This window comes from Streptomyces sp. NPDC047525 (assembly GCF_040643025.1).
GTDB classification, from domain to species: Bacteria; Actinomycetota; Actinomycetes; order Streptomycetales; family Streptomycetaceae; genus Streptomyces; species Streptomyces durmitorensis.
Map to the genome: position 1 here is coordinate 56,274 of NZ_JBEYTL010000019.1, position 110,334 is coordinate 166,607.

The 110,334-nt window shown below is 70.6% G+C and carries 109 protein-coding genes and 1 pseudogene (1 of these 110 cut by a window edge); 35 read left to right on the forward strand and 75 right to left on the reverse strand.

Going from position 1 to position 110,334, the window contains the following annotated elements; genetic code table 11:
• Window positions 1-175 precede the first annotated feature (175 nt).
• From cbiE to ABZ833_RS37720, 7 genes are all read right to left on the reverse strand, one after another.
• On the reverse strand, window positions 176-1,387 hold the full coding sequence (gene cbiE, locus ABZ833_RS37690; RefSeq protein ID WP_361056864.1) for a precorrin-6y C5,15-methyltransferase (decarboxylating) subunit CbiE: 1,212 nt from the start codon (window positions 1,385-1,387) through the stop codon (window positions 176-178).
• A gap of 176 nt (window positions 1,388-1,563) precedes the next feature.
• The gene (locus ABZ833_RS37695; RefSeq protein WP_361056867.1) at window positions 1,564-2,208 is read right to left on the reverse strand and encodes a GNAT family N-acetyltransferase; all 645 of its coding nucleotides are present in this window, start codon (window positions 2,206-2,208) and stop codon (window positions 1,564-1,566) included.
• Window positions 2,209-2,343: 135 nt separating this feature from the next.
• Window positions 2,344-3,168: a MetQ/NlpA family ABC transporter substrate-binding protein gene (locus tag ABZ833_RS37700; protein WP_361056870.1), complete on the reverse strand. Its 825-nt coding sequence runs from the start codon at window positions 3,166-3,168 to the stop codon at window positions 2,344-2,346.
• Window positions 3,169-3,170: 2 nt separating this feature from the next.
• On the reverse strand, window positions 3,171-4,013 hold the full coding sequence (locus ABZ833_RS37705; protein WP_249591070.1) for a MetQ/NlpA family ABC transporter substrate-binding protein: 843 nt from the start codon (window positions 4,011-4,013) through the stop codon (window positions 3,171-3,173).
• Between the two features lie 67 nt (window positions 4,014-4,080).
• Window positions 4,081-4,806: a methionine ABC transporter permease gene (locus ABZ833_RS37710; RefSeq protein ID WP_361056874.1), complete on the reverse strand. Its 726-nt coding sequence runs from the start codon at window positions 4,804-4,806 to the stop codon at window positions 4,081-4,083.
• Complete coding sequence (locus ABZ833_RS37715; RefSeq protein WP_361056877.1) at window positions 4,803-5,861, reverse strand: ATP-binding cassette domain-containing protein; 1,059 nt, start codon at window positions 5,859-5,861, stop codon at window positions 4,803-4,805. Before ABZ833_RS37715 ends, ABZ833_RS37710 begins: the two co-directional genes overlap by 4 nt.
• 401 nt (window positions 5,862-6,262) lie before the next feature.
• Window positions 6,263-6,910, reverse strand: coding sequence for an HAD family hydrolase (locus ABZ833_RS37720; protein ID WP_361056880.1), 648 nt, complete (start codon window positions 6,908-6,910; stop codon window positions 6,263-6,265).
• Window positions 6,911-6,980: 70 nt separating this feature from the next.
• Here ABZ833_RS37720 and ABZ833_RS37725 point away from each other — a divergent pair, with 70 nt between their 5' ends.
• Window positions 6,981-7,340: a hypothetical protein gene (locus tag ABZ833_RS37725; protein WP_361056884.1), complete on the forward strand. Its 360-nt coding sequence runs from the start codon at window positions 6,981-6,983 to the stop codon at window positions 7,338-7,340.
• 1 nt (window position 7,341) lies between these two features.
• The gene (locus ABZ833_RS37730; protein WP_361056886.1) at window positions 7,342-7,776 is read left to right on the forward strand and encodes a hypothetical protein; all 435 of its coding nucleotides are present in this window, start codon (window positions 7,342-7,344) and stop codon (window positions 7,774-7,776) included.
• Here the strand turns inward: ABZ833_RS37730 and ABZ833_RS37735 are convergent.
• From ABZ833_RS37735 to ABZ833_RS37745, 3 genes are all read right to left on the reverse strand, one after another.
• The gene (locus tag ABZ833_RS37735; RefSeq protein WP_361056890.1) at window positions 7,773-8,276 is read right to left on the reverse strand and encodes a GNAT family N-acetyltransferase; all 504 of its coding nucleotides are present in this window, start codon (window positions 8,274-8,276) and stop codon (window positions 7,773-7,775) included. The genes ABZ833_RS37730 and ABZ833_RS37735 overlap by 4 nt on opposite strands.
• Window positions 8,277-8,313: 37 nt before the next feature.
• Window positions 8,314-8,832 carry a sigma-70 family RNA polymerase sigma factor gene (locus ABZ833_RS37740; protein ID WP_361056893.1) on the reverse strand — a complete coding sequence of 173 codons (519 nt, stop codon included), beginning with the start codon at window positions 8,830-8,832 and terminating at the stop codon, window positions 8,314-8,316.
• A gap of 74 nt (window positions 8,833-8,906) precedes the next feature.
• Complete coding sequence (locus tag ABZ833_RS37745) at window positions 8,907-10,085, reverse strand: glycerophosphodiester phosphodiesterase (protein ID WP_361056896.1); 1,179 nt, start codon at window positions 10,083-10,085, stop codon at window positions 8,907-8,909.
• Between the two features lie 455 nt (window positions 10,086-10,540).
• On the opposite strand from ABZ833_RS37745, the gene ABZ833_RS37750 reads away from it, so the two are divergent.
• Window positions 10,541-11,161, forward strand: coding sequence for a lysophospholipid acyltransferase family protein (locus tag ABZ833_RS37750; protein WP_361056899.1), 621 nt, complete (start codon window positions 10,541-10,543; stop codon window positions 11,159-11,161).
• Window positions 11,162-11,308: 147 nt separating this feature from the next.
• On the opposite strand, the gene ABZ833_RS37755 is transcribed toward ABZ833_RS37750, so the two are convergent.
• From ABZ833_RS37755 to argH, 4 genes are all read right to left on the reverse strand, one after another.
• Window positions 11,309-12,847 (reverse strand): MFS transporter, encoded by a 1,539-nt coding sequence (locus ABZ833_RS37755; RefSeq protein WP_361056902.1) that lies wholly within the window; start codon window positions 12,845-12,847, stop codon window positions 11,309-11,311.
• Complete coding sequence (locus tag ABZ833_RS37760) at window positions 12,844-13,395, reverse strand: TetR/AcrR family transcriptional regulator (protein ID WP_361056905.1); 552 nt, start codon at window positions 13,393-13,395, stop codon at window positions 12,844-12,846. Before ABZ833_RS37760 ends, ABZ833_RS37755 begins: the two co-directional genes overlap by 4 nt.
• Before the next feature lie 81 nt (window positions 13,396-13,476).
• Entirely contained in the window at window positions 13,477-14,451 is a 975-nt protein-coding gene (locus ABZ833_RS37765; protein WP_361056908.1) for an aldo/keto reductase, read from the reverse strand.
• Window positions 14,452-14,538: 87 nt separating this feature from the next.
• Window positions 14,539-15,969: an argininosuccinate lyase gene (gene argH, locus ABZ833_RS37770; protein WP_361056911.1), complete on the reverse strand. Its 1,431-nt coding sequence runs from the start codon at window positions 15,967-15,969 to the stop codon at window positions 14,539-14,541.
• Between the two features lie 138 nt (window positions 15,970-16,107).
• On the opposite strand from argH, the gene ABZ833_RS37775 reads away from it, so the two are divergent.
• The 7 genes from ABZ833_RS37775 to ABZ833_RS37805 all read left to right on the forward strand — a co-directional run bounded on the left by ABZ833_RS37775 (window position 16,108) and on the right by ABZ833_RS37805 (window position 22,797).
• Complete coding sequence (locus tag ABZ833_RS37775) at window positions 16,108-16,692, forward strand: pyridoxamine 5'-phosphate oxidase family protein (RefSeq protein WP_361056914.1); 585 nt, start codon at window positions 16,108-16,110, stop codon at window positions 16,690-16,692.
• Window positions 16,693-16,695: 3 nt separating this feature from the next.
• Complete coding sequence (locus ABZ833_RS37780; RefSeq protein ID WP_361056917.1) at window positions 16,696-17,409, forward strand: L,D-transpeptidase family protein; 714 nt, start codon at window positions 16,696-16,698, stop codon at window positions 17,407-17,409.
• A gap of 89 nt (window positions 17,410-17,498) precedes the next feature.
• Window positions 17,499-18,503 carry a bile acid:sodium symporter family protein gene (locus ABZ833_RS37785; protein ID WP_361056921.1) on the forward strand — a complete coding sequence of 335 codons (1,005 nt, stop codon included), beginning with the start codon at window positions 17,499-17,501 and terminating at the stop codon, window positions 18,501-18,503.
• A gap of 72 nt (window positions 18,504-18,575) precedes the next feature.
• Complete coding sequence (locus ABZ833_RS37790) at window positions 18,576-19,295, forward strand: GntR family transcriptional regulator (RefSeq protein WP_361056924.1); 720 nt, start codon at window positions 18,576-18,578, stop codon at window positions 19,293-19,295.
• Window positions 19,292-20,296, forward strand: a complete 1,005-nt coding sequence (locus tag ABZ833_RS37795) for an ADP-ribosylglycohydrolase family protein (protein WP_361056927.1) — start codon at window positions 19,292-19,294, stop codon at window positions 20,294-20,296. The genes ABZ833_RS37790 and ABZ833_RS37795 overlap by 4 nt, the downstream gene beginning before the upstream one ends.
• A 63-nt stretch (window positions 20,297-20,359) precedes the next feature.
• Window positions 20,360-21,826: a cytosine permease gene (locus ABZ833_RS37800; protein ID WP_361056930.1), complete on the forward strand. Its 1,467-nt coding sequence runs from the start codon at window positions 20,360-20,362 to the stop codon at window positions 21,824-21,826.
• The gene (locus ABZ833_RS37805) at window positions 21,823-22,797 is read left to right on the forward strand and encodes a PfkB family carbohydrate kinase (RefSeq protein WP_361056933.1); all 975 of its coding nucleotides are present in this window, start codon (window positions 21,823-21,825) and stop codon (window positions 22,795-22,797) included. Before ABZ833_RS37800 ends, ABZ833_RS37805 begins: the two co-directional genes overlap by 4 nt.
• A gap of 139 nt (window positions 22,798-22,936) precedes the next feature.
• Here ABZ833_RS37805 and ABZ833_RS37810 read toward each other — a convergent pair whose 3' ends face one another.
• The 5 genes from ABZ833_RS37810 to argC are packed head-to-tail and all read right to left on the reverse strand — an operon-like array spanning window position 22,937 to window position 27,818.
• Window positions 22,937-23,491 (reverse strand): arginine repressor, encoded by a 555-nt coding sequence (locus tag ABZ833_RS37810; RefSeq protein ID WP_249591051.1) that lies wholly within the window; start codon window positions 23,489-23,491, stop codon window positions 22,937-22,939.
• Window positions 23,492-23,498: 7 nt separating this feature from the next.
• Window positions 23,499-24,707, reverse strand: coding sequence for an acetylornithine transaminase (locus ABZ833_RS37815; RefSeq protein ID WP_361056936.1), 1,209 nt, complete (start codon window positions 24,705-24,707; stop codon window positions 23,499-23,501).
• Window positions 24,704-25,642, reverse strand: a complete 939-nt coding sequence (gene argB, locus ABZ833_RS37820; protein ID WP_361056939.1) for an acetylglutamate kinase — start codon at window positions 25,640-25,642, stop codon at window positions 24,704-24,706. The genes ABZ833_RS37815 and argB overlap by 4 nt, the downstream gene beginning before the upstream one ends.
• Window positions 25,639-26,793, reverse strand: a complete 1,155-nt coding sequence (argJ, locus tag ABZ833_RS37825) for a bifunctional glutamate N-acetyltransferase/amino-acid acetyltransferase ArgJ (protein ID WP_361056942.1) — start codon at window positions 26,791-26,793, stop codon at window positions 25,639-25,641. The genes argB and argJ overlap by 4 nt, the downstream gene beginning before the upstream one ends.
• Entirely contained in the window at window positions 26,790-27,818 is a 1,029-nt protein-coding gene (gene argC, locus ABZ833_RS37830; RefSeq protein ID WP_361056945.1) for an N-acetyl-gamma-glutamyl-phosphate reductase, read from the reverse strand. The genes argJ and argC overlap by 4 nt, the downstream gene beginning before the upstream one ends.
• A gap of 148 nt (window positions 27,819-27,966) precedes the next feature.
• On the opposite strand from argC, the gene ABZ833_RS37835 reads away from it, so the two are divergent.
• From ABZ833_RS37835 to ABZ833_RS37855, 5 genes are all read left to right on the forward strand, one after another.
• Window positions 27,967-28,191, forward strand: a complete 225-nt coding sequence (locus ABZ833_RS37835; protein ID WP_361056948.1) for a hypothetical protein — start codon at window positions 27,967-27,969, stop codon at window positions 28,189-28,191.
• Between the two features lie 127 nt (window positions 28,192-28,318).
• Window positions 28,319-28,792: a VOC family protein gene (locus ABZ833_RS37840; protein WP_361056951.1), complete on the forward strand. Its 474-nt coding sequence runs from the start codon at window positions 28,319-28,321 to the stop codon at window positions 28,790-28,792.
• Between the two features lie 120 nt (window positions 28,793-28,912).
• Window positions 28,913-29,899, forward strand: coding sequence for an aldo/keto reductase (locus tag ABZ833_RS37845; RefSeq protein ID WP_361056954.1), 987 nt, complete (start codon window positions 28,913-28,915; stop codon window positions 29,897-29,899).
• A gap of 62 nt (window positions 29,900-29,961) precedes the next feature.
• Window positions 29,962-30,555, forward strand: a complete 594-nt coding sequence (locus ABZ833_RS37850) for a GrpB family protein (protein WP_361056956.1) — start codon at window positions 29,962-29,964, stop codon at window positions 30,553-30,555.
• Window positions 30,552-30,995: a DUF6314 family protein gene (locus ABZ833_RS37855; protein WP_361056959.1), complete on the forward strand. Its 444-nt coding sequence runs from the start codon at window positions 30,552-30,554 to the stop codon at window positions 30,993-30,995. The genes ABZ833_RS37850 and ABZ833_RS37855 overlap by 4 nt, the downstream gene beginning before the upstream one ends.
• On the opposite strand, the gene ABZ833_RS37860 is transcribed toward ABZ833_RS37855, so the two are convergent.
• Window positions 30,996-31,886, reverse strand: a complete 891-nt coding sequence (locus ABZ833_RS37860) for a helix-turn-helix transcriptional regulator (RefSeq protein WP_361056962.1) — start codon at window positions 31,884-31,886, stop codon at window positions 30,996-30,998.
• 223 nt (window positions 31,887-32,109) lie between these two features.
• Between ABZ833_RS37860 and ABZ833_RS37865 the strand changes: the two genes are divergently transcribed.
• Window positions 32,110-33,087, forward strand: a complete 978-nt coding sequence (locus ABZ833_RS37865; protein ID WP_361056965.1) for an aldo/keto reductase — start codon at window positions 32,110-32,112, stop codon at window positions 33,085-33,087.
• Window positions 33,088-33,119: 32 nt separating this feature from the next.
• On the forward strand, window positions 33,120-33,971 hold the full coding sequence (locus ABZ833_RS37870; protein WP_361056968.1) for an aldo/keto reductase: 852 nt from the start codon (window positions 33,120-33,122) through the stop codon (window positions 33,969-33,971).
• Window positions 33,972-33,998: 27 nt separating this feature from the next.
• On the opposite strand, the gene ABZ833_RS37875 is transcribed toward ABZ833_RS37870, so the two are convergent.
• From ABZ833_RS37875 to ABZ833_RS37885, 3 genes are all read right to left on the reverse strand, one after another.
• Window positions 33,999-34,607 carry a histidine phosphatase family protein gene (locus ABZ833_RS37875; protein WP_361056971.1) on the reverse strand — a complete coding sequence of 203 codons (609 nt, stop codon included), beginning with the start codon at window positions 34,605-34,607 and terminating at the stop codon, window positions 33,999-34,001.
• A gap of 81 nt (window positions 34,608-34,688) precedes the next feature.
• A complete protein-coding gene (locus ABZ833_RS37880; protein ID WP_361056974.1) occupies window positions 34,689-35,129 on the reverse strand; it encodes a GNAT family N-acetyltransferase in 441 nt (146 codons plus the stop codon).
• Window positions 35,130-35,244: 115 nt separating this feature from the next.
• Window positions 35,245-36,690 (reverse strand): PLP-dependent aminotransferase family protein, encoded by a 1,446-nt coding sequence (locus ABZ833_RS37885; protein WP_361056977.1) that lies wholly within the window; start codon window positions 36,688-36,690, stop codon window positions 35,245-35,247.
• Here ABZ833_RS37885 and ABZ833_RS37890 point away from each other — a divergent pair.
• Together ABZ833_RS37890 and ABZ833_RS37895 are read left to right on the forward strand one after the other, a co-directional pair.
• Window positions 36,689-37,654, forward strand: coding sequence for a DMT family transporter (locus ABZ833_RS37890; RefSeq protein WP_361056980.1), 966 nt, complete (start codon window positions 36,689-36,691; stop codon window positions 37,652-37,654). The two genes, ABZ833_RS37885 and ABZ833_RS37890, sit on opposite strands and share 2 nt — an antisense overlap.
• 91 nt (window positions 37,655-37,745) lie before the next feature.
• Complete coding sequence (locus ABZ833_RS37895) at window positions 37,746-37,940, forward strand: DUF1918 domain-containing protein (protein WP_344528111.1); 195 nt, start codon at window positions 37,746-37,748, stop codon at window positions 37,938-37,940.
• A gap of 19 nt (window positions 37,941-37,959) precedes the next feature.
• Here ABZ833_RS37895 and ABZ833_RS37900 read toward each other — a convergent pair whose 3' ends face one another.
• Entirely contained in the window at window positions 37,960-39,192 is a 1,233-nt protein-coding gene (locus ABZ833_RS37900; protein WP_361056983.1) for a family 10 glycosylhydrolase, read from the reverse strand.
• A gap of 179 nt (window positions 39,193-39,371) precedes the next feature.
• Here ABZ833_RS37900 and ABZ833_RS37905 point away from each other — a divergent pair, with 179 nt between their 5' ends.
• Both ABZ833_RS37905 and ABZ833_RS37910 read left to right on the forward strand, forming a co-directional pair.
• Window positions 39,372-40,232: a 3-hydroxybutyryl-CoA dehydrogenase gene (locus ABZ833_RS37905; protein ID WP_249591035.1), complete on the forward strand. Its 861-nt coding sequence runs from the start codon at window positions 39,372-39,374 to the stop codon at window positions 40,230-40,232.
• A gap of 197 nt (window positions 40,233-40,429) precedes the next feature.
• The gene (locus tag ABZ833_RS37910; RefSeq protein ID WP_361056987.1) at window positions 40,430-40,687 is read left to right on the forward strand and encodes a hypothetical protein; all 258 of its coding nucleotides are present in this window, start codon (window positions 40,430-40,432) and stop codon (window positions 40,685-40,687) included.
• On the opposite strand, the gene ABZ833_RS37915 is transcribed toward ABZ833_RS37910, so the two are convergent.
• The 10 genes from ABZ833_RS37915 to infC all read right to left on the reverse strand — a co-directional run bounded on the left by ABZ833_RS37915 (window position 40,684) and on the right by infC (window position 51,842).
• A complete protein-coding gene (locus ABZ833_RS37915; protein ID WP_249591033.1) occupies window positions 40,684-41,226 on the reverse strand; it encodes an NUDIX hydrolase in 543 nt (180 codons plus the stop codon). The two genes, ABZ833_RS37910 and ABZ833_RS37915, sit on opposite strands and share 4 nt — an antisense overlap.
• A 124-nt stretch (window positions 41,227-41,350) precedes the next feature.
• Window positions 41,351-42,700, reverse strand: coding sequence for a transcriptional regulator (locus tag ABZ833_RS37920; RefSeq protein ID WP_249591032.1), 1,350 nt, complete (start codon window positions 42,698-42,700; stop codon window positions 41,351-41,353).
• Window positions 42,701-42,968: 268 nt separating this feature from the next.
• The gene (locus tag ABZ833_RS37925) at window positions 42,969-43,958 is read right to left on the reverse strand and encodes a PP2C family protein-serine/threonine phosphatase (RefSeq protein WP_361057153.1); all 990 of its coding nucleotides are present in this window, start codon (window positions 43,956-43,958) and stop codon (window positions 42,969-42,971) included.
• 393 nt (window positions 43,959-44,351) lie between these two features.
• Complete coding sequence (pheT, locus tag ABZ833_RS37930; protein WP_361056992.1) at window positions 44,352-46,862, reverse strand: phenylalanine--tRNA ligase subunit beta; 2,511 nt, start codon at window positions 46,860-46,862, stop codon at window positions 44,352-44,354.
• Complete coding sequence (pheS, locus tag ABZ833_RS37935; RefSeq protein WP_361056995.1) at window positions 46,862-47,989, reverse strand: phenylalanine--tRNA ligase subunit alpha; 1,128 nt, start codon at window positions 47,987-47,989, stop codon at window positions 46,862-46,864. Before pheS ends, pheT begins: the two co-directional genes overlap by 1 nt.
• A 167-nt stretch (window positions 47,990-48,156) precedes the next feature.
• On the reverse strand, window positions 48,157-49,302 hold the full coding sequence (locus ABZ833_RS37940) for an ATP-binding protein (protein ID WP_361056998.1): 1,146 nt from the start codon (window positions 49,300-49,302) through the stop codon (window positions 48,157-48,159).
• 55 nt (window positions 49,303-49,357) lie between these two features.
• On the reverse strand, window positions 49,358-50,203 hold the full coding sequence (locus ABZ833_RS37945; protein ID WP_361057001.1) for an RNA methyltransferase: 846 nt from the start codon (window positions 50,201-50,203) through the stop codon (window positions 49,358-49,360).
• A 174-nt stretch (window positions 50,204-50,377) separates the two neighbouring features.
• Complete coding sequence (gene rplT / locus ABZ833_RS37950; protein ID WP_003970214.1) at window positions 50,378-50,761, reverse strand: 50S ribosomal protein L20; 384 nt, start codon at window positions 50,759-50,761, stop codon at window positions 50,378-50,380.
• Window positions 50,762-50,855: 94 nt separating this feature from the next.
• Window positions 50,856-51,050 (reverse strand): 50S ribosomal protein L35, encoded by a 195-nt coding sequence (gene rpmI, locus ABZ833_RS37955; protein WP_135330421.1) that lies wholly within the window; start codon window positions 51,048-51,050, stop codon window positions 50,856-50,858.
• Window positions 51,051-51,155: 105 nt separating this feature from the next.
• On the reverse strand, window positions 51,156-51,842 hold the full coding sequence (gene infC / locus ABZ833_RS37960) for a translation initiation factor IF-3 (RefSeq protein ID WP_249593129.1): 687 nt from the start codon (window positions 51,840-51,842) through the stop codon (window positions 51,156-51,158).
• A gap of 402 nt (window positions 51,843-52,244) precedes the next feature.
• Between infC and ABZ833_RS37965 the strand changes: the two genes are divergently transcribed.
• A complete protein-coding gene (locus ABZ833_RS37965; protein ID WP_361057004.1) occupies window positions 52,245-52,631 on the forward strand; it encodes a DUF1844 domain-containing protein in 387 nt (128 codons plus the stop codon).
• 4 nt (window positions 52,632-52,635) lie between these two features.
• Here ABZ833_RS37965 and ABZ833_RS37970 read toward each other — a convergent pair whose 3' ends face one another.
• From ABZ833_RS37970 to ABZ833_RS37980, 3 genes are read right to left on the reverse strand one after another with little or no spacing between them, the layout of a single operon-like run.
• Complete coding sequence (locus ABZ833_RS37970; protein ID WP_361057007.1) at window positions 52,636-53,370, reverse strand: SseB family protein; 735 nt, start codon at window positions 53,368-53,370, stop codon at window positions 52,636-52,638.
• 10 nt (window positions 53,371-53,380) lie between these two features.
• Window positions 53,381-54,571 (reverse strand): type VII secretion-associated serine protease mycosin, encoded by a 1,191-nt coding sequence (gene mycP / locus ABZ833_RS37975; RefSeq protein ID WP_361057010.1) that lies wholly within the window; start codon window positions 54,569-54,571, stop codon window positions 53,381-53,383.
• Window positions 54,568-56,130 carry a hypothetical protein gene (locus ABZ833_RS37980; RefSeq protein WP_361057013.1) on the reverse strand — a complete coding sequence of 521 codons (1,563 nt, stop codon included), beginning with the start codon at window positions 56,128-56,130 and terminating at the stop codon, window positions 54,568-54,570. Before ABZ833_RS37980 ends, mycP begins: the two co-directional genes overlap by 4 nt.
• Before the next feature lie 303 nt (window positions 56,131-56,433).
• On the opposite strand from ABZ833_RS37980, the gene ABZ833_RS37985 reads away from it, so the two are divergent.
• On the forward strand, window positions 56,434-57,636 hold the full coding sequence (locus ABZ833_RS37985; protein WP_361057016.1) for an amino acid deaminase/aldolase: 1,203 nt from the start codon (window positions 56,434-56,436) through the stop codon (window positions 57,634-57,636).
• 13 nt (window positions 57,637-57,649) lie between these two features.
• Here the strand turns inward: ABZ833_RS37985 and ABZ833_RS37990 are convergent, their stop codons facing one another.
• The 6 genes from ABZ833_RS37990 to ABZ833_RS38015 form a co-directional block, all read right to left on the reverse strand.
• Window positions 57,650-58,612 (reverse strand): DUF2510 domain-containing protein, encoded by a 963-nt coding sequence (locus tag ABZ833_RS37990; RefSeq protein ID WP_361057019.1) that lies wholly within the window; start codon window positions 58,610-58,612, stop codon window positions 57,650-57,652.
• A 37-nt stretch (window positions 58,613-58,649) separates the two neighbouring features.
• Entirely contained in the window at window positions 58,650-59,945 is a 1,296-nt protein-coding gene (locus tag ABZ833_RS37995) for a haloacid dehalogenase-like hydrolase (RefSeq protein WP_361057022.1), read from the reverse strand.
• 33 nt (window positions 59,946-59,978) lie between these two features.
• A complete protein-coding gene (locus ABZ833_RS38000; protein ID WP_361057025.1) occupies window positions 59,979-61,280 on the reverse strand; it encodes a haloacid dehalogenase-like hydrolase in 1,302 nt (433 codons plus the stop codon).
• Between the two features lie 78 nt (window positions 61,281-61,358).
• On the reverse strand, window positions 61,359-62,141 hold the full coding sequence (locus tag ABZ833_RS38005; protein ID WP_361057029.1) for a 3-oxoacyl-ACP reductase: 783 nt from the start codon (window positions 62,139-62,141) through the stop codon (window positions 61,359-61,361).
• A gap of 5 nt (window positions 62,142-62,146) precedes the next feature.
• Window positions 62,147-63,499 carry an aldehyde dehydrogenase family protein gene (locus tag ABZ833_RS38010; RefSeq protein WP_361057032.1) on the reverse strand — a complete coding sequence of 451 codons (1,353 nt, stop codon included), beginning with the start codon at window positions 63,497-63,499 and terminating at the stop codon, window positions 62,147-62,149.
• 7 nt (window positions 63,500-63,506) lie between these two features.
• Window positions 63,507-64,877, reverse strand: coding sequence for a glutamine synthetase family protein (locus ABZ833_RS38015; protein WP_361057035.1), 1,371 nt, complete (start codon window positions 64,875-64,877; stop codon window positions 63,507-63,509).
• Window positions 64,878-64,954: 77 nt separating this feature from the next.
• On the opposite strand from ABZ833_RS38015, the gene ABZ833_RS38020 reads away from it, so the two are divergent.
• The 3 genes from ABZ833_RS38020 to ABZ833_RS38030 all read left to right on the forward strand — a co-directional run bounded on the left by ABZ833_RS38020 (window position 64,955) and on the right by ABZ833_RS38030 (window position 68,072).
• The gene (locus ABZ833_RS38020; protein ID WP_361057038.1) at window positions 64,955-65,722 is read left to right on the forward strand and encodes an FCD domain-containing protein; all 768 of its coding nucleotides are present in this window, start codon (window positions 64,955-64,957) and stop codon (window positions 65,720-65,722) included.
• Window positions 65,723-65,904: 182 nt separating this feature from the next.
• Window positions 65,905-67,350, forward strand: coding sequence for an ethanolamine permease (gene eat, locus ABZ833_RS38025; protein WP_249591014.1), 1,446 nt, complete (start codon window positions 65,905-65,907; stop codon window positions 67,348-67,350).
• A 26-nt stretch (window positions 67,351-67,376) separates the two neighbouring features.
• Complete coding sequence (locus ABZ833_RS38030) at window positions 67,377-68,072, forward strand: gamma-glutamyl-gamma-aminobutyrate hydrolase family protein (RefSeq protein ID WP_361057041.1); 696 nt, start codon at window positions 67,377-67,379, stop codon at window positions 68,070-68,072.
• A 117-nt stretch (window positions 68,073-68,189) separates the two neighbouring features.
• On the opposite strand, the gene ABZ833_RS38035 is transcribed toward ABZ833_RS38030, so the two are convergent.
• Window positions 68,190-69,137, reverse strand: a complete 948-nt coding sequence (locus tag ABZ833_RS38035) for a LysR family transcriptional regulator (protein ID WP_361057044.1) — start codon at window positions 69,135-69,137, stop codon at window positions 68,190-68,192.
• A gap of 70 nt (window positions 69,138-69,207) precedes the next feature.
• On the opposite strand from ABZ833_RS38035, the gene ABZ833_RS38040 reads away from it, so the two are divergent.
• Window positions 69,208-70,338: a TDT family transporter gene (locus tag ABZ833_RS38040; protein ID WP_361057047.1), complete on the forward strand. Its 1,131-nt coding sequence runs from the start codon at window positions 69,208-69,210 to the stop codon at window positions 70,336-70,338.
• On the opposite strand, the gene ABZ833_RS38045 is transcribed toward ABZ833_RS38040, so the two are convergent.
• The 5 genes from ABZ833_RS38045 to ABZ833_RS38065 form a co-directional block, all read right to left on the reverse strand.
• Window positions 70,307-71,029, reverse strand: coding sequence for a helical backbone metal receptor (locus ABZ833_RS38045; protein ID WP_361057050.1), 723 nt, complete (start codon window positions 71,027-71,029; stop codon window positions 70,307-70,309). The two genes, ABZ833_RS38040 and ABZ833_RS38045, sit on opposite strands and share 32 nt — an antisense overlap.
• 12 nt (window positions 71,030-71,041) lie before the next feature.
• Window positions 71,042-71,614 (reverse strand): XRE family transcriptional regulator, encoded by a 573-nt coding sequence (locus ABZ833_RS38050; protein ID WP_249591010.1) that lies wholly within the window; start codon window positions 71,612-71,614, stop codon window positions 71,042-71,044.
• Between the two features lie 105 nt (window positions 71,615-71,719).
• The gene (locus ABZ833_RS38055; protein ID WP_361057053.1) at window positions 71,720-72,748 is read right to left on the reverse strand and encodes a hypothetical protein; all 1,029 of its coding nucleotides are present in this window, start codon (window positions 72,746-72,748) and stop codon (window positions 71,720-71,722) included.
• Between the two features lie 149 nt (window positions 72,749-72,897).
• A complete protein-coding gene (locus tag ABZ833_RS38060) occupies window positions 72,898-75,519 on the reverse strand; it encodes an ABC transporter permease/substrate binding protein (RefSeq protein WP_361057056.1) in 2,622 nt (873 codons plus the stop codon).
• Window positions 75,512-76,672, reverse strand: coding sequence for a glycine betaine/L-proline ABC transporter ATP-binding protein (locus tag ABZ833_RS38065; RefSeq protein WP_361057059.1), 1,161 nt, complete (start codon window positions 76,670-76,672; stop codon window positions 75,512-75,514). The genes ABZ833_RS38060 and ABZ833_RS38065 overlap by 8 nt, the downstream gene beginning before the upstream one ends.
• 321 nt (window positions 76,673-76,993) lie before the next feature.
• Here ABZ833_RS38065 and ABZ833_RS38070 point away from each other — a divergent pair, with 321 nt between their 5' ends.
• From ABZ833_RS38070 to ABZ833_RS38085, 4 genes are all read left to right on the forward strand, one after another.
• Entirely contained in the window at window positions 76,994-77,899 is a 906-nt protein-coding gene (locus tag ABZ833_RS38070; protein ID WP_361057157.1) for a 5'-3' exonuclease, read from the forward strand.
• Between the two features lie 52 nt (window positions 77,900-77,951).
• Entirely contained in the window at window positions 77,952-78,800 is an 849-nt protein-coding gene (locus tag ABZ833_RS38075; protein WP_361057062.1) for a siderophore-interacting protein, read from the forward strand.
• Between the two features lie 165 nt (window positions 78,801-78,965).
• Window positions 78,966-79,559: a GNAT family N-acetyltransferase gene (locus tag ABZ833_RS38080; protein ID WP_361057065.1), complete on the forward strand. Its 594-nt coding sequence runs from the start codon at window positions 78,966-78,968 to the stop codon at window positions 79,557-79,559.
• A gap of 178 nt (window positions 79,560-79,737) precedes the next feature.
• Window positions 79,738-80,640 carry an RluA family pseudouridine synthase gene (locus ABZ833_RS38085; RefSeq protein ID WP_361057160.1) on the forward strand — a complete coding sequence of 301 codons (903 nt, stop codon included), beginning with the start codon at window positions 79,738-79,740 and terminating at the stop codon, window positions 80,638-80,640.
• Here ABZ833_RS38085 and ABZ833_RS38090 read toward each other — a convergent pair.
• The 5 genes from ABZ833_RS38090 to ABZ833_RS38110 form a co-directional block, all read right to left on the reverse strand.
• A complete protein-coding gene (locus ABZ833_RS38090) occupies window positions 80,634-82,100 on the reverse strand; it encodes a cytochrome P450 (RefSeq protein WP_361057163.1) in 1,467 nt (488 codons plus the stop codon). The genes ABZ833_RS38085 and ABZ833_RS38090 overlap by 7 nt on opposite strands.
• A gap of 85 nt (window positions 82,101-82,185) precedes the next feature.
• Entirely contained in the window at window positions 82,186-82,800 is a 615-nt protein-coding gene (locus ABZ833_RS38095; RefSeq protein ID WP_249591004.1) for an ATP/GTP-binding protein, read from the reverse strand.
• Window positions 82,781-83,170: a DUF742 domain-containing protein gene (locus tag ABZ833_RS38100; RefSeq protein WP_361057069.1), complete on the reverse strand. Its 390-nt coding sequence runs from the start codon at window positions 83,168-83,170 to the stop codon at window positions 82,781-82,783. Before ABZ833_RS38100 ends, ABZ833_RS38095 begins: the two co-directional genes overlap by 20 nt.
• Window positions 83,167-83,574, reverse strand: a complete 408-nt coding sequence (locus tag ABZ833_RS38105; RefSeq protein ID WP_249591002.1) for a roadblock/LC7 domain-containing protein — start codon at window positions 83,572-83,574, stop codon at window positions 83,167-83,169. The genes ABZ833_RS38100 and ABZ833_RS38105 overlap by 4 nt, the downstream gene beginning before the upstream one ends.
• On the reverse strand, window positions 83,571-85,214 hold the full coding sequence (locus tag ABZ833_RS38110; protein ID WP_361057073.1) for an ATP-binding protein: 1,644 nt from the start codon (window positions 85,212-85,214) through the stop codon (window positions 83,571-83,573). The genes ABZ833_RS38105 and ABZ833_RS38110 overlap by 4 nt, the downstream gene beginning before the upstream one ends.
• A 535-nt stretch (window positions 85,215-85,749) precedes the next feature.
• Here ABZ833_RS38110 and ABZ833_RS38115 point away from each other — a divergent pair.
• On the forward strand, window positions 85,750-86,862 hold the full coding sequence (locus ABZ833_RS38115) for an LLM class flavin-dependent oxidoreductase (RefSeq protein WP_361057076.1): 1,113 nt from the start codon (window positions 85,750-85,752) through the stop codon (window positions 86,860-86,862).
• A 60-nt stretch (window positions 86,863-86,922) separates the two neighbouring features.
• Here the strand turns inward: ABZ833_RS38115 and ABZ833_RS38120 are convergent, their stop codons facing one another.
• The 12 genes from ABZ833_RS38120 to ABZ833_RS38175 all read right to left on the reverse strand — a co-directional run bounded on the left by ABZ833_RS38120 (window position 86,923) and on the right by ABZ833_RS38175 (window position 99,041).
• Window positions 86,923-89,733 carry a DEAD/DEAH box helicase gene (locus ABZ833_RS38120; RefSeq protein WP_361057079.1) on the reverse strand — a complete coding sequence of 937 codons (2,811 nt, stop codon included), beginning with the start codon at window positions 89,731-89,733 and terminating at the stop codon, window positions 86,923-86,925.
• Window positions 89,734-89,785: 52 nt separating this feature from the next.
• Window positions 89,786-90,694 carry a diacylglycerol kinase gene (locus tag ABZ833_RS38125; RefSeq protein WP_361057082.1) on the reverse strand — a complete coding sequence of 303 codons (909 nt, stop codon included), beginning with the start codon at window positions 90,692-90,694 and terminating at the stop codon, window positions 89,786-89,788.
• A gap of 17 nt (window positions 90,695-90,711) precedes the next feature.
• Window positions 90,712-91,671: a twin-arginine translocase subunit TatC gene (gene tatC / locus ABZ833_RS38130; protein WP_361057085.1), complete on the reverse strand. Its 960-nt coding sequence runs from the start codon at window positions 91,669-91,671 to the stop codon at window positions 90,712-90,714.
• Between the two features lie 47 nt (window positions 91,672-91,718).
• Window positions 91,719-92,009: a Sec-independent protein translocase subunit TatA gene (tatA, locus tag ABZ833_RS38135; RefSeq protein WP_361057089.1), complete on the reverse strand. Its 291-nt coding sequence runs from the start codon at window positions 92,007-92,009 to the stop codon at window positions 91,719-91,721.
• Window positions 92,010-92,259: 250 nt separating this feature from the next.
• Window positions 92,260-92,457 carry a hypothetical protein gene (locus ABZ833_RS38140; RefSeq protein ID WP_249590995.1) on the reverse strand — a complete coding sequence of 66 codons (198 nt, stop codon included), beginning with the start codon at window positions 92,455-92,457 and terminating at the stop codon, window positions 92,260-92,262.
• A gap of 9 nt (window positions 92,458-92,466) precedes the next feature.
• Window positions 92,467-92,718 carry a hypothetical protein gene (locus tag ABZ833_RS38145; RefSeq protein WP_249590994.1) on the reverse strand — a complete coding sequence of 84 codons (252 nt, stop codon included), beginning with the start codon at window positions 92,716-92,718 and terminating at the stop codon, window positions 92,467-92,469.
• 11 nt (window positions 92,719-92,729) lie between these two features.
• Complete coding sequence (locus tag ABZ833_RS38150) at window positions 92,730-93,737, reverse strand: WYL domain-containing protein (protein ID WP_361057093.1); 1,008 nt, start codon at window positions 93,735-93,737, stop codon at window positions 92,730-92,732.
• A 14-nt stretch (window positions 93,738-93,751) separates the two neighbouring features.
• Window positions 93,752-94,705: a WYL domain-containing protein gene (locus ABZ833_RS38155; RefSeq protein WP_361057096.1), complete on the reverse strand. Its 954-nt coding sequence runs from the start codon at window positions 94,703-94,705 to the stop codon at window positions 93,752-93,754.
• Between the two features lie 138 nt (window positions 94,706-94,843).
• Complete coding sequence (locus tag ABZ833_RS38160) at window positions 94,844-95,218, reverse strand: FKBP-type peptidyl-prolyl cis-trans isomerase (protein WP_361057100.1); 375 nt, start codon at window positions 95,216-95,218, stop codon at window positions 94,844-94,846.
• A 60-nt stretch (window positions 95,219-95,278) separates the two neighbouring features.
• Complete coding sequence (locus ABZ833_RS38165; RefSeq protein ID WP_361057167.1) at window positions 95,279-96,280, reverse strand: FKBP-type peptidyl-prolyl cis-trans isomerase; 1,002 nt, start codon at window positions 96,278-96,280, stop codon at window positions 95,279-95,281.
• 130 nt (window positions 96,281-96,410) lie between these two features.
• On the reverse strand, window positions 96,411-97,772 hold the full coding sequence (pafA, locus tag ABZ833_RS38170; RefSeq protein WP_135334215.1) for a Pup--protein ligase: 1,362 nt from the start codon (window positions 97,770-97,772) through the stop codon (window positions 96,411-96,413).
• A gap of 9 nt (window positions 97,773-97,781) precedes the next feature.
• Window positions 97,782-99,041 carry an MFS transporter gene (locus ABZ833_RS38175; protein WP_361057103.1) on the reverse strand — a complete coding sequence of 420 codons (1,260 nt, stop codon included), beginning with the start codon at window positions 99,039-99,041 and terminating at the stop codon, window positions 97,782-97,784.
• A gap of 132 nt (window positions 99,042-99,173) precedes the next feature.
• On the opposite strand from ABZ833_RS38175, the gene ABZ833_RS38180 reads away from it, so the two are divergent.
• Window positions 99,174-100,199: a LacI family DNA-binding transcriptional regulator gene (locus tag ABZ833_RS38180; RefSeq protein ID WP_361057106.1), complete on the forward strand. Its 1,026-nt coding sequence runs from the start codon at window positions 99,174-99,176 to the stop codon at window positions 100,197-100,199.
• Window positions 100,200-100,269: 70 nt separating this feature from the next.
• Here the strand turns inward: ABZ833_RS38180 and prcA are convergent, their stop codons facing one another.
• From prcA to arc, 6 genes and pseudogenes are all read right to left on the reverse strand, one after another.
• Entirely contained in the window at window positions 100,270-101,064 is a 795-nt protein-coding gene (gene prcA, locus ABZ833_RS38185) for a proteasome subunit alpha (protein WP_361057108.1), read from the reverse strand.
• 53 nt (window positions 101,065-101,117) lie between these two features.
• Window positions 101,118-101,963, reverse strand: coding sequence for a proteasome subunit beta (prcB, locus tag ABZ833_RS38190; RefSeq protein WP_361057111.1), 846 nt, complete (start codon window positions 101,961-101,963; stop codon window positions 101,118-101,120).
• Window positions 101,915-102,142, reverse strand: a pseudogene (locus tag ABZ833_RS38195) (endonuclease domain-containing protein); the annotation flags it as partial. The pseudogene ABZ833_RS38195 and the gene prcB, both read right to left, overlap by 49 nt.
• Before the next feature lie 69 nt (window positions 102,143-102,211).
• Window positions 102,212-102,430, reverse strand: coding sequence for a ubiquitin-like protein Pup (locus tag ABZ833_RS38200; protein ID WP_249590985.1), 219 nt, complete (start codon window positions 102,428-102,430; stop codon window positions 102,212-102,214).
• Between the two features lie 124 nt (window positions 102,431-102,554).
• Window positions 102,555-104,066, reverse strand: a complete 1,512-nt coding sequence (gene dop / locus ABZ833_RS38205) for a depupylase/deamidase Dop (protein WP_361057115.1) — start codon at window positions 104,064-104,066, stop codon at window positions 102,555-102,557.
• 212 nt (window positions 104,067-104,278) lie between these two features.
• The gene (gene arc, locus ABZ833_RS38210) at window positions 104,279-106,045 is read right to left on the reverse strand and encodes a proteasome ATPase (RefSeq protein WP_361057118.1); all 1,767 of its coding nucleotides are present in this window, start codon (window positions 106,043-106,045) and stop codon (window positions 104,279-104,281) included.
• A gap of 254 nt (window positions 106,046-106,299) precedes the next feature.
• Between arc and ABZ833_RS38215 the strand changes: the two genes are divergently transcribed.
• A complete protein-coding gene (locus ABZ833_RS38215) occupies window positions 106,300-106,614 on the forward strand; it encodes a ferredoxin (RefSeq protein WP_249590982.1) in 315 nt (104 codons plus the stop codon).
• A gap of 79 nt (window positions 106,615-106,693) precedes the next feature.
• Here ABZ833_RS38215 and ABZ833_RS38220 read toward each other — a convergent pair whose 3' ends face one another.
• From ABZ833_RS38220 to ABZ833_RS38230, 3 genes are all read right to left on the reverse strand, one after another.
• Window positions 106,694-107,272 carry a hypothetical protein gene (locus ABZ833_RS38220; protein WP_361057123.1) on the reverse strand — a complete coding sequence of 193 codons (579 nt, stop codon included), beginning with the start codon at window positions 107,270-107,272 and terminating at the stop codon, window positions 106,694-106,696.
• Window positions 107,273-107,450: 178 nt separating this feature from the next.
• Window positions 107,451-108,362, reverse strand: a complete 912-nt coding sequence (locus tag ABZ833_RS38225; RefSeq protein WP_249590980.1) for a tRNA (adenine-N1)-methyltransferase — start codon at window positions 108,360-108,362, stop codon at window positions 107,451-107,453.
• Between the two features lie 49 nt (window positions 108,363-108,411).
• On the reverse strand, window positions 108,412-109,971 hold the full coding sequence (locus tag ABZ833_RS38230; RefSeq protein WP_361057127.1) for a site-2 protease family protein: 1,560 nt from the start codon (window positions 109,969-109,971) through the stop codon (window positions 108,412-108,414).
• Between the two features lie 128 nt (window positions 109,972-110,099).
• Between ABZ833_RS38230 and ABZ833_RS38235 the strand changes: the two genes are divergently transcribed.
• Window positions 110,100-110,334, forward strand: the beginning of a protein-coding gene (locus tag ABZ833_RS38235) for a RecB family exonuclease (protein WP_361057130.1). It continues 647 nt past the right edge of the window; 235 of the gene's 882 nt are visible here — the first part of the coding sequence; it begins with the start codon at window positions 110,100-110,102; its stop codon lies off the right edge, out of view.

The window sequence follows — 110,334 nt, forward strand, 5'->3', positions numbered from 1 at the left end:
GGCTTGATCCGCAACGGCCCGCTGTGGGCTGCGCCACGTTGCGCGCCCTCCGGTCCTGCCGTACCACACACCCCCCAAAACGGGCGAGCTTTCCGGACATTGACCAACTATTTGCCGGACACTCGGGTGCGGTACAACGATCGGCCAGCCTACCCCGCACCGTGGTGCGGCAGGGTCACGGGGCGCGATCGGGCAACTGTCCACAGAGCAGGAAGACGACGGTCCTCTCCCGCTCCGTCCACGCGCGCGTGTCGAGTTCGACGGACTGGAGCAGGGCGCATTCCACCGCGTATCCGTGCTCCGTCAGGTCCCTGCCGATGAGTTCGGCCGCGTCTCGCGTCGACGCGTGCGTCACGATGCGCGCCGGGCGCCGGTCGGCGACGGCGGAGACCACCGCGGCTCCCCCGCCCCCGACGCGTACGACATCGGGCTCGGGAAGGTCTTCGAGGACGAACGGCGCCGTGCCGTGCACGATCTGCGGCTGGACGCCGAAGTGGCGGGCGACCGCCGTGGTGCGGGCGCAGGCGTCGGGGTCGGCGTCGACCGCGATGACGGCGGCCCCGAAGCGGGCGGCCTCCGCGGTGAAGGCGCCGCTGCCGCAGCCGATGTCCCAGACCAGATCGCCCACGCGGGGGCCGATGCGGGCGAGTTGGGCGGCCCGCAGGCGGTCGCTCTCGCCCTCGCCGAGCTGGGCCTCGCCGCCGTAGGCGGGGGCGGGCAGCGCCCACCCGCGCGGGGTGCCCGGGTCGCGTCCCGCGATCCAGCCGGTGTCGGAGGCCGCGACCGGGCCGCCGATGACGATGACGACGTTCGGGTCGCGCCAGGTGTGGTCGGCGGCCTTGTCCGAGGTCAGGACGGTGACCTGCTCGCGCTCGGTGCCGAGCTCCTCGCAGATCACGAAGGTGCGGTGGACGCCCTGGAGGAGCAGCCCGAGCTCGGCGGGGCCCGCGCCGGGCGAGGTGAGGACGGCGACCTTGGTGTGGGCGCGGCAGACGTTCACCGCGCGGCGCAGGGTGCGCGGGTGGGCGACCACGACCTGGGCGTCGTCCCAGGGCATCCCGGCGCGGGCGAAGGCCTGGGCGACGGAGGAGACGGCGGGCACCACTTCGACCTCGAGGCCGAATTCGGGGGCGCGAAGCGTGCGTACGACACCGAAGAAGCCGGGGTCGCCGTCGGCGAGGACCACGGCGGTGCCGCGGTGGGCGGCGATGCGGCGGGCCGCCAGGCTCACGCTGCCCAGGCGGATCCTTTCGGCGGACGGTGGGACTTCGGTGAGCGCCAGGTGGTGGGCGGCGCCCGCGACGAGGGTGGCGGCGCCGAGCGCCGAGCGCGCGGCTGCGGTCAGCGGCGAACCGTCCCAGCCGATCACCGTGACGCGGTCGGCCATCTTCGTCCGTCTCCTGGGTTCTCGCGGGTCGTCTGAGGGGGCCGGGCGTCGCGTGTAGGGGGCAACCGCGTGCAGCCAGGGGCGAGCGTACCTGGTGGGGCCCGAGGGCGCCCGAGGGGTCAGTTCCGGACCGTGGGGCCAATGACCGCCCGTGGGGTCAGTTCCGGCCCGAGGGTTCAGTTCCAGTCGGAGAAAGCGCTGAACCCGCTGTCCGCGAGCTGCTCGCCGACTCCTTCCAGGTCCTCGGGGAGCAGGCTCCACACGATGAGGTCGGTCCGGACGTCGATCCAGCCGCCGAAGGGATCCCCGCCGTTCCTCGTACGCGCTATCCAGGCGCCCCGCAGGACTCCCTCGCTGATGCAGCCGATCTTCTGCGCGACCTGCTGGGCGGCGGTGTTGTCGGCGGCGGTGCGCAGCTCGATGCGCTCGAAGCGCTGGTCGCTGAAGAGCCACTGGGCGGTGGCGAGCGCCGCCTCCGATGCATAGCCCTCGCCGCGGGCCCAGGGGGCGACGACGTAGTTGAGTTCGCTGGAGCGCACCCGCCAGTCGGTGTCCCGCAGTTGCACGATGCCGACCAGGCGCTGGGTGAGGAACTCCGTGACGGCCAGGGCGATGCCGCGGCCCTCGGTGCGCTCGGCGGGCGCGACCCGGGTGATCCAGTCGCGGGCGTCGTCCTCGGTGTAGGGCTGGGGCGCCGAGGTCCAGGCGGTGACCATCTCGTCGTTCATCATCTCCGCGTACGCGGGGACGTCGGCGTCCTCGAACGGGCGCAGCACCAACCGCTCCGTGCTGATGGAGATGTCGGGGAAGGTGGTTGTCATGCGCTGCTCCGTAACCTGGAACCCTCGGGCCTGCTGAAGTGCCCAGCATGCAGCATGTCGGCGCGCAAACGCACCACGGGGTCCGCTCCTTCATCAGGAGAGGACCCCGTGGTGGGGGCGGAAACGGACTGTGCGTCAGCTCGTTTCGACGGGCAGGACGGAGCCCTTGTACTTGTCCTCGATGAACTGCTTCACCTCGGGTGAAGTGAGCAGTTCGGCCAGCTTCTTGACCCGGGGATCGTCCTCGCCGCCCTTCTTGACGGCGAGCACGTTGTTGTACGGATTGTCCTTGGGCGACTCAAGAAGGATGGCGTCCTTCTTGGGGCTGAGCTTGGCGTCGAGCGCGTAGTTGTTGTTGATGACGGCCGCGTCGAGGTCGTCGAGCGAGCGCGGGAGCTGCGCCGGGTCGAGCGCCTTGACGGTGAGCTTCTTCGGGTTGGACGTGATGTCCTCGGGCGTCGCGGTGCCGCCGACGCCCTTCTTGAGCCCGATGACGCCCTGGGAGGCGAGGAGTTGGAGCGCCCGCCCCTCGTTGGTCGTGTCGTTCGGAACGCCGACGGTCGCGCCCGGACGGAGCCCGGAGACGTCCTTCAGCTTCTTCGCGTACACGCCCATCGGCGGCAGGTACACCTCGGTGACCGGCTTCAGGTCCGTCTTCTTGGACTTGTTGAAGTCCTCCAAGTACGGCGTGTGCTGGTACAGGTTGGCGTCGAGCGAGCCTTCCTGGAGCGCGGTGTTCGGCGAGACGTAGTCCGTGAACTCCGTGATCTGAAGGTCGAGTCCCGCCTTCTTCGCGAGGTTCTTCTGGACGTACGCGAGGACCTCGCCGGCCGGGGTCGGGGTGGCCCCGACCACGAGCTTGTCGCCGCCGGAACCGCTGTCCGAGCCCGCGCCGCACGCGGTGAGACCCAGCGTCAGGGCGAGGGTCCCGGCCGCGGCGGCGATGACGGACGTACGCATGATCAGAACGCCGCGACGACGGCGCCGTCGTACTTGTCGTCGATGAACTTCTTGACCTCGGGCGAGGTGAGGAGCTTGGCGAGCTTCTTCACGCGCGGGTCGTTCTCGTCGCCCTTCTTCACGGCGAGGAAGTTGCCGTAGGGGTTGCCCTTGGCGGACTCGGCGACGATGGCGTCCTTGGCGGGGCTGAGCGCGGGCTTGGCCTCCAGGGCGTAATTGCCGTTGATCACCGCGGCGTCGACGTCACCCAGGCTGCGCGGCAGCGTGGGGGCTTCCAGCTCCTTGAACTTGAGGTTCTTGGGGTTCTTCGAGATGTCCTTGGGGGTGGCCTCGTAGCCGACGCCCTTCTTGAGCTCGATGAGTCCGTTGTCCTCGAGGAGCTTGAGCGCGCGGGCCTCGTTGGTGGTGTCGTTCGGGACGGCGACGGTGGCGCCGTTCTTCAGGTCACCGAGCTTCTTGATGCTCTTCGAGTAGACGCCGAGCGGCTCCAGGTGAACCGTGGCCCCGGGGACGGGCACGATGTCCGTGCCGTTCTTCTTGTTGAAGTCGTCGAGGTACGGCTTGTGCTGGAAGTAGTTCGCGAAGACCTCGCCCTGCTGGACGGCGGTGTTCGGCGTGACGTAGTCGGTGAACTCCTGCACGTCGAGGTCGAGCCCGGCCTTCTTCGCCAGGTTCTTCTTGACGTACTGGAGGATCTCGCCCTGCGGCGTGGGGGTCGCGGCGACGACGAGCTTGCCGTCCTTGTCGCCCGCGGCGGAGCCCTTGTCGGAGCCGCAGGCGGAGAGCCCGAGGGTGAGGGCTCCGGTGGCGAGGACAGCGGTGGTGATCTTGGCGGTGTTACGCACGAAAAGTGCCTTTCTCCATGGGTGGTACGCCCCGCGATGGGTGTGCGGGGTGAGTGCGGGTTCGGCTTCAGGAAGCCTGGGACGGCGACGCCTTGAGCTTCAGGAGCCGCAGCTTGGGGGCGGACCCCGAGTGGCCGCCGCGGTGGTGCAGCCTGCGGGCCGCGTAGTCACCGGCGAACTGGATGACGGAGATGACGACGGCCAGGATGCCGACGGTGATCCACATCAGATCGGTCTCGAAGCGCTGGTAGCCGTAGCGGATCGCGATGTCACCGAGACCGCCCGCGCCGACCGTGCCGGCCATCGCCGAGTAGCCGATGAGCGTGACGATCGTGGTGGTGGTGCTGGAGATCAGCGAGGGCAGCGACTCCGGCACGAGCACCTTGCGTACGACGGTCCAGATGCTGCCGCCCATCGACTGCACGGCCTCGACGAGACCGCCGTCGACCTCGCGCACCGCGGTCTCCACGAGCCGCGCGAAGAAGGGGATGGCGCCGATGGCCAGCGGGACGATGGCGGCGTCGCGGCCGATCGTCGTGCCCGTCATCCAGCGCGTGAAGCCCATCAGGGCGACCATGAGGATGATGAAGGGCATCGAGCGGGCGATGTTCACGATCTGCCCGATGAGCTTGTTCAGGACCGTGTTCTGCAGCAGCCCGCCGCGGTCGGTGAGGACCAGCAGGATGCCGAGCGGCAGTCCGGCGACGACGGCTATCAGCGTCGACCAGCCCACCATGTAGAGGGTGTCCCAACAGGCCTGCTCCAGCAGGGGCTGCATCTCCGACCAGGTCACTTGGCACCTTCCTTGACCAGCAGCGTGGCGTCCTTCGGCGTGGTCGCGAGGTCCTCGCCCGCGATGTCGACCTGCAGGCCCTGCTCGCGCAGGAAGCCGATCGGGACGACGTTCTCCTCGAAGCGGCCCGGCAGCTCGATGCGCATGCGGCCGACCTGCTTGCCCGCGACGGTGTCCATCGCGGCGCCGAGGATCGAGATGTCGATGTTGTACGTGCGCGACAGCTGGGAGATGACCGGCTGGGTCGCGGCCTCGCCGTGGAAGGTCACGTCGACGACGGTGCGGTCCTCGCCCGTCGCGTCGCCGCTGACCGGGAAGAGCGCGGCGGCCAGCTCGGAGCCGGGCGTCGCGAGCAGCTCGGTGACGGTGCCGGACTCGACGATCCGCCCGTTCTCCATCAGGGCTGCCGAGTCGCAGACGCTCTTGACGACGTCCATCTCGTGCGTGATCAGCAGGACGGTCAGGCCGAGCTGCTGATTGAGGTCGCGCAGAAGCTTGAGGATGGAGCGAGTGGTCTCCGGGTCCAGGGCGCTGGTCGCCTCGTCCGAGAGCAGCACCTTCGGGTCACCCGCGAGCGCGCGGGCGATGCCGACACGCTGCTTCTGGCCGCCGGAGAGCTGCGCCGGGTAGGAGTTCGCCTTGTCGGCGAGGCCGACCAGGTCGAGCAGTTCGAGCGCCTTGCGGGAGCGCTCGGCGCCGCTGAGACCGAGGATCTCAAGGGGCAGCTCGATGTTGTCCTTGACGGTGCGCGACGACAGCAGGTTGAAGTGCTGGAAGACCATGCCGATGCGGCTGCGCGCCCGGCGCAGGTCCTTGCTCGCGCGGCTGCCGCGTCCCGCGAGGGCGGTGAGGTCCTGACCCGCGACGGTCACGGTGCCGGCGGTGGGGCGCTCCAGGAGGTTGACGCAGCGGATCAGCGAGGATTTGCCGGCGCCGGACTGGCCGATGACGCCGTACACCTCGCCTTCGCGGACATGCAGATCGACGCCGTCGAGGGCAGTTACTTCACGACCGCGTGAGCGGTAGACCTTGGTGAGGCCGGAAGTGGTGATCACAGGGGTTTCCGTCACTGTCGAGTGCGCGGCGCGGTTCTCGCCGGGCACGGGGCATTCGTGGGGAACGCGGCACGGTTTCTCGCGGTGGCGAAAAGAACCGGAGGACGTGTGCGCGGGGCAGGCTCGCTTCCTACGTCATGTACGTCTGGCGTACGTCGCAGGGGCGCGGCACAGCGGCTTCGCTTCGGGGCGCGATGCTCAGGGGTGGTGCGGGGGCCCTCAGAAGGCGCACATTCGACACATACAACGAGCACCGGGCGTCGTGATCGCCTCGGTCGCAGGGGTGCGGCTGCTCGTCGTGGTCATGTAGACCAGTAAAACACGCGTGCGTACGCGCCCTGCCACCGTTGTCCGCTATACGGACGGCCGGTGGACAGGTGCGGACGCGGACGGGCGGATGCTCAGACCTCGGCGGTGATCTCCACGCCACCCTCGGTGACCTGCGCGGACACGGCCGAGAGGTCCTTCACCACGACGTCCGCGGAGAGCTCACCGGCGGTGTGGGTTGTGGCCAACGCCACGGTGGTCATGCCGGCCGCGCGCCCCGCCGTGAGACCCGCGGGCGCGTCCTCGAAGACCACGCAGCGCGCCGGGTCGACGCCCAGTTTCGCCGCCGCGAGCAGGAAGGGCTCCGGGTCGGGCTTGCCGCGGGTGATGTCGTCGGCGGCGATCAGCATCTTGGCGTCGATGCCGACCTCGGCGAGCCGGGCCTCGGCCAGGCGGCGCCCTGCGGAGGTGACGACGGCCCAGCGCTCCGGGGGCAGGGACTCGAGCAGCTCACGGGTGCCGGGCAGCAGCACGACCCCGCCCGCGACGTCGGAGACCTCGAGCTCCTCGATGCGGGCGACGGCCTCGGCCACGCGCTCGGCGGGCAGCATGTCGGCGATGATCTCGGCGGCGGGGCGCCCGTGCAGCTCCACCTCGGCGAATTCCTCGGCGGTGATCCCGTACTCCTGCGCCAGGCGCGTCCAGCAGCGGTACACCGACTCCATGGAGGAGATGAGGGTGCCGTCGTTGTCGAACAGGAGCGCTTCAGCGTGGATCTTCATGGTGTCCGAGCGTACGGGTCACCCCTGGGGTGCGCGCATCGGGTCATAGGGCCCGTAATAAAGTCACCGCATGCTTGTTGCCCTGACGATCGCGACCGCCGTGGCCGCGCTCGTGCTCGCCGCGTGGTGCGGCTTCGCCGCCTACCGGGACCAGCCGACCAAGGACTGGCACTTCATCGGCATGGCCGTGGTGACGTTCCTCGCCACCGTCCAGCTGATCGTCGGCATCGTCCAGCTGGCGCGGGGCGAGAAGCCCGAGCAGGGCACGACGATCTTCGTGTCGTATCTGATCGGCTCCTTCGCCTGCATCCCGGCCGCGGGCTTCATGTCCCTTGCCGAGCGCACCCGTTGGGGCTCCATCACGGTCGCCGCGGGCGGCGTGGTCCTGGCCGTGCTCCAGGTGCGGCTCTACGACATCTGGGGAGGCTGAGGTGACGGTGACCGAGCCCGAGAAGCACGAGGCCCCGGCCCGGCAGCGGCTCATCGGCGGACCCGGCATCCTGCTGGTGTGGCTGTACGGGGTGATGGTGGTCGGCGCGGTGTCGCGCTCCGCCGTGCAGATCTCGACGGACTTCCACAAGGCCCCGCTCGCGTACACGCTGTCCGCGCTCGCGGGTCTCGTCTACGGCTTCATCACGTACTCGCTCGTGCGCGGCGGCGAGAAGGCCCGCAAGGCGGCGCTGGTGTGCTGCGCCGCCGAGCTGGTGGGCGTTCTGGCGGTGGGGACCTGGACGCTCGTCGAGCCGTCCGCCTTCCCCGACGCCACGGTGTGGTCGGACTTCGGAATGGGCTATCTGTTCATCCCGGTGATCCTGCCGCTCACCGCGATCTTCTGGCTGAACAAGGCTCGGAGGGCGGGCCGCTAGACCCTGGCCGCGTACGCCGCCGCGGTCGCCTCCTTGGAGAGCGTGACCAGCGTGAGCCGTTCGTTCACGTGCTGGGTCTTCACCGCCGCATAGCCATGTTTGCGGTAGAGCTGGAGATTCTGCTCGCTGCGATGACCGCTGAAGAGCTGGAAGCACTTGGCGGTGCCGCCCGCGCCGAGGCGCCGCTCTATGGCGTCCAGGAGCCTGCCGCCCAGGCCGTGCCGCTGCATCCTGGGGTGGACGATGAGTTTGCCGATCCGCGCCGTGCCGTCGGGGTCGACCGTGCCGCGCACCGACGCGACGACCTCGTCGCCGAGACGGGCCACCAGCACGCTTCCGGCGGCCAGTTCGGCCTTGATGGAGTCGAGGGACTGCGTGAGCGGCTCGATGGAGTAGTCGCCGTACAGTTCGGCCTCGCTCTGGTAGCACAGGTACTGCAGTTTGAGGATCTTCTCGGCGTCCTGTCCGCCCGCCTCCGAGATGGTCACGCTCATGCCCATGTGTGCATGCCTCCCGCTCACCTGCTCTGCCGGTTGTCTATCGCTCCTTTCCCCGCGGTTCAGGAGCTGCAACCTCCGCCGCGAGCATTCTGCGCAGACATCCCAGGCAACGAGAACGTTCCGGCCCCAGGCTGCCCTGTGACATTCCCAACTGCCCTGCGATCTCCCGGTAGGTGAGGTCCTTGGGGGACAGCAGCGCCGCCATGAGACCGGGGCAGCGTCCGGGCAGTCTGCGCACCGCCGCGTGCAGGGTGCGCTCGCGGTCGGCCCGCAGCGCGCGCTGCTCGGGCCCACGCTCGGTGTCGTCGGCGGGGTCGGCCGCGTACGCCACCTCACGCTCTTCCGTACGCCGGGTGCGGCGCGCCTCGGAGGCGACGGCGGCGCGCAGCCAGGTGGCCGGATCGGCGGGTGGGTCGGCGACGTCCATGCGTTCCAACAGGCGCAGCCAGACGGCCTGTTCCAGGTCACCGGGGTCGGTGCCGGAGCCGTGCGCCGCCGCGGAGGCCTCGGCGGCGAGGAGCGGGCGCAGGGTGGGGATGAGCTCGTGGGTGGTCATGCAGGGCGGGACGCGGCCGCTCCGGCAGGAGGTTGCCGGAGCGGCCGTCTGTCACCCCAACCGGGGCCGGACGATCAGTCGTTGACGAAGTCCGCGCGGGCGAGGAGCGCGGTGTCGCAGTTGTCGGAGAAGATCCCGTCGATGCCCGTCTCGAAGTACGCCTTGAAGGCGCCGAAGGCGTCGCCGTAGGCGTTCGGGTCGGTGCCCTTCTTGAAGTTCGTGGGCAGGAAGGTGTTCTCGTTGCGCATCGTGTACGGGTGGAGGATCAGGCCCGCCTTGTGCGCGTCCTTGACCAGGGTGGACGGGGTGCCGAGGCTGCCGTCCGGCTTCTTCGGGATGACCAGGTCGAGCGTGGGGCCGATGCCCTGCGCGAACGACGCCATCCACTTCAGGCCCTCGGGCTTGATGAGGTCGGCGACGGTGCGCGGATCGCCCGCCTCGACGAAGTCCCAGGGGCGGGAGCTCGCGGTGGACAGGAGGACCACGAGCGGCGGGTCGACCAGCTTGTTCAGGCGCTGGATGCTGCCGGGCTCGAAGGACTGCAGGAAGTTCGGGGAGTTCTTCTTGTGCCGGCCGTACTTGCGGAGCAGCTTGGCGAGCGGCTCCTCCAGGCCGAGGCCCAGCTTGCGGAAGTACGTGGGGTGCTTGGTCTCGATGTGCAGCCAGATCCGCCTGCCGCGCCCGCGCTCCTGCCGCTCGGCCCACTGGAAGACCTCTTCCAGGGTGGGCACGTCCCAGCGGCCGTCGTAGAGGGTGTTGCGCTGGCGGGTGCCGGGGATGCGCTCCTTGGCGCGCAGCGTCTTCAGCTCGGCGAGCGTGAAGTCCTCGGTGAACCAGCCGGTGAGCGAGGTGCCGTCGACGGACTTGGTGGTCTTGCGGGACGCGAACTCGGGGTGCGCGGAGACGTCCGTCGTCGCGGTGATGTCGTTCTCGTGACGGCATACGAGATGGCCGTCCTTGGTGGGCACGACGTCCTGCTCGATGACGTGCGCGCCCATGTCGAGGGCGAGCTGGTACGAGCCGAGCGTGTGCTCGGGCCGGTAGCCGCTGGTGCCGCGGTGCGCGACGACCGTGGGCACCGGCAGGTCCTTGTACCCCCCGTGCCCGTGCTTCCCGTCGGCTCTCGCCACGCCGGGCAGTCCTACGACGGCTGTACCGGCCCCGAGGACCGCCGCTCCCAGTACCGCGCGCCGCCCCGGCCGCTGCTCCCCCGGCTCCCCCGACTTCGAATGCCTCGACTGCTGCGTAGCCATTGAGCGCTCCTCCCGATGTGCTGCCTTGCACCTGACAAAGCGGCACGATCGTAGGTGGCCGCGCGTGACAGATGGGAGACCCTGGACCGAACGGAAGGGTGACGCCGGATGGCGACTGGTGTGCGGGAGGGGGTCCGTTCGGTTGCCTTCGGTCCGGCGCCGCCGGCCGTGAACTCCGTGGCAGCGCGTGACCGCGGTGCGTGACAAGGGCCACTAGGACGCGCCACATGCCGCACACAGGGATAACGTCGTCACAAGAAGGGCGGTCCAAGGGCAACACCACGCAAACCCAGGTCAACTCTGCGTATCGAGTGCGTGAACCCGATGTGCGGTGAGCGGGGACCCGCGAGTATCGTCCTCACCTGCACATACTCGTCGTCGACCCGTTGACACCGGAGGGCCCGTTGTCCCGTCTCGCGCTCATCAAGGCTGTGCTCGGACCGATCTTGCGTCTGATGTTCCGCCCACGGGTGGAAGGCGCAGAGAACATTCCGGGCACGGGCCCGGTCATCATGGCCGGAAACCACCTCACGTTCATCGACTCGATGATCATGCCCCTCGTCTGCCCGCGTCCGGTGTACTTCATCGGCAAGGACGAGTACGTCACGGGCAAGGGGCTCAAGGGCCGCCTGATGGCGTGGTTCTTCACCGGCTCCGGAATGATCCCCGTGGACCGCGACGGCGGCCACGGCGGTGTCGCCGCCCTGATGACCGGGCGGCGCGTCCTGGAGGAGGGCAAGCTCTTCGGTATCTACCCCGAAGGCACCCGCTCCCCCGACGGCCGCCTGTACCGCGGCCGCACGGGCATCGCCCGGCTGACCCTGATGACCGGCGCGCCCGTGGTCCCCTTCGCGATGATCGGCACGGACAAGCTCCAGCCGGGCGGCAAGGGCCTCCCGCGGCCGGGCCGCGTGACGGTGCGGTTCGGTGAGCCGATGGAGTTCTCGCGGTACGAGGGCATGGACCGCGACCGCTATGTGCTGCGGGCGGTGACGGACTCCGTGATGACGGAGGTCATGCAGCTCTCCGGTCAGGAGTACGTGGACATGTACGCCACGAAGGCGAAGGCGGCGTAGCCCGGGGCTCGGTCTTTGGCAGTGCGCCCGCCCGGCGCTCGGGGGCTTTCCCCCGACACCGGGCGGGCGTTTCGTATTACCTGCGAGCCGCGTGTGGCTGGTCGCGCCCACGCGGCGGAGCCGCACAATGTCACAGCCCCGCGCCCCTTACGGGGCGCTCTCCTCCAGCTTCGAGCCCTTCAGGAGGAACCACGCCGCCACCGCCGTGGCGAGGAGTACCCCCGCCCCCGCTCCGGCGGCCAAGCGCAGGCCGTCCACGAAGGCGTCCTGGGCCGAGGACAGCAGCGCCTGGGACTCGTGGGCGGGGAGGCCCGCCACCGATTCGACAGCGCCGCCCAGCGATTCGTGCGCGGCCGACGCCACCTCGGGCGGGGTGCCCGCCGGGGCGGTGAAGTCGCGGTAGACGCCGGTCACGATGGAGCCCAGCAGGGCGATGCCGAGCGCCGCGCCCAGTTCGTACGCCGTCTCGGAGACCGCGGACGCGGCGCCCGCCTGCTCCTTGGGCACGCTGGAGAGGATGACGTCGGCGGTCACCGTGAACGAGAAGCCCGCGCCGATGCCGACGACCAGGAGCGAGGCTCCGAGCAGCGGATAGCCGGTGGACTGGTTCAGCGTGGTGAGCGCCGCCAGGGCGATGCCCACCGCCGCGAGTCCGCCGGCGACCACCGCGCGCACGGAGAACCGCCGTGCGACCATGCCCGCGATCAGACCGGCCGCCACCGCGCCCACCGCGGCGGGCAGTTCGGCCAGGCCCGCCTCGAACGGCCGCCGCCCCTGGACCAGTTGCAGGAACTGGGAGAGGAAGAAGACCAGGCCCGAGAGCCCGAGCACCGTGAGGAGGTCGGCGAGCACCGCTCCGGAGAACCCCCGGTTGCGGAAAAGACGCATGTCCAGGAGGGGCGCCGTAAGGGTGAGCTGGCGCCGGACGAACCAGGTGAGTGCCGCCACGCCGATCACGGCCGACGCACCGACGTCCCAGCGGATGCCGTGCGCCGCCGCCTCCTTGATGGCGTACACGACGGCGATCATGCCGATGAGCGAGAGCACGACGCTGATCATGTCCCACGGGCCCGGCGCCGGATTCTTGGACTCGGGCAGGAACTTGATGCCGACGACGACCAGGACCGCCATCACCGGCAGGTTGATCAGGAAGACCGAGCCCCACCAGAAGTGCTCGAGCAGGAACCCGCCGACGACGGGACCGACGGCCGCGCCGGCCGACGCCATCGCGCCCCAGATGCCGACCGCGAGGCTCCGCTCACGCGGGTCGTGGAAGATGTTCCGGATCAGCGCGAGGGTGGACGGCATCAGCGTCGCGCCCGCGACACCGAGCAGCGCACGGGCCAGCATGAGCATCTCGGGCGTGGTCGCGTAGGCGTTGAGCACCGAGACCCCGCCGAAGGCGACGGCGCCGATCAGCAGGAGCTTCTTGCGGCCGATGCGGTCGCCGAGGCTACCCATGGAGACGAGCAGACCGGCGATGACGAACGAGTAGATGTCACCGATCCACAGCAGCTGTGTGCCGGTCGGCTTGAGGTCCTCGCTGATGTACGGCGTGGCCAGGCCGAGCACCGTCGCGTCCACGGCGACGAGCAGCACGGCAAGGACCAGCACGGCGAGCGCGAGCCAGCGGCCGGGGCTGCGCTCGACCTCCGTCGACGCGGTCCGCTGTTCGATGCTGGTCATGGTTCCACTCTCCGTTGTGCTCCGCCGATCAGCAGCTCGGCGATCATGTGTGTGAAGTCCTTGGCGGCCACGCGGCCGTCCAGTACGGCCCAGGCGCCGGCGCCGATGAGTCCGTACAGCGCCTCGGTGAGCCAGGCCGGGCTCAGGTCGATGCGGAACTCGCCGCCCTCCTGGCCGCGCCGGAAAAGGGCGCCGATGTTGTCGTCGAGCCGCGACCAGCCTTCGTGCTGCGCGTCGTCCTCGAAGAGCTGGTTCTCGGTGACGAGGAACGCGAGCAGACCCGCGGCCGGCTGGATCTCCTTCACCAGGCGGCGCAGCGCCTCCTCCGCGCTGTCCTCGCCGAGACGGGCCGCCTCCAGGGCGGCCTCGCACTCCTGGATGCCGAGCTCTTCCAGGGCGCGTACGAGGGCGTCGCGCCCGGCGAAGTGCCGGTGCAGGGTGGCGCGGCTGATCCCCGCCGCGCGCGCCACCTCGTCCATCGTCGAGGAGCCTTTGCGGGTGAGTTGCGCGGCGGCGCTGCGCAGCACCTGATCGCGATCGACTGACATGAGACAACCATAGTCCATGTGAGACATATTTGTCTCACGAGATACGTGCGCCGCTCACCGGAGGGTCACCTCAGGGGTTCGTCAGTGCCAGGGCAGCTGCCCGCGCCGCTCCCAGTACGCGCCCGGCTCCTCCGCCAGCCCCGCGAGGCGCTCCAGCTGCTCCTCGTCGAGGTCGACGGCCGCCGCGTGCAGGTTCGAGACGAGCTGGACCGAGGTGGCCGCGCCGGAGAGGACCACGCCAGCCCACGGCCGCCGCAGCACCAGGGCAAGGGCCACCGCGTCGCAGCCGAGCCCGGTCGCCCCGGCGATCTCACGCAGAGCCGCGGGGGCGTGCGGGTCGGCGAGGCGGCCGTTGGCCATGGCCTCCTTGACCAGGACGGTGAGGCCCGCGTCATGGGCCTCGGCGAGCGCGGGGCCCGCCGCTGTCTCCAGGGCGTTGTACGTGGCCTGGACCGTGCGGAAGAGCGGCTCGCCGTCGACGGTCACGGCGAGGGCGGCGCGGATCGCGGCCGCCTGCTCCGGGCCGCTGACGGAGAGTCCGATCGTCACGCCTTCGGCCGCCAACTCGGCCAGCTTGGCGTGCAGTTCCTTGTCGGTGAGGGCGGGGCTCTCCGGTGTCACGGAGTGGATCTGGTAGAGGTCGAGCCGCTCGCCGAGCAGTTGAGCGCTCTCCTCGCGCTGACGGACGTACGCGGCGACGCTGTGGTCCTTGACCTCGTGCGGGGGCGCGGCGTCGGCGTTCCAGGCCGCCGTGTACGTGTAGCCCCACTTGCTGCCGATCACGACGTCATGGATGTCGGGCCTGGCGTGCAGCCAGTCGGCGAGGAACTCCTCGGAGCGGCCGTAGGAGCGCGCCACGTCGATGTACCGGACGCCGAGCGCATAGGCGGCGTCGAGGAGTTCGAGGGTGCGCTCGCGCAGGGCCTCGACGCTGCGGGACGGCGGCAGATCGGCTTCGCGGCCGAGCGTGATGTAGCCGGGCCTGCCGACGGCGGCGAGGCCGAACCCGATGTGGGCGGTGGGGGTGGTCGCTGCGGCCAAGCGCGAGAAAGGCATCGCGGGCTCCGTTCGGTCGGCTCCTTGCGGAAGACGACCAACGTAACCCGCGATGCCCACGTCAACGCGGCACGCGCTGCCCCGGCGTCACTTACGCGCCGCGGCCCATTCCTGCTGAACCGTCAGATCGGCCTTGACCTCGGCGAGCTGGACGGCGACGGCCGAGGGGGCGGTGCCGCCGCGGCCGTTGCGGGACGCCAGGGCGCCGGGGACGTTCAGGACGGTCCGGACCTCGGGGGTGAGGTGCTCGGAGATCTTGGCGAACTGCTCGTCCGTGAGCTGGTCGAGCTCGATGCCGTGCGCCTCGCACTCCTTGACGCAACTGCCGGCCACCTCGTGCGCGACACGGAACGGCACGCCCTGCCTGACCAGCCACTCGGCGATGTCCGTGGCGAGCGAGAACCCGGCGGGGGCCAGCTCCTCCATGCGCTCGCGGTGCACGGTGAGCGTCGCCATCATGCCGGTGAAGGCGGGGAGCAGGACCTCCAGCTGGTCGCAGGAGTCGATGACCGGCTCCTTGTCCTCCTGGAGGTCGCGGTTGTACGCGAGCGGCAGCGCCTTGAGCGTCGCCATCAGGCCGGTGAGGTTGCCGATGAGGCGGCCCGACTTGCCGCGCGCCAGCTCGGCGATGTCCGGGTTCTTCTTCTGCGGCATGATCGACGAGCCGGTCGAGAAGGCGTCGTGCAGCGTGACGAAGGAGAACTCCTTCGTGTTCCACAGGATGATCTCCTCGGCGATCCGGGAGAGGTTCACGCCGATCATCGCGGTGATGAAGGCGAACTCCGCCGCGAAGTCCCGCGACGCCGTCCCGTCGATGGAGTTGGCCGCCGAGCCGTGCTCGAAGCCGAGGTCGGCCGCGACGGCCTCCGGGTCGAGACCCAGGCTGCTGCCGGCGAGCGCGCCCGAGCCGTACGGCGAGACGGCCGTCCGCTCGTCCCACTGCCGCAGGCGCTCCGCGTCCCGGGAGAGGGACTGGACGTGCGCGAGGACGTGGTGCGCGAAGAGCACGGGCTGGGCGTGCTGGAGGTGGGTGCGCCCCGGCATGGCGACGTCGGGGTGCGCCTCGGCGAGGCCGACGAGCGCGCCCTGGAGATCGGCGATCAGACCGCCGATGATCCGGGCGTGGTCCCGCAGATACATCCGGAAGAGCGTCGCCACCTGGTCGTTGCGCGACCGGCCCGCGCGGAGCTTGCCGCCGAGGTCCGGGCCGAGCCGCTCAAGGAGGCCACGCTCCAGGGCCGTGTGGACGTCCTCGTCGGCGATGGTGCCGACGAACTCGCCCGACGCCACGTCGGTCTCGAGCTGGTCGAGCCCCGCCAGCATGCGGTTCAGCTCGTCCTCGGTGAGGAGGCCCGCCTTGTGGAGCACACGCGCGTGTGCGCGGGATCCGGCGATGTCGTACGGCGCCAGGCACCAGTCGAAGTGGACCGATGCCGACAGCTTGGCCAGGGCCTCTGCCGGGCCGTCCGCGAAACGGCCGCCCCAGAGCCGGACGTCACCGCCGTTGTTGCTGCTCACTTCACGTGCTCCTTACCCTGCATTCGCCGTCATGCATGAGTATGCAGTGTTCCGTATGTTTCGTCAATCCAGCCGCAGTGCGAGACGGTACGCCAAGTCGTTAGACAGGCGAAGGGTTTCTGGCAATAATCCTTAGACATGGGAAAGACTTACGAACGCATAGACGGCAGACTCCGCACGTTCATCGAGGCTCAGCCTCTCTTCTTCACCGCCACCGCGCCCCTCTCCGGCGACGGCACGGTCAATCTCTCCCCCAAAGGTCTCACCGGCTCGTTCGCCGTCGTCGACGAACACACCGTGGCCTACCTCGACTTCGCGGGCAGCACCGCGGAGACGGTCGCGCACCTGCGCGAGAACGGCCGCATCACCCTGATGTGGTGCGCCTTCCAGGGCCCGCCGAACATCGTCCGGGTGCACGGCCGCGGCGAACCCGTCTTCCGCGACGACCCGCGCTGGGCGGAGCTGCTCGGGCACTTCCCCGACATCGACGCGACCCAGCACGGCCTGCGCGCGATCATCGTGGTGACGGCCGAACTCGTCCGTGACAGCTGCGGATACGCGGTGCCCTTCATGTCGTACGACGAGGACCGCGACCTGCACGGCAGGCGCTTCGCGCGCGAGGACGACGCGTCGCTGAGCGAGTACTTCGCCAAGCGGCAGATCGCACAGAGCATGGACGGCCTGCCCGGAGTGCCGTTGCCGCTGCCTCCCACTACGGTCTGAGCCATGCGCTCCCGTGCCGCCGCCCTCGCGTCCGCAGCCGCCCTCCTCCTCGCCGCCACCGGAGCCGTCGGCGCGGCGCGCGGCACGAGCCCCCCGCTGCCGGACCGCATGGCGGACACGGGCGGCGGAACCCAGCTCATCACCGCGCAGGCCGCGCGCACCGGCTCCACCACCGGCACGGTCACATGGTGGGACCGGCGCGGCGGGCGGTGGGCGAAGTCCGGCTCGGCGGCGGCACGGTTCGGCGCGAAGGGCCTGACCGAGGGCGGCTCCCGCAAGCAGGGGACGAACACGACGCCCACCGGCCTGTTCCGGCTCCCGTACGCCTTCGGCATCAAGTCCGCGCCGCCCGGCACGGACTATCCCTACCGCCGCGTCACGAAGAACTCCTGGTGGTGCCAGGACAACGACTCCCGCTCGTACAACCGCTGGACGCAGCCCCGCCCCGCCGACTGCCGCGCCGCCGAGTCCGAGCACCTCATCACGTACGACACCCAGTACGCGCACGCCCTGCTGATCGGCTTCAACTACGACCGCCCGGTGCGCGGGCGCGGCGCCGGGATCTTCCTGCACGTCAACGGACGCGGCGCGACGGCGGGCTGCGTGTCGGTGTCCGGCGAGGCGATGCGGCGGATCCTTCGGTGGGCCGAGCCGGACCGACGGCCGCACATGGCGATCGGGACGGAGTCGGGGGCGACGGCGATCACGCGTTACTGACGCATCCCGCCCCGCCCCCCAGCTTCGTGTAGCGACCACATATCGAGACAGGTTTGCGTCCACGCGCCGCGGCGGCGTTGCATCGCCGGGTGCAAACCGAACAGACGATCCCCAGCTCCACGGAGAGCGGCGACAAGGCGGCCCGCCTCGCCGTCACGGTCTTCCCCGTCCTCGTGCTCGCCGCAGGCGCGCTCGGCCTGATGGCGCCGGACGCCTTCAAGGGGTGGGGCACGAACGTCCCGTACCTCCTGGGGCTCGTGATGTTCTGCATGGGGCTCACCATGACCCCGCTCGACTTCCAGGGCGTCGTCAAGCGGCCCTGGGCCGTCGCCCTCGGCCTGGTCGCGCACTACGTGATCATGCCGGGGCTCGGCTGGCTCATCGCCCACGCGCTCGGGCTCTCGCCCCAACTCGCGGCCGGCGTCATCCTCGTCGGCTGCGCACCCAGCGGGACCGCGTCCAATGTCGTGACCTATCTGGCCCGCGGCGACGTGGCCCTTTCCGTCTCGGTGGCCACCGTCTCGACCGTCCTCGCACCGCTCATCACGCCGCCGCTCACGCTGCTCCTCGCGGGCGAGTACCTGCCCGTGGACGCGGGCTCGATGGTCACGGACATCCTCAAGACCGTGCTGCTCCCGGTGCTCGCCGGTCTCGTCGTGCGCCTTCTCTTCGGCCGCTACATCGGGCGGGTCCTCAGCGCCCTGCCGTGGCTGTCCGCCCTGACCATCGCGGTCATCGTGGCCGTCGTGGTCGCGGGCAGCGCGGCGGCCATCAAGTCGGCCGCCCTGCTCGTCTTCCTCGCCGTCGTGCTGCACAACGGCCTCGGACTCGCGCTCGGCTACGGCGCGGGCAAGCTGGCCCGCCTCGGGCCGCCCGCGTCGCGCGCCATGGCCTTCGAGGTCGGCATGCAGAACTCGGGGCTCGCGGCGTCGCTCGCCACGGCCCACTTCAGCCCGCTCGCCGCGCTGCCCGCCGCCGTGTTCTCCGTGTGGCACAACGTCTCGGGGGCGCTGGTCGCCGCCTGGATGTCGCACCGGGCCCGGCGTACGGAGCAGCGGGCCGAGGAGCAGGGCGCGCCCGTCCAGCAGGCCTGACGGGCGGGCCTCCCGCAAAGAATCTTCCGGCAACCGTAGACGGGACGGATCAGCTCCGCTTACCTTCTAGACATGCCTGGACAGGTTCATAAACATCATCGCGTCGCGCACGTGCTCGCCGACGAGATCCGCGCCGGGGTGCACGCCGACGGCAGCCGCCTCCCCGGCGAGCACGCCCTGCGGGAGCGGTTCGGCGTCAGTCGCACCACCGTCCGTCAGGCGCTCAGCGCCCTCGGCGAGCAGGGGCTCATCGAGACGCACGCCGGCATCGGTTCGATCGTCACGTTCGACGGGACCCCCCTCGACCAGCAGCTCGGCTGGACCCGGGCGCTCGCCGACCAGGGCACCGAGCTCTCCACGGACACGCTGCGCTTCGAGCGGATCGCCGACGCGGAACTCGCCGCCGAACTCGGCCTCGCGGACCCGCACTTCATCGCCCTCGACCGCGTCAGGCGACTGGCCGACGGCGCGGGCGTCTCCCTGGAGCGCAGCCGCGTCCCCGCCGTGCCCGCCCTCGCCGATCTGCCGGAGCGGGGCCTCGAAGGCGGTTCGCTGAACCGGACCCTGATCGCCGCGGGCCACGTCGCGGCGTCGAGCGACGCCCGTATCGCGGTGTCCGGCCTCGGCGACGAGGACGCGGGGCTCCTGCACCGCTCCCCCGGTGAGCCGTTCATCCGGCTCGCCCAGGTCTTCCGCGACGCCGACGGGGAGGTCGTGGAGCAGGTCACGAGCCTGCTAGACCCGTCCCGGTTCCAACTGCACGTACGTACCGGCCGAGGAGCCCACTCGTGACCACCGCACCCCCCGACCTTCTCGACCGCGCGCTCGGCGCCTTCTACGGACTCGCGCTCGGCGACGCCCTGGGCATGCCGACCCAGGTCATGTCCCGCGAGGACGTCGTACGCGTCTACGGCGCCCTCACCGGATTCGAACCCGCCAGGGACGACAACCCCGTCAGCGCGGGCATGCCCGCGGGCGCCGTCACCGACGACACCGACCAGGCGGTCATCGTGGCGCGGCTCCTCGTCGAGGGCGGCGGACACGTCGACCCGCTGCGATTCGCCGACGAACTCCTGTCCTGGGAGCGGGAGATGAAGGCCAAGGGCTCCTTCGACCTGCTCGGCCCGTCCACCAAGGCCGCCCTGGACGCCGTCGCGGGCGGCACCGACCCCAAGGAGGCGGGCAGGTACGGCACCACCAACGGCGCCGCGATGCGCGTCACCCCGGTCGGGATCGCCTTCGCCACCGGTCCGCTGCCGGACTTCCTCGACCGGGTCGTGGAGTCCTGCCAGGTCACCCATGACACCAACATCGGCATCGCGGGCGCCGCGGCCGTCGCCGCCGCGGTGAGCACGGGCGTCGCAGGCGGCACGCTCGACGAGGCCTTCGACGCGGCGATCGCCGCCGCCGAGGCAGGCGCCCGGCGCGGCAACTGGATCGCGGGCGCCGACATCGCCGCCCGGATCGCCTGGGCCCGCGACCTGGTGGACGGCCTGGACGAGGCCGCCGCCCTCGACCGCATCGTCGCGCTCATCGGCACCAGCGTCGCCAGCCAGGAGTCGGTGCCCGCGGCGTTCGCGGTGCTCGCCCTGACCGGCGGCGATCCCTGGCGCAGCGCGCTCCTCGCCGCGAACCTCGGCGGCGACAGCGACACGATCGGCGCGATCGCGGGTGCGGTCGCCGGATCGGTGCGCGGCCTCTCGGGCCTGCCCGCCGACGCCGTACGCACCCTGCGCACGGTCAACAGCCTCGAACTGGAGCCCCTGACGGCCCAGTTGCTCACCCACCGCTGAATCCCCGCCCCCGGACAAGCCCCCCCCGTCCCCGCCCCACGTATCGCGCAAGGAGGTCCCGTCATGGCCGCTTCGACGAAGAACGTGTCGGTCGGCACCGTAGAGACCCGAGGGATCGAACCGGTCCCCGACAGTGAGCGTCATGGCCACGCGGGCCAGATGTTCTGGACGTGGTTCGCCGCCAACATCTCGATCCTCGGGCTGCCGCTCGGCGCGACGCTCGTCGCCTTTCGCGGACTGAACATCTGGCAGGCCGCGCTGGTCGCGATCGTCGGCTCGTTCGGATCGTTCGCGCTGGTGGGGGCGTTGAGCCTGGCCGGCAAGAAGGGCGGGGCGCCCGCGCTCACGCTCTCCCGCGCGGTGTTCGGACAGCGCGGCAACGCGGGCCCGACCCTGGTCACCTGGCTGAGCCGGGTCGGCTGGGAGACGATCACGACGACCACGGCGGCCTACGCGCTGCTCGCCCTCCTCGGGGTCGCCTTCGACGTCCGCCAGAACTCCTTCCTGACCGTGCTCTGCCTGCTGGTCTTCATCGCCTGCACGCTGCTGATCAGCGGCCTGGGGCACGCCACCATCATGTGGATCAACAAGTGGGCGACGGTCCTCTTCGGCGTACTGAACCTGATCGTGATGGGCTTCCTGGTCGCGACCGTCGACTGGTCGAAGGTGCTCGAAGCCCCGGCGGGACCGTCGAGCGGTGTCATCGCGGGCATCGGCTTCATCGCCGCGGGCACCGGCATCGGCTGGGCCAACGCCGGTGCGGACTACGCCCGTTACCTCCCTCGTACGATCCCGGGGCGCCGCCTGGTCACCGCGTCGGCCTTCGGCGCGGGCATCCCGCTGGTGCTGCTCATCTCGCTCGGCTCGCTCCTGACGGCGGGCGACCCGTCGCTGGCCACCTCGTCCGACCCGGTCTCCGCGATCAACGCGATGCTGCCGTCGTGGATGGCGATCCCGTACCTGATCGCGGCCTTCGGCGGCCTTCTGATGTCGAACCACCTGTCGACGTACTCCGCCGGCCTCACCATGATCACGCTGGGTCTGCGGGTGCCACGGGCCTGGGCCGTGGTCATCGACATCGTGCTGATGTTCCTCGGCGGCATCTACTTCATGCTCATCGCGGACGACTTCTACGGCCCGTTCTCCACCTTCCTGACCCTGCTCGCCGTGCCGATCTCCGCCTGGATCGGGGTGATCGCGGTCGACATGCTGCGGGGCCGCGACTACGACCCGGACGCCCTGATGGACACCTCGCGGACCAGCCGCTACTGGTACACCGGCGGCTTCCGGCTGCCCGCCGTGCTCGCCTGGGTGGCGGCGATCGTCTCCGGGCTCCTCTTCACGACCGCCGGCACGGGTGCGGACGACGTGTGGTTCTCCGGGCCGCTCGCCGACACCTGGCCGGGCGTCAACGGCCTGGGCTGGGCGGTCTCGATAGGAGTGGGAGCGGCGGTGTACGCCGTGTTCGGCGGGCGCGGCCCGCTCACAACTCCGGCCACTTCCCCCGCACTTGAGGAGTCCGTCCGATGAGCACGCCTTCCCCTTCCCCGCGCCTCGTCCTGGCGGGGAACGTCATCGCCGACCTCGTCATCGAGGTCCCCGCGCTGCCCGAAAGGGGCGGCGACGTGATCGGCTCCCGTACGGAGCTGTACGCGGGCGGCGGCTTCAACGCGCTGACGGCGGCGCGGCGGCTGGGGGCCGACGCGGTGTACGCGGGTCTGCACGGGACCGGGCCGTACGGGGATCTCGTACGGCGCGCCCTCGCCGACGAGGACATCGCGACCCTGCATCCGGTGCGCACGGACGGGGACACGGGATTCTGCGTGGCGCTGGTGGACTCCGGGGGCGAGCGGACGTTCGTGACCAGCTTCGGTGTGGACGCGCGGATGACGGCGGCGGAGACCGCGGCCGTCGCGGGGGCGCTGCGGCCCGGGGACACCGTGCAGCTGTCCGGGTACAGCCTGGTGATGGAGGTCAACGGCCCTCTGCTGTCCGCGTTCGCGGCGGGTCTTCCGGCCGATGTCCGGGTGTGCTTCGATCCGGCGCCGCTGGTCGCGGACATCCCCGCGGAGACTCTTGAGCCCGTCCTCGCGCGGACGGACTGGCTGAGCTGCAACGCGCGTGAGGCCCGCCTGATGACGGGCCTCTCTCTTCCGCAGGAGGCGGCTGCCGCCCTGCGGGGGCGGCTCGCGCCGGGGGCGGGGGTGCTGGTGCGGGCCGACAAGGACGGCTGCTGGCTGGCTGCGCCCGGCTCGGGGGATGTCGTGGTGCATGTGCCCGGGTTCCCCGTGGACGCGGTGGACAGCAATGGCGCCGGGGACGCGCATGTCGGGGCGTTCCTCGCCCTGTTGGGGCGGGGGCTCGATCCGCTCTCCGCTGCGCGCGGCGCGAACGCGGCGGCGGCCTTTGCGGTGACTCGGCGGGGGCCCGCTACTGCTCCGGGCCTTGCGGAGCTTGTGGCGTTTCTTGGGGATGATCCGGTGGGTGGGTTGCTGGGGTAACAGCACTGCTCATTCCCCAACCCCGCCCCTTCCCGAAAACCCGCTCGGCGCGGGGGCCTTGCTTGCCGTCATCACCGGCTCCGCCGAGTTCGTCCTCAAACGCCGGACGGGCTGGAAGTCCAGCCCGTCCGGCGTTTGATCAGTGCTCGTTCGACGCCAGCCGCAGCAAGTGATCCGCCAAAGCCTGACCCCCCGCTGCCTCCCTGCTGATCAGCATCAGGGTGTCGTCCCCCGCGATCGTCCCCAGGATGTCGTGCAGCTCCGCCTGGTCGATCGCCGAGGCGAGGAACTGCGCGGCGCCCGGCGGCGTCCGCAGGACGACGAGGTTGGCCGAGGCCTCCGCCGAGATCAGCAGCTCCGCCGAGAGGCGGCGCATCCGCTCCTCCTTGGCCGACTCCCCCAGCGGCGCCCGCGGAGTGCGGAAGCCGCCCTCGCTCGGCACCGCGTAGATGAGATCGCCCTCGGCATTGCGGATCTTCACCGCGTTCAGCTCGTCCAGGTCCCGGGAGAGCGTCGCCTGCGTGACCGTCAGACCGTCGTCGGCGAGCAGCTTCGCCAGCTGGCTCTGGGAGCGCACCGGCTGCCGGTTGAGGATGTCCACGATCCGGCGGTGGCGTGCGGTGCGGGTCTGCGGCACCGCGGGCCCGGCGTGATCCGGGTGTTCCGCGTGCTCGTTGCCTTGCGCCTGGCTCATCGTCGTCTCATTCTCCGGATCGTCCGTCCCCGTTGGCCGCGGTGGCCTGGTCAAGCACGCCGGGCAGGGCCCGGAGGAACGCGTCCACCTCGTCGTCGCGCACGTTCAGCGGCGGCATGAGCCGTACGACATCGGGGGCGGGCGCGTTCACCAGGAAGCCGGCGTCCTGAGCCGCCTGCTGCGCCTGGGGCGCGAGCGGCTCGGTGAGCACGATACCCAGCAGCAGGCCCGCACCCCGGACATGGCCCACGAGCGGGTGTCCGAGTGACTCGATTCCGTCACGCAGCTTCTCGCTCGCCCGCTTCACGTTCTCCAGGAGTCCGTCGGCCTCGATCGTGTCGAGTACCGCGAGTCCCGCGGCGCATGCCACGGGGTTCCCGCCGAACGTCGTTCCGTGGTGACCGGGCTTCAGGAACTCCGCCGCGGCGCCGAACGCGACCGTCGCGCCGAGCGGCAGACCGCCACCGAGCCCCTTCGCGAGCGTGACGACGTCGGGCTCGACGCCCTCGTGCGCGAGGTACTCGAACCAGTGGCCGGTGCGGCCGATTCCGGTCTGCACCTCGTCGAGGACGAGGAGGGTCCCGGTGGCCGCGGTGATCTCCCGGGCCGCCTTCAAGTAGCCCGCGGGCGGCACGACCACGCCGTTCTCGCCCTGGATGGGCTCGATGACGACGAGGGCGGTCTCGTCGGTGACCGCGGCGCGCAGGGCGTCCACATCGCCGTACGGCACGTGCGTGACGTCGCCGGGCAGGGGCAGGAACGGCTCCTGCTTCCCGGGCTGGCCGGTGAGCGCGAGCGCCCCCATGGTGCGGCCGTGGAAGCCGCCGTCCGTGGCGACCATGTGCGAACGCCCGGTCAGCCGGCCGATCTTGAAGGCGCCTTCGTTGGCCTCGGCGCCGGAGTTGCAGAAGTACACCCGGCCCGCGCGACCGAAGAGCTGGAGCAGCCGCTCGGCCAGTGCGACCGGCGGCTCGGCGATGAAGAGGTTCGACACGTGGCCGAGGGACGCGATCTGGGTGCTGACCGCCTCGACGACCGCCGGGTGGGCATGGCCGAGCGCGTTGACCGCGATGCCGCCGACGAAGTCGACGTACTCCTTGCCGTCGGCGTCCCACAGCTTGCTGCCCGCGCCGCGGACGAGGGGCAGCCTGGGGGTGCCGTAGTTGTCCATCAGCGCGTCCTGCCAGCGCTGGGTCAGCTCCTCGTTGCCGGTCATGCCGCTTCCCCCTCTGTCGCGTTGTCGGGTACGCCGGGGGCGTCCGGGACGACCATCGTGCCGATGCCCTCGTCCGTGAAGATCTCGAGCAGGATCGAGTGCTGGACCCGTCCGTCGATCACGCGGGCCGTCTCGACGCCGTTGCGCACAGCGTGCAGGCAGCCCTCCATCTTCGGGACCATGCCGCTGGCCAGCTCGGGAAGGAGCTTCTCCAGCTCCTTCGCGGTCAGGCGGCTGATCACCTCGTCGCTGTTGGGCCAGTCCTCGTAGAGGCCCTCGACGTCCGTGAGGACCATCAGGGTCTCTGCGTCCAGCGCAGCCGCAAGTGCCGCAGCCGCCGTATCAGCATTGACGTTGTAGACATGGTGGTCGTCCTGGGAGCGTGCGATCGAGGAGACGACCGGGATGCGGCCGTCCGCGAGCAGGGCCTCGATGGCGCCGGTGTCGATCTCGGTGATCTCGCCGACCCGGCCGATGTCGACCAACTCGCCCTCGATGCGGGGCTGGTGCTTGGTGGCGGTGATGGTGTGCGCGTCCTCGCCGGTGAGGCCGACGGCGAGCGGGCCGTGCTGGTTGAGCAGGCCGACGAGCTCGCGCTGGACCTGTCCTGCGAGGACCATGCGTACGACGTCCATGGCGTCCTCGGTCGTGACCCGCAGGCCCGCCTTGAACTCGCTGACGATGCCGTGCCGGTCCAGGGCCGCGCTGATCTGTGGTCCGCCGCCGTGCACGACGACGGGCTTGAGGCCCGCGTGGTGCAGGAAGACGACGTCCTGCGCGAAGGCGGCCTTCAGCTCCTCGTCGACCATGGCGTTGCCGCCGAACTTGATGACGACGGTCTTGCCGCGGTGCCGGGTCAGCCAGGGCAGCGCCTCGATGAGGATCTGCGCCTTGGGGAGCGCGGTGTGCTTCCGCGCGGTCGGGTTGCCGCTCATGACGCGTACGCGCTGTTCTCGTGGACGTAGTCGGCGGTGAGGTCGTTGGCCCAGATCACGACCGGCTCGGTGGTGCCCGCCGCCAGATCCGCGGTGATCTTGATTTCCCGGTACCGCATGTCGACGAGGTCGCGGTCCTCGCCCACGCTGCCGTTCTTGCAGACCCAGACGCCGTTGATGGCGACGTTCAGCTGGTCGGGCTCGAAGGCGGCCTTCGTGGTGCCGATGGCGGAGAGCACCCGGCCCCAGTTGGGGTCCTCGCCGTGCAGGGCGCACTTGAGGAGGTTGTTGCGGGCGATGGAGCGGCCCACCTCGACGGCGTCGTCCTCGGATGCGGCGTTGACCACCTCGATCCGGATGTCCTTGCTCGCGCCCTCGGCGTCGCCGATGAGCTGACGTGCGAGGTCGTCGCAGACGGTGCGGACGGCCTCGGCGAACTCGGCGTACTCGGGGGTGACCTGAGCGGCGCCGGAGGCCAGCAGGAGCACCGTGTCGTTCGTCGACATGCAGCCGTCGGAGTCGACCCGGTCGAAGGTGACCTTCGTGGCGTCGCGCAGCGCCCTGTCCAGGACGCCCGCTTCGAGGTCGGCGTCCGTGGTCAGGACGACGAGCATCGTGGCGAGTCCGGGGGCGAGCATGCCCGCGCCCTTCGCCATGCCGCCGACCGTCCAGCCGTCCCGGGTGACCACGGCCGTCTTGTGCACGCTGTCGGTGGTCTTGATGGCGATGGCGGCCTTCTCGCCGCCGTGCGCGGAGAGTTCACCGGCCGCGCTCTCGACTCCCGGCAGGAGCTTGTCCATCGGGAGCGTGACACCGATGAGCCCGGTCGACGCGACGGCGACCTCGCCCGCGTTCAGGTCGAGCGTCTGCGCGACCTTCTCGGCGGTCGCGTGCGTGTCCTGGAAGCCCTGCGGACCCGTACAGGCGTTGGCGCCACCGGAGTTGAGGACGATGGCCGAGACGAGCCCGCCCTTGACGACCTGCTCCGACCAGAGGACGGGGGCGGCCTTGACGCGGTTGGAGGTGAAGACGCCCGCGGCGGCCAGGCGGGGCCCGGTGTTGACCACGAGGGCCAGGTCCGGGTTGCCGTTCTCCTTGATCCCGGCGGCGATGCCCGCCGCCGTGAATCCCTTAGCTGCCGTCACACTCACGGCGCGACTCCGATCGTAGTGAGCCCGGTGGCCTCGTCGAGGCCGAGGGCGATGTTCATGCTCTGCAGGGCGCCGCCCGCGGTGCCCTTGGTCAGGTTGTCGATGGCGCTGATCACGATGACGCGGCCCGCCGCCTCGTCGTACGCGACCTGGATCTGCACGGCGTTCGAGCCGTACACGGCGGCGGTCGCGGGCCACTGCCCCTCGGGGAGCAGGTGCACGAACGGTTCGTCCGCGTAGGCCTTCTCGTACGCGGCCCGCAGCGACTCGGCACTGACGCCGTCCGTCGCCTTCGCGCTGCACGTGGCGAGGATGCCGCGCGGCATCGGGGCCAGGGTGGGCGTGAAGGAGACGGTGACGGGGGTGCCCGCGGCCGCGGAGAGGTTCTGGATCATCTCCGGGGTGTGCCGGTGCACGCCGCCCACGCCGTACGGCGACATGGAGCCCATGACCTCGGAGCCGAGCAGGTGCGGCTTGGCCGCCTTGCCCGCGCCCGAGGTCCCGGAAGCGGCGACGATCACCGCTTCGGCCTCGGCGAGCCCGGCGGCGTACGCGGGGAAGAGGGCGAGCGAGACGGCGGTCGGATAGCAACCGGGCACCGCGATGCGCCTGGACCCCTCGAGGGCCGCGCGGGCGCCCGGCAGTTCGGGCAGGCCGTAGGGCCAGGTCCCGGCGTGCTCGCTGCCGTAGAACTTCTCCCAGTCGGCCGCGTCCTTGAGCCGGAAGTCGGCGCCCATGTCGACGACCAGGACGTCCGGGCCGAGCTGCTCGGCGACGGCGGCGGACTGCCCGTGGGGCAGGGCGAGGAAGACGACATCGTGACCGGCGAGGACCTCGGCGGTGGTCGGCTCCAGGACGCGGTCGGCGAGCGGCATCAGGTGCGGCTGCAGCACACCCAGGCGCTGGCCCGCGTTCGAGTTGCCGGTCAGGGCGCCGATCTCCACCTCGGGGTGGACGAGCAGCAGACGCAGCAATTCACCGCCCGCGTACCCGCTCGCTCCTGCCACTGCTGCACGTACCGCCATGGAACCCTCCTCTTGGAGAGCATGACTATACGCATAGCCGCAGTTTTATGCAACGAATGGATCGCCCGTTCGGCGCTTCCAGCAGGTCCGCGCCCGCCTGTCGGTGCACTACTGGAAAGCGACCGGCACGGCGAGCGAGGGAGCAGCGATGGGAAAGAAGCGACCGGACCGCGATGGAGCGGACGTCTCCACGGGTGACAGCCAGGTACCGGGCGAGGGTGCCGGCTGGATCGGGAACACGAACGCGCCGCCGGAGAGGAGGCAGCCCGCCGACAAGAAGGCGACCGGCTCCGACGCCGTCGAGGAAGCCGGGCCGGACGACGGCGGCAAGTCGGCCGATGACAGCCCGCCCGACGGCCGACCGGCGCGATGAGCAGCGGCAGGTGACCCGGCGATGAGTTTCGGCGGGGGCGAGGGTCTCTACAGACAGACGAGGGCCGCTACGGGCGCAGAGCCCTGAGCACGGCCCACCCGAGCTCCGCCGACGGCAGGAGAGAGTCATGCCCCGCATCACGCCCACCCTCTGGTTCGACACCCAGGGCGAGGACGCCGCCACGTTCTATGTCTCCGTCTTCCCGAACTCGAAGATCACGGACTTGGCCCACTACGGAGAAGCCGGGCCGCGCCCTGCCGGGACCGTGATGACCGTCGAGTTCGAGCTCGACGGCCAGCCGTACCTGGCGCTCAACGGCGGACCCGAGTTCACCTTCAACGAAGCGGTCTCCCTCACGATCGACTGCGCCGACCAGGAGGAGGTCGACCACTACTGGACGAAGCTCTCCGAAGGCGGCCAGGAGGGCCCCTGCGGCTGGCTCAAGGACAAGTTCGGGCTCTCCTGGCAGGTCGCCCCCGCCGACCTGGGCAAGCTCATCTCCGACCCCGACCAGGCGCGGGCCCAGCGCGCCATGGCGGCCATGCTCGGCATGAAGAAGATCGACGTGGCGGCGCTGTACGCGGCGGCGGACCAGAAGTAGGCACGGCGGCATCGCGAGGCCAAGTCCCGCCGAAATGGTTTGACTTGGAGTCGACTCCAGCTCCTAGGCTCGGAGCCGTCCGCTCGAACAGGGCACACGGCTCCACCTGGAGGTACCGCCATGACCAGCATTCCCACGCGCCGTCTCGGAGCACTGACCGTCTCGGCCCAGGGACTCGGCTGCATGGGGATGAGTCACGCGTACGGCGCCTCGGACGACGCGCAGTCGATCGCGACGATCCACCGTGCCCTCGACCTCGGCGTCAGCCTGCTCGACACCTCCGACTTCTACGGCGGGGGCCACAACGAAGAGCTGATCGGCCGCGCGCTCGCCGGCCGGCGCGAACAGGCCGTCGTCGCCACGAAGTTCGGCTTCGCCAACCGGCTCGGCGAGCCCACGAAGATCAGGGGCGACGCGGCGTACGTACGACAGGCGTGCGACGCGTCGCTGCGGCGCCTCGGGACCGACCACATCGACCTCTACTACCTGCACCGCGTCGACCAGGACGTGCCGATCGAGGAGACCGTCGGCGCGATGGCCGAGCTCGTCGAGGCCGGGAAGGTGCGCCACCTCGGGCTCTCCGAGGCGAGCGCGCGGACGATCCGGCGGGCGCACGCGGTGCATCCGATCGCCGCGCTGCAGAGCGAGTGGTCGCTGTGGACGCGTGACCTGGAGTCGGAGATCGCGCCGGTCTGCCGGGAGCTCGGCATCGGTCTCGTGCCGTTCTCGCCGCTCGGCCGCGGCTTCCTGACCGGGCGCTACACCTCGGTCGCCGGTCTCCAGGAGGGCGACATGCGGCGCGAGCAGCCGCGGTTCGCCGACGGGAACCTGGAGCGGAACCTGCCCATCGTGACCGCCCTCGACGCGCTCGCCGAAGAGAAGGGCGTCACCGCGGGGCAGCTCGCGCTGGCCTGGGTGCAGCACCGCGGCGACGACGTGGTGCCGATCCCGGGCACGCGCCGGGAGAAGTACCTCACGGAGAACCTGGGCGCGCTCGCCGTCGAGCTCTCCGCCGAGGAGCTCGCGGCGATCGACGCGGTGGCGCCGGCGGGTGCGGTCGCGGGCACCCGGTACGACGAGGGAAGCCTCGCCTTCGTCGACAAGTAGACAGCGGCGGCAGGCATCGCCGGGGCCGGATGCCGGGCCCGGTCCCGCGTAATCTGCGGGGCATGCCCTTTCCGGATGAAGCAGCGGAAGCCCTGGTCGTGGTGGAGTACCGGCCGTCGTGGCCGACGGACTTCGCGCGTCTGGCCTCGGTCCTGAGGGACGCGCTCGGGGACCTCGCGGTCGCCGTCGACCATGTCGGTTCGACGTCCGTTCCGGGGCTGGCCGCGAAGGACTGCGTGGACGTGCAGGTGCGGGTGGACACGCTCGACGAGCCGCGGCTTGTCCCGGCGCTCACCGCGATCGGCTTCCGGCTGAGGCCCGAGCCGTGGAACCACTCCGAGGTCTCGGCGGGCCACCACTGCCCCAAGCTGGTCCTCGCCCCGCGGCCCGGCGCCCGCCGCTGCAACGTCCATCTGCGGGAGGACGGCCGCCCCAACGCCCGCTACGCCCTCCTGTTCCGCGACTACCTGCGCGCGAACGGCACGGCACGCGAGGCGTGGGGAGCCTTCAAGCAGCGGCTCGCGCTGAGCGTGCCGGCGCGGCTCGCCGACTACGGCCAGATCAAGGCCCCGGCGACCGACGTCCTGATGGAGGGCGCCGAGCGGTGGGCGGCCGAGACCGGCTGGGAAGCCGCCACCGGGTGGGAGGCGCGATGAACGGGGCGTTTCACGGCGTACCGGATGTCCTCGCCTACCTGGCCGGGACGTGGCAGGTGGAGCGGACGGCACGGGATGTCGCCGGCCACGCGGAGGGCCACTTCACGGGCACGACGGTGTTCACGTGGGACGGCGACGGCCTCCTGCACCACGAGTCCGGCACCTTCACCTGGCGCGGCACCGCCCGCCCCGCCGAACGCACCCTCCGCTTCCTGCCCGGTGACGACCCGGCCACCGCGCACGTCACCTTCGCCGACGGCCGCCCCTTCCACGACCTGGACCTGCGCACCGGCCGGCACACCGCCGACCATCCGTGCGCGCTCGACCTCTACCGGGGCGAGTTCGAGGTGTACGACGAGCGGCGCTGGCGGATGCGGTGGCGGGTCGCCGGTCCCGCCAAGGACCTGATCCTCACGACCGCGTACACACGACAGGCGTGATCAGCGCCGGCGCTCGGCGTTCGACGGCTCGCTCTTGTGCGGTGCGGTCATGTCGAGCAGGAGCATGGCGTCGTGGTCGGGGGTGCCCGGCTCCGCGGTGTAGACGCTGAGGCGCCGGCCCGGAGTGCCGTCGAGGTGCATGCTCTGGCTGCTCAGGGTGAGGGTGCCGACCTGGGGGTGCTGGAAGGTCTTCTGGAGCTTCTTGCGTCCGATGACCTCGTAGCGCTCCCACAGCTTGGCGAAGTCCGGGCTCTTGAGGAGGAGTTCGCCGACGAGGTGGGTGAGGTCGGGTGCGTCGGGGTTGGTGCCGGCCTCGGCGCGCAGACGGGCGACACAGCCACGGACCAGGCTCTCCCAGTCGGGGAACAGGTCGTGCGCGGTGGGGTGGAGGAAGAGGTAGCGGGCGAGGTTGCGCTGCGTGGCGGGCCAGTCGGCGAGGCCCGCGTACAGGGCGAGGCCCGCGGGGTTCCAGGCGAGCAGGTCCATGGAGCGGCTGACGATGTAGGCCGGGTTCGGCCGCATCGTCTCCAGGACCAGCTTCAGGTGCGGGCGGACCGTCCGGCTGGGCGGCGGAGGCGGCTCGGGGGCGTATCTGGCGGCCCGTGCGGCGAGCTCGCGCAGGTGGTGGTGTTCGTCGTCGTCGAGCTGCAGGGCGCGCGCGAGGGCGTCGACGACGCCGGGGCTCGGCCGGGTCTCCTTGCCGCGCTCCAGGCGGGTGTAGTAGTCGATGCTGACCCCGGCGAGGGTGGCCAGCTCCTCGCGGCGCAGGCCGGGGGTGCGGCGTACGCCGGGCCCCGGGGTGAGGCCTGCGCTCTGGGGGCTGGTCTGCGTGCGGCGGGCGCGCAGGAAGCGCGCCAGTTCGTCGCCGCCGGTGTACTGCTCGGGTGCCATGGCATCAAGTCTCCCTCCGGCGCCACCGGGGCGGCACCTGCGAGGGGGGCCGTGTCGCACCCCCGCTGCTCTCCCCCTGGACCGATCCGACCTGCCTCTTTGTCGCACGCGGCGGCAGAGTGAATGACGTTGCCCGTTGATCCGCCGTGCGGCATCCGGGCGGCGCTCCGGTTGCGGCGGTTCGGACGGATCCGGCACATGGACAGAGACGGAAGGAAGCGCGATGAAGTACATCAACCTGCGTGACCTGGAGGTTTCCAGGATCGGGCTCGGTGCGATGGGGATGTCGCACGGCTACACCGACTCCGGGACCGACGAGGCGGAATCCGTCCGCACTCTGCACCGCGCCCTGGAGCTCGGCGTCACGCTGATCGACACCGCCGAGATCTACGGCCCCTACGCCAACGAGGAACTCCTCGGCCGCGCCCTGAAGGGCCGCCGCGACCAGGTCGTACTGGCGTCGAAGTTCGGCCTGGTCTCCCACGCCGGGGCGGGCCCCTGGAACCTGGACAGCGGCCCGGACAACATCCGCACCGCCGTCGAGGGCTCGCTGAAGCGGCTCGGCACCGACCACATCGACCTGTACTACCAGCACCGCGTCGACCCGAACACGCCGATCGAGGAGACCGCCGGGGCGGTGGCCGAGCTGATCGCGCAGGGCAAGGTCCGCGCGTTCGGCCTGTCCGAGGCCGGTCCCGACACCATCCGCCGGGCACACGCGGTCCAGCCGGTCACGGCCGTGCAGTCGGAGTACTCGCTGTGGACCCGTGGCCTCGAGGAGCGGGTGCTGCCGCTGCTGCGCGAGCTGAACATCGGCCTGGTGCCGTTCTCACCGCTCGGGCACGGCTTCCTCACCGGCACGATCCGCTCCACCGAGGACTTCAAGGAAGGCGACTTCCGGCACGGCAACCCGCGCTTCACCGGCGAGAACTTCCGGCGCAATCTGCGGATCGCCGACGAGGTCCAGGCCGTCGCCGCCGAGGCCGGTGCCACCCCGGCCCAGGTCGCCCTTGCCTGGCTCCTCGCGCAGGGCGACGACATCGCGCCCATCCCCGGCACCAAGCGCGTCCACCGGGTCGAGGAGAACACCGCGGCCGACGGCATCGAGCTGACCACCGAGCAGCTCGACCAGCTCAGCGGCCTGCCCTCGGCCGCCGGAGAGACCCACACCGAAGCGGGCCGGCAGATGCTCGAACGCTGACCCCGCCACCCCAGCACGACCAGGAGACCCCCATGCAGTACGTGACCTTGAACAACGGCGTCGAGATGCCCGTCCTCGGCTTCGGCGTCTACCAGATCCCGCCCGAGCAGACCGAGCGGGCCGTCAGCGAGGCCATCGCCGCCGGATACCGGCTCCTCGACACGGCAGCCGCCTACGGCAACGAGGAGGCCGTGGGCCGCGCCGTCAAGAACAGCGGCGTCCCGCGCGAGGACCTGTTCGTCACCACCAAGCTGTGGGTCCAGGACGCACCCGCACAGGAGAACACCAGGCGTGCCCTGGAGACGTCGCTGACCAGGCTCGGCCTCGACCACGTCGACCTGTACCTGATGCACCAGCCCTTCGGCGACGTCTACGGCCAGTGGCGCGCCATGGAGGACCTGAACCGCGAGGGCCTCGCCAAGGCGATCGGCGTCGCCAACTTCTACCCCGACCGGCTCCTCGACCTCACGGTCAACAACGAGATCACGCCCCAGGTCAACCAGATCGAGACCCACCCGTTCTTCCAGCGCACCGCCGATCAGGACCTCATGCGCGAGCACGGCGTCCAGATCCAGTCCTGGGGCGGCTTCGCCGAAGGCAGGAACGAGCTCTTCACGCAGCCGCTCCTGGCCGGGATCGGTGAGCAGTACGGCAAGTCCGTGGCGCAGGTCGTGCTCCGCTGGCTGACCCAGCGGGGTGTCGTCGCGATCCCCAAGTCGGTGCGTGCCGAGCGCATGGCGGAGAACTTCGACATCTTCGACTTCGAGCTCACCGACGACCAGATGGCGGCCATCGCCACCCTGGACACCGGTGCGTCCCTGTTCTTCGACCACCGCGACCCGGAGATCGTCGCCTGGCTCGCCAAGCGCCGCATCGACGCGTGACCCGGCAGGCACCGGCGCTGCCTTCGTTCACGGACCGCCGGATCCGATCACCCCGGCCCCTTCGCCCTCGGCGGCGATCCGCAGGTTCCAGCGGCCGCCGTGGCCGGTGAGAGTGACCGTCGACAGAGGGCGGACGTCGATGTTCCAGTACGTCGACGGGGGCGCCTTCAGGGCGTAGACGAGGGCCGCGCGGACGACGGAGGGCTCGGCCACGGCGAGGATCCGTGAGCCGTCGCCGACGGGGCGCGTGTCCAGCCAGCCGCCGATGCGCGAGATGAAGGCGAGGAGCGACTCGCCTCCGTGCGGCGCCGAGCGCGGATCCCGCAGCCAGGCGTCGACGGCGGCGGGTTCGCTCGCCGTCACATCGCCGAGGGTCAGACCGCGCCAGCGCCCCATGTCGCAGTCCCGCAGGGCGGGTTGGGCCAGGGGCGCGAAGCCGAGGGCGTCGCCGGTGGCGCGGCTGCGCGGCGTGGGTGAGCAGTAGCGCAGCTCGGCCACGCCGAGCGGCAGCAGCGCGGGCGCGGCGAGCTGCACCTCGTGCCAGCCCGACTGGTCGAGCGGCCGGTCGTCGTCGAAGCGCTCGGCGAGCAGCGAGCCGCTTCGCGCGGCGGCGATGAGCGAGACGCGAACCTGCATGCGGTGATCGTGGAGTGCGCGGCTGCCCAGGTCAAGGCTTCACCGAGAGTCCGCACACGGTCCTTGCGGCAGGGGAATCGCTCACTGCTTGCCGAGCGCCATCCACTTCGCCGGGTCTTCGAGTGCGCTGAATCCGACCTTCTCGTACACCCCGTGCGCATCGGCCGTAGCCAGCAGAATCCGGCGCAGACCGCACGGCTCCAGGTGGTCCCGGACGGCCGCCACCAGAGCGCTCCCGAAGCCCTTTCCGCGCACGGAGCGGTCCACGTACACGTCGCAGAGCCAGGCGAAGGTCGCCCGGTCCGTCACCACGCGTGCGTACGCGACCTGCTCGCCGGACGCGGAGTCGTAGACCCCGAAGTTGAGCGATCCGGCGATCGCCCGGTCCTGCTTCTCGCGGGGCCGCCCCATCGCCCAGTACGCGTCGGTGGAGAGCCACTGGTGGATACGGGCGGCGTCGAGGCGGGCTGCGTCGGTGGAGATCTCGTACTCGGCGGGCAGGGTGTGAAGTGCGTCGGTCATGGCCGCAAGGCTCGCAGGCGCCCGCAGCAGCGTCGAGCGGATTTCGCCTGGTGGGACAGCCGCCGGGCGGGGCGGGCGCGCCGGTGGAGGTCTCGTACCCGACACCTGCCCCGCCTCACGGCGACGCCCCCCACACCTCGTCGCACGCCCCCCGGAGCCTGCGCACCCCCTCGCCGATCTCCCCCACGCCCGCGACCGCGGCGAAGCTCAACCGCAGGTACGCAGCCGAGGGTTCGGCCGCGAAGTACGGGCGGCCGGGGGCCACCGCGACGCCCGCGCGCAAAGCCGCGCCCACCACGTCCGCCTCGTTCGTGCCGTCGGGCAGGCGCAGCCACAGGAGGTAGCCGCCCGCGGGGATGTGCGGCAGGGCGAGGTCGGGGAGCTCCAGGCGCAGGGCCGCCGCCATGGCGTCCCTGCGGTCCTTCAACTCGCCCGCCACCCGCCGCAGATGGCGTGGCCAGGCCGGGGACCCGACCAGTTCGAGGGCCGCCTCCTGGAGGGGTCTGGGCACGAAGAAGTGGTCGACGACCTGGATCGCGCGCAGCCGTTCCAGGACCGGTCCGCGCGCGGCGAGCGCGCTCACCCGGAAGCTCGGCGACGTGGCCTTGGTGAGCGAGCAGACGTGCACGACGACGCCGTCGGGGTCGTCGGACTGCAGCGGCCTGGGCAGCGGGCCGGCGTCCTCGTGGACGAGGCGGCGCACGAAGTCGTCCTCGATGACGAAGGCCCCGGCCTCACGCGCGATGCGCAGCACCTCCGGGCGGCGCTCCGCGCAGAGCACGGCCCCCGTCGGGTTCTGGAACAGCGGCTGGCAGACGAACACCCGCGCCCCGGTGGCCTTGAACGCCGCCGCGAGCAGCTGGGGGCGTACGCCGTCCACGTCGACCGGCACCGGGACCGGCCGCAGCCCTGCCGCGCGGGCGATCGCCAGCATGCCGGGATACGTCGGCGACTCGACGAGGACCGGCGATCCTGGCGGGGCAAGGGCACGCAGGGCCGTGGTGAGCGCGCTCTGGCCGCCCGCGGTGATCAGCACCTCGGCGGCCGTGATCGCGCCGCCGATGCCGCGCGCGAACCACTCCCGCAGTTCGGGGAGCCCGTCGACCGGCGGCCTCCCCCACGCCCCTGGCCGCCGCCCCGCCCGCGCGAGGGCCGCCGCCATCGCGCGCTCGGGCTGCAGCGAGGGGTGCAGATAGCCGCCGTTGAACTCGATGATGCCGGGCGGCGGCGCCGCGAGCGTGACCAGGACCCCGGAGGCGTCCACCGCGCGCGGCACCAGCTCCGTCGCCGCGTCCGCGCTCAGGGCCACCTCCTGCCACGAGGTGTCGCCCGCCGGCGCGGCCGCGGCCTGCGGCTCGGCGCGGAAGACACCGGCGCCGGGCCGCGTGACGACCAGGCCCTCGGCGGCCAGCTGCCCCAGGGCCCGCGACACGGTCACCGGGCTCACCCTGAACCGGTCGACCAGCGCCCGACTCGACGGCAGCTTTCCACCGGGTGAGTAGCGGTCCAGCTCGTTCCGCAACTGTTTTGCCAACTCAGCCACACTGCTACTGTCTTGCATGACAGCACAGGATAGCGCTACTCACCCGAGTCGGATAGCGGTCACCACCGCCACGGCCCCGCAGGAGACCGCGGGCACCCGACGGGCCGCGCCCCCGCACAGCAGCTCCCGCCGGAGCGGCACCGTCATGGCCGCACTCGGCGTCACCGCCTTCTCGCTCACCTTCCCCTCCACCGCCTGGGGCCTCGAAGGCATTGGCCCCTGGTCGTTCGTGGCCCTGCGCTGCGTCCTGAGCGCGGTCATCGCGGGCGGCGCCCTGCTCGCCCTGCGCGTCCCGCTGCCCGCCCGCCACCACTGGGCGGGGCTCGCGGTCGTCGCCGCCGGAGTCGTCATCGGCTTCCCGCTGCTGACCACGCTGGCCCTGCAGACCTCCACCACGGCCCACGCGGCCGTGGTCGTCGGACTGCTCCCGCTGACGACCGCCGTGTTCTCGGCGCTGCGCACCGGGGCACGGCCCTCCCGGATGTTCTGGGCCGCCGCCCTCACGGGCGCGGCCGCGGTGATCGCGTTCACCGTCCAGCAGAGCGGCGGCGCCCTGTCGACGGCCGACCTGTACCTCTTCGCCTCGCTCCTCATCTGCGCGGCCGGGTACACCGAGGGCGGCCGTCTCGCCCGTGAGATGCCGGGCTGGCAGGTCATCGGCTGGGCGCTCGTCCTGTGTCTGCCGCTCGCCGTGGCGGGGGCGGCCGTCGCCCTGCAGTCCGAGCCCTTCCGGCTCACCGGGCACAGCACCACCGGGCTGCTCTACTCCGCCATCGGCTCGCAGTTCCTCGGCCTGGTCGTCTGGTACCGCGGCATGGCGGCGATCGGCGTCCCCAAGGCGAGCCAGCTCCAGCTCGCCCAGCCGCTGCTCACCCTGGTCTGGTCGGTGTTCCTGCTCGGCGAGCACCTCACGCCCGCCGCGCCCCTGACGGCCGCAGCCGTCCTCGTGTGCATCGCGGTCACCCAACGGGCGCGCGGCTAGACGCCGACGGCCAGGCCCCAGCTCCGGCCACCCGACGTAGACTTGCCGCCACGGATCGCAACCGCAGGGTGGGACGAGGAGGTCGCTCCAGATGCGTGCAACCGTAGGCGACAAGCTGGTGGTCCACGGCAGGGTCGTCGGGCAGCACGACCGGATCGCGGAGGTCGTCGAGGTGCTCGGCACGGACGGCGGACCGCCGTACCGCGTGCGCCTCGAGGACGGCCACGAGACGGTCATGTCGCCGGGCCCCGACACCGTCGTACGGCATCAGGACCCGGCTCAGTAGCTCCCGGCCGGGAACCGGATCAGCGTGGTGGCCTGGCCCGCTGCTGATAGTGGTCGGCGACCACCCGGGCCATCGCGCCGATCTTGTCCACGCCCACTTCCTTCGCCGAGAAGTAGACATGCCCGCGCGCCTGCGGGAAGCCCTTGGCGTACGTGAGATGGCGGGACAGCTCGGCGGGGTCCTGCCAGGCCGCGGGCTGTGCGGGATCGCCCGCCTTGTAGAGGGCCTCCCCCACGTACAGGCGCACGCCCGTGTCCTTGACGACATCGGCCCACCAGGGCAGCAGCTTGCCGTAGTCGGCGACGGCGAAGCCGATGTTCCAGTAGAGCTGCGGGCAGATGTAGTCGAGCCAGCCCTTCTTGACCCAGCCGCGCGTGTCGGCGTGCAGGTTGTCGTAGGTCTGCACGCCGGCCTGGGTGTCCGAACCGAGCGGATCGGTCGAGGCGTTGCGCCAGACCCCGAAGGGGCTGATCCCGAACTGCACGTGCTTGCGGACCTTCTTGATCCGCGTCCCCATCTCGCGCACCAGGCGGTCGATGTTGTCGCGCCGCCAGGCGGCGCGGTCCGGGAAGCCGCCGCCGTAGCGCGCGAAGGCGTCGTCGTCGTCGAAGACCTGCCCGGCGACCGGGTACGGGTAGAAGTAGTCGTCCCAGTGCACCGCGTCGACGGCGTAGTGGCGCACGGCGTCGAGCATCGCGTCCTGGACGAAGCGCCGTACCTCGGGCAGGCCCGGGTTGTAGTAGAGCTTCCCGCCGTAGGGCACGACCCAGTCGGGGTGCAGCCGCGCGGGGTGCGTCGGGACCAGGCGCGAGGGGTCCGTGTGGTTGGCGATGCGGAACGGGTTGAACCAGGCATGCAGCTCAAGGCCCCTGCGGTGCGCCTCGGCCACGGCGGTGCCCAGTGGGTCCCAGCCGGGGTGCTTGCCCTGCACGCCGGTGAGGCACTCCGCCCACGGCTCGTACGGCGAAGGCCACAACGCGTCGGCGGTGGGGCGCACTTGGAACACCACGGCGTTCAGCCGGCGCCGTACGGCCGTGTCGAGATGGCCGATCAGTTCGGCGCGCTGCTCCGCCGGCGTGAGGCCGGGCTTCGACGGCCAGTCACGGTTGGCGACGGTCGCCAGCCACATGCCCCGCAGCTCACGCCGCGAAGGGGCCCGCTCGGGCGCGGCCGCCGCGTCCCCCGCGGCTGTGAGCCCCGCCACCATCGCGGTTGCCGCAATCGTGAAACCTCGGCGTGACATACGCCTCATCCGCTCGCCCCCTGGCCTGTATATCCGCCGGAACCGCTGCCTGTACGGGACAGCATGCCCGACCCGGCACGTCATGCACCTGAGGTTCCGGAGTAACGTTCACCGCTGGGGCAGACACCGCAACCGTACGGAGGGCTGCCTTCCCGTTGATCAGCGAAAGGCACGAGGTGACCGACTCTATGCCCGACATCGCACGCGTCGGAGTAGTGGGCTGCGGCCAGATGGGCGCCGGGATCGCGGAGGTCTGCGCCCGCTCCGGACTCGATGTGAAGGTCGCGGAGACCACCGGCGAGGCCCTGGAGATCGGCCGTACCCGGCTCTACAACTCCCTCTCCAAGGCCGCCGAACGCGGCAAGATCTCGGAGGAGGAGCGCGACGAGACGCTCGCCCGTCTGAGCTTCACGACCGACCTCGGGGAGTTCTCCGACCGCGACCTCGTGATCGAGGCGGTCGTCGAGAACGAGGCGGTCAAGACCGAGATCTTCCAGGTGCTCGACCAGGTGGTGACCCGGCAGGACGCGATCCTCGCCTCCAACACCTCGTCCATCCCGCTGGTGAAGCTGGCCGTCGCCACCTCCCGCCCGGACGCGGTCATCGGCATCCACTTCTTCAACCCGGCCCCGGTGCAGCAGCTCGTCGAGCTGATCCCCGCGCTGACGACGTCCGAGGGAACGATCAGCCGCGCGCAGTCGATGGTCGAGAAGGTGCTCGGCAAGCACGCGATCCGCGCCCAGGACCGCTCGGGCTTCGTGGTCAACGCGCTGCTCATCCCGTATCTGCTCTCCGCGATCCGGATGTTCGAGTCGGGCATCGCAAGCCGCGAGGACATCGACAACGGCATGGAGCTCGGCTGCGCCCACCCGATGGGCCCGCTCAAGCTCGCCGACCTGATCGGCCTCGACACCGTCGCCTCGGTGGCGGACAGCATGTACGCCGAGTACAAGGAGCCGCTGTACGCCGCGCCCCCGCTGCTCCAGCGGATGGTGGACGCAGGGAGGCTCGGCCGCAAGTCCGGCTCGGGCTTCTACCCGTACGCCTGACCGGCTCACACTGGCACCTGAACTTCGCACCGCACGCGGGCCCGGCACTCCATCGAGTGCCGGGCCCGCGGCGTTCACACACCGTGTGCGCCCTGGGCTCGCATATGCCCTTCGCACACTCTCCCGCCCCGGCCACCAGGCGAGTTTACTTTCCGTGCGCATCAGGGGGGTTGACAGCTACGGAAAGGAACGGACTTGTGACCGCCGACCCCGAATCTCGCGTGGTCCCGGAAGAACTCGCCGAGTTACGCCGCAGCTTGGACGTGGGCCTGGCCCGCGTCGACGGACAGCTGGCGTTGCTCACCCAACATGACGAACAGAGCGTCAAGAGCCAGGATGAACTGACCGTGCGGATCACGGCACTTGAGCACACGCGTTGGCCGCTGCCCGCCCTTCTCGCCCTGACGGCGGTTGGTGCGCTCGCCGTGGCAGTCTGGCAGGCCATCGGCCGTTAGTGCGCGTCCTGGCCCAGACGGAGGTGGTGCAGGAGGAGTAGCGCGGCCGCCATGTTGGCGGCCGGTACTTCACCGCGGGCCACCATGTCAGGGACGAGTTTGAGCGGGACCCATTCACGGCGGTCGGACTCGAAGTCGTCCTCGGGATGACCGATGTAGGTGCACTCATCCGACCAGTAGATGTGGTGCTTGGCGTCGGTGAGCCCATTGGACGGCTCGACACTCATCAGGTGTCGTAACGGGCCCGGCCGCCAGCCGGTCTCTTCCTCCATTTCCCTTGCGGCCGCGTACGCGAGGTCCTCACCGTCCTCGACGACACCCGCCGCCAGTTCCCAGCCCCAGCTGTCGGTGATGAATCGGTGCCGCCAGAGCAGCAGCACCTCGTTGGCCTCATTGACGACGGTGGCCACGGCGACGGGCCGCAGCCGTATCAGGAAGTGGTCCAGGTGCCGGCCGTCGGGCAATTCGACATCTGCCAGATTGACCGTGAACCATCGATTTCCATACACAGTTTGTTCGCTTTGTTTCGTCCACTGCACGGTTCTGCCACCTTCCGCCGAGTAGATGGCAATATCGCAGCAGGAGGGTGTTCAGAGCAGCGTGTGGACGACGCCGGAGTTCAGCGCTCCCCATGAGTCGTCGCAGGCGTACGCGCGGTGCGCATCACAGGGGCACGCGCAGCGCCCCGGCGATGAGTTCGGCCGCCTCGGCCGTGCCCGCGCAGTCGCTGCGCACCAGATGTTCCCGCACGGCCCGCAGCCGGTCGCGCAGTCGTTGGGACTCCATCCCCCGGGCCTGTTCTGCCATTTCCACCGCCGTGGCCACGGCCTCGTCGGTGTTTCCCTGGCGCAGTTCGATCTGGCTGAGCATGGCGAGCCGATGCACCCGGCCCCGGTCGTGTGCCGGCGTGTCCACCGCCGCCGCCGCATGCTCGTACGCTCCCGTGAGGTCGCCCAGGCTGAGCAGCGCCTCCGCCACTTGCACGTTGACGAGCCCGGGCTGGACATAGCCGGTCTCGTCCGGCTCGCGCCCACGCCGGATGCGGTCCGCTGCGGCCTCCGCACGCCGGATGCAGGACAGCGCGCTGCTGCCGTCGCCCAGGTGCGCGTACGACTTGGCCTGCATGGCGTAGAGATCGGAGGCGAGGGCCGGCGTGAGATCGCGGCCCGCGGCGCGCAGCGCGGCCTCCGCGAAGGCCACCGCCTGGCGGTACTCGCGCATGAACAGGGACTGATTGACCAGGAGCGCGATGACGTAGGCGCCAAGTCCCCGGTCACCACTGGCCTTTGCCAGGCGCAGGGCCTGGTGGAAGTAGCGCTGGGCCAGGCCGTGCGCGTCCGAGTCGTAGGCGCAGATGCCCGCGATGGCCACCAACCCGCCCGTGGATCTGTGCAGTTGACGCCCCGTCTCGTCCGTGTAGCTGCCGCGCAGCAGGGGCGCGGCCTCGGCGTTGAGGAAGCCGACGATGCGGGTGCGGGTCGCGATGCCGCCGGTCTTGCGGTACATCTGCTCGTAGTGGGCGCGCGCCGCGCGCATCATGTCGATGTCGGCCGTGCTGACCTGATGCCTGCCGCCGCGCGAGACGTCCACGTCCTCGGGCGGGTTCTCCCACTCCCAGACAGGCATCACCGCGGGCGTTCCCGTGACGGCCGGGGCGCCGAGAAGGTGCGGGCGCTGCTGTTCGTCGGAGCGCCAGAGCGCGGTGGCCCTCTCCACGAAGCCGGACAGCGTCGAGGCCGCGGAACCCGCTCCCGCGACCGGCAGGCCCGGCACTCCGAGACCGATGTCGTCCAGGGTCACGGTGCGCTGGAGCCGCCCCGCGAGGACCTCGCAGATCAGGTCGGGCACCTGGCCCCGCGGGCGCTGCCCCTTCAACCACCGGGAGACGGCGGTGTGTTCGTAGCGAAGGGCGAGGCCGCGCCTCTTCCCTGCCTGATTCACGTGGGCAGCCAGGCCCGCGTGGGAGATTCCCGCCTCGTCGAGGATCGCGTCGAGCAGGGTATTGGGCTGCATGGAGGCCCTCCGGTGACTCGGTGTCGCCAGCGTAGTAGAGGTGACTTCACACGGGGTGTGAACGGAACGCCCGAATCCGGGGGGTGTGCGCTCTGCCGTCACCACTCCTGCCCCGCTTGACTGAGATTCCTCACAAGGAGGCCGGCCGGGCCGCCGGCTCCCCCTCGAAAAGTACGGCGGCCCTCACTGGCGCCGCCCGCCCCGCTGTCTGCCCGACAACTCCAAGGCGGGAACGGGCGGCGCATGGCCGGTGGAGGTTGACGGTGCGTCACGTCATGGTGCTTTCCCGGCGCACCGTCTCCCCCTGCTGCTGGGGCACCCTCCGGCGGTCGTTGCGCAGGACGAGCAGCGCGGCGTCGTCGGTGGGCAACCGCCGGGTGTGGCGCAGGAGTTGGGCGTACACCGCGCGGATCACGGTCTGGGGCGCGACCGGCGGGACCCGCACCGCTTCGGTGAGCGCCGCCCGGAGCGGGAAGAACCGTCCGGCCGCGTCCCGCGCGTCCTCCATGCCGTCCGTGTGCAGCACGAGCGCCTCCCCCGGAAGAAGTGATCCGCAGTGCAGTACGGGCAGTTCGGCGGGGAGCGGGAAGGGGCCGAGCGGCGGCAGCGGTTCCCCGCCGGCGACCGGCTCGGCGTGCCCGCTCAGGCGGTGCGGCCAGGGGTGGCCGCAGTTGAGCGCGGTCATCTCGCCGTCCGGGCCGATCTCCATCAGGAGTACGGTGACGAACTCCTCGGCCGGCGGACTGTCCGCAGGCACGCCACCGCCCGCCGGATGCTCGGCGCGCGAACGCTCCCGCAGATGACGCCCCAGGGCGCGCTCCAACTTCCGGAGCACGTGCGGCAGTTCCGGCTCTTCGTACGCGGCCTCGCGGAAGCTGCCGAGCACGGCGGCGGCCGTGCTGATGGCGGTCAGGCCGTGCCCGCGCACGTCGCCCATGACGACGCGGACGCCGTGGTCGGTGGCCGCCACCTCGTACAGATCGCCGCCGACGGAGGCGCCGCGTGACGCGGAGAGCCGCCCGGCCGCGACCGTGAGGCCCTCGACGCGCGGCGGCAGCGGGCGGAGCAGGGCGTTCTGTGCGACGCCCGCGATCTCGCGGAGCTGCCGCAGCTCCCGCAGCAGCGTGCCGTGGACATGCAATATCAGACCGGTGCCGACCGCGAAGAAGACCGCGCTGGTGACGATCCGCGCTTCAAGGCCGTTCTGCTGGGCGAGCGGGCAGACGAGTTTGTACGTGACGGCTGCCGCGCCCCACACCGTGGGAAGGCCGAGCGAGAGGACGCGCCGGATCCGCGGCGGATCCACACGGAACGCCTTCGTCCCTGCCTTCGTCCCTGCCTTCGCCCTGGCCCTCACCCGGAGCCTGGCCCGGAGCCTGGTCCGGCCCCTCGCCCGGAGGAGCACCCGGCGGGGAGCTCCAGCCCTGATACGGATCATGCCGACGGCCCCCCTAAGGCCCTGTTCAGCGAGCAGGCCGCGCGGTCCGTACAGATCACGGCCCCTGCGGCCGGACTGATTCTGTCGACCGCCTGGGCCGATCGGGCCAGAGAGGGCTTACTAGTCACTCAAACGAGTGAAGGGCGTACCCGGAGGTCCGGATACGCCCTTCTATGCGCCTCTTGTGCGCCTGGCAGCGACTACTGGCGGTGACTACGCTCCGCGCAGCACCGCGCCGGTCCGCTCGGCCGCCAGGGCGACGGCCGCGTCACGGGCCGCGGAGGCCTCGTCGACGGTCAGCGTGCGGTCGGCCGCGCGAAAGCGCAGCGCGTACGCCAGGGACTTCTTGCCCGCGCCGATCTGCTCGCCGGTGAAGACGTCGAAGAGCCGGATGGACTCCAGGAGTTCACCCGCGCCCTCACGAAGGACCTTCTCGACGTCGGCGGCGGGGACGTCCCCGCCGACGACGAGCGCGACGTCCTGCGTGGCGACCGGGAAGGTGGAGATCTTCGGCCCCTGCGGGACACCGGCGCTCGCGGCCTCCAGGGCGTCCAGGTCGAGCTCCATCGCGCAGGTGCGCGCGGGCAGACCGAGCGCCTTGACCACGCGCGGGTGCAGCTCGCCCGCGTACCCGATGACCTGCTCCGCGCCGTCGATCACCACGGCGAGCTCGGCGCACCGGCCCGGGTGCCACGGGCCGTACTGGCCCTGGCGCACGAGCAGTTCGGTGCCGGACTCGGCGGCCAGGGCGCGCGCGGCCTGGACCGCGTCGGCCCACTCGGACGGACGGCCCTTGCCCCACCAGCCGGCCTGCTCGCGGGCGCCCGCCAGGACGACGGCGGCGTGCCGCGGCTGCACGGGGAGCGCCTCGGTCAGGGAGGCGACCTCCTCGTCCGTGGGCCGGCGGTCGACGGGCAGACGCACCGCGATGCGCGCCTCTGCACGCGCCTTGAAGACCAGACCCGTCTCGAAGAGCGCCAGGTCGTGGCTGCCGCGGCCTTCGTTGCGGCGCAGCGCGCCGAGCAGCCCCGGAAGCAGCGTCGTACGAAGAGCGGGCTCCTCGTCGGAGAGCGGGTTGACCAGCTTCACGACCCGGCGCTTGGGGTCGCCAGGCTCCAGGCCCAGCTGGTCGAAGATCTGCTCACCGATGAAGGGGTAGTTCGGTGCCTCGACGAATCCGCTCCCGGCGAGCGCGCGGCCGATGCGGCGGTGCAGCCGCTGCCGGTCCGTGAGCCCGCGGCCCGCGGGGGGCTTGGGCAGCGTGGAGGGGAGGTTCTCGTACCCCTCGAGCCGGATGACCTCTTCGGCGAGGTCGTTCGGCTCGGCGAGGTCGGGACGCCAGGAGGGCACGGTGACGGTCAGGGCGTCCTGGCCGTAGACGTCGCAGCCGACTTCCTGCAGACGGCGCACGACGGTCTCGCGGCCGTACTCCACACCGGCGACCTTGTCCGGGTGATCGGCGGGCATGCTGATCGTGTGGGGCGCGGAGGGCGCGATGACCTCGGTGACCCCGGACTCGGCGGTGCCGCCCGCGAGCAGGACGAGGAGATCCACCGTGCGCTGCGCGGCGGCGGACGCGGCCTGCGGGTCGACGCCGCGCTCGAAGCGCTTGGCCGCCTCGGAGGGCAGCTTGTGGCGGCGGGCCGTGCGGGCGATGGAGATCGCGTCGAAGTGCGCGGCCTCGATGACGACGTCGCTGGTGCCCGCGGTCTCTTCGTGGTCCGCGATCTCGGTGTTGGCGCCGCCCATGACACCCGCGAGGCCGATCGGGCCGCGGTCGTCGGTGATGACCAGGTCCTCGGCGTCGAGGACGCGCTTGGCGCCGTCGAGCGTCGTGAACTTCTCGCCCTGCTCGGCACGGCGCACACCGATGGTGCCCTCGATGCGGGAACGGTCGTAGGCGTGCAGCGGCTGGCCGAGCTCCAGCATCACGTAGTTCGTGATGTCGACGGCGAGCGAGATCGGGCGCATGCCCGCCTTCTGGAGGCGGCGCTGCAGCCAGATCGGCGAGCGGGTCTCGGGCCGCAGGCCCGTGACCGTGCGCGCGGTGAAGCGGTCGCAGCCCATCGGGTCGGAGATCTTGACGGGGTAGCCGGAGGCGTTCGGCGCGGGCACGTCCAGGAGCGCCGGGTCGCGCAGCGGCAGGCCGTACGCGATGGCGGCCTCGCGGGCGACGCCGCGCATCGACAGGGCGTACCCGCGGTCGGGCGTGACGGCGATGTCCAGGACCTCGTCGACCAGCTCGAGCAGCTTGATGGCGTCGGTGCCGACCTCGTGCTCGGGCGGAAGGACGATGATGCCGCCGCTTCCGTCGTCGCCCATGCCCAGCTCGTCGCCGGAGCAGATCATGCCGTGCGAGGTCTTGCCGTACGTCTTGCGCGCGGCGATCTTGAAGTCGCCGGGCAGCACGGCGCCGGGCAGCACGACGACGACCTTGTCACCGACGGCGAAGTTCCGTGCGCCGCAGACGATCTCCTGCGGCTCGCCCGTGCCGTTGGCGGAGCCGACGTCGACGGTGCAGAAGCGGATGGGCTTCTTGAACTCCGTCAGCTCCTCGATGGTGAGGACCTTGCCGACGACGAGCGGACCGGTGAGGCCCGCGCCGACCTGCTCGACGGTCTCGACCTCGAGGCCGACCTCGATGAGCTTGGCCTGTACGTCACGGCCGGTCTCGGTGGCGGGGAGATCGACGTACTCCCGCAGCCAGGAAAGCGGGACCCGCATCAGATCTCCATCCCGAAGGGCCGGGTGAACCGGACGTCACCCTCGACCATGTCTCGCATGTCTTCGACGTTGTGGCGGAACATCAGCATCCGTTCGATGCCGAACCCGAAGGCGAATCCGCTGTACTTCTGGGGGTCGACGCCGCAGGCGGTGAGCACCTTCGGGTTGACCATGCCGCAGCCGCCCAGCTCGATCCAGCCCTCGCTGCCGCAGGTGCGGCAGGGGCGGTCGGGGTTGCCCACGGACTCGCCACGGCAGACGTAGCAGACCATGTCCATCTCGGCGGACGGCTCGGTGAACGGGAAGTAGTTCGGACGCAGGCGCGTCTTCATGTCCGCACCGAAGAGCGACTGGACCATGTGGTCCAGGGTGCCCTTGAGGTCGGCCATGGTCAGGCCCTCGTCCACGGCGAGCAGCTCGATCTGGTGGAAGACCGGGGTGTGCGTCGCGTCCAGCTCGTCCGTGCGGTACACACGGCCGGGGCAGACGATGTAGACGGGCGGCTCGCGGTCGAGCATCGCGCGGGCCTGCACCGGGGAGGTGTGGGTGCGCAGCACGACGCCGGACTCGTCACCCTCGGTGCCCTTGGGGCCCTGGACGAAGAACGTGTCCTGCATCTGCCGGGCCGGGTGGTCCGGGGTGAAGTTCAGGGCGTCGAAGTTGAACCACTCCGCCTCGACCTCGGGGCCCTCGGCGATCTCGTAGCCCATGGCGACGAAGACGTCCGCGACACGCTCCATGAACGTGGTCAGCGGGTGCCGGGCACCGGCCGGGACGCGGTCGTACGGCAGCGTGACGTCCACTGCCTCCTCGACGAGCACCCGGGCGTCGCGCTCGGCCTCGAGCTCGGTCTGCCGGGCGGCGAGCGCCTTGCTCACGGCGCCGCGCGCCATGCCGACGCGCTTACCGGCCTCGGCCTTGGCCTGCGGGGGCAGCGCGCCGATCTCGCGGTTGGCGAGGGCCAGCGGCGAGGTGCCGCCGGTGTGCGCGACCTTGGCCTCCTGGAGCTGTTCGAGGTCGCCCGCGGCGGCGAAGGCGGCGAGCGCCTCGTCCCGCATGCGCTCGATCTCTTCAGGTTTCAGTGCCTCGACCTCAACAGGGTCGTACGACTTGTTCGGTGCCGACATCTCTTCCCGTGCTTCCGGTTGGCTGGTGATGGTCCCCGTCTACGACTCGGAGACGAATCGTCCACATAGGGGGACGCAAACGTGCCAAGGATCGAGTCTAACGGGGGTGGCGCAGGTGAATGAGCCCGCGGGCGGTGCTCGGGCGGATCAGAGGTGATCGGTGAGGATCAGAGGAGATACGCCGGAGTGCCCACGGGCAACGTAAATCGGAACTGGGCGCCGCCACCGGGCGCGCGGCCGACGGTGATCGTCCCGCCGTGCGCCTCCACGATGCCCTTCACGATGTACAACCCCAGTCCCGTCCCGCCGCGCTTGCTGCCCCGCCAGAAGCGGGTGAAGACACGGCCCATCGATTCCTCCGGAATGCCGGACCCCTCGTCGCTCACGGTCACGGCCGTCTCGGCCCCGCCCTGCTCACGCGGGGACGACGATGCTGCCACGTCGATGGTGACGGTTCCTTCGCCGTGCCGCACCGCATTTTCCAGGAGGTTGCTGAGCACCTGATCGATCTTGTCGGGGTCGGCCCAGCAGTCGGGCAACGGCCGCTGTATCCGGACGAGGAAGCGGTCCGCGTCCTGGCCGGAGGCGACGTGGGCCTGGATGTGGCGGCCGACGGCGGCACCGATGTCGACGGGCTGGCGGCGCAGTTCGAGCCGCCCCGAGTCGATGCGGGAGATGTCGAGGAGCTCGGCGATGAGCCGCGTGACGCGGTTGGCGTCGGCGTCCACCGTCTCCAGCATCAGTTTCTTCTGGTCGTCGGTGAAGCGCTCCCACTTGGCGAGCAGCGTCGCCGTGAAGCCCTTCACGGAGGTGAGGGGCGAGCGGAGCTCGTGGGCGACGGTGGCGATCAGCTCCGCGTGGCTGCGCTCGGTGCGGCGGCGGGCCTCGGTGTCGCGGATGGAGACGACGACGCGGCGTACGGGGCCGGTGGGCGCGGTGCGCACATAGCGCGCGGAGACGAGGACCTCACGCCCGCCGGGGAGCAGCAGATTGCGCTCGGGCTGGGCGAACCGGGTGGCCAGGCCGCCGTACGGATCGGTCAGCTGCCACCAGCGGCGGCCTTCGAGGTCCTCTAAAGGCAGGGCGTGCTCCAGCGGAGCGCCCAGGGCGTCGGACGCGTGCACCGCGGTGATGCGCGCGGCCGCGGCGTTGAAGCAGATGACTTGGCCCGACTCGTCGGCGACGACGAGGCCGTCGGGGAGGTCGTCCGGGTGGATGCCGAGCCCGTCGCCGAGGTCACCGAGGGCGCCATGGTCCGCGCGAGTACACAGGATGTCCTGTACTCCCGGTGATCTGCTCGTGCCGATGCTCATTCCCCGTACCCCACCTCTCGGACCGGCGCAGGAGGCCTCCGAGCCCGTCACCCTACTAGCTGGGAGTGACGGAACGGCACCCTCCAGCCGCACGCTGTGCACGGGCGGACGCATAGAGGCACACGGCCGCCGCCGTCGCGAGGTTGAGGCTTTCGGCTCTGCCGTGGATCGGAACGCGCACCACGGCGTCGGCGAGTGCGCGGGTCTCCTCCGGCAGACCCCAGGCCTCGTTGCCGAAGACCCAGGCGGAAGCGGTGCCCATGGTGCCCTTGTCGAGCTCGTCGTCGAGGTCGTCCTCGCCCGCCCCGTCCGCGGCCAGGATCCGCACACCCGCGTCCTTCAGCCCCTGGACGGCCCGCTCGACGGGTACGCCGACGGCGACGGGCAGGTGGAACAGCGAACCGACCGACGCGCGCACGCACTTGGGGTTGTAGAGATCCACGGAGGCGTCCGTGAGGACGACCGCGTCCGCTCCCGCGGCGTCGGCGCACCGCAGCACGGTGCCCGCGTTCCCGGGGTCACGCACGTGCGCGAGGACGGCGACCAGCTTGGGCCGTGCGGCGAGGATGCTGTCGAAAGGGGTGTCGACGAACCGGCAGACCCCGACGAGCCCCTGCGGCGTCACGGTCGTCGAGATGTCCGCGATGACGTCCTCGTCCGCCAGGTGCACACGGGCACCGGCGGCACGGGCCTCGCCGACGATGTCGGCGTAGCGGTCGGCGGCGTCGACGGTGGCGAACAGCTCGACGAGCGTGTCCGGGTACGCGGCGGCCTCCCGCACGGCCTGCGGCCCCTCGGCGAGAAACAGCTGCTCCTTCCCCCGGAAGTTCCGCTTGGCCAGCCGCCGTGCGGCGCTGACGCGGGGCGACTTGGGGGAGATCAACTCGGGGCTGGCAACCATGAAACTCACCTCGGGGAGAGCGCCCCGACAGGGGCGCGGGGAACTGCGCGCTCAGCCGGAGACGGCGGGCGGACGGCAGACGACAGTTGGCGGCGGACGCGGGGCCGGACGCAAGCGGACCCGCAGGCCGGTTGGCCTGCGGGTCCGCGAGTAACGCTCAGGTACAGCGAAGCGTCAGGCAGCCTTGGGCGCGTTGACGTCCGACGGCAGAGCCTTCTGCGCAACCTCGACGAGCGCGGCGAACGCGTTCGCGTCGTTGACGGCCAGCTCGGCCAGGATCTTGCGGTCCACCTCGATGTTGGCGGCCTTCAGACCCTGGATGAGGCGGTTGTACGTCATGCCGTTCTGGCGGGCAGCAGCGTTGATGCGCTGGATCCACAGCTGACGGAAGTCGCCCTTGCGCTTCTTGCGGTCGTTGTAGTTGTAGACCAGGGAGTGGGTGACCTGCTCCTTGGCCTTGCGGTACAGGCGCGAACGCTGGCCGCGGTAGCCGCTGGCCGCTTCGAGGATCGCCCGACGCTTCTTGTGGGCGTTGACTGCCCGCTTGACGCGTGCCACTTGTTAACTCCTTGTAGCGGGGCCGTGGTTGGACTCACACGACCCGGTATCGATTGGGTCCCGGTCAGAGTTCAGGCGCGGTGTGCGCCCGGACTCACTTGCCGAGAAGCTTCTTGATCTTCTTGGCGTCGCCCGGGGCCATCTCGGCGTTGCCACTGAGGCGACGCGTCAGACGGGACGACTTGTGCTCGAGCAGGTGGCGCTTGCCGGCGCGCTCACGGAGCACCTTGCCGGAGCCGGTGATCTTGAAGCGCTTGCTGGCACCGCTGTGCGTCTTGTTCTTCGGCATAGCGCCGTTCTCTCCTCGTCAGTGGCACTCGGATGCCCGGTCGTGAAACCGGGCATCCGGGAACCGTATGGATCAGTTGGCGATCCCCGGACTCGCGTCCCGGGATCAGGCCTCGGCGGGAGCCTCGGCCGGGGCCTCGGCAGGGGCTTCGGCGACAGCCTCGGCAGGAGCCTCGTCGGGCTCCCCCTCCGCGACGGCGTTCTGCGAGCGGCCCGGGTTGGCCTTCGCGTCCGCCTTGCGGACCGCCTGGGCCTCGCGGGCCTCGGCCATGGCTTCGGTCTTCTTCTTGTGCGGACCGAGGACCATGATCATGTTTCGGCCGTCCTGCTTCGGGTTCGACTCGATGAACCCGAGGTCTTCGACGTCGTTCGCGAGACGCTGCAGCAGTCGGTAGCCGAGCTCCGGCCGGGACTGCTCGCGACCACGGAACATGATCGTGATCTTGACCTTGTCGCCCTGCTTGAGGAACCGGACGACGTGACCCTTCTTGGTGTCATAGTCGTGCGGGTCGATCTTCGGCCGGAGCTTCATCTCCTTGATGACCGTGTGCGCCTGGTTCTTGCGCGCCTCACGGGCCTTCATGGCCGACTCGTACTTGAACTTCCCGTAGTCCATGAGCTTGCACACGGGCGGACGGGCGGTCGCCGCCACCTCGACCAGGTCGAGGTCGTACTCCTGTGCGAGCTCCAGGGCCTTGGCAAGCGGAACAATCCCGACCTGCTCGCCGCTGGGACCGACAAGTCGCACCTCGGGAACGCGAATCCGGTCGTTGATGCGGGGCTCGGCGCTGATGGATCCTCCTCGGTAGCACCACGCGGCGGTCTGGCGGACAGCCGCGTTACGTCTGTTATCTCGACCAACCGAGTGAGTACATAAAAAAATGCCCCAACCGATCACAGGAAGGGGCTCCATTACTACCGGAGCACCTCCGCGGTGATCGCGGGGCGCATCTCGGGCCTGCCGTAGTCTCGGGGACTGCGGCCGCCTGACCGGTGACCCGCCGCTCCGGGGAGCGGCCAGGTGGGAAGCGGAGCCTCCACTTGTGGGCCGGGCCTCTGCGTGGCACGCGAGTATCCGGCCGGTCGTTACACAAGGTTAGCAGCTCCACGGGGGTGCGGCTAACCAGCGGCGCCCAACCGTGCTCACGGACTCCCGCGGCTCACCGCGCGTGGGGCTCCGCTTATCGTGTGGGACATGAGCGACGCGACCCCCACCCCCGAGTCCGCCACCGGCTCGGCCCCCGATTCCCCCGACTTCGACACCCTGACCCGTGACATCGCGGACGTCCCCGCGGTCGAGGTGATCACCACGGTCGCCGTCCACCTGATGAGCGCCGCGGCCGTGAACCTGGGCCTCGCCGAGGGCGGCGAGGGCCACAAGGACCTCGACGAGGCCCGCAAGCTGATCCACTCGCTCGGCGGCCTGATGGACGCGAGCGCCACGGAGATCTCCTCGTTCCACGCGGCCCCGCTGCGCGACGGCCTGAAGTCGCTGCAGCTGGCCTTCCGCGAGGCGTCCGAGGTGCCGGACGAGCCGGGCCAGGGTCCGGGCGAGAAGTACACGGGCCCGGTCTTCGGCTGACCTCTCAGCTTTCTCGTACGTAGAAGGGCTCGCCCGGTGGCGTCGCCCCGGCCGGCAGCAGTGCCAGGTCGAGGCCGCTCACCAGGCGGGCCCTCAGTGTTTCGTCGGCCGCGATGTGCCCGGCGACGCGCTGGGCGGCTTCGGCCGGGTCCGCCGAGGGGTCCAGGACCAGCGCGAGGGTGCCGTCCGCGGTGCCCGCGCCGAGGTGGGCGCGCAGAACGGCGGGCTCGGCGGCGACGGCCGCCCGCACGGCGGCCGTGACAGCGGGGTCGGCGAGCGGGTCCCGGGTGTGGCGGCCTTCGGAGAGGGCGATCAGGGCGGGCCGGTTGATCTCGTAGGGAACGGGTCCCGCGAGGTCCAGCACGATCGTGTCGGCCTGCTCGTGGGCCGCGGCCTGGAGCGCCTGGTGCAGGGGGACGGCGACGGGCCTGGCCTCCGGGTCCCACAGGGCGAGGGCCTGGGTCGAGGTGAACGCGGGCAGCGCCTTGCGGTCGCCCGCCTTGAGGGTGGGGACCGCCATGTCGCTGGACTTCTCGCGGCGCAGCCCGTTCTCGTCCTCCTCGACCTCGCCGAGCACGGCGACCACGGGGACGAGCAGCCGGGCGCCGGTGAGCGCCTCAAGGACGGGGCCGTGGGCCGTACGGTCCTCGGCCCACGCGGTCAGGGCCGCGGTGAGCCGGGGGTCGGCGGAGCCGTCGTCGTCGGAGAAGCCGGGGTCCGGGATGTTCTTGTTCGCCACGGCACCGACCCTATCGAGACTGGTCCGGGACCTGTCGGGCGGTGCCGGGGCGGGCTCCGCGACGGCCGCGCCAGAGGTAGACCGCCGCTGCCAGGAGGGCCACGCCGATGCCGCCCGCGACCGGGCCCACCCAGCCTGCGGGCCCGCCGTCGCCCGCGTCCTCGTCGGGACCCGGGCCGAAGTACTTCTTCCCGTACGCCGCGGAGCTCAGCTCCTCCGGCTTCTTCTTGCCGCCCTCGGCGATGGCGGCCGCCGGGTCGATGAAGCCGAAGCCGTGCGAGTCGTCGCGGCCACCGCTGGGCACGTCCCGTGCGGTGTCCTCCAGGAGCTGCTTGATCTGGGCCGGGGTCAGGCCGGGGTGGGCGGCGCGGATGAGGGCGACGGCACCCGAGACGAACGCCGACGCGGCGCTGGTGCCCCAGCCTTCGTAGTACTCGCGGTCGGGGTCGGCGATGACGATCTTCTTGCCGGGGGCGCTGACGGTGGCGTACCAGCGGCGGGTGGAGAACGAGGCGCGGTCGCCGTTCGAGTCGACGGCGGTGGCGGCGATGACTCCGGGATAGGCCGCCGGGTACGAGATGTGGTCGCCGCGTTCGCCGCCGTTGCCCGCGGATGCGACGACGACGGCGCCCTTCTTCAGGGCGTACTGGACCGCGGCGTCCTCGGCGGGTTCGGGGTGGGCGGACTTGGAGTCGTCGCCGAGGGAGAGGTTGATGACGTCGGCGCCGTGGTCGGTGGCCCAGCGGATGCCGTCGGCCAGCGCGTTGCCCCGGGTGTTGCGGGCCTTCGAGCGGTCCGGGTCGCCGTCCTCCAGGATCACGCGGATCGGCAGGATCTTCGCTTCCGGCGCGATGCCGATCACGCCGTCGCCGTTGCCCGCGCCGTGTCCGTGGCCCGCGATGATGCCGGCCATGGCGGTGCCGTGCCGGGCCCAGGGGCGGTCGCCCTTCTTCGCCCCGAAGCCGACCATGTCCTTGCCTTCGAGGACGCTGCCGGTCAGGTCGGGGTGGCCGCGGTCTATGCCGGTGTCCAGGACGGCGACGGTGATGCCCTTGCCCTTGGTGGTCTGCCAGGCCTGGCCGGTGTGCATGGCGTCCAGGGCCCACTGCTGTGCGCGTATGCCGTCGTCGGCGTGTGCGGTGGCGGGCAGCAGGGCGAGCGAGGCGGCGAGGGCGGCGACGGCCCACCGGCGGATTCTCATGAGGACTTCTCCGTGGCCGCGATGGTCTTGCGCAGGCGCCGCTCGACGCGGTCGGCGATGCCCTTGGCCTCGTTGCCGAGGCCCGCCTGGGCGGGGGCGCTGGTGGCGGAGGTCTTCATGGCCTCGTCGGCGGGCTCGGGTTCGGTGACCGTACGTCCGTCGGCGAAACCGGAGACGGCGAAGGCGACGACGGGGGCGTCCGGGAGCACGGAGACGGTCCAGGACGCGCGCTGGGCGTCGCCGAAGTCCGCGGCCGGGGTGCCCTTGGCCGCGTACGGACGTGGCATCAGGTCGGGGCGCCGGTCGAGGCCTTCCTCCGTGAAACGGGTGCGCAGGGAGCGCATCGCTTCGGCGTCGGCCTTGGTGAACAGCAGGCCTACGGTGGTGACATGGCTGCGGGTCGCGTCCGTGTACGTGGCGCGCAGCAGCCGCAGGCAGCCCGCCGGGGCGAGTGCCTTGCGCAGGAGCGGGTCGAAGGCGCCCTTGCAGGTGCTGTCGGGGGCGACGGCGACGCGGGTCCAGTTGCGGTCGGCTCCGCCGGGTCCCGCGCCCTCCCCCTTGATGGTGGCCGGGAAGAGCTGGTCGACGGGCACGCTGTGCCAGAGCTCGCCCGCCACGGCGTACGCGTTGGGCGAGGCGCTCGCCCCCTCGGCTCCCCCGGTCAGCCAACTCCCGGTGGCCGCGCCCCCGATGAGCCCGAGCCCGAGCACGACACAGGCGGCGGCCGCGGTCACTCGGGGCTGCACCCAGGTGCGGACGGGCCGCAGCCGCGTGGTGCTGTCGTCGTAGAGCGCGGGCCGCGCGAACGCCACGAAGGGCCGCCCCGCCCCGGGTCCCGGCGTCAGGTCGACGGCGCCGACCGCGCGGCGGGCGGCGGTGGTTCGGGGGGAGTGAGCGGGCGGGGGCACGGCCTTGGGGGTGCGGGCGTACGCGTGGGCTCGCGAGAGCGCGGGCCCGGTGAGGGGCGCCGGGGGCGCGGCGGCGGGCCGGGATGCCGGTGCGAACTGAACCGAGGGCCCGGACACCGGTGTCGGCGTCGGCGTCGGCGTTTCAGCCTCCGGCGCGGATGCGGATGCGGACTTCGACGCGGACCAGGGCGGTGGCGCCAGCCCGGGAAGCGGCGCGGGGCCCGAGTCGGCCTCAGGTATGCCCGCGGACACGGCCGCTGGGCCCGGTGGCGGTGCGGAAGGCCTCGGGGGACGGAGTCGGTAGTCCGCCACGCCCGCCTCGCCTTCGCTCTCCGCGTCCGGGACCGGCACGCCGACGTACGGCGGGGCAGGAGGAAGCGGCGGCAGGAGCGGCGCTTCGGCGGCGGGCGCCTGGTCGGGGTCCGGGGCAGGGTCGGACATCGGCGCGTGTGTGCGCGTCATCGTCGCCGGAGGCGGCGCATCGGGAAAGCGCGCCGAAGCGGGCGGCGGGGGCGGGGACGGCAGCCTCTCGCCATCGGCGTCCTGCTCGTCGTCCGGTGACGCAGCGGGCTCGGGCATCCTCACCAGGTCGAAGGGCGCCAACAGGTCCTCGAGTATGGAGTCGCCGTCCTCGGGCGCGGGGTCGGCCATCGGCGGTGGCGGCGGGGAGCCATCACCGTCGCCCGGCGTCCGCGGACGCCCGTCCGGGAAGCGCGCGGACGGCACGGGAGGCGCCGGGGAGGCCGGCGGGCCCGGCGGTGGGGGTGGGGCCGTGGGACGTGGCGGGACGGGAGGCCGTCGCGCTTCCGTGCTCATGCACCCCCCGTTTCCTCGCTCTTCTGCGCGTAACTCTAAGGGCAGATTCCGGTCGCGAGGGAACCAGTCCGCGCCCCCGGGCGATCTGCCCGGATCATCCCCCTACCCTCGGGTAATCCCGTCTGGCAGGCTTCGGCCATGACAGCCCGTGCAGCAGACAGGGCCCGCTACGACCGGGCCACCGCGCACCTCGACGCCCCCGTCGCGATCGTCGATCTGGAGGCGTTCGACGCCAATGCCGACGACCTCGTGCGCCGGGCCGGCGGGAAGCCGATCCGGGTCGCGAGCAAGTCCGTACGCTGCCGGGCGCTGCTCGAACGCGTCCTGGCCCGCGACGGCTTCGCCGGGATCATGTCCTACACGCTCGCCGAGTCCCTGTGGCTCGCGCGGTCCGGGTTCGACGACGTCCTGCTCGCCTACCCTTCGGCCGACCGGTCCGCCTTCGCCGAGCTTGCCGCCGACCCGAAGCTCGCCTCCTCGGTGACCGTGATGATCGACGACCCGGCGCAGCTGCGGCTCATCGACGAGGCCAGGGGCGACGGGCGCGAAGAGGTGCGGGTCTGCCTGGAGTTGGACACCGCCTACAAGATCCTCGGAGGGCGGGTGCGGATCGGGGCCCTGCGCTCGCCCCTGCACTCCCCCGTCCAAGTCGCCGCGCTCGCCCGCGCCGTGGCCCGGCGGCCGGGGTTCCGGCTCGTGGGCGTGATGGCGTACGAAGGGCATGTGGCGGGGGTCGGTGACGCGGTCGCCGGGCATCCCGCGCGCTCCCGGGCCATCCGGCTGATGCAGACCGCGGCCCGCAAGGAGCTCGCCGCCCGGCGGGCCGAGACCATCCGCGCGGTGCGGGCGGTCGCGCCGGACCTGGAGTTCGTCAACGGCGGCGGCACCGGCAGCGTGCAGCACACCGCGGCCGAGCGCGCCGTGACCGAGATCGCCGCCGGGTCGGGCCTGTACGTACCGCGCCTCTTCGACAACTACACGTCGTTCAGCGGGCGTCCGGCCGCGCTCTTCGCCCAGCCCGTCGTGCGCCGCCCCGGCGTCGGCACCGTGACCGTGCTCGGCGGCGGCTACCCCGCTTCGGGTGCCGCGGGACCCGACCGCTCCCCTGTGCCGTACCTCCCGGAGGGTCTGCGCTACGACCCGCAGGAGGGTGCGGGAGAGGTGCAGACCCCGCTGCTCGGGGCGCCCGCCGACGACCTGCTGATCGGCGACAAGGTGTGGTTCCGGCACGCCAAGGCCGGGGAGATGTGCGAGCGGTTCGACGCGCTGCGGCTCGTCGAGGGCGACCGCGTGACGGCCACCGTCCCGACGTACCGGGGAGAGGGCCACACGTTCCTCTGAGGGCGCGGGATCGTCAGGGCGTCGCGCCCACGCTGTTGCCCACGCCGCCGCTCGTCGCCCCGCCGCCGACCGGGCGGATCCCCTTGGTGATCTCGTCCATGTCGGAGAGGGGCGGCGCCTCGTCCCCGGCGTCGATGGCGAAGCGGACGATGACCACCGCCTCGGACCCGTGGCTGGAGGGGAAGGCGAGCGACTGGACGTATCCGCCGGGCCCCTTGTCCGTGCGGACGCGCCAGCGCACGAGGTAGCCGGAGCGGCCCGCGACCGCCACGGACCCCTCCTTGACCTTCTCGTGGCTCGCGATGCCGCCGAAGGGCTCCATGCCGACCTTGTCCTCGTCGTACGCCCGGTCCGCCGCGTCCTTGATGTCCCGCTGGGCCAGCGCCTTGGGCGAGCGCTCGTCCGTCGCCGTCGACGTGCGCGAGTAGACCGTGCCGTGGCGGCAGAGGCTGCCCTCGCCGGGGCAGTCGTAGACGTCAGGGGTGCGGACGGTCGGATCGCCGCCGACCGAGCTGTCGGCCTTCTCCCAGCCGTCGGGGACCGGGATCGTGATGCCGTTGAGCTGGTCGACGAGGGTGGAGGGGTCGGGGTCGGGAGCCGACGTGGTGGGCGTCGGCGAGGTCGGCGTGGGGGTGTCCACCGGCTCCGATGTGGTCGGCGCCGGCGGTCCTGCCTGCGGGTCGCCGTCGTCCTCGCGCAGGAGCACCACGCCCGTGACGATCGACGCGACCAGGACGACCCCGGCGGTGGCAAGGGCCACCACCTTGGCCCGGCCGCCTCCGGAAGCCCCGGGCAGCGGCTGGACCTGAGTCTGTGCCTGCGGAGGGCCGAACCCCGGCTGCGCCTGGCCCAATTGGAGGGTTCCGGGCGCACGCCGGTGTTCGGTCCACGCGGACCCGTCCCACCAGCGCTCGACGGGCTGTGCCGGCGGCGCCGACGGGTCCGTGTACCAGCCGGGAGGAGGAGACATGCTCATCCCGGCACTCTAAGACGTGCCGTGAAGATCAGAACAGTCAGAACACTGCGTCCACCTGATCAGGCACCACGGAGCCGTCCTCGCGCAGGACCGGGCCCTTGCTTCCGTCCGGTGCGTTGTAGGCGGCCGTGGAGCACGGGTAGAGGTCCGGCTTCTGCTTCATGGGCTCGATGAACATGGGGTTCACGACCCAGCGGCCGTCGGCGTTGTCGTAGCCGCGGCACATGACCTCGTTCTTGTTGCGGTTCAGGACGAGGTGCGCGCCCGTGGCGTCGCCGACGAAGGTCACGTCCGTGTCGGCGTCACCGCCGCCGAGGGCGATGCGGTGGGAGGGGTCCTGCTTCTCCCAGGCCGACTTGCCCTTGACGCCGTAGATCTCCTGGTTGATCCAGCAGCGCTTGCCGTCGATGTACGGGATGGCCTCGCCCTTGTTGACCGGGACGTCGCCGCAGCCCTGGTTCCAGGTGGTGATCCGGCCCTTGCGGTCGAGGACCGAGCGGATGGCGATGGTGTGCTTGCGGTCGATGCCGACGCCCTTCGACCACACCTCCGTCACCGGCTCCGAACCCGCCGAGACGATGTAGACGTCGAACCCGGCCTTCTTGAGCGTGCGGATGAGGTCGCGCTGCTGGTCGTAGTAGCGGGCGTAGCCGGGGATCTCGTGCGTGCCGACGGTCTGGGTGGCGCCGATCGGGGCGGCGAGGACCTCCTTGCGGGCCTTCGCGGCGTACGACTCGAGTTCGGGGACGGTGTGTCCGGCGAAGAGCTGGGGCACCCAGGCGTACTGCGGGACGGTGTGCCGGTGGTCCCACTCGCCCGCGAAGGCGGCGGCGCCGCTCATCGTCTTGCCGTCCTCGCGGACCTCGAAGATCTCGTCGGCGCAGTCGGTGTCGGTGGAGGTGGGCAGCGGCTTGCCGGCCGGCACCTTCGTGCCGCAGGCCTTGGTGAGCGCCTTGTCGGCCTCGTCGGTCATCCACTTGCTGGTGGACTTCCAGCTGGCAGGACGCAGGATCTTGTCGTGGTGGAGGGACCAGGCGATCGTCGCGTCGGTGATGTCGTTCTTGACGACGGTGTTGTCCCAGTCGAAGGCGGCGACGGGACGCTTCTGGTCGTGCCCCCGGTGGGAGCCGCAGCGTCCGCGCTCGTCGATCATCTGCTGGAGCCGGTCACGGTTGTCGCCGTACCAGGTCAGCTTCTTGGACAGCTGCGGGCAATGGGCCTTCGCAGCGGGGGAGTTCGCGGGCGTGGCGGCGGCCGCGGGGAGCGTCGCAGGCACGGCCGCCAGAGTGGCGGCCGTGGCCAGCGTCAACGCCAAGGCATGTCTGTTGCGCATGCGCATGGACCGTACATCAATCTCGGGGCACGGTCAGGACCCGTGCACCGTGTCCTTCTGGTCGGGGATGACGGACCCGTCCGCGCGGCGCACCGGGCCCTCCTTGCCGTCCCGTTCGGTGTAACCGGTGCTGGCGCACGGGTAGGGCTTCGCGAGCCTGCCCTTGGGCTCGATGAACATGGGGTTCACCAGCCAGCGGCCGTCGCCGTTGTCGTACGCGCGGCACATCAGCTCGTTCTTGTTGCGGTTCAGGACGAGCCGCAGGGCCGTGGCGTCACGCAGGAAGGAGATGTCGGTGTCGGAGTCCCCTGCCGCGAACACCTGACGCTTGTGGGCCGGCTGGACCTTCTCGGCTGCCGCGCCCCGGACTCCGTAGATCTCCTGGTTGATCCAGCAGCGCTTCCCGTCGATGTACGTGATCATCGAGTCGTCGCCGTCCTTGACGGTGCCGCAGCCCGCCAGACGGGCCGTCAGCTTCCCGTGCGCGGCGACGTTGCGGATGCCGATGGCGTGCCGGGCGTCGACGCCGACGCTCTTCGCCCACACCTCGGCGACCGGCTCGGGCGACGCCGAGACCACGTAGACGTCGAATCCGGCCTTCTTGAGCGTATGGATCAGATCGCGCTGCTGGTCGTAGTAGCGGACCCAGCCGGTGAACTTTCCGGTGCCGACCCGCTGTTCGGTGCCGACGGGCGCGGCGAGGTTCTCCTTGCGGGCCGCGGCGGCGAAGCCCTTGACCTGGTGGGCGGACCAGCCGCGGGTGAGCTGGGCCAGCCAGGCGTACTGGGGTTCCATGCGGCGGTGGTCGAAGCCGGCGAAGGCCGCTTCGCCGCCGGTGGTGGTGCCCTCGCTGTAGACGGAGGCGATCTCGTCGGCGCAGTCCGTGTCGCGGCGCGTGGGGAGGGTGGTGCCGGTGGCGGGGCAGGCCTTGGCGAGGGCCTTGGCCGCCGGGTCGGTGAGGTAGCGGCTCGTGGAGTGCCAGTCGGCGCCGCGCGGCGTACGTATCTTGCTGTTGCGCAGGAGCCAGAACATGGTGGCGTCACCGACGTCGTTCTTGATGACCGTGTTGTCCCAGTCGAAGGCGGCGACGGGCTTGGCGGCACCCTTGTGGCTGCCGTCGCCGCAGAGCCCGTACGCGTCGATCATCTTCTGGATTCTGGCCCGGTTGTCGCCGTACCAGCCCGCGGAGACGGTGAGCGTGGGGCACTTCCCGGCCCGGGAGCCGGTGGCCGGGGCGGGCTGGGTGGCCTCCGCGGTCGCCTGGACGGAGACGAGTCCGGTGGCGGCGACGGCGAGGACGGCTGCGGCCGCGGCGCAGCGGCGCTTGAGGTTCATGAACACACTCCTGTGTCTACGCAGGACAGCCGGGCGTCGTGCGACGCCCGGCTGTCGGGAGGATTGCTGCGGGGTGAACTACACGGGCGTGACGTACGCGCCCGCGATGCCGCCGTCGACGAGGAAGTCGGTGGCGTTCACGAAGGAGGAGTCGTCGCTGGCGAGGAACGCCACGGCGGCGGCAAGCTCGTCGGCCTCGGCGAAGCGGCCCACGGGGATGTGGACGAGACGGCGGGCGGCCCGCTCGGGGTCCTTGGCGAAGAGCTCCTGGAGGAGCGGGGTGTTGACCGGGCCGGGGCACAGCGCGTTCACGCGGATGCCCTCGCGGGCGAACTGCACGCCCAGCTCGCGGGACATCGCGAGGACGCCGCCTTTGGACGCGGTGTAGGAGATCTGCGAGGTCGCGGCGCCCATCCTGGCCACGAACGACGCGGTGTTGATGATCGAGCCCTTGCCCTGGCGCCGCATGTAGGGGATGGCGGCCTTGCAGCACAGGAAGACGGAGGTGAGGTTGACCTCCTGGACGCGCTTCCAGGCCTCCAGGCCCGTGTCCAGGATGGAGTCGTCGTCGGGCGGCGAGATGCCCGCGTTGTTGAAGGCGATGTCGACCGAGCCGTAGGTGTCGTACGCGGTCTTGAAGAGCGCCTCGACCTGCTCGGCGTCGGTGACGTCGACCTTGACGAAGGTGCCGCCGACCTCGTCGGCCGCCGCCTTGCCCGCGGCCTCGTCGATGTCGCCGCAGACGACGTGTGCGCCCTCGGAGGCGAGGCGGCGCGCGGTGGCGAGGCCGATGCCGCTGCCGGCACCGGTGACGACGGCGGTGCGGCCGACCAGGCGGCGGCAGATGATTGCTTCGGTCATGGTGCTCAGGCCTCCGTGCTGATGAAGACGTTCTTGGTTTCCGTGAAAGCGGCGAGCGCGTCCGGGCCGAGCTCACGGCCGAGTCCGGACTGCTTGTAACCCCCGAAGGGGGTCCAATAGCGCACGCTGGAATGCGAGTTGACGGACAGGTTCCCGGCCTGGACGGCCTGGGAGACCCGCAGGGCCCTGCTGACGTCCCGCGTCCAGATCGATCCCGACAGGCCGTACTCGGTCGCGTTGGCGAGGCGGATCGCGTCGGCCTCGTCCTCGAAGGGGAGGACGACGGCGACCGGGCCGAAGACCTCCTCCGTCGCCACCGGTGACGCGGCTTCGGCGTCGGTGAGGAGCGTCGGCGGGAACCAGAAGCCGGGGCCTTCGGGGGCCGTTCCGTGGATCCCGGCGCCGGAGGGGACGTACGAACGCACGCGCTCCAGCTGGGACCTGGAGATCAGCGGGCCCATCTGGGTCTTCTCGTCGGCCGGGTCGCCGACGACGACGGACTCGACGGCCGGTCCGACGATCTCCAGGAAGCGGTCGTACACCGAGCGCTGGACGAGGATGCGGGTGCGGGCGCAGCAGTCCTGGCCGGAGTTGTCGAGGTACGACATGGGGGTGGCGAGGGCGGCGGCCTCCACGTCCGCGTCGGCGAAGACGATGTTCGGGCTCTTGCCGCCGAGTTCGAGCGTCAGGCGCTTCACGCGGTCGGCGCACTTGGCCATGATCTGCTTGCCGACGCGCGTGGAGCCGGTGAACACGATCTTGGCGACGCCGGGGTGCTCGACGAGGGCGTTGCCCGCGACGTCCCCGGCACCGGGCAGGACCTGGAAGAGCCCCTCGGGCAGGCCCGCGTCCAGGGCGAGTTCGGCCAGGCGCAGCGCGGTGAGCGGGGTCGTCTCCGCGGGCTTCAGGATGACCGCGTTGCCGGCCGCGAGCGCCGGGGCGGTGCCCCAGGCGGCGATCGGCATCGGGAAGTTCCAGGGCGCGATGACGCCGACGACGCCGAGGGGTTCGAGGATCGTGACGTTCAGGCCGCCGGGCACCGGGATCTGACGGCCGCTCAGCCGTTCCACTCCCCCGGCCGCGAAGTCGAGGAGATCACGGACGTTGCCCGCCTCCCAGCGCGCGTTGCCGATGACGTGTCCGGCTTCCCGCACCTCCAACTGGGCGAGTTCTTCGATGTGTTCGTCGACGGCGACCGCGAAGCGGCGCAGCAGGCGGGCGCGGTCGGCGGGGGCCACGGCGGCCCACTTCGCCTGCGCCGCGGATGCGCGTGCGACGGCGGCGTCGATGTCCTGTGCGGTGGCGGCGGGGACGGTCGCGATGACCTCTTCCGTCGCCGGATTCAGTACTTCGAGCAAGGGTGCCTCACATGCGTTCGAAGGAGCGGCGGAGCTCCCAGTCGGTCACCGCGGAGTCGAAGGCGTCCAGTTCGACCCGGGCCATGTTGCTGTAGTGCGCGACCACCTCGTCGCCGAAGGCGGCCTTGGCGATGGCGCTGTTCTCCCAGAGCTCGGCGGCCTCGCGCAGGGTGGTGGGGACGTGCGCGTAGTCACCGGTGTAGGCGTTGCCCGTGCACTCCTCGGGCAGTTCGAGCTTCTGCTCTATGCCGTGCAGACCGGCGGCCACGAGTCCGGCGACCGCGAGGTGCGGGTTCACGTCGCCGCCCGGCAGACGGTTCTCGAAGCGCATCGAGCGGCCGTGACCCACGACGCGCAGGGCGCAGGTGCGGTTGTCGTAGCCCCAGGCGGCGGCGGTCGGCGCGAACGATCCCGGCCGGAACCTCTTGTAGGAGTTGATGTTGGGCGCGTAGAGCAGCGAGAACTCCCGCAGCGCGGCGAGCTGCCCGGCGAGGAAGTGCCGCATGACGGGCGACATGCCACCGGGATCACTCGAGGAACCGGCCATGGCGTTGGTGCCGTCGGTGTCCGCGAGCGAGAGGTGGATGTGACAGGAGTTGCCCTCGCGCTCGTTGTACTTGGCCATGAAGGTGAGCGAGACACCTTCCTGGGACGCGATCTCCTTCGCACCGGTCTTGTAGATCGCGTGCTGGTCGCAGGTGACGAGGGCGTCGTCGTAGCGGAACACGATCTCGTGCTGGCCCGGGTTGCACTCGCCCTTGGCCGACTCGACGACGAGCCCGGCGGCCGCCATGTCGTTGCGGATGCGGCGCAGGAGCGGCTCGATGCGTCCCGTGCCGAGCACGGAGTAGTCGATGTTGTACTGGTTCGCCGGGGTCAGGGCCTTGTAGCCCGCGTCCCAGGCCTGCTCGTAGGTGTCCTTGAAGACGATGAATTCGAGCTCCGTGCCGACGTTGGCGGTGTAGCCCAGCTCGGCGAGCCGGTCGAGCTGGCGGCGCAGGATCTGGCGGGGCGCGGCCACGACGGGCGAGGAGTCGTTCCAGGCGAGGTCCGCGATGAGCATCGCGGTGCCTTCGTTCCAGGGGACGCGGCGCAGGGTGCTGAGGTCGGGGCGCATGGCGAAGTCGCCGTAGCCGCGGTCCCAGGAGGACATCGCGTATCCCTCGACGGTGTTCATCTCCGCGTCGACGGCCAGGAGGTAGTTGCAGCCCTCCGTGCCGTTCTCCAGGACGTCGTCGAGGAAGAAGGGGGCGGCGAACCGCTTGCCCTGGAGCCGCCCTTGCATATCGGGGAAGGCCAGGACGACAGTGTCGATCTCGCCGCTCGTGACGAGAGCACGCAGCTCCTCGATCCCGAGCGGGGGTGTGCGGTCTGCCACGGGAAAATCCTCCTTGGGTCAGCCGAGAGCCATAAGGTATTGCCGAGAACCATTGATTGGGAAGGGGGTACGGCCAGATGTCGCACACGGATGCCGACGCGGCTGCCGACACCGGTGACGCGGCCGCCACGACCGCCGGCGACCGGCTCACGCCGGTGCTTCGTCCCGTACGGGCGGGCAACGGCTTCGAGGAGGCCCTGGAGCAGATCCTCCAGGTCGTACGCCTCGGCCTGGTGCCGGGCGGTGAACGCCTCCCGTCGGAGCGGGAGTTGGCCGACCGCCTCGGCATCAGCCGGGTGACGCTGCGCGAGGTCCTCAAGGTGCTCCAGGACCAGGGCCTCGTCGAGTCGCGGCGGGGCAGGTACGGCGGCACGTTCGTGCGTCCGCGCCCCGAGGCGGCCGGCGAGGACGAGCTGCGGCGGCGCGTGGCGGACGTCGACGTCGAGGACGCGCTGCGGTTCCGCGAGGTCCTCGAGGTCGGAGCGGCCGGGCTCTGCGCGGCGCACGGCCTGAGCGACGAGCAGCGCGAGCGGCTGCGCACGGCGCTCGCGCAGACCCACGAGGCGCCGCTCTCCGAGTACCGCCGCCAGGACACGCTGCTGCACCTGACCCTCGCCGAGCTCTGCGGCTCCCCCTCGCTCACCGCGCAGTACGCGGCGGTCCGCGCGACCGTCAACGACCTCCTGGACTGCATCCCCCTCTTGGTACGGAACCTGGAGCATTCGCAGCGCCAGCACACCGCCCTCGTCGAGGCGGTGCTCGACGGGGACGCGGACGGGGCGCGGGAGATGATGCGCGAGCACTGCGGCGGTACGGCCGCCTTGCTGCGGGGCTTCCTGACATAAGGGGCAGGGCGCGGGGGGATTAACCACGGCGTAACGCAGGGGTCTTGATTTCTCGGTGGTGGCACGGCAAAGGTATGGATCCGTTCCATTGAGTCACCCCCATTGTCCCGACACCCCGCTGTTCCGACACCCCGTTGTTCCGTCACCCCGCCGCAGCGCCACCGCCGCATAGGAGCCGTGCCATGACCGTGGAGTCCACCAAGACGAGTGCCGCCGAACCGGCGGACGACTATCTGGAGCGGAGAACGCTGCGCAGAGGCAGCGCGGGCTGGTTGCTCCTCACCGGCCTCGGCGTCGCGTACGTCGTCTCCGGCGACTTCTCGGGCTGGAACTTCGGCCTGGCGGAAGGCGGATTCGGCGGCCTGGCGATCGCCATGGCGCTCATGGGCGTGATGTACGCCTGCATGGTGTTCTCGCTGGCGGAACTGTCGTCGGTCCTGCCCACCGCGGGCGGCGGCTACGGCTTCGCGCGCCGGGCGCTCGGCCCCTGGGGCGGCTTCCTGACCGGCACGGCGATCCTCATCGAGTACATCCTGGCGCCCGCCGCGATCTCCATCTTCATCGGCGACTACGTCGAGTCGCTCGGCCTCTTCGGCCTGACCTCTGGCTGGCCGGTCTATCTGGCCTGCTTCGTCGTCTTCATCGGCATCCACCTGTGGGGCGTCGGCGAGGCACTGCGCTTCAGCTTCGTCGTCACGGGCATCGCGGTGGCGGCGCTGCTCGTCTTCGCGGTCGGCGCGTTCATGGACTTCGACGCGTCGAAGCTGAACGACATCCCCGTGGAGGCGGATGCCTTCGGCTCCAACTCCTGGCTGCCGATGGGCCTGTTGGGCATCTGGGCGGCGTTCCCGTTCGGCATGTGGTTCTTCCTCGGCGTCGAGGGCGTGCCGCTGGCAGCCGAGGAGACCAAGGACCCGGCGCGCACGCTGCCGCGCGCGATCCGCTGGTCGATGGCCATCCTCGTCGTGCTGGCGCTCCTCACGTTCTTCGCCTCGGCCGGGGCACGCGGCGCGAACGCGATCCAGGACGCGGGCAACCCGCTGGTGGAGGCGCTGCAGCCGGGCGGCGAGGCGACGGCGCTCAGCCGCATCGTCAACTACGCGGGCCTGGCAGGCCTTGTGGCGTCGTTCTTCTCCCTGATCTACGCGGGCTCGCGCCAGCTCTTCGCCCTGTCGAGGGCGGGCTATCTGCCGAGGTTCCTGTCGCTCACGAGCAGCCGCAAGGCCCCGTACCTGGGCCTCCTGGTGCCCGGGGCGATCGGCTTCGGCCTGGCGGCGGCGACCGGGGACGGCGCACGGATGCTGAACGTGGCGGTGTTCGGCGCGACCATCTCGTACGCGCTGATGTCGCTCTCGCACATCGTGCTGCGCCGCAGGGAGCCGGGTCTTGAGCGGCCCTACCGCACGCCGGGCGGCATGCTGACCTCGTCGGTGGCGCTTGTCCTCGCGTGCTCGGCACTGGTCGCGACGTTCCTGGTGGACGTGACGGCGGCGCTGATCGCGCTCGGGGTATACGTGGTGGCGATCGCGTACTTCGGCATCTACAGCCGCAAGCGGCTCGTGGCGCGGGCACCGGAGGAGGAGTTCGCGGCGCTCGCCGCCGCGGAGGCGGAACTGGAACGCGACTGAGCGTGAGGGACATGAAGGAGACGAGGGTGAGCGAAACCGCCGGCAGGCCGTTGATCGGTGTCAGCACGTATCTGGAGGCGAAGGCGCGCTGGGGCGTGTGGGAGCTGCCCGCGGCGCTGCTCCCCGTCGGCTACCCGCGGCTTGTGCAGGCGGCGGGCGGCATCGCCGCGATGCTCCCGCCGGACGATCCTTCGTACGCCGATGAAGTCGTCGCCAGGCTCGACGGCGTGGTCATCGCGGGTGGGCCCGATGTCGATCCCGCCCGTTACGGCTCGGAGCGTGAGGAGCGCACAGGCCCTCCGGCGCCGGAGCGGGACGCGTGGGAACTGGCGCTGATCGAGGCGGCGTTGGCGTCGGGGACGCCACTGCTCGGCATCTGCCGGGGCATGCAGCTCCTGAACGTGGCGCTGGGCGGCACGCTGGTGCAGCACATGGAGGGACACGTGGAGGCGGTGGGCGTCTTCGGCACGCACGAGGTGAAGCCGGTGCCGGGCACGCTGTACGAGTCGATCGCTCCGGCCGTGTCGGCCGTCCCGACCTACCACCACCAGGCGGTGGACCGCCTGGGCCGGGACCTGGTGGTGTCGGCGTACGCGGAGGACGGCACGGTGGAGGCGGTGGAACGACCGTCCGGGAGCTGGGTCCTCGGCGTGCAGTGGCACCCGGAGATGGGTGAGGATCTCCGGGTCATGGCGGCGCTGGTCCGCGTGGCGGGCCGGTAGGTCTCCGGCGGGCCAGGGGGAGGTACACCTCCCCCTGCCGTGCCACCGCACCCCGGGCATCCCCTCCGGCAGGACCGCTCCCGCCCACCGCCCGACACCCCGGGGGACCAAAGCCCCCTACCCCGCCCCCGCCCGAGTCAGCGACAGCAGATCCCGCGCCGGCCCGGTGGGGCGGTGCCCCGTCGGCCACACGGCCCGCAGGGCCCTGCGCAACCGGACCCCTTCCAGGGGAATGTTCACCAGGCGCCGGGCCGACAACTCCTCCCCCACCGCGAGCTCGCTCAGGACCGCGGGCCCCGCCCCGTTCACCGCCGACGCCTTCACCGCGGTGGTGGACGACAGCTCGATCAGCGGGCGGGCCAGACCGCCGAGGGCCGCGTCGAGAACCTGCCGCGTCCCCGAACCCTCCTCCCGGAGAATCAGCGGCGTGGCCGCCAACTCCTCCGCCGCCAGCGGCTTTCGGCGCCGCGCCCACGGGTGACCGGGCGCCGTGACGACGATCAGGCTGTCGTGGGCGATGACCGCCGAGTCCAGGCCGTTCGGCACCGCGAGCCCTTCGACGAAGCCGAGGTCCGCGTCGCCCGCGATGAGCCGCTCCGCGACCGCGGTCGAATTGCCGGCCGTCAACGACACCGCCGTGTCCGGCCGCTGTGTCCGCAGCGCGATCAGCCAGCCCGGCAGCAGATACTCGGCGATCGTCATGCTCGCCGCGACCCGCAGCCGCGAGTCCCGCCGGTCCCGCAGCGCCTGCGCGCCCGCGTCGAACGCCTCCGCCGCCTCCACGATCCGCCGCGCCCAGTCCGTGACGAGCGCCCCCGCGTCGGTGAGCTGTGAGCCGCGCGGCGACCGGTCGACGAGCGCGACCCCGAGCTGCCGCTCCATCGACCGGATGCGGCTGCTCGCGGCGGGCTGCGTGATGCCCAGCTCCTTCGCGGCCCGCCCCAGGCTGCCGAGCCGTGCCACGGCGAGCAGCAGTTCGAGCGCCCCGAGGTCCGGCACGCGATGCGCGAGCGGTGCCCCCGGCGTCGTGTCGGACGCGGCGGCGGAACCAGAAGACGTACCCATAAGCCCAGGTTATGCCCTCATACGTAGGTGCCTCCTGGTGGGGGGCCCGCCGAACGGCGACCGTGGAGTCATGGTCACCGTCGCCCACCCGCAGGCACCCTCACGCACCGGCATCCCCCGTCTCCCCCGCATCACCCTCGCCACCCGTCACCTCGGCCCGAACTGGTACGCCACCGTCATGGGCACGGCGATCATCGGCGGCGCGGGCGCGACCCTGCCGGTCCACGTCCCCGGCCTGCGGACCGCCTGCACGGCGGTCTGGGCGCTCTCCCTGCTGATGCTGGCGGCGCTCGTCACCGCCCGGACCCTGCACTGGATCCACCACCGCGACCAGGCCCGCGCCCACCTCCTGGACCCGGCCGTCGCCCCCTTCTACGGCTGTCTGTCCATGGCCCTGCTCGCAGTGGGCGGCGGCGCCCTCCTCGTGGGCGAGGACTGGATCGGGACGAGCGCGGCGGTCGCGCTGGACGCCGTGCTCTTCGTCTCCGGCACGGCCATCGGCCTCGCGGCGGCCGTCGCGATCCCGTACCTGATGGTGGTCAAGCACCGCATGGAGCCGGGCCAGGCATCGCCGGTCTGGCTGCTGCCCCTGGTGGCGCCCATGGTGTCCGCCGCCCTCGGCCCCCTCCTCGTGCCCCACCTCCCTGCGGGACAGGCCCAGGAGACACTCCTCTTCGCCTGCTTCGCGATGTTCGGCCTGAGCCTGCTCGCCACCCTGGTGATGCTGCCGATGATCTTCGCCCGCCTGCTGACCGGCGGCCCTTTCCCCCTCGCCCTCACACCGACGCTCTTCCTCGTCCTCGGCCCCCTGGGCCAGTCGACGACAGCGGTGAACAAGTTCGCCGACACCGCGGCGACAGGCGTCGTCCCCGCCCCCTACGACCAGGGCTTCGCCGTCTTCGCCGTGCTCTACGGCGTCCCGGTGATGGGCTTCGCCCTGCTGTGGCTCGCGCTCGCGGGCGCGATGGTGCTGCGGGCCCGCCGCAAGGGCATGGGATTCGCGATGACCTGGTGGGCGTTCACATTCCCCGTCGGCACGTGCGTCACGGGCGCCGAGGGCCTGGGCAAGCACACGGGCCTCGCGGTCTACGACTGGCTGGCACTCGCCCTGTACGCCCTCCTGGTGGCGGCCTGGGCGGTGGCGCTCACGCAGACACTGCGCGGGGTTCTCAACGGAAAGCTGCTCGCAGCGCCTCGCTGAGAACGGCCGGCGCCTCGGCCAGTGACGGGCCGTACCACGTGAGGTGGCGGCCGCTGACGAGGGCCGACAGGGCCGTGAACTCCTCGGGGCCGTCCTCACGGGTGAAGCGGTAGGGCTCGTCGGGCAGGACCACCACGTCGGGGGCGACCGCCCGCAGTTCCTCGACCGGGACGCGCGGATAGCGCTCGGCGTGCGTCGCGTACGCGTTGTCGACGCCCAGGCGCCGCAGCAGATCCCCCGCGAACGTGTCGCGGCCCAGGACCATCCACGGGCGCCGCCAGATGGGAATCACCGCCTTCAACCGGGCTTCGGGCGCGGGCAGTTGGCTCCATGCCGACTCGGCGTCGTCCAGCCACCCGGGGCGCCCCGCCCCGCAGGCGGCGAGCACCCGGGCCAGTTCGCGGAAGGCCTCCGGCAGGTCCCGTACCTCCGTCACGAGCACCTCGATCCCCGCCGCCCGCAGCGCCGCGAGGTCGGGCGCGCGGTTCTCCTCCTCGTTGGCGATCACCAGGTCCGGGGCGAGGCCGATGATCCGGCGCACGTCAGGGTTCTTGGTGCCGCCGACGCGGACGACGTCCAGGTCCTCCGGATGGCTGCACCACTCCGTGGCCCCCACCAGCGCTCCCGGCGCGCCGGCCGCGACCGCCTCGGTCAGCGAGGGCACCAGCGAGACCACCCGTACTCCGGTCACCGTGAGATCCCCTCAGCGCCGCGAGCCGTCCAGGGCCTCGATGTGATCGCCGACGGCCACGACGAGCACCTGGCTGTCCGGCACGGTCGCCCGCCACCGGTGGCGCACCCCACCCGTCAGATACAGGCTGTCGCCACGCCCGAGGCGGTAGGCCCTGCCCTCCGCCTCGACCTCGACGGCGCCGCCCACCACGTACATCAACTCGTCGTTGCGGTGCTGGAACTCGCGGCCCTCGTCGTGGTCGCCGGTGAACTCGACGGCGTGCAGCTGGTGGTGACCGCGCACCAGATTGCGCACCCGGGCGTCCGGGGCGGAATTCTCGACGTCCCCTTCGTCGGACCGCATCAGGTCGACCGTGCACGCGGGGTCCGCGGCGGCCAGCAGTTCGACGTCGGTCGTCAGGAGGGCGTCGGCGACACGCTGCAGGGAACGCCTGCTGGGCCGCGCCCGCTCGTTCTCGACCTGGCTCAGGAAGGGCACCGAGAGACCGCTGCGCTCGGCCACCACGGCGAGGGTGAGCTCCAGCTGCCGGCGGCGGCGCCGCACGGCCGAGCCCACCCGGAGGGTTTCCTTCTGCTCGTCCATCGCCTCGGCTCCCTTCTGCGCGTCGGTCCACTCTCAACCCTGTTGGGTTTTCTGCACCCTACGCATGTTCGCCAAACGGTTTTGCCCCGTTGCGAGGACCGCCACCTACAGCTTGCGCCAGTAGACCAGCTGACCGGCCTCCCCGGGAGCCGCTCCCTCCCCCGGTATGAACAGGCTGACCAGCAGAGCAGGCCTGCCTTGCGGATCGGTAAGGAGGGTCGCCGACGGATTGGCGAAGGCGCGGCTTCCGCCGTGCGTGGAGATGGTCAGGCGGTCGGCCCGGCCGCTCGCCGGGTCGTACGCGTAGGTCTGCCAGCTCGCGAAGTCGCCCTTGCGCCGCTGCCCCTCGACGAAGAGCATCCGCTGTCCGTCGAGCTCGACGGGCGCCCGGTCCCCGAGGTTCCCGCCGTTGCCCCAGGCCTGCAGCGCCCGGTCGAGCCGCCGGTCGGGCGCGGCGTGCCAGTCCCGGAACCCGGTGAGGGTGGCGCGCAGCTGGCGGTCGGTGTCGCAATCCGCGCGGTAGTGGCCGGTGAGCTCGATCGTGTCCCCGCGTACGGCGGTGATGCCGGGGGTGCCCTCGGCGCACCGCGAGAGGGTGCGCGGTGCGTCGTAGGCCCGCGCCGCACGGCCCTGGAGCAGCGCGGCCTCATCGGCGTACCCGCGCACGGCGATGTGGTTCCTCGGGTCCTTCTCGTACGCGAGGACGTATCCGCCGCGCCCGTCGTCGGCGAGCGAGGCCTGGTGGGTGCCGGGACCGAAGTCGTGGCGGCGGTGCCAGTGCCGCAGATCGGTGGAGGTGGCGACGGCGGCATGGAAGCGCCCGTCGTCCAGAAGGGTGTGGTAGACGGCCAGATATGTGCCGTCGGGGGCCTGCGCGATCTGCGCGGCGTCCATGGTGCGGCCGGTGTGGTCCCGCGCGTCGTAGCGGTGTCCTTCGGCCGCGGTCACGTCCTCGGCGAGGGCGGCGAGCCGCGCGGTGCCCGCGGAGGCGGGTGCGGGGCTCGCGTTGGCCAGGTGCGCCAGGAGCAGGGCGGCGACGAGGGCCAGGGCCACGGTGAGGACGAGGCGGGGCGTCTTGCGGACGTTCGCGGGGGGCAGGGCGGGCGCAGGGGATGCGGAGGGCGCAGGGGGCACGGAGGGGCACTTACGTTCGAGCGGCGGGGAGGCTGCCCAGCCTAGGGAGCGGGGGTGCCCCCGGGAACGCCCCGAGGGGTGGGCTTCGCCACAAGGACGATGCCCACCCCTCGGGGGTGATTCAGCACTTCAGCCGTGCAGAGGAAGAGCTAGGACTGCGGAGTCATCTTCTGCTCGAATCCCGGGTTCTTCTTCAGCCAGGAGTCGACGGCCTTGGGCTCATTGCCCTTGCCCGCCTTGTTGATCTCGTTCTCCAGGCTTGCCAGTTCCTTCTCGCTCATCTTGAAGTTCTTGAGCCACTTCGTGAGCTGCGGGTACTGCTTCGGGAACTCCTTGCTGGAGATCGTCCGAATCGTGTCGCCCTTGCCGAAGCCGACCTTGGGGTCCTTCAGCTTGGTGAGCTTGTACTCGTTGTACGCCCAGTGCGGCGACCAGAGCAGGACCGCGACCGGCTCCTTCTTGGCGTACGCCGACTTCAGCTCGGAGAGCATCGCGGGCGTCGAGCCGGAGACGATCTTGTACTCCTTGTCCAGGCCGTAGCCGGGGAGCACCTTGTCCTTGAGCGCCGTCATCACGCCCGTGCCGGGCTCGATGCCGATGATCTTGCCCTTGAACTTGTCGCCCTTGCCCTTGAGGTCCTCGAGCGACTTCACGTCCTTGACGTAGGACGGGACGGCGATCTCCAGCGACGTCGGGCTGTACCAGGAGCCCAGGTCCTTGAGGTTCGCCTTGTTCTTGTCCCAGTACTGCTTCTGGGCCGTGGGCAGCCACGCGTCGAGATCCAGGTCGAGGTCGCCCTGCGCGAGAGCGGTGTAGACCGGGCCGACGTCGGACGGCGTCAGCTTCATCTTGTAGCCGCGACGCTCCAGGACACGCTTCCAGAGGTTGGTGACGGCGATGTTCTCGTCCCACGCGAAGTACGCGGCGTTCAGCGGACGCTTCGCCTCGGCGGGGGTGGAGTTCTTCGGCAGCGGGGCCAGCTTGTCGACGACGCCCGGGTTCTTCTTGAGCCAGGCCTTGACGGCTTCCTGCTGCTTGCCCTTGCCCGCCTTGTTGATCTCCGCCTCAAGACTCGTGAGCTGCTTCTCGCTCATCTTGAAGTCCTTGAGCCACTTGGCGACCTGCGGGTTCTCCTCGGAGAAGCCCTTGCGCGCCAGCGTGTGCACGCCGTCGCCCTTGCCCCAGGAGCCCTTCGGGTCCTTGAGCTTCTTCAGGTCGAAGTCGCTGTAGGCCCAGTGCGGCGACCAGAGCGTCGTGACGATCGGTTCCTTCTTGGCGTACGCGCGCTTCAGCTCGGCCAGCATCGCGGGCGTGGAGCCGTCGACGACCTTGTACTCACCCTCAAGGCCGTACTCCTTGAGCACCTTGTCCTTGAGCAGGCCCATCATTCCGGCGCTCGGCTCGATGCCGACGATCTTGCCCTTGAACTTGCCGCTCTTGCCCTTGAGGTCCTCGAGCGAGTCGACGCCCTTCACGTACGAGGGCACGGAGAGCTCGAGCGAGGTCGGGCCGAACCACGAGCCCAGGTCCTCGAGCTTGTCGCCGTACTTCTTCCAGTACGCGGCGTGCGTCGTCGGCAGCCAGGAGTCGGTCTGGAAGTCGATGCTGCCCTGCGAGAGCGAGGTGTAGAGCGGGCCCGCCTCGAGCTGCTTGGTCTGCGGCTTGAAGCCGCGCTGCTCCAGGACTTCCTTCCAGAGGAAGGTGGAGGCCACGCCCTCGTCCCAGGGGATGTAGCCGATGTTGATTTCCTTGCCCTGGCCGACGTTCTTCCCGTCGGTGGCTGAGTTCTCGGCGTTCTCGGACTTCGAACCGCCGAAGGCGCCCATGCCGCCCGCGACGAGCGCGAGCACGACCACGCCGACGACCGCGACAGCGGCCTGCGGGCGGTAGTTCCAGATGTTCAGGCCCTGTGCGGCACGCAGCTTCGCGACGGCGCGGCGGCCGAGCGGGGAGACCTGGGTGCCCAGCGAGCTGGTCATCCGGTCCAGGTAGATCGCCAGGATGACGATGGCGACGCCCGCCTCGGAGCCGAGGCCGACGTTCAGCTGGCCGATGGCCTCGTTGACGTCGGCGCCCAGGCCCTCGGTGCCGACCATGCCCGCGATGGCGGCCATGGACAGGCCCAGCATGATGACCTGGTTGACACCGGCCATGATCGTGGGAAGCGCGAGGGGCAGCTGGACGCGCAGCAGGATGTTGCGCGGCGTGGTGCCGAACGCGTCAGCGGCCTCGACCAGTTCCTTGTCGACCTGGCGGATGCCCAGCTCCGTCATGCGGACGCCGGGGGCCAGGGCGAAGATCAGGGTGGCGACGATGCCCGCGGGGGCGCCCATCCCGAAGAAGAGGATGGCGGGGATGAGGTAGATCATCGCCGGCAGCGTCTGCATGAAGTCGAGCACCGGGCGGACGATGCCGCTCACCGTGCTCGACCGCGCCGCCCAGATACCCACGGGCACGGAGATGACCAGCGCGATGATCGTCGAGACGAGCACCAGGGCCAGCGTCATCATCGCGTGGTCCCACAGTTCCAGCGAGACGATGAACGCGAAGCCCGCGAAGGTCAGCACACCGGCGACCACACCGCGCAGCCAGAACGCGATCACGGCGAAGATGCCCGCGAGTATCAGCGGCTCGGGCGCCTGGAGCACGTCGGCTATGCCGTCGTAGGCGCCCTGGAAGACGGTCTTGAAGAAGTCGAACAGCCAGGCCATGTGGCTGAGCAGCCAGTCGACGCTGTCGTTGACCCACTCGCCGAAGGGAATCCTAGGCACCGCTGACCACCTTGCCCACAGCCTGTCCGCCGTTGTCCTGCGTCTTGTCGAGCGGGACGGCGGTGTCCTGCGGCTCGTTCTCGGGGGCCATCGGCTCACCGAGCACCGCGAGCAGTCGCGCCCTCGGCACCACGCCGATGAGCGCGCCCTCGTCGTCGGTCACGGCGACGGCCACACCACTGGTGGAGCACGGCGTGAACAGGTCGATGATCGGGGTCTCGGCCTTGACCGTGGCAGGGGCCGCGGACAGCACGTCCTGTGCCGTCTTCAGCTCCTTGCCCTCGTCCGTCTTCGTACCGAACACGGTCTCGGGCTCGGCCATGATCGCGCCCGCCGTGAGGACACGGGAGCGGTCGACGTCCTGCGTGAACGCGGCGACGTAGTCGTTGGCCGGGGTGACGAGGATGTCCTCGGCGGTGCCGATCTGGACGATCTCGCCGTCACGCATGACGGCGATCTGGTCGCCCAGGCGCATGGCCTCGTTCAGGTCGTGGGTGATGAAGACGATGGTCTTCTTCAGCCGCTTCTGGAGCTCGAGGAGCTGGTCCTGCATGTCGCGGCGGATCAGCGGGTCGAGCGCGCTGAACGACTCGTCCATGAGGAGCAGGTCCGCGTCGGTCGCGAGCGCGCGGGCCAGGCCCACGCGCTGCTGCATACCGCCGGAGAGCTCGTCGGGCCAGGACTTCTCCCAGCCCTTGAGCCCGGCGAGTTCGAGCGCCACCGTGGCGCGCTCCTCGCGCTCGGCGCGCGGCACACCCTGCACCTCGAGGCCGTAGCCGGCGTTCTCGAGGACGCTGCGGTGCGGGAAGAGCGCGAAGTGCTGGAAGACCATGCTGATCTTCTTGGAACGCACCTCGCGCAGCTCACGGGCGCTCAGACCGGTCAGGTCCTGGCCCTCGAAGAGCACCTGTCCGGCCGTCGGTTCCGACAGACCGTTGAGCATGCGCAGCAACGTGGACTTGCCGGATCCGGAGAGACCCATGACGACGAAGATCTGGCCCGGCTCGACCGTGAAGGAAGCATCGATCACCGCGGCAGTGGTGCCCTCGGCGCGCAGCTCCTCTCGGTCGGTTCCGTGGCGGAGTTTCTCCACCGCGTCAGCGGGTCGTCTGCCAAATACCTTGTACAGGTGTTCGGCTTGCAGCCTGGACACATACACCTCTCGGGTTGAACCAAGACGGCCCGCCTCCCCCGCCGGCGGGCCGTGGAGCGACGCGGGTTCTGCCCGCTATTTACCCGGCGAAATAGTTGAATCCTCGACCGGAGGCGCTCCGGCTCGGCGCCTGCCCTCACTTACACAGATCAAACGCAAGAGTGTTCCAGTTCACATTCCGTTCACTTCTGCCGACCGGAACATGGCGTGATCCGGCCCCTGCCCAGCGGGGCGGAAACCACGCCTTGACGGGGCCGCAGACGGTGCGCTGTCAGTGCCGTGCGGCATGATGCGAAGGTGACTCAGCGAACGCGACGGCTCATGCTGCTCGACACGGCGTCCCTGTACTACCGGGCCTATTTCGGGGTCCCCGATTCCGTGAAGGCCCCGGACGGCACACCGGTCAACGCGGTGCGCGGCCTGCTCGACTTCATCGCCCGGCTCGTCCAGGACCACCGCCCGGACGACCTGGTCGCCTGCATGGACGCGGACTGGCGCCCGCACTGGCGCGTCGAGCTGATCCCTTCGTACAAGGCGCATCGCGTCGCCGAGGAGATCGCGGAGGGCCCGGACGCCGAGGAGACCCCGGACACGCTCTCGCCGCAGGTCCCGATCATCGAGGACGTCCTGGACGCGCTCGGCATCGCCCGCGTGGGCGTGGCGTCGTACGAGGCGGACGACGTGATCGGCACGTACGCCGGCCGCGCCACAGGCCCCGTCGACATCGTCACCGGCGACCGCGACCTCTATCAGCTGGTCGACGACGAGCGCGGCATCCGCGTCCTCTACCCCCTCAAGGGCGTCGGCTCCCTCCAGCTCACGGACGAGGCCTGGCTCCGCGAGAAGTACGGAGTGGACGGCTCCGGCTATGTCGACCTGGCCCTGCTGCGCGGCGACCCGAGCGACGGCCTGCCCGGCGTACCCGGCATTGGCGAGAAGACAGCGGCCAAGCTCCTCGACGCGTACGGAAATCTGGCCGGAATCATGGCCGCCGTGGACGACCCGAAGAGCAAGTTGACGCCTTCTCAGCGCAAGCGGCTCGACGAGTCCCGCCCGTATGTGGCCGTCGCGCCGACGGTGGTCCGCGTCGCGGGCGACGTACCGCTGCCCGACGTGGACCTCGCACTGCCCGGCGAACCCCGCGACCCCGCGGCCCTGGACGAGCTGGCGGCGCGGTGGAACCTCGGTGGAGCGCTCAAGCGGTTGCTCACGACTCTCGAAGGATGAGGTGTTAGCTTAGGTAAGCCTAAGCAACATTTGATCAGGGGAGGCCGCCGCCATGGCAGAACGTCCGGCACGCAAGGCACCGAAGGCCCACGTCGCGCAGGTGGTGCGCACCGAGCGCCTCACCCCGCACATGCAGCGCGTCGTCCTGGGCGGCGAGGGCCTCGCCGAGTTCACGGTGGGCGACTCCACCGATCACTACGTGAAACTGCTCTTCGGCGCCGAGGGCGTGACGTATCCGGAGCCCTTCGACATTCAGCGGATCCGCGAGGAGTTCCCCCGCGACCAGTGGCCCGTGACGCGTACGTACACGGTGCGCTCCTGGGACCCGCAGACCCGCGAGCTCGCCGTGGACTTCGTCATCCACGGCGACGAGGGCCTCGCGGGCCCGTGGGCCAAGCGCGTCGAGCCGGGCGCCACGGTCCACTTCCTCGGCCCGGGCGGCGGGTACGCCCCGGACGCCGACGCCGACTGGCATCTGCTCGCCGGTGACGAGAGCGCGCTGCCCGCGATCGCCGCCGCCCTGGAGGCACTGCCCGAGGGCGCCAAGGCTTATGCCTTCGTCGAGGTCGCCGACGCGGACGAGGAGCAGAAGATCAGCACGGCCGCGGAGATCGAGTGGCTGCACCGCGGGCAGCGCCCCGTGGGCCAGGCGCTCGTCGAGGCCGTACGCTCCCTCGACTTCCCGGCGGGCGACGTGCAGGCGTTCGTGCACGGCGAGGCCGGTTTCGTGAAGGAGCTGCGCCGCTATCTCCGCGTGGAGCGCGAGGTGCCGCGCGAGCGCCTCTCGATCTCCGGCTACTGGCGCCTCGGCCACAACGAGGACGGCTGGCAGGCCTCCAAGCGCGACTGGAACGCCCAGGTGGAGGCGGAGCAGGAGACGTCGCCCTCGGCTGCACAGTGACGGGGTGGCCCCGCTGAGCCTGGACGGCCGCCCTGGCGCGGGGCGGCCCCCAGCCACCCGCCGGTGGGGGCTGGTCGCGCAGCTTCCCGCGCTCCTTGCAGGGCACGTCTGACGGGGCCTCGAAAACCCGTTTCCTCCGAGGTCGGCCGCTGTCACCATGCCCCCATGCCCTACAAGATCCCTGACGTCGTCCCGGCGGGCGCCCTCGCCCACCAGAAGCAGCCGGCCATCCCCGTCCCCGGCGGGCTCGTCATCCGCCCCTGGTCGCCCGACGACGCGCCCGCCGTGTACGAGGCGTTCCAGGACCCGGTGCTCCAGCGCTGGCACGCCCGCGTGGCCGACTCCGCCGACGAGACCCGTGGCTGGATCGACGGCTGGCGCAAGGCCTGGCCCGAGGAGCGGGACGCGCACTGGGCCGTCGCCGACGCCACCACGGACGCGGTGGTGGGGCGGATCTCGCTGCGCCTCATCGTCCTCGCCGACGGGCAGGCCGAGGTCGCCTACTGGACCATGCCGTCGGCCCGCGGCCGTGGCATCGCCCCGCGCGCCCTCACGGCGCTGAGCGACTGGGCCTTCGACGAAGTGGGCCTGCACCGCCTCGAACTCACCCACGCCACGGCCAACGAGGCCTCCTGCCGCGTCGCGCTCAAGACCGGCTTCACGCCGGAGGGCACCAAGCGCAGTGCGGTGCTGCACGCGGACGGCTGGCACGACATGCATCTGCACGCCCGGGTCCGGGGAGACGGACCGGCGGGCTGACCGGCTGACCGGTTGACGGGCTGACCGGCTGACGACGCGGCGGGTTGATGGAGCGACGGGGGTCTGACCTGGGGAACACGGCGGGCCGCCGCCGCCAGGCCCCGTACTCTTGCCCGTTGTGACCCGCAAGCCCCGCATCCCGCCCTCTCCCTTGCCCCAGCGGCGCGGCGTCGACCCCATGCGGGTCAAGCTGCCGGCCGACGGAGCGTGGGCGACCGTGCGGGACCATCTCGTCGAGCGGCTCAAGGCCGGGCCCGGAGTGATCGACGGGATGCTGCGGGACGGTCTCGTCGTCGGCGTCGACGGGCTTCCCGTGGCGCCGGACGCTCCCTATGTGCCCGGCGCCTTCGTGTGGTTCCACCGGGATCTGCCGGACGAGGTCCCGGTGCCGTACGACATCGACGTGGTGTACCGCGACGAGCACATCGTCGTCGCCGACAAGCCCCACTTCCTGGCGACCACGCCCCGCGGCAGCCACGTCACCGAGACGGCGCTCGCCCGCCTCCGCAGAGACCTCGGCATCCCCGCGCTCGGCGCCGCGCACCGCCTGGACCGGCTCACCGCGGGGCTGATCCTCTTCACCGTGCGGCCCGAGGAACGCGGCGCGTACCAGATGCTGTTCGGCGAGCGGCGGGTGCGCAAGGAGTACGAGGCGGTGGCCGCCCACGATCCCGGGGTCGAGCTGCCCCGCACCGTGCGCAGCCACATCGTCAAGGAGCGCGGCATCATCGCCGCGTACGAAGTCCCCGGCGCTGAGCCCAACAGCGAGAGCCGCATCGAACTCGCGGCGCGCAGCGGCACGTTGGCGCGCTACCGGCTCACCCCGCACACCGGCCGCACCCACCAGCTGCGCGTGCACATGAACGCCCTGGGCCTGCCGATCCTCGGCGATCCGGTCTACCCGCTCGTGCAGGGGCCCGTGCCGCCGGACGACTTCCGGCGGCCCCTTCAACTCCTGTCGCGCGTACTGGAGTTCACGGACCCCGTCACGGGCGCCGACCACCGCTTCGTCAGCGCCCGCGAGTTGGGCGCCTGGACGTCGTACGACAGCTGGGCGGGCCCGTCAGCGGGCGATCAGTAACCCCGCCACCAGGTCACCAGCCTGCGCCACACTCCCTGCCGCGGCACGGACGCGGCCACCGGCACGGCGTCCGGCACAGGCGGCGGAGCGGGCTGCGCCGCCGGCTGGGGCGCCGGCGTCGCGGGATACGCGGGCCGCTGCGCGGGGGACGACACCGACCAGTCGTTGCGCGCACCCGGCACCCGCGCCATGGGCCGTGCCATCACGTCCTGCGGAGGCCGCGGCGCGAACTGCACGGGGAGCTCCACCAGATGCCGGGAGAGGATCGACGAGTTCCACCGCAACTCGTGCTCCTCGACGGAGAGTTCCACGTCCGGGAAGCGCATGAGCAGCGCGTCCACACCCGTGTCGGCGATGGCGCGCCCGATGTCCTGCCCCGGACACTCGTGCGGTCCGCCGCTGAACGCCAGATGGGAGCGGTTGCCCTGCATGCTGGCGGCCAGATCCGGGCGCACGACGGGATCCACGTTGCCCGGCGCGATGCCGAGGATCAGACCGTCGCCCGCCTTGATCTGCTGGCCGCCGAGCTGCGTGTCCTGCTTGGCGAAATAGCCGATCATGGCGCTGAACGGCGGCTCGTCCCACAGGGACTGCTCGACCGCCTCCGGGACCGTCATCTGGCCGCCGCTGAGCTGGGCGCGGAAGCGCGGGTCGGTGAGGACCATGCGCAGGGCGTTGGCGATGAGGTTGGCCGTCGCTTCGTAGGCGGCGATGAGCACGAGCCGCAGGTGCGCGGCGACCTCGTCGTCGGTGAGCTGCGCGGGCTGGGCGATGAGGTTGCTGGTGAAGTCCTCCTCCGCCTTCGCCCGGCGCCGCGCCACCAGGCGCATCAGCGCGTCCATGATGTACGCGTTGCTGGCGATGGCGGTCTCGGTGCCCCGGATCATGTCGCGGGCGGCCTGCACCATCCGCTCGTTGTACTCCTCGGGCATGCCGATGACATGGCACATCACCATCATCGGCAGATGCTCGGCGAACTGGCTCACGACGTCCGCGCGCCCGTCCTGGCAGATGTCGTTGAGCAGGAGGTTGCTGTAGCGGTTGATGTAGCGGCGGATGCCGCGGTGGTCGAGAAGCGCCATGGCACCGGTGACCGCGCCGCGCAGCCGCTGGTGCTCGTCGCCCTCGACCATGCTGGCCATCGGCTGGAAGGTGACGACGGGGGCCAGCGGGTTGTCGGGGCCCATGGAGCCGTCGATGATGGCCCGCCACTGGCGCGGGTCGCGGGTGTACTGCGAGGGGGTGCGGACCATGTGGAGGTTCTCGCTGTGGCCGAGGACCGCCCAGATGGGTACGTCGTTGTGCAGCAGGGCCGGGGCCACCGCGCCGTGTTCGGCGCGCAGCTTCTCGTAGACACCCGCGAGGTCGGTGTCCGCCTCGGGGCCGTACAGCCGGCGCAGGCCGCCGGGGCCCAGGCCGTGCGCGGGGCAGCCGGGCGGTGGCATGGCCGGGTCGTCCATGCCGGGGTGGGAGTGGGAAGGGGTCGTCACGTTCGTCGCTCCGGGGTCGCGGAAGGGATTCCGGGGTTGCCGATGAGATGAGGTGTCAGACGCGGGCCACGGTCAGGGAGTGCAGATACCGCATGAGAGTCAGCAGGGTGTCCCGGCTCGATGCGCGCTGCCGGGCGTCGCACTTCACTATCGGGACCACCTCGTCCAGGTCGAGGGCACGGCGCAGCGCATCGACCGGGTGACGGGGTGCGTCGGGGAAGTCGTTGACGGCGACGACGAAGGGCACGCCGCGCTCCTCCAGACGGCCGATCACGTCGAAGCTGACCTCGAGACGGCGGGTGTCGACGAGCACGACCGCGCCGAGCGCGCCTTCGAAGAGGCCGTTCCACAGGAACCAGAAGCGCTCCTGGCCGGGGGTGCCGAACAGATAGAGCACCAGCTCTTCGGAGATGCTGATCCGGCCGAAGTCCATCGCGACGGTGGTGGCCGTCTTGGTGTCGGAGCCGTAGTTGTCGTCGACACCGATGCCCGCCTGGGTCATGGTCTCTTCGGTGGTCAGCGGACGGATCTCGCTGACCGAGCCGACCATCGTCGTCTTGCCGACCCCGAACCCGCCCACGATCACGACCTTCACGGCGGCCGTGGCCGTGTGCGGCAGGACGTCCTCGCTGCTGGGCCCGGTGATCGTGTCAGAGCTTTTGAAGTCCATGCATCACCGCTTCGAGAAGGGAACGATCGGGGAGCGTGGAGCGGACGATCGGCGCCCGCGCCTGTACCAGGTCGGCCCCGAGCATCTTCGTCAGCAGGACAGTCACCACGCTGAACGGCAGCGCGAGATACGCGGAGAGCTCGGCGACGGACAGCGGCGTCGTACACAGCCGCAGGACGACGGAGTGCTCCGGCTGGGCCATGGGATCCGCCTCGCCGTGCGCGACGATCAGCGTGACGAGGTCGAGTGGCGCCCTCTCCGTGTCCTCGCCGGTCAGGATGTAGAGCCGCTCGGGATTCTCCGGGCTGCGCCGCTGCCGTTGGGGAGGGTCGTCCCGGTGGGAGGGGTTCTCGCCTTGCGGAGGATTCATACGGCCTGCCCATCTCGCCGGGGCGGGCTCGTCAGATGGGCGCCGATCCTGACGACCAGGTCCCGCATGCGGTTGCCGATGAGGCCCGCGTCGACGGTCTCGTCGGCGAGCACGGCGAGGTAGGCGCCGGCCCCCGCGGCCATCAGATAGAAGTAGCCGCCGTCCACTTCAATGATCACCATGCGCATCCCGCCGTCGCTGTGCGGGATCTCGGTGGCCACCGCAGCGGCCAGGGACTGAAGTCCCGCGCAGGCGGCGGCGATCCGGTCGGCGGCGTCGGGGTCGCCGCCGTAGCGCGCGATGCGCAGGCCGTCCGCGGAGAGCACCACGATCTGCCGCGTCTGCGGCACCCCGTCGGCGAGCTCCTTGAGCATCCAGTCGAAATTGGCCCGTTGCTGGATCACTTCCAGCCCCCCTCGTCGGCGTTGTCGGCACTGCCAGCACTGTCTGGGGTGCCGTGGTCGTTCTCGCTGTGGCCCTTGGGGAACAACGGGTCGTCGGCTGCGGATTCGTCGCCGTTGACGCCCTTCATGAACGCCTCGATCCAGAGGCCGGGCTCCTTCTCCTCCTTCTTCACCGGTTCGGGTGCCACCGGTGCGCCCTTCGGGGCGTACTGGGCGCGCTGCGCGGCGTACTTCTCGTCCGCGGCCTCCTGGGCGAGCCGCTCGGCGAGCGGGGTGCGGACCCGGCTGCGGCGCTGCGGCAGCCCGTTCGACGTCCACTCGGTGACCTCGGGGATGTCGTCCTCCATGGCCGCGGTGAGCGACTTGGAGATCGGCGGCCCGGCCGTCATCACGCGGGGCTTCTTGCGCCGGATGCCCTGGGCCTCCTCGATGGGCCTGCCCTCGGAGTTCACCCGCGGCACGGCGGACGCGCCGATGCCGTGCGCGAGGCCGGGTGCGGGTCCTGTGGTGATCATCTCGCGCGGGACGATGAGGACCGCGCGGACGCCGCCGTACGCGGACTGCCGCAGCGAGACCTGCAGGTTGTACATCTGCGAGAGCCGGCCCACGACGGCCATGCCGAGGCGGGGGCTCTCACCGAGGTCGTTCAGGTCGATGCCGGCCTGGGCCTGGGCGAGCATGCGCTCGGCCCGTGCCCGCGCCTCCTCGCTGAGGCTGACGCCGCCGTCCTCGATCTCGACGGCGATGCCGGTCTGCACCTCGACGGCGGTGACGTGCACGCGGGTCTGCGGCGGCGAGTAGCGCGTGGCGTTGTCGAGCAGCTCGGCGCAGGCGTGGATGAGCGGCTCCACGGACGTGCCGCGGATGGCGACCTTGGCGATCGAGTGCAGGTCGACGCGCTGGTACTCCAGGATCCGGGACATGGCGCCGCGCAACACGCTGAACAGCGGTACGGGCTTGGGCCATTGGCGTCCCGGACGGGCGCCGCCGAGCACGGTGATCGAGTCGGCGAGGCGGCCGATCAGGGCCGTGCCGTGGTCGATGCGGAGCAGGTCGTCGAAGACCTCGGGGTTGCGGCCGTGGAACTCCTCCATCTCGCGCAGTTCCGCGGCCTGCTGGTGGACGATGGACTGGACGCGCCGGGCGATGTTGACGAAGGCGCGCTGCGAGGACTCGCGCATCGCCTCTCCGGTGTCCAGGGTGTCCAGGACGTGCCGGAGCATCTGCCGCTGCGACTGCGGGAGTTCGGCGAAGGACTCGTCGCCGTCGACGAGGTTGCGGATCACTTCCGATGGCGCTTCGCCCTGCCGGAGCCGGAAGACGGCCTCGGGGATGATTTCGCTGCCCAGGCGGACTGTCTCGTCGTCATGGGACGCGATGCGCCGCTCGAGGAAAGCGATCCGCTGCGCGTACTGGGTGTGCAACTCCCGGATGGACCGGCCGCGTCGCACCGCTTCGGCGCCGACCGCGACGACCACGAGGGTCGCGATCGCGCCGCACCAGCCCACCGCGATGCGGGCGGGTTCCGTCACCGCAGCGACGGCGGCTCCGGTCGCCGCGGCCATCAGCATGGCGGGCAGCAACAGCACACGTGCGTAAGGGACTTCTCGGCCACCGGGAGGCGATTGAACACTCACCATGTATGCCCTCTGAACAGTTGTCTTGGGGGAGGAATGGGGGTTGATGCCGTGAAATGGGGGGAGTTTACGGGGAGTTGAGAGCGGTAGACGTATGCGAACTATCGAAAGAACTGGGAACAAACGCGCGAATCTATCGCAACTCGTTTCAACTCGCCGCGCTCCGGGCGAGCTTAGTCCGCCGGAATCATCGCCGAGTCATATTCAGCAACCCCCTGAAACCGCCTTGCCGAGAGGCATACACTCGGCTCCATTTACACGCGTGGCGATCAATCGAACACGCGGAGTGATGGCGTCGAACAGGCGGGAACACAGCTCCGGACGACCCCCGTTCGGCTCCCCGCACACCCGGGAATGGGCACGGCACAGCCGTGGTTGACGCTCCACATGGAGGGCTGTTCCACTGGGCGCATGCGCCCTCAGCTGCGTCTGGTCACGCGCGATCACATCGACTTCGGTCGTGTGTGGTCCGCGTCGTGTTGCTTCTGACTGCTTCCAAGTCAGCGCACACCGACACCAGTTGAGATGAGACCCCGCCATGCCCGTCGAGTTTCTCGGCATCGCAGCGACCAACGAAGGCTCCGAAGTCACCGCGCGCTCGGGCGCGTCCTTCGACAAGGACTACACGCTCCGGCTCGCCCGGGCCCACGAGGACCACGGCTGGGACCGTGTCCTTTTCGCCTACGGTTCGGGATCCCCCGACCCCTCCCCCGCCGCCGCCTACATAGCGGCCCGCACCGACAAGCTCCAGATCCTGGTCGCGCACCGCCCGAACGTCTCGTACCCCACCTTCGCCGCCAAGACGTTCGCGACCCTGGACCACATCAGCGACGGCCGCCTCGCGGTGCACTTCATCACGGGCGGCAACGACCACGAGCAGCAGCGCGAGGGCGACTTCCACACCAAGGACGAGCGGTACGCGCGCACACGCGAGGCCATCCAGATCATCAAGAAGGCATGGACCTCGCACGAGCCCTTCGACCACGAGGGCGAGCACTACCGCTTCAACGACTTCGTCAGCGACACCTTCCCGGTCCAACAGCCGCATCCGCGCGTCTCGTTCGGCGGTTCGTCGCCTGCCGCGTACGCCGCCGGGGGCGCCGAGGCGGACATCTACTGCCTGTGGGGCGAGCCGCTGGCGCAGACCGCCGAGCAGATCGAGTCGGTGCGGACGGCCGCGAAGGCCGCCGGCCGCACGGACGTCCCCAGGATCCAGGTGGCCTTCCGCCCGATCATCGCGCCCACCGAGGAACTGGCCTGGGAGAAGGCGCACGCGACCCTGGCCCGCATCAAGGCCCGCAAGGCGGGCGCCCCGCTGTCCCGCCGCCACCCGCTGAAGAACCCCGAGAACTCGGGGTCCCGGCGCCTGCTCGCGGCGGCGGCCTCGGGCGAGCACCACGACCGCGCGCTCTGGACCCCGACGGCCGCGGAAACCGGCGGCGCGGGCAACTCGACGGCGCTGGTGGGCACTCCGGAGACGGTCGCCCAGGCCCTCCTCGACTACTACGACCTGGGCGTGGAGATCCTCTCCGCCCGGGGCTACGACCTCCTGGACGACGCGATCGACTTCGGGCGGCAGGTGATCCCGATCGTGCGGGAAGAGGTGGCGAAGCGGGACGCGGCGATCCTCGGCCCGTCCAACGCCGCCTGAGCATCTGACGAAGGGGCGGGCTCGGGGGATCAATCTCCCGAGCCCGCCCCCCTCTGGCCGTCAGCCGACCGAGCTGTACGCCACCACACCCCGCAGCAGCTGATCCACGGCCTTGCGGGCGTTCTTCCCCACGGTGGATCCCTCGCGGGGAGCAGCAGCGGAGATCTGCCCGAGGACATCGATCACCTGCTTGCACCACCGCACGAAGTCCCCCGCGGGCATATCGATCTCCCGCAGCACCTCGTCGAGGCCCTTGTCCGACGCCCACATGTACGCCGCCCAGGCGAATCCGAGATCCGGCTCCCGCTGCCCGACCCCTTCCGCCTGGTTGATCTTGAACTCTTCCTCCAGGGCATCGAGCCGCCCCCAGATCCGCACCATCTCGCCGAGCGAGGCCTTCACCTTCCCGGAGGGCAGCTTGGGGGCGAGCGCGTCGTCCGCCATCCGGGCCTCGAACACCAACGCCGAGACGCACGCGGCCAGTTCGGCCGGGCTGAGCCCTTCCCACACACCTTCCCGCAGGCATTCGCTGGCAAGGAGGTCCAGCTCTCCATAGAGCCGGGCGAGCCTCTTGCCGTGCTCGGTGACCTCGTCACCCCGGAGGTAGTCCATCTCGGTGAGCAGCGCGACGATCCGGTCGAAGGTCCGCGCGATGGTGTTCGTGCGCCCCTCGATCCGCCGCTCCAGCTGGACGGTGTCCCGGCGCAGGCGGTAGTAGCGCTCGGCCCACCGCGCGTGGTCCTCGCGCTCGTCGCACCCGTGGCAGGGGTGCGCCCGCAGCTCCGTACGGAGCCGGGCGATCTCCTGGTCGTCGGCTGCGGCGGCGCGCCCCTTGCGGTGCCGCTCGGGAACGATGTGCCCGGCCTTCGTGCGCAGCGCGGACGCCAGGTCCCTGCGCGACTGCGGCGAGCGCGCGTTGAACGACTTCGGGATGCGCATCCGCTCAAGAGCCTCGACCGGCACCGGGAAGTCCATCGAGGCGAGCCGCTTGACCTGCCGCTCGGCGGTGAGCACCAGGGGCCTGGGCCCGTCCTGGTGCTCGAAGCCGCGGTGGCCGTTGACCCGGCCCGCGGGAATCCCCGGATCCAGGACGAGGGCGAGCCCCGCGTACTTCCCGGTCGGCACGTGGATGACGTCGCCGGGCTTGAGCTTCTCCAGGGCGGCGGCCGCGGCCACCCTGCGCTGGTTGGCGCCCTGCTTGGCGAGCTCGGTCTCCCGGTCCTTCAGCTCGCGGCGCAAGCGTGCGTACTCGTCGAAGTCGCCCAAGTGGCAGGTCATCGAGGCCTTGTAGCCCTCGAGGCCCTCTTCGTTCTTCTGCACCTGGCGCGAGATCCCGACGACCGACTTGTCGGCCTGGAACTGCGCGAAGGACGTCTCCAGGAGCTCACGCGAGCGGTGCCGCCCGAACTGCTCGACCAGGTTCACCGCCATGTTGTACGAGGGCTTGAAGCTGGACCGCAGCGGGTACGTGCGCGTGCCGGCCAGTCCCGCGAGGTGCTCCGGGCTCATGGCGCGCTGCCACAGGACCACCGCATGGCCCTCGACGTCGATGCCCCGGCGCCCGGCACGGCCGGTCAGCTGGGTGTACTCGCCGGGGGTGATGTCCGCGTGCTGCTCGCCGTTCCACTTGACGAGCTTCTCCAACACCACGCTGCGCGCGGGCATGTTGATGCCGAGCGCGAGGGTCTCCGTGGCGAAGACGGCCCGCACGAGCCCCCGCACGAAGAGCTCCTCGACGACCTCCTTGAAGGTCGGCAGCATGCCCGCGTGGTGCGCGGCGATGCCGCGCTCCAGGCCTTCCAGCCATTCGTAGTAGCCAAGGACGTGCAGGTCCTCGTCCGGGATGGCGGCCGTGCGCTCCTCGACGATCTCGCGGACCTGGGCCCGCGCGTCCTCGTCGTTCAGCCTCAGGCCCGCGTGCAGGCACTGCTGCACGGCGGCCTCGCAGGCCGCGCGGCTGAAGATGAACGTGATCGCGGGAAGGAGACCTTCGGAGTCGAGCCGGTCGATGACCTCGGGCCTGCCCGGCGTCCAGATCCGCGACCGCTGCCTGCGCTCGCGCTCGCGGTCGGCCTCGCGGACCATCTTGCCCTTGCGGCGGTCACGCGGGTTGTACGAACGGCTGGCCTCCATCCGCGCCATGCGCGTGAGGTCGGGGTTGACGGCCTTTCGCTGGCCCTCCCCCTCCTCGAAGAGGTCGTACATCCGGCGCCCGGCGAGGACGTGCTGGAACAGCGGCACGGGCCGGTGCTCCGAGACGATCACCTGGGTGTCGCCGCGCACGGTGTCCAGCCAGTCGCCGAACTCCTCGGCGTTCGAGACGGTCGCCGACAAGGAGACCAGCGTCACCGACTCCTGGAGGTGGATGATCACCTCTTCCCAGACGGCGCCACGGAAGCGGTCGGAGAGGTAGTGCACCTCGTCCATCACCACATAGCCGAGGTTCAGGAGCGACTGCGATCCCGAATACAGCATGTTCCGCAGCACCTCGGTGGTCATCACGACCACGGGGGCATCGGAGTTGACGCTGTTGTCGCCGGTCAGCAGACCGACCTTGTCCGCGCCGTATCTCTTGGAGAGGTCGGCGTACTTCTGGTTGGAGAGCGCCTTGATCGGCGTCGTGTAGAAGCATTTCTTGCCCTGCTCCAGGGCCAGGTGCACGGCGAACTCGCCGACGATCGTCTTGCCCGAGCCCGTGGGGGCGGCCACGAGCACGCCCTTGCCCGCCTCGAGCGCCTGACAGGCCTCGATCTGGAAGGGGTCGAGGCCGAATTCGTACATCTCGCGGAAGGCAGCGAGTGCGGTGGCCTGCTCGACAGCGCGCTCGCGCGCCGCCGCATACCGCTCGGCCGGTGAGAGGTCCTCTGTCATCGTGCTTTCGAGACTACCGGCCACCACTGACAACGGACGATCATTATCTGCCTTACGGCACCTGCGGACCTTCGGGCACCGGGACCCGCACGGCCCCCGGCACGCACTCCGCCGTCAGGGGAAGCCCGCCGAGCTGCTCCCCGTCCGCGTACCCGGTGACGCCCGGGGCAGCGAGCTCCACCTTGGCGGCCCGGAACACGGTGACCTTGGGGTGGTCCAGGTGCGTGCCCTTGTAGACCCGCGGGAAGACCTTCAGGAGCGTCGTACGGCTGCAGTCGCCGACGACCGTGACGTCGAAGAGCCCGTCGCTCATGTCGGCCCGCGCGCAGATCTTCATGCCACCGCCGTACGACGATCCGTTGCCGACGGCGACGAGCGTCGCGTCGATCTCGTGGACCCGGTCGCCGTCCAGCGTGATCCGGTACGGGATGGGCCGGAAGGCGGCCAGCTCGGCGGCCATCGCGAGGTCGTACTTGAAGCGCCCGGTGGGCCAGCGCATCCGGTTGCCCCGGTCGTTGACCCGCGAGTCGAAGCCGGAGGCGAGCACGGTGCCGAACCACGTCTTGCCCACCCGCCCCAGGTCGACGTCCCGCGTGCGCCCCGCTTCGAGCGCCTCCGCGACGACCGTCCCCGCGGCGGCCGGATCGCGCACCGGAAGCCCGAGTGCACGCGCGAAGTCGTTGCCGGTGCCCACGGCGATCACCCCCAGGGGCGTCTGCGTCCGGGCGACGGCCTGCAGCGCGAGGCTGGCCATGCCGTCACCGCCGACGGCTATCAGCGCGCGCGTACCGGCATCGACGGCTTCGCGGGCCCGGCGCAGCGCGTCGGCGGAGTCCTCGCCGATGACCGTGCGCACGGAGAAACCTGCCGCCCGCAACGCCGAAGCGGCCGGCTGCGCCGCGTGGGCGCCCCGGCCGCGTCCCGCGGTGGGATTGACGAAGAGGGTGATCTCGCTGGTCACGGCGGGACCCTACAAGGTCAGGTGACGTCGTCGAAACCGTTTACTCGATCTCGGTTCGCGCCGTCGCCGCTCGCCTGCTCGGGCAGCGCACGGTTCGCGGACACGGGTTCGATCTCGCCGACGTCGTCAGGAGTGAGGTCCAGCTCGGACGCCTCGTCGTCATCGGGTCCGGACGCTTCGATCCTGGCCTTGCGCCGGTCGTTCATGAGCGAGAAGGCGGTGGCCGCGAAGTACAGCACCCAGATCGGTCCGGCGAGGGCGATCATGGTCAGCGGGTCCGTGCTGGGCGTCGCCACGGCCGCGAAGACCGTGATGCCCATGATCATGCCGCGCCACCAGCCGAGCATGCGCTTGCCCGTGAGCACCCCGGTGAGGTTCAGCATCACCAGGAGAAGCGGCAGCTCGAAGGAGAGGCCGAAGACGATCACCATGCGGGTGACCAGGTCGATCAGCTCGTCCAGCGGCAGCTGGTTGTCGATCCCGCCGGGCGAGAACTCGAGCAGCACCCGCGCCATCGTCGGCAGCGTCTTGTACGCGAAGAAGCCGCCGCCCAGGAACAGGGGGAAACCGGCGGCCACGAAACCGTAGGCGTACTTCTTCTCGCTCTTGTGCAGGCCGGGGGCCACGAAGGCCCACAGCTGGTAGAGCCAGATCGGCGACGCGAGCACCACCCCGGCCATCAGGGAGATCTTCAGCGCGAGCGTGAAGGGCGTGAGCAGACCGTTCAGCACGATGCGCGCGCACGTGCCGTCTTCCTTCTCCGCCAGCTCGGCGAAGCTGGTCTCGCACCCCACGGAGTTCAGGATCGGGTTCGTGAAGAACTCGATGATGTCCTTGTAGAAGAACGCGGCCACGATCGCGACGACGATGATGGCCAGCACGGCCTTCGCGAGCCGATTGCGGAGCTCGCGCAAGTGCTCCGCAAGAGGCATCCGCCCCTCGGGATCCTGTTCCTTCTTGCGGGCAGACTTGAGCAACCCACGTCCTCATCTCGTGCGGCAGGCCGGCCGTCGCCGGCCTTGGATCAGCGCTTAGTCGTGCTGTCGGTGGGCTCGGTGACCGGACGCGAGCTGGTCACGTCGCCGGGCGCGGCCTGGATGGTGCGCGGCTGGGCGGCGGAAGGGTCGCCGGGCGGGTCGGCCGGGGCGGCTTCGTCCTTCTTGCCGTCCGTCTTCATCGCCTTGGCCTCGCTCTTGAGGATGCGCGCGGACTTGCCGAGCGACCGGGCCATGTCGGGAAGCTTCTTCGCGCCGAACAGCAGAACGATGACGACGAGAATGAGAATGATCTCGGGGGCGCCGATCTTTCCGAACATAGGTCTTTACCTTCTCACCGAGGCGGCAGGGGCGGGGCTGCCGGACAGGCCGGACTTGCTGTCCGGCCACCGTGCTGGCAGCGATCGTAACGCTCAGGGGTGAACGCAGGGCAATCCCTGTGCGTACTCCCAGTTGCGGCCCGCGCCTCGCAACTCCGGGCCACTTCAGCAGCGTACCTGCCGGACAAGGGAAGTTGACAGGCCGCGGCGTCGATGCGCGCCCCTGTGGCACCGGCGGGTTTCACAGGATCTAAAGGACATCTCGGCCCGCACGGGCCACACCGGTCGCCGCCGCTTCGAGATCCTCCGCCGCACGGTTGATCCGCTGTGTGGTCTCCGTCACTTGAGTGCTGAGGCGCTGCGCCTCGATGAAGACCCGAATCGCCAGTACGCCGAGCACGGCGAGGCCACAGAACCCCGCGGCAATCGCCAGCATCGCCCAGAACATGCGCCGAGCCTAGACGGTCGAGTGCAGACGCAGCGTCCGCACCCCGCCGCCGGTGAGCAGTTCGACGATGCGCTCGCCGGCGGACTTGCGCACCGCGTTGCCACACTCGGGGCACGTGAACGAGTAGAAGGTGGTGCGGGCCGAGGCGCCGATGACCAACCGCAGGGCGCCCGCGGAGAGTTCGAAGCGGGCGCGGCAGTCGGGGCAGGCGGCCTTGAAGAGCACGGGGGCGATTCTCGACATTCCGGGAATCTCGGACATGATGCTGGTGTTCAACGTCCTTGCTCCTGCCTGTCGTACGCCCCGCCGGGGTGCTTGTCGTGCTCGTCGTGCTTGTCGTAGGCCGCGAGCGCCTCACGCGCCGCCAGCCGTGCGCTGTCCGCGAGGTCCGCCGGCGAGACGATGTGCCCGTCCCCGCCGAGCCGCAGAGCGAGCCTGCGCAGCGAGGTGGGGTCCGGGGTGCGCAGCGTGATCCGCAGACCGCCGTCGGCCAGTTCCTCCGCGCTGTCGTGGGGGTAGTACTCGGCGACCCAGCGGCCGCCGGGACCGACCTCGATGACCACCTCGGGGTCCTCGGCGGCGGGCTGCACGAGCCCCTCGGAGAGATCGCGCAGTTCGACCTCGGGCGGCGACGACGGCTCGTCCATGATCCTGATCTCGGCCACCCGGTCGAGGCGGAAGGTGCGGCGCGCCTCGGAGAGGTAGCACCACGCCTCCATGTACGTGTGCCCGACCGCGAAGAGCCGGATCGGGTCGACCTCGCGCTCGGTGAGTTCGTCGCGCGCGGGCGAGTAGTAGCGCAGCCACAGCCGGCGCCGCTCGGAGATGGCGCGGTCGACGTCGGCGAAGACGCCGCCCTCGGACTCGAAGGTCACCGAGAGCCGCGCGCTGGCGCCCGCGTTCTCGCCGGCCGCCGTCTCCAGCTTCGCGGTGGCGCGCACCAGCGCCTGCCGGTCGCTCTCGCGCAGCCCCGGCAGCGTGGAGACCGCGCGGGCGGCCACCAGGAGCGCGGTGGCCTCGTCGGCGGCGAGCCGCAGGGGGGCCGCCACGTCGTCCGGGTTGTGCCACCAGATGCGGTCGCCGTCGGTGTCGATGTCGAGCAGGTCGCCGCCGCGGAAGCTGGTCCCGCACAGCGGCAGCACGTCCAGGTCGGAGATCAGCTCGTCCTCGGTGATCCCGAAGGCACGGGCGACATCGCTGACGTGGGCGCCGGGGCGCTCCCGCAGATACGTCACCAGGGAGAGCATCCGCCGGGTCTGGTCGATGGCGTTCGAGGCCATGGTTGTACGTCCCCTCAGCCCTTGGCCACGGCGCGCAGCCGGTCCACCACGTCGGCCCGCAGCTCAGCGGGCTCAAGGACCACCACATCGGGCCCGAACTCCACCAGCCAGGCGTCGAGCCCGTGCCCGTACGGAATCTCCAACTCGTCCCATCCCTCGCCCACTTCACGTATGTGGGCGGCCTTGGCGCGCAGCGGATAGCCCGCGCCCGTACGCAGTCTGATCAGGGCGGAGCGGTCGGCGCTCTCGCCCGCCCAGCTCGCGACCGTCTCGCGCACCGTGACCACATCGGGGATGTCGGCGGTGAACTTGCCGGCGCGGGCGCGGACCTTCCCGGTGATGCGGGAGAGCCGGAAGACCCGCTCGGCGCCGCGGTCGCGGTCCCAGCCCGCGAGGTACCAGTGGCCGCGCCAGCACTCCAGGGCCCATGGCTCGACGTGGCGCTGCTCGGGGCGTGCCGCGGTGGCCTTGCGGTAGTCGAAGATGACGGGGCGGCGGTCGCGGCAGGCGAGCATCAGCGGCTCGAAGGACGCCTCGTGCACGGGGATGCGCGGCTCCAGGGCGCTGTGCGCGCCCTGCGGCTCGGCGTCCTCCGGAAGTCCCGCGGCGCGCAGCTTCTGCAGGGCGCCGCTGGCGGCTCCGGCGAGGCGGGCCTGCTGCCAGACCTTGGCGGCCAGGCCGAGCGCGGCGGCTTCCTCGGCGTCGATGGTGATGGGCGGGAGGCGGTTGCTGTCGCGGCGCGCGAGATAGCCGACCTCGCCGTCGAGGTTCTCCACCGTTTCGATGACCAGGCCGAGTTCGCGCAGATCGTCCTTGTCGCGCTCGAACATCCGGTTGAAGGAGTCGTCGGACCCCGCCTCCAGATAGGCCTCGATGGACTCACGCAGCTCGCGCTTGCTGAGCGGTCGCCGGGTCCCGAGCAGACACAGCGCCAGATTCATCAGCCGCTCGGCCTTGGCAATGGCCATCGACGCCCTTTCTCAACAGTGCTTCCGACCGCCGACCGTACCGCCCCGGGGTGTCCCGGGAAAAGCCGAGGGCCCATGCCAGGACAGGCATGGGCCCTCGGCGGGCAGGTCTGATCAGACCCTGGCCCCAGTCGTCGCTCAGACGCCCACGAGGTCGCAGACGAAGATCAGCGTCTCACCGGGCGCGATACGGCCGCCACCGGCGCCACGGTCGCCGTACGCGAGGTGGGCGGGGATGGTCAGCTCGCGCCGGCCACCGACCTTCATGCCCTGGACGCCCTGGTCCCAGCCGGAGATGACCTGGCCGGCGCCGAGCTGGAACTCCAGCGGGGTGCCGCGGTTCCAGCTCGCGTCGAACTCCTCGCCGGTGCTGAAGGCGACGCCCACGTAGTGGACCTTGACGAAGTCGCCCGCCTTGGCGACCGCCCCGTCACCCTCCCAGATTTCCTTGATCTGCAGTTCGGCCGGCGGCTCGCCGACCGGGAAGTCGACCTCGGGCTTGTCAATGCTCACGAAAATGCTCCTGCTTGATACGGATGGTCATGCGCGGACAGTCTTGCATCTTGCCCGGCGTCACATCTTCGCGAGGATGTCCACGGAGAAGACCAGCGTGGAGTCCTTCTTGATGGTGCTGCCCTGCGGCGGCTGGTCGCCGTACCCGAGGTCCGGCGGGACGACGACCAGGACGCGGCTGCCGACCTTCTTGCCGGTCAGGCCCTGCGCCCAGCCCTTGACGACCTGCGCCAGCTGGAACGAGGCGAGCTCGCTGCGCTTGTACGAGGAGTCGAACTCCTTGCCGTCGGCCCACAGCACGCCCTTGTACTGGCACAGGAGGCTGTCGGTCTCCTTGATCTCGTCGCCGTCGCCCTCGAGGATGTAGTTCGCGACGAGCTTCTTCGGGGCGTCCTTCTTCGGGACGTCGATCTTGGGGGCCTTGCCGTCCGTGTTCGTGCCGACCTTGGGGAGGTCGATGTTGGACTGCGCGACCTCCTTGCCCTTGGCCGAGCTCTTGTTCGTGAAGGTGCCCACGAGGTCCACGACGAACACCAGCGTGTCCGTGCCCTTGATGCCCGCCTGCTTGTTGCCCTCGGTGCCGTAACCCATCTTCGGCGGGATCGCGAGCTCCACGCGGCTGTCGAGCTTCTTGCCGACCAGGGCCTGGTCCCAGCCGGGGATGACCTGACCGACGCCGATCGGGAAGACCGTGGGGTTGCCGCGGTCGTACGAGTTGTCGAAGACCTTCGCCGTGGCCCAGATCTGGCCGAGGTAGTTGGCCTGGAGGTAGTCGCCCTTCTTGACCTCCTCGCCCTTGCCCTCGATCAGCGTCTTGACCGCGAGGTCCGACGACGGCTTGCCCGACCCCTTGGCGACGGTCGGCTTCTGCCCGAACTTCGTCCCCTTCGTGATCTCGGGCACAGGCCCGTCAACGATCTTCGCCGTCGGCGCGGCCGACGTCGAGTTGGAAGGGGACGGGCTGTCGCTTGACTTGGCCTTGTCGGCCTTTTTGTCGTCACCACAGCCGGCCAGCGTAAGCAGGCCGGCCGGAACAGCAAGGAGAAGTGAGCGTCGGCGCACGGTGGGGGCCTCGTATCGGTCGATCTTGTCGGTTGGCGTGCGCGCAACTCTACGCATGGAGAAGGGCGCCGTACGAGGAACGTACGGCGCCCCGCGTTGCGTTCCCGCAACGCATCTCCTGTATCAGGGCTTACATGCCGGCGATCAGTTTCTCCACCCGGTCGTCCACCGAACGGAAGGGGTCCTTGCACAACACGGTGCGCTGTGCCTGGTCGTTGAGCTTCAGGTGCACCCAGTCGACCGTGAAGTCGCGGCGCTGCTCCTGGGCCCTGCGGATGAAGTCGCCGCGCAGCCGCGCGCGGGTGGTCTGCGGCGGCACCGACTTGCCTTCGAAGATCTTCAAGTCGTTGCAGATGCGGGCGGCTTGGCCCTTCCTCTCCAGGAGGTAGTACAGCCCGCGACGGCGGTGGATGTCGTGATACGCGAGGTCTATCTGCGCGACCCGCGGATGCGACATGGTCATGTTGTTCTTCGCTCGGTACCGCTCGATGAGCTTGTACTTCATGACCCAGTCGATCTCGGTGCCGATGCGGTCGAGGTCCTCGGCCTCGATCGCGTCGAGCGTGCGGCCCCACAGCTCGAGGACCTGCTCGACCGTGCCCGTGCGGATGCCGCGGCGCTCCACGAAGTCCACGGCCTTCTCGTAGTACTCGCGCTGGACTTCGAGGGCGGAGGCCTCGCGGCCGCTGGCCAGGCGCACCTTGCGACGGCCCGTGATGTCGTGACTGACCTCGCGGATCGCCCGGATCGGGTTCTCCAGGGTCAGGTCCCGCATCACCGTGCCCGCTTCGATCATGCGCAGGACGAGGTCGGTGGCACCGACCTTCAGGAGCATGGTCGTCTCGGACATGTTCGAGTCGCCGACGATGACGTGCAGCCTGCGGTAGCGCTCGGCGTCCGCGTGCGGTTCGTCGCGGGTGTTGATGATCGGCCGGGAGCGGGTGGTCGCGGAGGAGACCCCTTCCCAGATGTGCTCGGCACGCTGACTGACGCAGTACACGGCGCCGCGCGGAGTCTGCAGCACCTTGCCCGCGCCGCAGAGCAGCTGTCGCGTGACGAGGAAGGGAATGAGGATGTCCGCGAGCCGCGAGAACTCCCCGTGCCGGGCCACCAGATAGTTCTCGTGGCAGCCGTAGGAGTTTCCCGCCGAGTCGGTGTTGTTCTTGAAGAGATAGACGTCGCCCGCGATTCCCTCCTCGTGCAGGCGGCGTTCGGCGTCGACGAGCAGGCCTTCCAGAATGCGCTCGCCCGCTTTGTCGTGGGTGACCAGCTCGGTCACGTTGTCACATTCCGGTGTCGCGTATTCCGGATGTGACCCGACGTCAAGATAGAGGCGGGCGCCGTTCCGCAGAAAGACGTTGCTGCTGCGGCCCCATGAGACAACACGGCGGAAGAGGTAGCGCGCCACCTCGTCAGGCGACAGACGGCGCTGTCCCCTAAACGTGCACGTGACGCCGTACTCATTCTCCAGCCCGAAAATGCGGCGGTCCATGACTGAACATTACGCCTGATGCCCTGCCCTGAAACCGGGTTCGACGGCACCGTTTCGATCACTTTCCGATGAACCCGCAACGACCGCCGAATCTGCGGGCAGCGCGAGCGCCCGCGCCGTGGCCAGCAGAACAAGCAGCGCGGCGGCGCCGGCGAGCCCCGGAACGGCGAAGCCCCACCGGGTCCCGCCCCACTCGACGACCGGCCCCGCGGCGGCCGTGCCGAGCGACGCGCCGACCGTGAACGTGGTCACGAGCCAGGAGAACGCCTCGGTGACGGTGCCCCGCGGGGCGTGCCGGTCGACGATGATGAACGCGCATGCGAGCGCCGGCGCGAGGAACACGCCCGCGACGGCCGCGAGCGCCGTCATGGCGACCGCGCCCGGCATCAGCGTCAACGGCCAGTAGCAGAGGGCGAGCAGGGCCACCAGGACGGTCAGCCGCCTCTCCGGCACGCCGGCCCACTGCCGCGCCCCGTACACCGAACCTCCGACGAGGGCGCCGAGCCCGAGCGCCGCCATCATCCAGCCGTACACCGCGTCGCCGCCGTGCTCGTCGGCGTACGACACACCGGCGACGGTGATGGAGCCGAGCGCCATGCCGATGAACAGGAACGCGCCGAGCAGCGCGATGAGCCCGGGTGAGCGCAGCGCGCCGAGCCAGTGCGCCTCACGTGGTGCCGAGCGCCACGCGCGCGAGGGCTTCGACATCACCACGGAGAGGGCGCCCAGCAGGCCGATGACGTTCACGACGAGCAGCGCGGCCTGCTCCGACCAGAGCGCGACACAGCCGGTGATGAGCAACGGCCCGACGGTGAACATGACTTCCTGGGCGATGGCGTCCATGGCGTACGCCGTGTGCACCTGCTCCTCCTTGCCCAGGACGCTCGGCCACAGCGCTCGCAGGCCGCCCTCCAGGGGCGGCGTGAACAGACCAGCCGCGCCCACCGCCACGTACGCCAGGCCGAGCGAATCGGGCCCGGTGAAGGCGAAGCCCGCCATGCCGAGGGCGGAGAGGACCGCCGAGGGGAGCTGGACGCGCGGCTGTCCGTACAGGTCCACCAGGCGGCCGAGCAGCGGCTGCCCCACCGCGTTGGCCACGCCGTACACCGCGGCGAGAGCGCCGGCCAGGCTGTACGTGCCGCCCTCGGCGCGGATGAACAGCACGATGGCGATCGCGGCGGTCGCGTTCGGGAGCCGGCCCACCAGGGTGCCCGCGAGCAGCCGCCCGGCGTATCTCGTCCGGAGGATCTCCGCGTATCCGGCAGCCATGCTTCCCGCCCCTCCCCCGGTGCCGTCACACCGAGGTTTTACGTATAACTTCGAGCGTCATACGTACCATGAGCGCTCACCGCGGGTCCACCCCGATCGCGCCCCGCGGGACCGACCTGGGAGGTACCAGAAGTGGCCGGGCCACAACAGGAGGCCGCAGGGCCACGCCCCACGAGCCGCGACGTCGCACGGGCCGCCGGGGTGTCCCAGGCCACCGTGTCGCTCGTGTTCGGCGAGAAGTGGCGCGGCCGCGTCGCCGAGCGCACCGCGGAACGCGTCCGCGACACCGCCCGCGAGCTTGGCTACCGCCCGAACCTCGCGGCCCGCAACCTCCGCCTTGGCCGCACCAGGACGGCCCTCCTGGTCGTCCCCGCCCTCACGAACGAGTTCTTCGCCCGCGTCTACACCGGAGCCGCCCGCGTCGCCGCCGAGAACGGCTTCGGAGTCGTCCTCTACCCCTCCCCCGAGGGCATCGGCCCCGCCCGCGACCCCTTCGACTCCAGCCGCGCCGCGCTCGACGGCATCCTCGCGTCCTCCATCGCCTCCGACGCCCTCGCCACCATCCAGGGCGACGCCCTGCCCCTGGTCATGCTCGACAGCGACCCGGCGGGCAGCCTCGGCGCGGCCACCGTCAACCTCGACATCGGCGACGGCATGCGCCGGACGGCCGAGCACCTGCTGGCCCTGGGCCACCGCGACTTCCTGCACCTGGCGGCGGGCGTCGACTCCTGGACCTTCGACGTACGCGCCGAGGCCCTCGCGGCGGCCCTGAGGGGCACCGACGCGGCCGTACGCACCGTCCGGGCACTCCTCACCGTCGACGAGGCCCGCACGGCCGCTGAGGCCGCCCTCCACGCGCCGGGGCCCCGCCCCACCGCGCTCGTCTGCGACGACGACATCCTCGCCGCGGGCGCCTGCAAGGCGGCCCGCAGACTGGGCCTGCGCGTGCCCGAGGACCTGTCGGTGACCGGCTTCGACGACCTCACCCTGGCAACCGCCGTGGAACCCGAACTCACCACCGTGCGGCTGCCCGCGGAGCAGTTCGGCGAGCGCGGCATGACGTCCCTGCTCGCGGTGCTCGACGGCCGCACCCCCCGGCCCGACACGCTCCCCGTCGAGCTGGTGATCCGCGGCTCGACGGCCCCCGCGGCCCGATAGCCCCTCCCCACATGCGTGCGCCCCGTGTCCCAGCCGCAAGGCCGGGACACGGGGCGCACGACGGGCCGGACTACTCCTCGGTGGACCCGGAGCCCGAGCCGGAGTCAGAACCGGAGTCGGCATCCGCCTCTTCGTTGTCGGACTCGGCATCCGTGGGCGCCGACGCACCGCCTTCGAGCAGCCGCGCGAGCTGACGCCCGACGATCCGCTTGAACTTCCGCTGCTGCGGCCTCGTACGGTCGAGGACCGCCACCTCGAGCCGCTCCGCGGGGATCTCCCGCTCGCTGCCGTTGGTGTCGCGGGACAGCGACTGCACGGCCAGCTTCAGCGCCTCGGCGAGCGTCATCCCGTCACGATGACGCTGATCGAGATACGTGCTGATCTGCTCGGCATTGCCGCCGACCGCGACCGAGCCGTGCTCGTCCACGATCGAACCGTCATGCGGCAGCCGGTAGATCTGATCGGCGTCGGCCGTGGCGCCCACCTCGGCGACGACCAGCTCCACCTCGTAGGGCTTCTCCGCCTGACTCGAGAAGATCGTGCCCAGCGTCTGGGCATAGACGTTCGCGAGCCCACGGGCCGTCACATCGTCACGGTCGTACGTGTACCCACGGAGATCGGCGTACCGCACGCCACCGATCCGCAGGTTCTCGTACTCGTTGTACTTGCCGGCGGCCGCGAAGCCGATCCGGTCATAGATCTCGCTGAACTTGTGCAGCGCACGGGACGGGTTCTCGCCGACGAACACGATGCCATCGGCGAACTGCAGCACAACAAGGCTGCGACCACGGGCGATGCCCTTGCGGGCGTATTCCGCCCGGTCGGCCATGGCCTGCTGGGGTGAGACATAGAACGGCGTCGACACCGGCTATCCGTCCCTTTCTGTCAGTGACTCAGTCAGTGGCGAATACGGATCGATCAGAGCAGCGAGGCCCGCGGGCCGTCGGGCTGCTCCAGGCGCCGCTCAAGGATCGAGCGGGCGATCTCGGAAGACTCCTCATCTCCCAGCCTCCGGAAACCCTCGTCGGAGATCACGGTGACGATCGGATAGATCCGACGGGCGACATCCGGACCACCCGTGGCCGAGTCGTCGTCCGCGGCGTCGTACAACGCCTGCACGACGAGCGTCGTCGCTTCCTGCTCCGTCAGGTCGTTGCGGTAGAGCTTCTTCATCGCACCGCGCGCGAAGACCGAACCGGAGCCGGTGGCCGCGAAGCCGTGCTCCTCGGAACGACCGCCCGTGACGTCGTAACTGAAGATGCGCCCCTTCTCGCGGTCCACGTCGTACCCCGCGAAGAGCGGGACAACGGCCAGGCCCTGCATGGCCATTCCCAGATTCGACCGGATCATCGTGGAGAGACGGTTTGCCTTGCCCTCCAGGGAGAGCGTGGCACCCTCGACCTTCTCGAAGTGCTCGAGCTCCAGCTGGAAGAGCTTGACCATCTCCACGGCGAGACCGGCGGTGCCCGCGATGCCGACGGCCGAATACTCGTCCGCCGGGAAGACCTTCTCGATGTCGCGCTGCGCGATGACATTGCCCATGGTCGCCCGCCGGTCACCGGCGAGCACGACGCCACCGGGGAACGTCGTCGCCACGATCGTCGTGCCGTGCGGCGCCTCGATCACACCCTGCGTGGGCGGCAACTGCCGGTTGCCCGGCAGGATCGCGGGCTGGTGCTCGGACAGAAAGTCCATGAAGGACGAAGAACCAGGCGTCAGGAAGGCAGCTGGTAGACGCCCGGTGCTACGAGTGTTGGCTTCCACGCGTTTCCTTCCAGGTATGCGGCCGCACGGCGGACGGTGCCGGGGTCGAATCCCAACTTGCCGATGGCCGAATTGCAGTTGAAGCACAGTACGTCAGGGACCCTACCCGCCTCATGGCAGTGATCCACATGTACGGCTGGGGCGTTGAGGCAGATCACATCGACTCTCATCGACGCCGCCGGTCATGCGCGGCTCCGTACTCCGCCACGCACTCCCGGCACCCCACGCGCCCTCGGCCGCCGCGCCCGTTATTGCCCGCCCTTTTGCACGAAGGACCGCACGAAGTCCTCGGCATTCTCCTCGAGGACGTCGTCGATCTCGTCCAGGACGGAGTCCACGTCGTCGCTGAGCTTTTCCTGGCGCTCCTTGAGGTCCTCGGAGCCCTGCGCTTCCTCTGTCTGCTCCTCGACCTCCTCGGTGGAACGCGTCGCCTTCTGCTGTCCGCCGCCGGTGTCCTTGGTCGCCATCTACCTCACCCCGCTCGTTAGGTGCGATGCACTTGATCAGACCCTATAAGCCAGGTCTGACATCGGCCCCGTAGTTACTGCAACGTCCGGGGACCACCTCGATGATTCCCATACGCCGGGTCTTTCAGCCTCCGGAGAGCACCCGTACCAGATCCTCCGCCGTACGGCAGCGGTCCAGGAGCTCCTTCACGTGGTTCCGCGTCCCGCGCAGTGGCTCCAGTGTGGGCACGCGCTGGAGTGAGTCGCGGCCCGGAAGGTCGAAGATGACCGAATCCCACGAGGCAGCGGCCACGTCGTCCGCGTACTGCTCCAGGCACCGGCCGCGGAAGTACGCGCGCGTGTCCTCCGGAGGCTTCGTCTGGGCGCGCTCGACCTGTGGCTCCTCCAGGAGGCGCTTCATCTTGCCGCGTGCCACCAGACGGTTGTAGAGGCCCTTGTCGGGCCGTACGTCCGCGTACTGGAGGTCGACCAGGTGCAGCCGGGCCGCGTCCCAGTCGAGGCTGTCACGGCGGCGGTAGCCCTCCATGAGCTCCCGCTTGGCGACCCAGTCCAGCTCGCCCGAGAGGCTCATCGGATCGCTCTCCAGACGGCCCAGGACGTCTTCCCAGCGGGTGAGGACGTCCTTGGTCTGTTCGTCGGCCTCGGAGCCGTACCGCTCCTCCACGTATTTGCGGGCCAGCTCGAAGTACTCCATCTGGAGCTGGACAGCGGTGAGTGTCCGGCCGCTGCGGAGCGTGATCAGGCGCTTGAGCGTCGGGTCGTGGGAGACCTGGTGGAGGGTGCGCACGGGCTGGTCGACGGCGAGATCCACCGCGATGAAGCCGTCCTCGATCATGGCGAGGACCAGGGACGTGGTGCCCAGCTTCAGATACGTCGAGATCTCGGAGAGATTCGCGTCGCCGATGATGACGTGCAGGCGGCGGTACTTCTCGGCGTCGGAGTGCGGTTCGTCCCGGGTGTTGATGATGGGCCGCTTGAGTGTCGTCTCCAGGCCCACCTCGACCTCGAAGTAGTCGGCGCGCTGGCTGAGCTGGAAGCCGTGCTCGTGGCCGTCCTGGCCGATGCCGACGCGGCCGGCGCCGGTGATGACCTGGCGGGACACGAAGAACGGTGTCAGGTGGCGCACGATGTCCGAGAAGGGGGTCTCCCGCTTCATCAGGTAGTTCTCGTGCGTGCCGTACGAGGCGCCCTTGTTGTCGGTGTTGTTCTTGTAGAGGTGGATCGGCTGGGCGCCGGGCAGCTGCGCGGCGCGCTCGGCCGCCTCCGCCATGATGCGCTCGCCCGCCTTGTCCCACAGGACGGCGTCCCAGGGGTTGGTGACCTCGGGTGAGCTGTACTCGGGGTGCGCGTGGTCGACGTAGAGGCGTGCCCCATTGGTGAGGATCACGTTGGCGAGGCCGATGTCCTCGTCGGTGAGCTGACTGGAATCGGCGGTCTCACGGGCGAGGTCGAAGCCCCGTGCGTCCCGCAGCGGGTTCTCCTCCTCGAAGTCCCAGCGGGCGCGTCGCGCCCGGTGCATCGCCGCGGCGTAGGCGTTGACGATCTGGGACGAGGTGAGCATGGCATTGGCGTTCGGGTGGCCGGGGACGGAGATGCCGTACTCCGTCTCGATGCCCATTACTCGCCGTACGGTCATGCGGCCCTCCTTGCCCGGCGGCGCTCCCATTCGGGTGCGGCGCTCAAGTACCGCTGGTGTTCCGGTGCGTGTGCGGTGCCCGTCCCCGCACTGCGCGCTCGGCGGTACCGAAGAGCCTAGAGCGCCTTTGCGCTGGTGGGGAGATCATTGCGTTCATTGAAAAACAGACAGCTGCGGGTACCCACGAAGGACACCCGCAGCCGCCCTGTCTTCTACAGGTACTGACCGGTGTTCGCCACCGTGTCGATGGAGCGTCCGGTGTCCGCGCCCTGCTTTCCGGTGACGAGCGTACGGATGTACACGATCCGTTCGCCCTTCTTGCCGGAGATGCGGGCCCAGTCGTCCGGGTTGGTGGTGTTGGGCAGGTCCTCGTTCTCCTTGAACTCGTCGATGCAAGCCTGCAGGAGGTGAGAGACCCTGATGCCCTTCTGGTCGGCGTCGAGGAAGGCCTTGATGGCCATCTTCTTGGCGCGTCCCACGATGTTCTCGATCATGGCGCCGGAGTTGAAGTCCTTGAAGTACAGGACTTCCTTGTCGCCGTTGGCGTACGTCACCTCGAGGAAGCGGTTCTCCTCGGACTCCGCGTACATCTGCTCCACGACGGACTGGATCATGCCGTCCACAGTGGTCCGCCGGTCGGCGCTGTGCTCGGCGAGGTCGTCCGCGTGCAGCGGGAGCCGCTCGGTGAGGTACTTGGCGAAGATGTCCTTCGCCGCCTGGGCGTCGGGGCGCTCGATCTTGATCTTCACGTCGAGTCGTCCGGGCCGCAGGATCGCGGGGTCGATCATGTCCTCACGGTTGGAGGCACCGATGACGATGACGTTCTCCAGACCTTCCACGCCGTCGATCTCGGCGAGCAGCTGGGGGACGATGGTGTTCTCCACGTCCGAGCTGACTCCGGATCCGCGGGTGCGGAAGAGGGATTCCATCTCGTCGAAGAAGACGATGACGGGGGTGCCCTCGCTCGCCTTCTCCCTCGCACGCTGGAAGACCAGGCGGATGTGACGCTCGGTCTCGCCGACGTACTTGTTGAGGAGCTCGGGGCCCTTGATGTTGAGGAAGAAGCTCTTCCCCGCGGCCGCTCCGGTCACCTCGGCGACCTTCTTGGCAAGGGAGTTGGCGACGGCCTTCGCGATCAGCGTCTTGCCGCAGCCGGGGGGCCCGTACAGCAGGACGCCCTTGGGCGGCCGCAGTTCGTGCTCCCTGAAGAGGTCCGGGTAGAGGTAGGGCAGTTCGACCGCGTCGCGGATCAGCTCGATCTGGTTGCCCAGGCCGCCGATCTGCTCGTAGCCGATGTCCGGTACCTCTTCGAGGACGAGCTCTTCGACCTCGCTCTTGGGAACCACTTCGTAGACGTAGCCGGAGCGGGGTTCGAGCAGGAGTGCGTCGCCGGGCCGGATGGTGACGTCGAGGAGTGGTTCGGCGAGCCTGACCACTCGCTCCTCGTCGGTGTGCCCGACCACCAGGGCGCGCTCGCCGTCCTCGAGGATCTCCTTGAGGGTGACGATGTCCCCCACGCTCTCGTACTCCATGGCCTCGACCACGTTGAGCGCTTCGTTGAGCATGACTTCCTGGCCGCGCCTGAGCTCTTCGAGCTCCACGCTGGGGCTGACGTTCACCCGGAGCTTGCGGCCCCCGGTGAAGATGTCCGCCGTGCCGTCCTCGTTCGCCAAGAGGAAGACTCCGAAGCCGGCCGGCGGCTGCGCGAGCCGGTCGACTTCCTCCTTGAGGGCCACGATCTGGTCGCGGGCCTCACGGAGCGTGTTGGCGAGCCGCTCGTTCTGTGCGGACACGCCGGCCAAGTTGGTCTGCAGCTCGACGATCCGCTCTTCGAGAATTCTCGTATGCCGCGGAGAGTCGGCGAGCTTGCGTCGCAGGACGGCGATTTCCTGCTCGAGATAGGCAACCTGACCGGCGGGGTCATCAGACCCTCGCCCCGGCCGGATGCCGCGGTTGATGTCGTCGTCGTGTGCTGCCACGGTCCTCACCTCCTCCAAGGGGAGCTGGACGCTTCCAGACCCTACCTGGGTGGGTGTCGATTGAAACCCCTAGATCACAAAGACGGTCGAGGTGTGTCCGATCTTCACCCTTGCGCTCTCCCTCACGCCAGGTGAATACCCACCCAACAACATCGGAAAGCGGGCGGTTGTATCGTCGAAGTGTTCAACACCCGTCAGGGCTGGCCCGACTTGTCCTTGAGTCGGTTCGCTCGACGCAGCGATCGGCAGGAGAAATGACCGTGCAGGACGAAGCTGGGACCGGCCCTGAGGGCCGCGATCTCCTGGAGGTCTGGATCGACCAGGACCTCTGTACCGGCGACGGGATCTGCGCGCAGTACGCGCCCGAGGTCTTCGAGCTGGACATCGACGGTCTGGCCTATGTGAAGAGCGGTGACGACGAGCTCCTGCAGGCGCCGGGCGCCACAACGCCCGTACCGCTGCCGCTTCTGCGTGACGTCGTGGACTCGGCGAAGGAGTGCCCGGGGGACTGCATCCACGTGCGCCGTGTTTCGGACAGCGTGGAGGTCTACGGCCCCGACGCGGCCTGAGGTCGCGAACTCGACGACGAAGAAGGGCCTGTGCCCGCCGCTGAGCGGCGGGCACAGGCCCTTCTTCGTGTCCTCGTGGTCACACGCTGTGCGCACCGGCCGGTGTGGACCGGGCGAACGTGCCGTCCTTCCACTGCCACTTGGCCGCGTCCTGGAGGTCCGGGCAGCAGCTGGGCACGTTCGGTGACGAGTACCCCAGGAGCGTGGCGGTGATCACGCCGTCACGTACGGCGAAGTCACTGACGTTCTGGCGGTCCTTCGGGTCGACGAGGGTGGCCACGACGCGGGGCTTGCCCTCCGTGGCCCGCGTGACGACGTACACGCCGTCGGGCGGTGTGCCCGATCCGGCGGCGCAGTGCACGACGGCGACGGTCTCGGGTCTGCCGTCCCCGTCGAGGTCCCCGGAGGCCTTCTTCTTGACCACGGGCTTCACCTTGCCGCAGGTGATGGGGTACGTGACGGTGGCCGGATCCGGGGCCGGTGCGGGGGCGGCCGCGGTCTTGCCCGACGGCTTGGAGCTCGGCTGAGCGGCGTTCGCGGGGTCCGGCTGCAGGAAGGAGGAGCCCGCGATGACGGCGGCGAGCGCGGCCGCGGTGGCCAGCCAGTGGATGGGGCGGGTGGTGTTGTGTGCCAGTTCCGGGACGGCGGGGTGCTGCACTAGGAGTGTCTCCTGTGAGGGCTGTGCCGGTGGGGGAGGTGGCCAGCATCGTGCCATACCTCACAGTGCGGCGGAACAGCGGGGTCCAGGAAGGGCATGAACGGAAAGGCGCCGCCGCCGAGTTCCCCGGTCACAGGGGGAACTCGGCGGCGGCGCCTGTGCGTTCAGCGGTGGTGCCTCAGCGCTCCGCGCGGGGCGTGCCGCCGTCGGCGTTCGGGCCGGTGTAGTCGTCGCCGTAGGCGCCCTTGGAGGGGCGGCGGCGGCGCATGGGCGGCTCGACGCCGTCCGCGAGGCGGCGGGCGGTGAGCAGGAAGCCGGTGTGGCCGATCATGCGGTGGTCGGGGCGGACGGCGAGGCCCTCGACGTGCCAGTTGCGGATCATCGATTCCCAGGCGGTCGGCTCGTTGAAGCCGCCGATCTCGCGGATGGACTCGACGGTCCGCGCGAGCTGGGTGGTGGTCGCGACGTAGCAGCACAGGATGCCGCCGGGGACGAGCGCCTTGGAGACGACGTCCAGGCACTCCCAGGGGGCGAGCATGTCGAGGATGACGCGGTCGACGTCGGTGTCGCTCAGGTTGTCCTGGAGGTCGCCGACGGTGAGCTGCCAGGCGGGGTGCGGGGCGCCGAAGTAGCGCTCCACGTTCTGCTGGGCGATCTCGGCGAAGTCCTCGCGGCGCTCGTACGAGTGCAGCATTCCCTCGTCGCCGATGGCGCGCAGGAGGAAGCTGCTGAGCGAGCCCGATCCCACACCCGCCTCGACGACGCGGGCGCCGGGGAAGATGTCCGCGAAGGCCAGGATCTGCCCCGCGTCCTTGGGGTAGACCACGGCGGCGCCGCGGGGCATGGACAGGACGTAGTCGGGGAGCAGGGGGCGCAGCGCGAGGTAGGCGACGTTTCCCGTGGTGCGGACAACGCTGCCCTCGGGAGCACCGATCAGCTCGTCGTGGGGGAAGGAACCCTTGTGGGTGTGGAAGTTCTTCCCGGCCTCGAGCGTGAACGTGTAGTGGCGGCCCTTGGGGTCGGTCAGCTGAACCTGGTCCCCGACCTTGAAGGGCCCGCGTCGGCGGGCGGCACCGGTCGGTTCGGACATGTGAACAGCCTACCGGCCCGTTCGGGGGCCAAGGACCAGGGTGGCCGCGTCAGCTGGGGCGGGCCATCGCCTTGACGAAGGCGCGCTCCACATCGGTGGCGGACAGCACTCCGTAGATCTCGCCGGAGGCCTCGACCACGAGGTACTCCGTGGCGGGCGTCGCCCGGAGCGTGTCGAGCAGCTCCTCGCCCGCGAGCTCGGCGGAGATCCGCATGCCTTCGGTGATGTCCTGGGCGAGGCCGCTGACGGTGACCCAGGGGCGGCGGTGCTCCGGCACCCCGACGATGGCCGCCTCGCGGACGACCGACATCGGGTCGCCGTCGGCGTCGACCACGACCAGGGCGCGGGCCCCCGCGTCGTTGGCGCGGCGCAGCGCCTCGGAGAGCGGGGTGTTCGTCTCGACGGGAACGGCGCGGCGGGTCAGGGCACGGGCGCGCAGCTCGGGCAGGTGCTGCCGGAGGCGGGCCATGCGCAGGCTGTTTCCCGCGCCGGTCCAGATGATCGCGGCGAGGATCGCGGCGAGCAGGGCGTCCGTGACGGTGTCCATGCCGCCGATGTCCTGGGTCTCGCCGCCGAGCGCGCCCGACTGGTTGAGGATCGGCAGGCCGACCAGGACCGAGATGGCGAGGGCGCGGCCGACCCAGGCGGCGGCGATCGTGCCGCTCATGGGCTTGCCGGTGATCTTCCAGACGACGGCACGGAGCATGCGGCCGCCGTCCAGGGGCAGGCCGGGCAGGAGGTTGAAGGCGGCGACGATGAGGTTCGAGATCATCAGTCCCGCGAGCAGGACGCCGGGCACGGTGCCGGGCTCGACGGCCTGCATGCCCGCGTAGAAGACGCCCGCGAGGACGAGGGAGAGCAGGGGGCCCACGAAGGCGAGGATGAACTCGCGTCCGGGGGTCTCCGACTCCTTCTCGATCTCCGAGACCCCGCCGAAGAACTGCAGCTGGATGCGGCGCACCGGCAGCTTGAAGCGCAGGGCGGCGACGGTGTGGGCCAGCTCGTGGACGAGCACGGAGGCGTAGAAGGCGACGGCGAAGAAGAGGGAGACGAGGTAGCGGGCGGCGCCGAGTTCGGGCAGGACGCGGTCGAGCTGACCGCCGAAGACCCAGGTGATGAGGGCGGCGACGAGGAACCAGCTCGGCGCCACGTAGACGGGCACGCCGAACGGCCGCCCCATGAGCAGCCCTCCCCCGGGTCCCTTCTGTCCCTTGGGCGGGGTCGCCTTCGGGGCGGGGCCGTGGCTGGCGTGCGCGTACTCGGGATGGGTGTCCTTGGCCGGTGTCTTCCCGGGCGTGTCGTGCGGGGCCGGCGTGTCCTGCGGGGCCGGCGTGTCCTGCGGGGTCTTCGTGAGGCGGTCAGCCGGCGCCTGGGGTTCGTCCGCGGGACGTGGTGTCTCGTCGGGCGCCTGCCGGGGCGCTGGTTCGGGCGCCTGGGGCCGGGCAGCGCTGTCGGGGCCCTCGGCGCTCTCGGAGCCGCCGTGCGCGGGCCTCGCGGAGTCGGCCGTGTCCACCGGACGTGGCGACTCCGAGTGGTCGTCCGCGTGGTCCGGCCGCCGACCGTCCGTCCCGTCGGACCGCGGCCTGCCGCTCCCGCCGCTCTCGTCCACGATGTCCCCTCGTTCGATGCGTCCCTCGCCCCTGTCCGGCGCGGTACACGCACGATCATGCAGGGCGAGAGGGTCTGTCGTCGATGGTATGCGGCCGTTGTCAGTGGCGGGTCGTAGGGTCTGTCCTCATGGAAACAAGGACCGAGGGTGCCGTGACGGCCGTGCGTCCGGCGTCCCTGTCGCCGTCGCGCGCCAGTGACTTCATGCAGTGCCCGTTGCTCTACCGCTTCCGGGTGATCGACAAGCTGCCGGAGAAGCCGAGCGAGGCCGCGACCCGCGGCACGCTGGTGCACGCCGTCCTTGAGCGGCTCTTCGACGCACCCGCGGGCGAGCGGACCGCGCCGCGCGCCAAGGCACTGATCC

What these genes read in the sequence shown, in the direction of transcription:
- dop (WP_361057115.1), bottom strand. Translation starts at nt 104,066, where the DNA reads ATGACCGTACGGCGAGTAATGGGCATCGAGACGGAGTACGGCATCTCC.
- ABZ833_RS38090 (WP_361057163.1), bottom strand. Translation starts at nt 82,100, where the DNA reads ATGGACGACCCGGCCATGCCACCGCCCGGCTGCCCCGCGCACGGCCTG.
- ABZ833_RS37700 (WP_361056870.1), bottom strand. Translation starts at nt 3,168, where the DNA reads ATGCGTACGTCCGTCATCGCCGCCGCGGCCGGGACCCTCGCCCTGACG.
- ABZ833_RS37720 (WP_361056880.1), bottom strand. Translation starts at nt 6,910, where the DNA reads ATGAAGATCCACGCTGAAGCGCTCCTGTTCGACAACGACGGCACCCTC.
- argB (WP_361056939.1), bottom strand. Translation starts at nt 25,642, where the DNA reads ATGAGCGGCAACCCGACCGCGCGGAAGCACACCGCGCTCCCCAAGGCG.
- ABZ833_RS37695 (WP_361056867.1), bottom strand. Translation starts at nt 2,208, where the DNA reads ATGACAACCACCTTCCCCGACATCTCCATCAGCACGGAGCGGTTGGTG.
- ABZ833_RS37965 (WP_361057004.1), top strand. Translation starts at nt 52,245, where the DNA reads ATGAGCGACGCGACCCCCACCCCCGAGTCCGCCACCGGCTCGGCCCCC.
- ABZ833_RS38085 (WP_361057160.1), top strand. Translation starts at nt 79,738, where the DNA reads ATGCGGGTCAAGCTGCCGGCCGACGGAGCGTGGGCGACCGTGCGGGAC.
- ABZ833_RS37745 (WP_361056896.1), bottom strand. Translation starts at nt 10,085, where the DNA reads ATGGCTACGCAGCAGTCGAGGCATTCGAAGTCGGGGGAGCCGGGGGAG.
- ABZ833_RS37870 (WP_361056968.1), top strand. Translation starts at nt 33,120, where the DNA reads ATGCAGTACGTGACCTTGAACAACGGCGTCGAGATGCCCGTCCTCGGC.
- ABZ833_RS37890 (WP_361056980.1), top strand. Translation starts at nt 36,689, where the DNA reads ATGACAGCACAGGATAGCGCTACTCACCCGAGTCGGATAGCGGTCACC.
- ABZ833_RS38000 (WP_361057025.1), bottom strand. Translation starts at nt 61,280, where the DNA reads ATGAACCTCAAGCGCCGCTGCGCCGCGGCCGCAGCCGTCCTCGCCGTC.
- ABZ833_RS37850 (WP_361056956.1), top strand. Translation starts at nt 29,962, where the DNA reads ATGCCCTTTCCGGATGAAGCAGCGGAAGCCCTGGTCGTGGTGGAGTAC.
- ABZ833_RS37840 (WP_361056951.1), top strand. Translation starts at nt 28,319, where the DNA reads ATGCCCCGCATCACGCCCACCCTCTGGTTCGACACCCAGGGCGAGGAC.
- ABZ833_RS38095 (WP_249591004.1), bottom strand. Translation starts at nt 82,800, where the DNA reads ATGGACTTCAAAAGCTCTGACACGATCACCGGGCCCAGCAGCGAGGAC.
- ABZ833_RS38120 (WP_361057079.1), bottom strand. Translation starts at nt 89,733, where the DNA reads ATGACAGAGGACCTCTCACCGGCCGAGCGGTATGCGGCGGCGCGCGAG.
- ABZ833_RS38110 (WP_361057073.1), bottom strand. Translation starts at nt 85,214, where the DNA reads ATGGTGAGTGTTCAATCGCCTCCCGGTGGCCGAGAAGTCCCTTACGCA.
- ABZ833_RS37920 (WP_249591032.1), bottom strand. Translation starts at nt 42,700, where the DNA reads ATGCAGCCCAATACCCTGCTCGACGCGATCCTCGACGAGGCGGGAATC.
- ABZ833_RS37740 (WP_361056893.1), bottom strand. Translation starts at nt 8,832, where the DNA reads ATGACCACCCACGAGCTCATCCCCACCCTGCGCCCGCTCCTCGCCGCC.
- ABZ833_RS37940 (WP_361056998.1), bottom strand. Translation starts at nt 49,302, where the DNA reads ATGAGCATCGGCACGAGCAGATCACCGGGAGTACAGGACATCCTGTGT.
- ABZ833_RS38140 (WP_249590995.1), bottom strand. Translation starts at nt 92,457, where the DNA reads ATGTTCTGGGCGATGCTGGCGATTGCCGCGGGGTTCTGTGGCCTCGCC.
- ABZ833_RS38225 (WP_249590980.1), bottom strand. Translation starts at nt 108,362, where the DNA reads ATGTCCGAACCGACCGGTGCCGCCCGCCGACGCGGGCCCTTCAAGGTC.
- ABZ833_RS38155 (WP_361057096.1), bottom strand. Translation starts at nt 94,705, where the DNA reads ATGGCCATTGCCAAGGCCGAGCGGCTGATGAATCTGGCGCTGTGTCTG.
- ABZ833_RS37995 (WP_361057022.1), bottom strand. Translation starts at nt 59,945, where the DNA reads ATGCGCAACAGACATGCCTTGGCGTTGACGCTGGCCACGGCCGCCACT.
- ABZ833_RS37725 (WP_361056884.1), top strand. Translation starts at nt 6,981, where the DNA reads ATGCTTGTTGCCCTGACGATCGCGACCGCCGTGGCCGCGCTCGTGCTC.
- ABZ833_RS37755 (WP_361056902.1), bottom strand. Translation starts at nt 12,847, where the DNA reads ATGACCAGCATCGAACAGCGGACCGCGTCGACGGAGGTCGAGCGCAGC.
- ABZ833_RS37800 (WP_361056930.1), top strand. Translation starts at nt 20,360, where the DNA reads ATGGCCGCTTCGACGAAGAACGTGTCGGTCGGCACCGTAGAGACCCGA.
- ABZ833_RS38035 (WP_361057044.1), bottom strand. Translation starts at nt 69,137, where the DNA reads ATGGGTACGTCTTCTGGTTCCGCCGCCGCGTCCGACACGACGCCGGGG.
- ABZ833_RS37855 (WP_361056959.1), top strand. Translation starts at nt 30,552, where the DNA reads ATGAACGGGGCGTTTCACGGCGTACCGGATGTCCTCGCCTACCTGGCC.
- ABZ833_RS38145 (WP_249590994.1), bottom strand. Translation starts at nt 92,718, where the DNA reads ATGTCCGAGATTCCCGGAATGTCGAGAATCGCCCCCGTGCTCTTCAAG.
- ABZ833_RS37880 (WP_361056974.1), bottom strand. Translation starts at nt 35,129, where the DNA reads ATGACCGACGCACTTCACACCCTGCCCGCCGAGTACGAGATCTCCACC.
- ABZ833_RS37780 (WP_361056917.1), top strand. Translation starts at nt 16,696, where the DNA reads ATGCGCTCCCGTGCCGCCGCCCTCGCGTCCGCAGCCGCCCTCCTCCTC.
- ABZ833_RS38070 (WP_361057157.1), top strand. Translation starts at nt 76,994, where the DNA reads ATGCTGCTCGACACGGCGTCCCTGTACTACCGGGCCTATTTCGGGGTC.
- ABZ833_RS37750 (WP_361056899.1), top strand. Translation starts at nt 10,541, where the DNA reads ATGTTCCGCCCACGGGTGGAAGGCGCAGAGAACATTCCGGGCACGGGC.
- ABZ833_RS37990 (WP_361057019.1), bottom strand. Translation starts at nt 58,612, where the DNA reads ATGAGCATGTCTCCTCCTCCCGGCTGGTACACGGACCCGTCGGCGCCG.
- ABZ833_RS37860 (WP_361056962.1), bottom strand. Translation starts at nt 31,886, where the DNA reads ATGGCACCCGAGCAGTACACCGGCGGCGACGAACTGGCGCGCTTCCTG.
- ABZ833_RS37895 (WP_344528111.1), top strand. Translation starts at nt 37,746, where the DNA reads ATGCGTGCAACCGTAGGCGACAAGCTGGTGGTCCACGGCAGGGTCGTC.
- ABZ833_RS37980 (WP_361057013.1), bottom strand. Translation starts at nt 56,130, where the DNA reads ATGGCCGACCCCGCGCCCGAGGACGGCGACTCCATACTCGAGGACCTG.
- ABZ833_RS37805 (WP_361056933.1), top strand. Translation starts at nt 21,823, where the DNA reads ATGAGCACGCCTTCCCCTTCCCCGCGCCTCGTCCTGGCGGGGAACGTC.
- ABZ833_RS37845 (WP_361056954.1), top strand. Translation starts at nt 28,913, where the DNA reads ATGACCAGCATTCCCACGCGCCGTCTCGGAGCACTGACCGTCTCGGCC.
- cbiE (WP_361056864.1), bottom strand. Translation starts at nt 1,387, where the DNA reads ATGGCCGACCGCGTCACGGTGATCGGCTGGGACGGTTCGCCGCTGACC.
- ABZ833_RS37905 (WP_249591035.1), top strand. Translation starts at nt 39,372, where the DNA reads ATGCCCGACATCGCACGCGTCGGAGTAGTGGGCTGCGGCCAGATGGGC.
- ABZ833_RS37875 (WP_361056971.1), bottom strand. Translation starts at nt 34,607, where the DNA reads ATGCAGGTTCGCGTCTCGCTCATCGCCGCCGCGCGAAGCGGCTCGCTG.
- pafA (WP_135334215.1), bottom strand. Translation starts at nt 97,772, where the DNA reads ATGGACCGCCGCATTTTCGGGCTGGAGAATGAGTACGGCGTCACGTGC.
- ABZ833_RS38050 (WP_249591010.1), bottom strand. Translation starts at nt 71,614, where the DNA reads ATGGACGAGCAGAAGGAAACCCTCCGGGTGGGCTCGGCCGTGCGGCGC.
- pheT (WP_361056992.1), bottom strand. Translation starts at nt 46,862, where the DNA reads ATGCGGGTCCCGCTTTCCTGGCTGCGGGAGTACGTCGATCTCCCCGCC.
- ABZ833_RS38215 (WP_249590982.1), top strand. Translation starts at nt 106,300, where the DNA reads ATGACCGTGCAGGACGAAGCTGGGACCGGCCCTGAGGGCCGCGATCTC.
- ABZ833_RS38175 (WP_361057103.1), bottom strand. Translation starts at nt 99,041, where the DNA reads ATGGCTGCCGGATACGCGGAGATCCTCCGGACGAGATACGCCGGGCGG.
- ABZ833_RS37945 (WP_361057001.1), bottom strand. Translation starts at nt 50,203, where the DNA reads ATGGTTGCCAGCCCCGAGTTGATCTCCCCCAAGTCGCCCCGCGTCAGC.
- pheS (WP_361056995.1), bottom strand. Translation starts at nt 47,989, where the DNA reads ATGTCGGCACCGAACAAGTCGTACGACCCTGTTGAGGTCGAGGCACTG.
- ABZ833_RS37835 (WP_361056948.1), top strand. Translation starts at nt 27,967, where the DNA reads ATGGGAAAGAAGCGACCGGACCGCGATGGAGCGGACGTCTCCACGGGT.
- tatA (WP_361057089.1), bottom strand. Translation starts at nt 92,009, where the DNA reads ATGTTCGGAAAGATCGGCGCCCCCGAGATCATTCTCATTCTCGTCGTC.
- ABZ833_RS38115 (WP_361057076.1), top strand. Translation starts at nt 85,750, where the DNA reads ATGCCCGTCGAGTTTCTCGGCATCGCAGCGACCAACGAAGGCTCCGAA.
- ABZ833_RS38020 (WP_361057038.1), top strand. Translation starts at nt 64,955, where the DNA reads ATGTCGCACACGGATGCCGACGCGGCTGCCGACACCGGTGACGCGGCC.
- ABZ833_RS37765 (WP_361056908.1), bottom strand. Translation starts at nt 14,451, where the DNA reads ATGCCTTTCTCGCGCTTGGCCGCAGCGACCACCCCCACCGCCCACATC.
- ABZ833_RS37760 (WP_361056905.1), bottom strand. Translation starts at nt 13,395, where the DNA reads ATGTCAGTCGATCGCGATCAGGTGCTGCGCAGCGCCGCCGCGCAACTC.
- ABZ833_RS38075 (WP_361057062.1), top strand. Translation starts at nt 77,952, where the DNA reads ATGGCAGAACGTCCGGCACGCAAGGCACCGAAGGCCCACGTCGCGCAG.
- ABZ833_RS37810 (WP_249591051.1), bottom strand. Translation starts at nt 23,491, where the DNA reads ATGAGCCAGGCGCAAGGCAACGAGCACGCGGAACACCCGGATCACGCC.
- ABZ833_RS37790 (WP_361056924.1), top strand. Translation starts at nt 18,576, where the DNA reads ATGCCTGGACAGGTTCATAAACATCATCGCGTCGCGCACGTGCTCGCC.
- ABZ833_RS37985 (WP_361057016.1), top strand. Translation starts at nt 56,434, where the DNA reads ATGACAGCCCGTGCAGCAGACAGGGCCCGCTACGACCGGGCCACCGCG.
- ABZ833_RS38100 (WP_361057069.1), bottom strand. Translation starts at nt 83,170, where the DNA reads ATGAATCCTCCGCAAGGCGAGAACCCCTCCCACCGGGACGACCCTCCC.
- ABZ833_RS37900 (WP_361056983.1), bottom strand. Translation starts at nt 39,192, where the DNA reads ATGAGGCGTATGTCACGCCGAGGTTTCACGATTGCGGCAACCGCGATG.
- ABZ833_RS37735 (WP_361056890.1), bottom strand. Translation starts at nt 8,276, where the DNA reads ATGGGCATGAGCGTGACCATCTCGGAGGCGGGCGGACAGGACGCCGAG.
- ABZ833_RS38200 (WP_249590985.1), bottom strand. Translation starts at nt 102,430, where the DNA reads ATGGCGACCAAGGACACCGGCGGCGGACAGCAGAAGGCGACGCGTTCC.
- ABZ833_RS37885 (WP_361056977.1), bottom strand. Translation starts at nt 36,690, where the DNA reads ATGCAAGACAGTAGCAGTGTGGCTGAGTTGGCAAAACAGTTGCGGAAC.
- ABZ833_RS37815 (WP_361056936.1), bottom strand. Translation starts at nt 24,707, where the DNA reads ATGACCGGCAACGAGGAGCTGACCCAGCGCTGGCAGGACGCGCTGATG.
- eat (WP_249591014.1), top strand. Translation starts at nt 65,905, where the DNA reads ATGACCGTGGAGTCCACCAAGACGAGTGCCGCCGAACCGGCGGACGAC.
- mycP (WP_361057010.1), bottom strand. Translation starts at nt 54,571, where the DNA reads ATGAGAATCCGCCGGTGGGCCGTCGCCGCCCTCGCCGCCTCGCTCGCC.
- ABZ833_RS37865 (WP_361056965.1), top strand. Translation starts at nt 32,110, where the DNA reads ATGAAGTACATCAACCTGCGTGACCTGGAGGTTTCCAGGATCGGGCTC.
- ABZ833_RS38150 (WP_361057093.1), bottom strand. Translation starts at nt 93,737, where the DNA reads ATGGCCTCGAACGCCATCGACCAGACCCGGCGGATGCTCTCCCTGGTG.
- ABZ833_RS38005 (WP_361057029.1), bottom strand. Translation starts at nt 62,141, where the DNA reads ATGACCGAAGCAATCATCTGCCGCCGCCTGGTCGGCCGCACCGCCGTC.
- rpmI (WP_135330421.1), bottom strand. Translation starts at nt 51,050, where the DNA reads ATGCCGAAGAACAAGACGCACAGCGGTGCCAGCAAGCGCTTCAAGATC.
- ABZ833_RS37775 (WP_361056914.1), top strand. Translation starts at nt 16,108, where the DNA reads ATGGGAAAGACTTACGAACGCATAGACGGCAGACTCCGCACGTTCATC.
- ABZ833_RS38080 (WP_361057065.1), top strand. Translation starts at nt 78,966, where the DNA reads ATGCCCTACAAGATCCCTGACGTCGTCCCGGCGGGCGCCCTCGCCCAC.
- ABZ833_RS38040 (WP_361057047.1), top strand. Translation starts at nt 69,208, where the DNA reads ATGGTCACCGTCGCCCACCCGCAGGCACCCTCACGCACCGGCATCCCC.
- argC (WP_361056945.1), bottom strand. Translation starts at nt 27,818, where the DNA reads ATGGCGGTACGTGCAGCAGTGGCAGGAGCGAGCGGGTACGCGGGCGGT.